General features: G+C 45.3%; 101 protein-coding genes, 5 tRNA genes, 1 pseudogene and 1 riboswitch (2 of these 108 only partly in view). Of the genes and pseudogenes, 74 read left to right on the top strand and 33 right to left on the bottom strand.

Annotation, left to right across the window (positions count from 1 at the left end):
- Nucleotides 1-1121, bottom strand: the 5' portion of a protein-coding gene (locus N773_RS0109780; protein WP_024857618.1) for a sensor histidine kinase. It extends 199 nt beyond the left edge of the window; only the first 1121 of its 1320 coding nucleotides appear in the window; the start codon lies at nucleotides 1119-1121; the stop codon falls past the left edge of the window.
- A complete protein-coding gene (locus N773_RS0109775; protein ID WP_024857617.1) occupies nucleotides 1118-1858 on the bottom strand; it encodes a LytR/AlgR family response regulator transcription factor in 741 nt (246 codons plus the stop codon). Before N773_RS0109775 ends, N773_RS0109780 begins: the two co-directional genes overlap by 4 nt.
- Nucleotides 1859-2061: 203 nt before the next feature.
- Between N773_RS0109775 and N773_RS0109770 the strand changes: the two genes are divergently transcribed.
- From N773_RS0109770 to N773_RS0109750, 4 genes are all read left to right on the top strand, one after another.
- Entirely contained in the window at nucleotides 2062-5544 is a 3483-nt protein-coding gene (locus N773_RS0109770; protein ID WP_024857616.1) for an InlB B-repeat-containing protein, read from the top strand.
- A 351-nt stretch (nucleotides 5545-5895) separates the two neighbouring features.
- Nucleotides 5896-6522 carry a GNAT family N-acetyltransferase gene (locus N773_RS0109760; protein ID WP_024857615.1) on the top strand — a complete coding sequence of 209 codons (627 nt, stop codon included), beginning with the start codon at nucleotides 5896-5898 and terminating at the stop codon, nucleotides 6520-6522.
- 4 nt (nucleotides 6523-6526) lie between these two features.
- Nucleotides 6527-7027 carry a hypothetical protein gene (locus N773_RS0109755; protein ID WP_024857614.1) on the top strand — a complete coding sequence of 167 codons (501 nt, stop codon included), beginning with the start codon at nucleotides 6527-6529 and terminating at the stop codon, nucleotides 7025-7027.
- 92 nt (nucleotides 7028-7119) lie between these two features.
- Nucleotides 7120-7770, top strand: coding sequence for a DUF6796 family protein (locus tag N773_RS0109750; RefSeq protein ID WP_024857613.1), 651 nt, complete (start codon nucleotides 7120-7122; stop codon nucleotides 7768-7770).
- A 301-nt stretch (nucleotides 7771-8071) separates the two neighbouring features.
- On the opposite strand, the gene N773_RS20080 is transcribed toward N773_RS0109750, so the two are convergent.
- Both N773_RS20080 and N773_RS0109740 read right to left on the bottom strand, forming a co-directional pair.
- Nucleotides 8072-9109 carry a DMT family transporter gene (locus N773_RS20080; protein ID WP_043537855.1) on the bottom strand — a complete coding sequence of 346 codons (1038 nt, stop codon included), beginning with the start codon at nucleotides 9107-9109 and terminating at the stop codon, nucleotides 8072-8074.
- A 234-nt stretch (nucleotides 9110-9343) separates the two neighbouring features.
- On the bottom strand, nucleotides 9344-11272 hold the full coding sequence (locus N773_RS0109740; RefSeq protein ID WP_024857612.1) for a leucine-rich repeat protein: 1929 nt from the start codon (nucleotides 11270-11272) through the stop codon (nucleotides 9344-9346).
- Between the two features lie 249 nt (nucleotides 11273-11521).
- On the opposite strand from N773_RS0109740, the gene N773_RS0109735 reads away from it, so the two are divergent.
- On the top strand, nucleotides 11522-11743 hold the full coding sequence (locus N773_RS0109735; RefSeq protein WP_024857611.1) for a hypothetical protein: 222 nt from the start codon (nucleotides 11522-11524) through the stop codon (nucleotides 11741-11743).
- 124 nt (nucleotides 11744-11867) lie between these two features.
- Nucleotides 11868-12248, top strand: a complete 381-nt coding sequence (locus N773_RS0109730; RefSeq protein ID WP_024857610.1) for a hypothetical protein — start codon at nucleotides 11868-11870, stop codon at nucleotides 12246-12248.
- 186 nt (nucleotides 12249-12434) lie between these two features.
- Here the strand turns inward: N773_RS0109730 and N773_RS0109725 are convergent.
- Together N773_RS0109725 and N773_RS0109720 are read right to left on the bottom strand one after the other, a co-directional pair.
- Nucleotides 12435-12521 (bottom strand) — tRNA-Ser (locus tag N773_RS0109725).
- Between the two features lie 33 nt (nucleotides 12522-12554).
- A tRNA-Ser gene (locus N773_RS0109720) sits at nucleotides 12555-12643 on the bottom strand.
- A 217-nt stretch (nucleotides 12644-12860) separates the two neighbouring features.
- Between N773_RS0109720 and N773_RS0109715 the strand changes: the two genes are divergently transcribed.
- The 9 genes from N773_RS0109715 to N773_RS0109675 all read left to right on the top strand — a co-directional run bounded on the left by N773_RS0109715 (nucleotide 12861) and on the right by N773_RS0109675 (nucleotide 20239).
- A complete protein-coding gene (locus N773_RS0109715; protein ID WP_024857609.1) occupies nucleotides 12861-13784 on the top strand; it encodes a hypothetical protein in 924 nt (307 codons plus the stop codon).
- An 85-nt stretch (nucleotides 13785-13869) separates the two neighbouring features.
- Nucleotides 13870-14271, top strand: a complete 402-nt coding sequence (locus tag N773_RS0109710; RefSeq protein ID WP_024857608.1) for a PH domain-containing protein — start codon at nucleotides 13870-13872, stop codon at nucleotides 14269-14271.
- A gap of 55 nt (nucleotides 14272-14326) precedes the next feature.
- A complete protein-coding gene (locus tag N773_RS0109705; RefSeq protein ID WP_024857607.1) occupies nucleotides 14327-15394 on the top strand; it encodes an FkbM family methyltransferase in 1068 nt (355 codons plus the stop codon).
- A gap of 12 nt (nucleotides 15395-15406) precedes the next feature.
- Nucleotides 15407-16159 (top strand): class I SAM-dependent methyltransferase, encoded by a 753-nt coding sequence (locus N773_RS0109700; RefSeq protein ID WP_024857606.1) that lies wholly within the window; start codon nucleotides 15407-15409, stop codon nucleotides 16157-16159.
- A 255-nt stretch (nucleotides 16160-16414) separates the two neighbouring features.
- Nucleotides 16415-17140 (top strand): RsmE family RNA methyltransferase, encoded by a 726-nt coding sequence (locus N773_RS0109695; protein ID WP_024857605.1) that lies wholly within the window; start codon nucleotides 16415-16417, stop codon nucleotides 17138-17140.
- Nucleotides 17141-17303: 163 nt separating this feature from the next.
- A complete protein-coding gene (locus N773_RS0109690) occupies nucleotides 17304-17627 on the top strand; it encodes a hypothetical protein (RefSeq protein WP_024857604.1) in 324 nt (107 codons plus the stop codon).
- A gap of 96 nt (nucleotides 17628-17723) precedes the next feature.
- A complete protein-coding gene (locus N773_RS0109685; protein WP_242836115.1) occupies nucleotides 17724-18455 on the top strand; it encodes a glycoside hydrolase family 25 protein in 732 nt (243 codons plus the stop codon).
- Nucleotides 18456-18638: 183 nt separating this feature from the next.
- Nucleotides 18639-18953 carry a hypothetical protein gene (locus N773_RS0109680; RefSeq protein ID WP_024857602.1) on the top strand — a complete coding sequence of 105 codons (315 nt, stop codon included), beginning with the start codon at nucleotides 18639-18641 and terminating at the stop codon, nucleotides 18951-18953.
- A 329-nt stretch (nucleotides 18954-19282) separates the two neighbouring features.
- Entirely contained in the window at nucleotides 19283-20239 is a 957-nt protein-coding gene (locus tag N773_RS0109675; RefSeq protein ID WP_024857601.1) for a hypothetical protein, read from the top strand.
- Between the two features lie 111 nt (nucleotides 20240-20350).
- Here N773_RS0109675 and N773_RS0109670 read toward each other — a convergent pair whose 3' ends face one another.
- Nucleotides 20351-22249: a GGDEF domain-containing protein gene (locus N773_RS0109670; RefSeq protein WP_024857600.1), complete on the bottom strand. Its 1899-nt coding sequence runs from the start codon at nucleotides 22247-22249 to the stop codon at nucleotides 20351-20353.
- A 483-nt stretch (nucleotides 22250-22732) separates the two neighbouring features.
- Between N773_RS0109670 and N773_RS0109665 the strand changes: the two genes are divergently transcribed.
- Entirely contained in the window at nucleotides 22733-24175 is a 1443-nt protein-coding gene (locus N773_RS0109665; protein WP_024857599.1) for an ABC transporter substrate-binding protein, read from the top strand.
- 242 nt (nucleotides 24176-24417) lie between these two features.
- Here N773_RS0109665 and N773_RS0109660 read toward each other — a convergent pair whose 3' ends face one another.
- Nucleotides 24418-25167 carry a hypothetical protein gene (locus N773_RS0109660; protein ID WP_024857598.1) on the bottom strand — a complete coding sequence of 250 codons (750 nt, stop codon included), beginning with the start codon at nucleotides 25165-25167 and terminating at the stop codon, nucleotides 24418-24420.
- A 325-nt stretch (nucleotides 25168-25492) separates the two neighbouring features.
- On the opposite strand from N773_RS0109660, the gene N773_RS0109655 reads away from it, so the two are divergent.
- Together N773_RS0109655 and ruvX are read left to right on the top strand one after the other, a co-directional pair.
- Nucleotides 25493-26362, top strand: coding sequence for a hypothetical protein (locus tag N773_RS0109655; protein ID WP_024857597.1), 870 nt, complete (start codon nucleotides 25493-25495; stop codon nucleotides 26360-26362).
- Nucleotides 26363-26376: 14 nt separating this feature from the next.
- On the top strand, nucleotides 26377-26799 hold the full coding sequence (gene ruvX / locus N773_RS0109650) for a Holliday junction resolvase RuvX (protein ID WP_024857596.1): 423 nt from the start codon (nucleotides 26377-26379) through the stop codon (nucleotides 26797-26799).
- An 88-nt stretch (nucleotides 26800-26887) separates the two neighbouring features.
- On the opposite strand, the gene N773_RS0109645 is transcribed toward ruvX, so the two are convergent.
- Nucleotides 26888-28492, bottom strand: coding sequence for a peptide chain release factor 3 (locus N773_RS0109645; protein ID WP_024857595.1), 1605 nt, complete (start codon nucleotides 28490-28492; stop codon nucleotides 26888-26890).
- Nucleotides 28493-28801: 309 nt separating this feature from the next.
- On the opposite strand from N773_RS0109645, the gene N773_RS0109640 reads away from it, so the two are divergent.
- Nucleotides 28802-29710 carry a DUF4846 domain-containing protein gene (locus N773_RS0109640; protein WP_024857594.1) on the top strand — a complete coding sequence of 303 codons (909 nt, stop codon included), beginning with the start codon at nucleotides 28802-28804 and terminating at the stop codon, nucleotides 29708-29710.
- A 159-nt stretch (nucleotides 29711-29869) separates the two neighbouring features.
- Here the strand turns inward: N773_RS0109640 and N773_RS0109635 are convergent, their stop codons facing one another.
- From N773_RS0109635 to N773_RS0109625, 3 genes are all read right to left on the bottom strand, one after another.
- Entirely contained in the window at nucleotides 29870-31408 is a 1539-nt protein-coding gene (locus N773_RS0109635) for an IS1182 family transposase (protein ID WP_043537764.1), read from the bottom strand.
- A gap of 144 nt (nucleotides 31409-31552) precedes the next feature.
- Nucleotides 31553-32770, bottom strand: a complete 1218-nt coding sequence (locus tag N773_RS0109630; protein WP_024857593.1) for a pyridoxal phosphate-dependent aminotransferase — start codon at nucleotides 32768-32770, stop codon at nucleotides 31553-31555.
- A gap of 37 nt (nucleotides 32771-32807) precedes the next feature.
- Entirely contained in the window at nucleotides 32808-33131 is a 324-nt protein-coding gene (locus N773_RS0109625) for a hypothetical protein (protein WP_024857592.1), read from the bottom strand.
- A gap of 390 nt (nucleotides 33132-33521) precedes the next feature.
- Here N773_RS0109625 and serC point away from each other — a divergent pair, with 390 nt between their 5' ends.
- The 4 genes from serC (at nucleotide 33522) to N773_RS0109605 (ending at nucleotide 36386) form a co-directional block, all read left to right on the top strand.
- Nucleotides 33522-34607: a 3-phosphoserine/phosphohydroxythreonine transaminase gene (serC, locus tag N773_RS0109620; RefSeq protein ID WP_013497722.1), complete on the top strand. Its 1086-nt coding sequence runs from the start codon at nucleotides 33522-33524 to the stop codon at nucleotides 34605-34607.
- A gap of 76 nt (nucleotides 34608-34683) precedes the next feature.
- Nucleotides 34684-34890, top strand: coding sequence for a DUF6440 family protein (locus N773_RS0109615; protein WP_013497723.1), 207 nt, complete (start codon nucleotides 34684-34686; stop codon nucleotides 34888-34890).
- Nucleotides 34891-34917: 27 nt separating this feature from the next.
- Nucleotides 34918-36057, top strand: coding sequence for a 3-phosphoglycerate dehydrogenase (locus tag N773_RS0109610; RefSeq protein WP_024857591.1), 1140 nt, complete (start codon nucleotides 34918-34920; stop codon nucleotides 36055-36057).
- 29 nt (nucleotides 36058-36086) lie between these two features.
- Entirely contained in the window at nucleotides 36087-36386 is a 300-nt protein-coding gene (locus N773_RS0109605; RefSeq protein WP_024857590.1) for a hypothetical protein, read from the top strand.
- A gap of 239 nt (nucleotides 36387-36625) precedes the next feature.
- Here N773_RS0109605 and N773_RS23275 read toward each other — a convergent pair whose 3' ends face one another.
- Nucleotides 36626-36754: a hypothetical protein gene (locus N773_RS23275; protein ID WP_278245341.1), complete on the bottom strand. Its 129-nt coding sequence runs from the start codon at nucleotides 36752-36754 to the stop codon at nucleotides 36626-36628.
- A gap of 75 nt (nucleotides 36755-36829) precedes the next feature.
- Here N773_RS23275 and N773_RS0109600 point away from each other — a divergent pair, with 75 nt between their 5' ends.
- From N773_RS0109600 to N773_RS0109590, 3 genes are all read left to right on the top strand, one after another.
- Nucleotides 36830-38215 (top strand): glycine--tRNA ligase, encoded by a 1386-nt coding sequence (locus tag N773_RS0109600; RefSeq protein ID WP_013497727.1) that lies wholly within the window; start codon nucleotides 36830-36832, stop codon nucleotides 38213-38215.
- Nucleotides 38216-38367: 152 nt separating this feature from the next.
- Nucleotides 38368-38583 carry a DUF3343 domain-containing protein gene (locus tag N773_RS0109595; protein WP_024857589.1) on the top strand — a complete coding sequence of 72 codons (216 nt, stop codon included), beginning with the start codon at nucleotides 38368-38370 and terminating at the stop codon, nucleotides 38581-38583.
- A gap of 11 nt (nucleotides 38584-38594) precedes the next feature.
- On the top strand, nucleotides 38595-39734 hold the full coding sequence (locus tag N773_RS0109590) for an aminotransferase class V-fold PLP-dependent enzyme (RefSeq protein ID WP_051454275.1): 1140 nt from the start codon (nucleotides 38595-38597) through the stop codon (nucleotides 39732-39734).
- Between the two features lie 47 nt (nucleotides 39735-39781).
- Here N773_RS0109590 and N773_RS0109585 read toward each other — a convergent pair whose 3' ends face one another.
- The 4 genes from N773_RS0109585 to N773_RS0109570 all read right to left on the bottom strand — a co-directional run bounded on the left by N773_RS0109585 (nucleotide 39782) and on the right by N773_RS0109570 (nucleotide 43066).
- Nucleotides 39782-39991, bottom strand: coding sequence for an NPXTG-anchored protein (locus N773_RS0109585; protein WP_024857587.1), 210 nt, complete (start codon nucleotides 39989-39991; stop codon nucleotides 39782-39784).
- Nucleotides 39992-40241: 250 nt separating this feature from the next.
- Nucleotides 40242-41462: a phosphoglycerate kinase gene (locus tag N773_RS0109580; RefSeq protein WP_024857586.1), complete on the bottom strand. Its 1221-nt coding sequence runs from the start codon at nucleotides 41460-41462 to the stop codon at nucleotides 40242-40244.
- A gap of 234 nt (nucleotides 41463-41696) precedes the next feature.
- The gene (spoVAE, locus tag N773_RS0109575) at nucleotides 41697-42053 is read right to left on the bottom strand and encodes a stage V sporulation protein AE (protein WP_024857585.1); all 357 of its coding nucleotides are present in this window, start codon (nucleotides 42051-42053) and stop codon (nucleotides 41697-41699) included.
- Nucleotides 42050-43066 (bottom strand): stage V sporulation protein AD, encoded by a 1017-nt coding sequence (locus N773_RS0109570; protein ID WP_024857584.1) that lies wholly within the window; start codon nucleotides 43064-43066, stop codon nucleotides 42050-42052. The genes spoVAE and N773_RS0109570 overlap by 4 nt, the downstream gene beginning before the upstream one ends.
- Before the next feature lie 179 nt (nucleotides 43067-43245).
- On the opposite strand from N773_RS0109570, the gene N773_RS0109565 reads away from it, so the two are divergent.
- The 17 genes from N773_RS0109565 (at nucleotide 43246) to N773_RS22915 (ending at nucleotide 58079) form a co-directional block, all read left to right on the top strand.
- Nucleotides 43246-43869, top strand: a complete 624-nt coding sequence (locus N773_RS0109565) for a hypothetical protein (protein ID WP_024857583.1) — start codon at nucleotides 43246-43248, stop codon at nucleotides 43867-43869.
- 9 nt (nucleotides 43870-43878) lie between these two features.
- The gene (locus N773_RS20075) at nucleotides 43879-44238 is read left to right on the top strand and encodes an NUDIX domain-containing protein (RefSeq protein WP_242840374.1); all 360 of its coding nucleotides are present in this window, start codon (nucleotides 43879-43881) and stop codon (nucleotides 44236-44238) included.
- Nucleotides 44216-44362: a hypothetical protein gene (locus tag N773_RS22920; RefSeq protein ID WP_242840373.1), complete on the top strand. Its 147-nt coding sequence runs from the start codon at nucleotides 44216-44218 to the stop codon at nucleotides 44360-44362. The genes N773_RS20075 and N773_RS22920 overlap by 23 nt, the downstream gene beginning before the upstream one ends.
- Nucleotides 44363-44388: 26 nt before the next feature.
- Complete coding sequence (gene tgt, locus N773_RS0109555; RefSeq protein ID WP_013497736.1) at nucleotides 44389-45537, top strand: tRNA guanosine(34) transglycosylase Tgt; 1149 nt, start codon at nucleotides 44389-44391, stop codon at nucleotides 45535-45537.
- Between the two features lie 267 nt (nucleotides 45538-45804).
- Nucleotides 45805-48156 (top strand): ferrous iron transport protein B, encoded by a 2352-nt coding sequence (gene feoB, locus N773_RS0109550; protein ID WP_024857582.1) that lies wholly within the window; start codon nucleotides 45805-45807, stop codon nucleotides 48154-48156.
- A gap of 1 nt (nucleotide 48157) precedes the next feature.
- The gene (locus N773_RS22600; protein ID WP_196231626.1) at nucleotides 48158-48298 is read left to right on the top strand and encodes a hypothetical protein; all 141 of its coding nucleotides are present in this window, start codon (nucleotides 48158-48160) and stop codon (nucleotides 48296-48298) included.
- 236 nt (nucleotides 48299-48534) lie between these two features.
- Entirely contained in the window at nucleotides 48535-50040 is a 1506-nt protein-coding gene (locus tag N773_RS0109540; protein WP_024857581.1) for an amino acid adenylation domain-containing protein, read from the top strand.
- 33 nt (nucleotides 50041-50073) lie between these two features.
- Nucleotides 50074-50307 (top strand): acyl carrier protein, encoded by a 234-nt coding sequence (locus N773_RS0109535; protein WP_013497742.1) that lies wholly within the window; start codon nucleotides 50074-50076, stop codon nucleotides 50305-50307.
- Nucleotides 50308-50316: 9 nt separating this feature from the next.
- A complete protein-coding gene (locus N773_RS0109530) occupies nucleotides 50317-51489 on the top strand; it encodes an alanine racemase (protein ID WP_024857580.1) in 1173 nt (390 codons plus the stop codon).
- Between the two features lie 4 nt (nucleotides 51490-51493).
- Nucleotides 51494-53095, top strand: a complete 1602-nt coding sequence (locus N773_RS0109525) for an MBOAT family O-acyltransferase (protein WP_024857579.1) — start codon at nucleotides 51494-51496, stop codon at nucleotides 53093-53095.
- Between the two features lie 19 nt (nucleotides 53096-53114).
- A complete protein-coding gene (locus N773_RS0109520; RefSeq protein ID WP_024857578.1) occupies nucleotides 53115-54269 on the top strand; it encodes a hypothetical protein in 1155 nt (384 codons plus the stop codon).
- Between the two features lie 75 nt (nucleotides 54270-54344).
- A complete protein-coding gene (leuB, locus tag N773_RS0109515) occupies nucleotides 54345-55427 on the top strand; it encodes a 3-isopropylmalate dehydrogenase (protein ID WP_024857577.1) in 1083 nt (360 codons plus the stop codon).
- A gap of 220 nt (nucleotides 55428-55647) precedes the next feature.
- Nucleotides 55648-56136: a hypothetical protein gene (locus N773_RS0109510; RefSeq protein WP_024857576.1), complete on the top strand. Its 489-nt coding sequence runs from the start codon at nucleotides 55648-55650 to the stop codon at nucleotides 56134-56136.
- 103 nt (nucleotides 56137-56239) lie between these two features.
- Nucleotides 56240-56312: transfer RNA gene (locus tag N773_RS0109505), tRNA-Lys, on the top strand.
- Nucleotides 56313-56352: 40 nt separating this feature from the next.
- Nucleotides 56353-56434, top strand: a tRNA-Leu gene (locus N773_RS0109500).
- Nucleotides 56435-56853: 419 nt separating this feature from the next.
- On the top strand, nucleotides 56854-57651 hold the full coding sequence (locus tag N773_RS0109495) for a peptidoglycan-binding protein (RefSeq protein ID WP_024857575.1): 798 nt from the start codon (nucleotides 56854-56856) through the stop codon (nucleotides 57649-57651).
- Nucleotides 57652-57836: 185 nt separating this feature from the next.
- Nucleotides 57837-58079: a recombinase family protein gene (locus tag N773_RS22915; protein ID WP_080678328.1), complete on the top strand. Its 243-nt coding sequence runs from the start codon at nucleotides 57837-57839 to the stop codon at nucleotides 58077-58079.
- A gap of 338 nt (nucleotides 58080-58417) precedes the next feature.
- On the opposite strand, the gene N773_RS23270 is transcribed toward N773_RS22915, so the two are convergent.
- Both N773_RS23270 and N773_RS21235 read right to left on the bottom strand, forming a co-directional pair.
- On the bottom strand, nucleotides 58418-58549 hold the full coding sequence (locus N773_RS23270; RefSeq protein WP_278245340.1) for a hypothetical protein: 132 nt from the start codon (nucleotides 58547-58549) through the stop codon (nucleotides 58418-58420).
- Between the two features lie 181 nt (nucleotides 58550-58730).
- Entirely contained in the window at nucleotides 58731-59585 is an 855-nt protein-coding gene (locus N773_RS21235; RefSeq protein ID WP_196231625.1) for a peptidoglycan DD-metalloendopeptidase family protein, read from the bottom strand.
- 1074 nt (nucleotides 59586-60659) lie between these two features.
- Here N773_RS21235 and N773_RS22910 point away from each other — a divergent pair.
- The 4 genes from N773_RS22910 (at nucleotide 60660) to N773_RS0109460 (ending at nucleotide 69889) form a co-directional block, all read left to right on the top strand.
- A complete protein-coding gene (locus tag N773_RS22910) occupies nucleotides 60660-64610 on the top strand; it encodes a dockerin type I repeat-containing protein (protein ID WP_024857573.1) in 3951 nt (1316 codons plus the stop codon).
- 110 nt (nucleotides 64611-64720) lie between these two features.
- Nucleotides 64721-65857, top strand: a complete 1137-nt coding sequence (locus N773_RS0109475) for a dockerin type I repeat-containing protein (RefSeq protein WP_024857572.1) — start codon at nucleotides 64721-64723, stop codon at nucleotides 65855-65857.
- Nucleotides 65858-66196: 339 nt separating this feature from the next.
- Nucleotides 66197-69007, top strand: a complete 2811-nt coding sequence (locus tag N773_RS0109465; protein ID WP_024857571.1) for a CotH kinase family protein — start codon at nucleotides 66197-66199, stop codon at nucleotides 69005-69007.
- Between the two features lie 222 nt (nucleotides 69008-69229).
- Entirely contained in the window at nucleotides 69230-69889 is a 660-nt protein-coding gene (locus N773_RS0109460; RefSeq protein WP_024857570.1) for a GNAT family N-acetyltransferase, read from the top strand.
- A gap of 752 nt (nucleotides 69890-70641) precedes the next feature.
- Here N773_RS0109460 and N773_RS0109450 read toward each other — a convergent pair.
- Nucleotides 70642-70714 (bottom strand) — tRNA-Thr (locus N773_RS0109450).
- 214 nt (nucleotides 70715-70928) lie between these two features.
- Here N773_RS0109450 and N773_RS0109445 point away from each other — a divergent pair.
- From N773_RS0109445 to N773_RS0109405, 9 genes are all read left to right on the top strand, one after another.
- On the top strand, nucleotides 70929-71276 hold the full coding sequence (locus tag N773_RS0109445) for an Asp23/Gls24 family envelope stress response protein (RefSeq protein ID WP_024857569.1): 348 nt from the start codon (nucleotides 70929-70931) through the stop codon (nucleotides 71274-71276).
- A 51-nt stretch (nucleotides 71277-71327) separates the two neighbouring features.
- The gene (locus N773_RS0109440; RefSeq protein ID WP_024857568.1) at nucleotides 71328-72983 is read left to right on the top strand and encodes a DAK2 domain-containing protein; all 1656 of its coding nucleotides are present in this window, start codon (nucleotides 71328-71330) and stop codon (nucleotides 72981-72983) included.
- A gap of 514 nt (nucleotides 72984-73497) precedes the next feature.
- Nucleotides 73498-74076 carry a 5'-deoxynucleotidase gene (gene yfbR, locus N773_RS0109435; protein WP_024857567.1) on the top strand — a complete coding sequence of 193 codons (579 nt, stop codon included), beginning with the start codon at nucleotides 73498-73500 and terminating at the stop codon, nucleotides 74074-74076.
- A gap of 117 nt (nucleotides 74077-74193) precedes the next feature.
- On the top strand, nucleotides 74194-76194 hold the full coding sequence (locus N773_RS0109430; RefSeq protein ID WP_024857566.1) for a lipopolysaccharide biosynthesis protein: 2001 nt from the start codon (nucleotides 74194-74196) through the stop codon (nucleotides 76192-76194).
- Between the two features lie 20 nt (nucleotides 76195-76214).
- Nucleotides 76215-76463, top strand: coding sequence for a YdbC family protein (locus tag N773_RS0109425; RefSeq protein ID WP_024857565.1), 249 nt, complete (start codon nucleotides 76215-76217; stop codon nucleotides 76461-76463).
- A 331-nt stretch (nucleotides 76464-76794) separates the two neighbouring features.
- Nucleotides 76795-78039, top strand: coding sequence for an ROK family transcriptional regulator (locus tag N773_RS0109420; RefSeq protein ID WP_024857564.1), 1245 nt, complete (start codon nucleotides 76795-76797; stop codon nucleotides 78037-78039).
- 54 nt (nucleotides 78040-78093) lie between these two features.
- Nucleotides 78094-79365 carry a bifunctional folylpolyglutamate synthase/dihydrofolate synthase gene (locus tag N773_RS0109415; RefSeq protein WP_024857563.1) on the top strand — a complete coding sequence of 424 codons (1272 nt, stop codon included), beginning with the start codon at nucleotides 78094-78096 and terminating at the stop codon, nucleotides 79363-79365.
- Nucleotides 79366-79385: 20 nt separating this feature from the next.
- Nucleotides 79386-79898: a phosphodiesterase gene (yfcE, locus tag N773_RS0109410; RefSeq protein ID WP_024857562.1), complete on the top strand. Its 513-nt coding sequence runs from the start codon at nucleotides 79386-79388 to the stop codon at nucleotides 79896-79898.
- A gap of 129 nt (nucleotides 79899-80027) precedes the next feature.
- Complete coding sequence (locus N773_RS0109405) at nucleotides 80028-82103, top strand: EAL domain-containing protein (protein ID WP_024857561.1); 2076 nt, start codon at nucleotides 80028-80030, stop codon at nucleotides 82101-82103.
- A 91-nt stretch (nucleotides 82104-82194) separates the two neighbouring features.
- On the opposite strand, the gene argS is transcribed toward N773_RS0109405, so the two are convergent.
- The 10 genes from argS to N773_RS0109355 all read right to left on the bottom strand — a co-directional run bounded on the left by argS (nucleotide 82195) and on the right by N773_RS0109355 (nucleotide 92581).
- On the bottom strand, nucleotides 82195-83955 hold the full coding sequence (gene argS, locus N773_RS0109400) for an arginine--tRNA ligase (protein WP_024857560.1): 1761 nt from the start codon (nucleotides 83953-83955) through the stop codon (nucleotides 82195-82197).
- Nucleotides 83956-83969: 14 nt separating this feature from the next.
- A complete protein-coding gene (locus tag N773_RS0109395) occupies nucleotides 83970-84410 on the bottom strand; it encodes a DUF1934 domain-containing protein (protein WP_024857559.1) in 441 nt (146 codons plus the stop codon).
- A gap of 51 nt (nucleotides 84411-84461) precedes the next feature.
- Nucleotides 84462-85283, bottom strand: a complete 822-nt coding sequence (murI, locus tag N773_RS0109390) for a glutamate racemase (RefSeq protein ID WP_024857558.1) — start codon at nucleotides 85281-85283, stop codon at nucleotides 84462-84464.
- Nucleotides 85276-86361 carry a D-alanine--D-alanine ligase family protein gene (locus N773_RS0109385; RefSeq protein WP_024857557.1) on the bottom strand — a complete coding sequence of 362 codons (1086 nt, stop codon included), beginning with the start codon at nucleotides 86359-86361 and terminating at the stop codon, nucleotides 85276-85278. Before N773_RS0109385 ends, murI begins: the two co-directional genes overlap by 8 nt.
- 172 nt (nucleotides 86362-86533) lie before the next feature.
- The gene (locus N773_RS0109380; protein ID WP_024857556.1) at nucleotides 86534-88228 is read right to left on the bottom strand and encodes an RNA polymerase sigma factor; all 1695 of its coding nucleotides are present in this window, start codon (nucleotides 88226-88228) and stop codon (nucleotides 86534-86536) included.
- The gene (locus tag N773_RS22225) at nucleotides 88215-88361 is read right to left on the bottom strand and encodes a hypothetical protein (protein WP_155250876.1); all 147 of its coding nucleotides are present in this window, start codon (nucleotides 88359-88361) and stop codon (nucleotides 88215-88217) included. The genes N773_RS0109380 and N773_RS22225 overlap by 14 nt, the downstream gene beginning before the upstream one ends.
- Nucleotides 88362-88814: 453 nt before the next feature.
- On the bottom strand, nucleotides 88815-89708 hold the full coding sequence (locus N773_RS0109370) for a YesL family protein (RefSeq protein WP_024857555.1): 894 nt from the start codon (nucleotides 89706-89708) through the stop codon (nucleotides 88815-88817).
- A gap of 40 nt (nucleotides 89709-89748) precedes the next feature.
- Nucleotides 89749-90369, bottom strand: coding sequence for a hypothetical protein (locus N773_RS0109365; RefSeq protein ID WP_242840372.1), 621 nt, complete (start codon nucleotides 90367-90369; stop codon nucleotides 89749-89751).
- A gap of 47 nt (nucleotides 90370-90416) precedes the next feature.
- A complete protein-coding gene (gene proC / locus N773_RS0109360) occupies nucleotides 90417-91220 on the bottom strand; it encodes a pyrroline-5-carboxylate reductase (RefSeq protein WP_024857553.1) in 804 nt (267 codons plus the stop codon).
- A gap of 152 nt (nucleotides 91221-91372) precedes the next feature.
- Nucleotides 91373-92581: a hybrid sensor histidine kinase/response regulator gene (locus N773_RS0109355; protein WP_024857552.1), complete on the bottom strand. Its 1209-nt coding sequence runs from the start codon at nucleotides 92579-92581 to the stop codon at nucleotides 91373-91375.
- An 821-nt stretch (nucleotides 92582-93402) separates the two neighbouring features.
- On the opposite strand from N773_RS0109355, the gene rplM reads away from it, so the two are divergent.
- From rplM to N773_RS22590, 12 genes and pseudogenes are all read left to right on the top strand, one after another.
- Nucleotides 93403-93831: a 50S ribosomal protein L13 gene (gene rplM / locus N773_RS0109350; RefSeq protein ID WP_024857551.1), complete on the top strand. Its 429-nt coding sequence runs from the start codon at nucleotides 93403-93405 to the stop codon at nucleotides 93829-93831.
- A gap of 16 nt (nucleotides 93832-93847) precedes the next feature.
- Nucleotides 93848-94249, top strand: coding sequence for a 30S ribosomal protein S9 (gene rpsI / locus N773_RS0109345; RefSeq protein ID WP_024857550.1), 402 nt, complete (start codon nucleotides 93848-93850; stop codon nucleotides 94247-94249).
- Nucleotides 94250-94489: 240 nt separating this feature from the next.
- Nucleotides 94490-94621 carry a hypothetical protein gene (locus tag N773_RS23265; protein WP_278245338.1) on the top strand — a complete coding sequence of 44 codons (132 nt, stop codon included), beginning with the start codon at nucleotides 94490-94492 and terminating at the stop codon, nucleotides 94619-94621.
- 103 nt (nucleotides 94622-94724) lie between these two features.
- Complete coding sequence (locus tag N773_RS0109335) at nucleotides 94725-95558, top strand: glycosyltransferase (protein ID WP_024857549.1); 834 nt, start codon at nucleotides 94725-94727, stop codon at nucleotides 95556-95558.
- A gap of 195 nt (nucleotides 95559-95753) precedes the next feature.
- Nucleotides 95754-97691, top strand: coding sequence for a protein kinase domain-containing protein (locus N773_RS0109330; protein ID WP_024857548.1), 1938 nt, complete (start codon nucleotides 95754-95756; stop codon nucleotides 97689-97691).
- A gap of 182 nt (nucleotides 97692-97873) precedes the next feature.
- Nucleotides 97874-98836, top strand: coding sequence for a 6-phosphofructokinase (pfkA, locus tag N773_RS0109325; RefSeq protein ID WP_024857547.1), 963 nt, complete (start codon nucleotides 97874-97876; stop codon nucleotides 98834-98836).
- A gap of 20 nt (nucleotides 98837-98856) precedes the next feature.
- A riboswitch (THF riboswitch) is annotated at nucleotides 98857-98957 on the top strand.
- Between the two features lie 648 nt (nucleotides 98958-99605).
- Nucleotides 99606-100742: a peptide chain release factor 2 gene (gene prfB / locus N773_RS0109320; protein ID WP_024857546.1), complete on the top strand. Its 1137-nt coding sequence runs from the start codon at nucleotides 99606-99608 to the stop codon at nucleotides 100740-100742.
- A 188-nt stretch (nucleotides 100743-100930) separates the two neighbouring features.
- Nucleotides 100931-102469, top strand: a complete 1539-nt coding sequence (locus N773_RS0109315) for an IS1182 family transposase (protein ID WP_043537851.1) — start codon at nucleotides 100931-100933, stop codon at nucleotides 102467-102469.
- Between the two features lie 331 nt (nucleotides 102470-102800).
- Nucleotides 102801-103031, top strand: a pseudogene (locus tag N773_RS21835) (IS66 family transposase); the annotation flags it as partial.
- A complete protein-coding gene (locus tag N773_RS0109310) occupies nucleotides 103021-103560 on the top strand; it encodes a hypothetical protein (protein WP_024857545.1) in 540 nt (179 codons plus the stop codon). The pseudogene N773_RS21835 and the gene N773_RS0109310, both read left to right, overlap by 11 nt.
- A 352-nt stretch (nucleotides 103561-103912) precedes the next feature.
- Complete coding sequence (locus N773_RS23405; protein WP_024857544.1) at nucleotides 103913-105790, top strand: DUF3289 family protein; 1878 nt, start codon at nucleotides 103913-103915, stop codon at nucleotides 105788-105790.
- Nucleotides 105750-106250 carry a hypothetical protein gene (locus N773_RS22590; protein WP_196231624.1) on the top strand — a complete coding sequence of 167 codons (501 nt, stop codon included), beginning with the start codon at nucleotides 105750-105752 and terminating at the stop codon, nucleotides 106248-106250. The genes N773_RS23405 and N773_RS22590 overlap by 41 nt, the downstream gene beginning before the upstream one ends.
- A 168-nt stretch (nucleotides 106251-106418) precedes the next feature.
- Here N773_RS22590 and N773_RS0109295 read toward each other — a convergent pair whose 3' ends face one another.
- The 3 genes from N773_RS0109295 to N773_RS0109285 all read right to left on the bottom strand — a co-directional run bounded on the left by N773_RS0109295 (nucleotide 106419) and on the right by N773_RS0109285 (nucleotide 110250).
- Complete coding sequence (locus tag N773_RS0109295) at nucleotides 106419-107957, bottom strand: IS1182 family transposase (protein ID WP_043537739.1); 1539 nt, start codon at nucleotides 107955-107957, stop codon at nucleotides 106419-106421.
- A 325-nt stretch (nucleotides 107958-108282) separates the two neighbouring features.
- On the bottom strand, nucleotides 108283-108612 hold the full coding sequence (gene tnpA / locus N773_RS20065) for an IS66 family insertion sequence element accessory protein TnpA (protein WP_024857542.1): 330 nt from the start codon (nucleotides 108610-108612) through the stop codon (nucleotides 108283-108285).
- Nucleotides 108613-108834: 222 nt separating this feature from the next.
- A complete protein-coding gene (locus N773_RS0109285) occupies nucleotides 108835-110250 on the bottom strand; it encodes an MATE family efflux transporter (RefSeq protein ID WP_024857541.1) in 1416 nt (471 codons plus the stop codon).
- A 300-nt stretch (nucleotides 110251-110550) separates the two neighbouring features.
- Here N773_RS0109285 and N773_RS0109280 point away from each other — a divergent pair, with 300 nt between their 5' ends.
- From N773_RS0109280 to N773_RS0109255, 6 genes are all read left to right on the top strand, one after another.
- Nucleotides 110551-110796 (top strand): TM1266 family iron-only hydrogenase system putative regulator, encoded by a 246-nt coding sequence (locus tag N773_RS0109280; protein ID WP_024857540.1) that lies wholly within the window; start codon nucleotides 110551-110553, stop codon nucleotides 110794-110796.
- Nucleotides 110797-111077: 281 nt separating this feature from the next.
- Nucleotides 111078-112268, top strand: a complete 1191-nt coding sequence (gene hydF, locus N773_RS0109275) for a [FeFe] hydrogenase H-cluster maturation GTPase HydF (protein WP_024857539.1) — start codon at nucleotides 111078-111080, stop codon at nucleotides 112266-112268.
- A gap of 10 nt (nucleotides 112269-112278) precedes the next feature.
- A complete protein-coding gene (locus tag N773_RS0109270) occupies nucleotides 112279-112785 on the top strand; it encodes a hypothetical protein (protein ID WP_024857538.1) in 507 nt (168 codons plus the stop codon).
- Nucleotides 112786-112810: 25 nt separating this feature from the next.
- Complete coding sequence (locus N773_RS21230) at nucleotides 112811-113458, top strand: hypothetical protein (protein WP_024857537.1); 648 nt, start codon at nucleotides 112811-112813, stop codon at nucleotides 113456-113458.
- 107 nt (nucleotides 113459-113565) lie between these two features.
- Entirely contained in the window at nucleotides 113566-114603 is a 1038-nt protein-coding gene (gene hydE / locus N773_RS0109260) for a [FeFe] hydrogenase H-cluster radical SAM maturase HydE (protein WP_024857536.1), read from the top strand.
- Nucleotides 114600-115343, top strand: the 5' portion of a protein-coding gene (locus tag N773_RS0109255) for an AAA family ATPase (RefSeq protein WP_013497286.1). 15 nt of this gene lie beyond the right edge of the window; the window shows 744 of its 759 coding nt (coding positions 1-744); it begins with the start codon at nucleotides 114600-114602; the stop codon falls past the right edge of the window. Before hydE ends, N773_RS0109255 begins: the two co-directional genes overlap by 4 nt.

Genomic DNA, 115343 nt, shown 5'->3' with positions numbered 1-115343 from the left:
GTTTCCTCCTGCAAAATACCGATACGGACGTTTACGAGTCTGTTATCACCTGTTAAGGCGGTGGATGCCTGTATCGCATTTTCAACCAGATTGCCTATCACAGCACACAGGTCTGATTCCTTGACAGGCAGCATTTCCTCGGTCTTGATATTCCAGTATATCGTAACTTCTCTTGACTTAGCGACTTCATCATAGTGATTTGCAAGTGCATCGACTGCCTGATTTTTACAGATGAGCTTGTGGGAGTGTTTGACAGATTCCGAGATCGGTTCGATATATTCTTTCAGCTTGTAGTACTCACCGGCTTGCAGGTATTCCTCGATCACATGGATATGCTGACGGAAATCGTGCCGCGCATTTCTTGTCTCGTTTAGATAACGCCTTGTCTGCTGATACTGTTTTTCTATCATCTGCATCATGTCAAGGTTCCGCTGTAACTCCGCGCGTTCGGTCATTTTCTTTGAGAGCCACCATAGTATCTGATACAAGAACAGTGAGATCAGCGGAATGGACAAAAGTACCACAAGGCATATCATTCGCAGTCTGCCCGTCATTACGTTCTCGGCACTGACAGGCTTCATCCAGATAATGCCTGCCGCTGCAATGGTCGGGGCAAGAGAAAGTATCTTCCATGCAGAGTCAAGGCTTTCGTTTTCAAATAATTCGGAGAATTTCACCAGGAGAGTTCTTGCGAATACTCCTCCGACAATGACTGCTATACCTAGATCGAGCAGTCCCGAAGTTATGGTGTAGACCGGATACTTATTATCCAGTTCCAGCGGTGCGGTGAGGAATGTGTTATAGGTCGAGGAGAAGCCGCACAGGAAAACCGCATTAGAAAAGCAGAACAGTTTTTTTGGAAACGAGAGATCAAAGCAGAAATTGTATGTAACAAATAATCCAAGCAATGCAGGAAATATAAAGGTATTTGATGTGATGCCGAATACCGAGCAAAGCACAGCACCTCCGATCACAGTGGCGGCAAGCAGAATTCCCATAAGTCCGAACAGAAATGCCTTTTTGACTTTGCGGCTGTAATACACGGGCAGAATGGCGATCACTGCGGCAGGAATGACCATGGCAAGTTCAATGGCATAACGGAGCGTGAGAGATGTATTCATAGAACAAAGCTCCTTCTCATGCGCTCGGCGGTGTACTTGGTGAATTTTGCCGTGATCGCTTTGCAGTCACGACGACGTATAGGATATTCCGAACCGTTCTGCATTACGATCTTGCCTTCCTTTGCCTTGACCGCATAGTCCATATTGATGAGGACTCCGCGGTTGCAGAGCAGGAAATTCGATTCATTCTCAAAGGTCGCTTCAAGTTCCTTGAAGAGCGTCCTGCTTTCGTAGTATTCGCCGGTAATGAGTCTGACTTCAGCAACATGGTCGCAGGCGATGATAGAAATGATCTCGGAAAGCTGTATCACGGCTTCGCTTCTCGGCAGTTTCAGCTTGACCGTACGGTCTGTGAGAGAATACCTTGCAAGTATCATATCCACGATCTCAGCAAAAGCGGCATATTCAAAGGGCTTGCAGAGATATCCGTCGGGCTTGACGGAGAAAGTGTCAAACACATAGTCACGCACGGAGGACATGAACACGATATTGATGCTCTGATCGCTTGTACGCAGGCGCTTGGCAAGCTCCAGACCATTTATCTCGCCCATGCAAATATCCAGAAAGATGATCTGAAAAACACCTTTGCGGTAGTATTTAAGAAATTGCTCGGCAGAGCTAAAAACTGCCGTTCTGACCTGCTTTTGATGACGTTCGGAAAAATACTGCCTGATATAGTCGGCGATATGCTTGCAGTCGGCTTCAAGGTCATCTACAATAGCAATATTTGGTGTCAAATGTTTCACCTCATGATAATAGAAATGGTTTTTAGTACATTATATCACCCGTTAAGAAAAAATACAAGGCATTAAATTCGTCATTCACGAAAAAAGCAACACATTCACGACAAATTCCTTGACTAAGCCTATTTTAAGTGATATAATTTCAGACAAAGTTTTGTAGTTTTTACAAATTAAAATCTTTTAAAGGAGGTCATAGAATGAAAGGAGAATTTTTGAAAAAGGCACTGGCAGCTGCTATGGCACTGCTGATCGTTTCGGGTGGTATACCTGCCAAGCCGTTCACGGACATTTTTAGTACTTCTGCTATCACGGCAGAGGCTGTAGCAGAACAAACGGTAACATACACTATTGAGCACAAAACTGAAAATGGTCGATATATTTATTATCTTGTTGGTTCTGATGGATCATCGGGAATGTTGTTAGATGCTAAATGGGTCCGTCCTACCAATGTTACTTTAGAAATGGGCGACGATATTACTTTCGATGTTGATGCGGGTGGAAATGTTTTTACCTGCAACTATGACACTAAATCGTATGATATGTTAGGCTTTTATGACTATTTAAATACGAACGAATATGATTTCACGATCACAAGCAAAACACGTATTATTAAGCACGTACAAATCGACGGAATGGGATATGTCAATTATATTAAAGCCAAAACAAGCATAGAAGCCGACGGAAATGACAAAACTATCACTGTACATTGGAATGGAGGCTCTGGCGGTAACAGATTGGGTGCTCCCGGCAAATTCATTGTAACTTATGCGCCTCCGGTACAGACTTACAATATCAAATATGAACTGAACGGCGGTACAAATTCGTCAAGCAATCCTTCGACTTATGATGATGATAAAGCCTTGACTCTTGCGGATCCCACAAGAACAGGATACACATTCGGTGGTTGGTATACCAATTCAAGTTTCAGCGGTTCACCTGTTACTAATATCCCGGAAGGTTCTTCAGGTGATAAAACATTATATGCAAAGTGGACTATCAACGAATATACGATCACTTGGAAAAACTATAACGGTACAATACTTGGAAGATCTATTGTTGAATACGGCAAAACACCGTCTTACGGTGGTAAAAGACCAACAAGACCCCAAAATGCACAATATAGCTATACATTCAGCGGCTGGTCTCCAGCAATTAAAGAAGTTACAGGAAATCAGACTTATACAGCACAGTTCAGCAGCACCGTAAATAAGTACACAGTCACCTGGAAAGACGGTGATACCACGCTTGAAAAAGATACCAATGTACCTTACGGAACAACTCCTACTTATGACGGAGCCATTCCCGTAAAGGAAGGCGATACGAAGTATACTTATGAATTTTCAGGCTGGTCACCGGAAGTATCAAAAGTAACCGGTAATACAGTTTATAATGCTGCTTTCACCCAGATACCGAAATCTTACAATGTTACCTACATGGTGGACGACGAGGTCTACGGAGAGGTAGAGACTGTTGCATACGGCACTGAACTGATACCTCGTGAAATACCTGTGAAAACAGGTCATACATTCAGCGGCTGGAGCGATATCCCTGAGACAATGCCTGATAAAGATATAGTTATCACAGGAACATTTTCAAAGGATGAACACAGTATTACAGTTCCTGATGACATTGCAAACTGCTCTGTTGAATCAAACAAAACTATTGCGCGTTACGGCGATCTGGTCACTTTGACGATCAATACTGAAAGCGGATATTATGTAAAAAGAGTAAAAGCAGGAAGCGTGATCGCTAACAGAACCGGCGAAAATACTTTCTCATTCAATATGCCTGCGGAAGATGTGACAATTCAAGTGGAGCTTCTCAAGAAGGTTCCTGCTAAACCGGCGACCTGCACTGAGAACGGATGTATCGAACATTATGAAAGTGAAAGCAGAATGGTCTATGTCCTGATGTATGGAGAATTTTACGGAACTCTCCGCCAGGCTGTCACTATCAGCAAACTCGGACACATCTACGGTGAACCCGTATGGAACTGGTCAGAGGATAACAGCTCGGCAAGTGCTGTATTTACTTGCCCCAGGTGTAAAGATGAAGAAACGATAGATGCAGTCGTTACATCTGAAACTATTGCTCCGACTTACGAAACTGACGGCAAGATAATTTATACAGCAAAGGCAACTTTCGACGGCATCGAATACACCGGCACTAAGGAAGTCGTTATCCCCAAAAAGGTACTTGTTGCAACAGTTGGCGAAAAGAAATTCGAGTCGCTGAAAGCGGCTATCGATGCTGCGTACAGTGATGAAACTATTGTAGTGTACGCCGATGTGGATGAACCCGATGTTAATCCAGGCTACGATCAGACATGGGGCTGTTATAATAAAAACATTATAATTGATCTGAATGGTCATACAGTTACATTCGGTACACTTGCTTCAAATTATGGTATCACGATAAAGAATGGTACACTTAATTGCGAGATCGTAAATATCAGCAACTATTTTGCTACACTTACGCTTGACAATGCAGTTCTGAACACTCCTGAAGCAGAAGATGAATACAGTCAGGGAATTTCATGGATGGCAGACCGCGTTGAGATCAAAAACGGAAGTACAATGGTAATCAACGGAAATGCGTATTTCAACGGCTGGTATTCCGATCCGTTTGATTTCAATATCGATGAAACATCAACTGTGATAATGAATAACGTATTGCTGTCAGGCAGCAATGAGGAGACTGTATTAGCAGAGATCGGCGAATATCTCCCTGCGGGTTATTCTTTCGGTAAACTCGAAGATGAATATTCGTACAGGATATTTAATGCTGACGGAGAAGTTGTTACCGATCCCGTTACACTCAGACAGCCTGTCAGAACAGGTGTCACCATCAGATCCGTTGATATCGACGGTGACATCACCTCGACAAAAGTTTATGTTGAAACATTCACAAAGGCTGATTATACTGTCCCTGCATCACCTTATCTGGACGGTTATGATTTTGTGGGCTGGACAGTGAACGGCAAGCTTTATACTAATGCTGATGATGTACAGACAGCAGTTGAGGCTCTTGTAGCAGGAAAGCCCAAAACGTATATCACGGTAGCAGTGGTTTATGAGAAGAAAATCGAATCTTTCAAAGTGACAGTAATAAACGGTACTCTCAGCGATGGTGAATCAGGTGACAGCTATCAGGTCGGTACAGAACTTACCGCTACTGCTGCTCCTGCGGAAGAAGGTTTGCAGTTTGACCATTGGGAGAACAATGGCGTAATTGCAAGTTATAATGAAGTATACTCGTTCCATGTTCCGTCAAAGGAACTCACATTGAAGGCAGTATATTCTTCTGCAGAAACAGAGATAGAAAAATGCGGTACTGCATTTATCGAAAGTGTAACACCTGTCAAGGGCAACAGGCTCGCTTTTGTATCAAAGGTCTCTGTTCCTGAAGGTGCGAGAATACTCAAAGCGGGAATTCTTGCGAATACCGAAGAAAATCTGAACGGCTCGGAACTGACAACAGACACAGCAAAGTTCACAAGATATGACAGCAGCAAGTGCTATGATTATCTGGCATATAAATTCACATGGACTAAGGGCAATGTGAGTGAAGATGATGTATGGTGCGTTCGTTCCTATCTTGTTTACAGAGATAAAAATGGTGAACATACTGTATATGGTGAACTTGTCAGAGCAGATCTGAACGGTATTATTACAGAGTAATGGGGTGAGGAAAATGGATAAGAAATATGTTACTCCTGAAATGGAGATAACAGTGTTTGAAACAGAAGATATTATTACAACATCCGGCGACTATAATCCGGGTGAAGGTCAGAGCGGTTTTGAAGAATGATCACGAATAATATTGAACAACGAAACGGCAGGCGGCTTTGGCTGTTCTGCCGTTTTATCATTATCATCAAGCTATATATTTCGTACAGAAGCGTTCCTGAAAAGTCATTCATTATTGGATGGCTTTTTTCTTGTGACATCTTGAAATTTGAGTTAGCATATGCTATAATATAATTGACAGTTTGTTTAAACTAACCATTTGCCTGACTGGAGGTCAAAGTAATGAAAAAGGTGCGCTCATTATCGAAAGAAAAAATAGATGAAATATCTGCCCTGATCGGTGCTTCGTTCTGGGATTATCCCTACGAACCCGGAGAAGGCGGATTGAAGCCGTTCTTTCCGTCAAAAGCAGCTATGACCGAATACATGAAGTCATTCGTGATCGCAGGCATTGAAAGCGGAACATTTTACAGCACAGACAATGGCGAGGGATACATCCTCATAACGGATACGAAAGGTAATCATCCGGGGTTTGGCAGTATCGTCAGAATGGCACGGAGGATGAAAAATGCGCTCGGCGGCTGGGGTAAACTTTTTTCATTTCTGAAACAGGCAAACAGCGGCTGTGATAAAAAGCCGCTTGAAATTCTGATGAAAAAGCAGAAAAAGCAATATGTCAAGGTGGAAATGTTGATAGTGACAGAGAAGTATCAGGGGCAGGGATATATGCGCAAGCTGATGGAGTTTGCCTATAAAATTGCAGATAAGAACGGCTGTCCCTGCATACTGGATACTGATGCAAAGGGAAAATGCGACCGCTATGTGCATCTGGGAATGAAACTTGTTCAGACACGCAAGGCAGGAGGCTGTAAGATCTATGATCTGATGTACAGCAAGGACGGTGTATAATGATATGAATATTCCTGTTATACTCATTGAAATGGCTGTATTTGCCGTGATGTTTACGGTAATGTGCTTCAAAACCACAGGCGGGAATAATACAACTCAGGTACACAATTACCCGCCTGATATACAAGAGGAATACTTCAAAACGCATGAACGGATACCGACAGCACCGCTTTCAAAGAGAGTGATCGTCACAAAAACTGTCGCATTGCTTGTATTTGCTGTGATACTTGTTATCATGGCTCTGCTTGGCGGAGCAGAAACATTTATACAGGGCTTTCTGTTTGCATTCGGCATGATGGCGTGGATCGGAGCTTATGATACATTCTTTATTGACTGGGTGCTTTTTGCCAACATGAAGCGATTTCGTCTTGAGGGCACAGAACACCTGGACAAGGCGTATCATCAGAAATGGTTCCACCTGAAAGGAATGCTGTTCCCGGGATTACTGTTTGCTCTGATACCGTCTGCTATTGTTGGTCTGATCGTTATGCTGATACAGAATTAATACTATTTTATATAAGTTGGATTTTATGAAAGAAGAACGTTTTCGGCAACAGGATCGTGTTGTGAAAAAAAGGATAAAGTGAGGATATTGATATGTATTTTGTTTTTTCGGTATTAGGACTGATAGGCGGGCTGCTTTGCTGCACGGGAGATATACTTTTTGATCTGAAAGGCAAAGGGAACGAAAAGCTCGGGACTTCAAAGAATATTGACAGCAACTGGCTGAAAATGGCTGATCGGAGATTTGGTCTGTCTATCGTACTTGCGATGATAGGCGACGCTCTGGTCGGGCTTGGCTTTTATTCTATCGGAATGCAGATTGCTGAAACACATTCACTTATCGGCTATCTGACAATAGGCTTTGGATATTTCGGAGTAATGGCAGGGGTTTTCGTTCATTCCTTTCTCTGCATTCAGGCGCTTATCTATAAAGGTGCAATGATGCGCGGCAATTTACAGATCGCCGATGATATACTTGAAAAAATATATAAGCAGATCATGCCGACATTCCTTTTGGGTTATGCATCACTTTTAGTACCGACAGTTCTGGTGATAATTGCGATACTGAATGGTGCGCTTGATGTTCCGAAAATATGCATACTGTTGAATCCGATCGTATTCCTGATATTTGGAACTGTGTGCCGAAAAATAGATCCTGTGAAATTTCAGGATCTTCCCGGGATCATTATGCCGAGCTTCGGATTATCCATGTTCGGACTGATCGGAATGCTTAGTCTGATATGACAAAAGAAGCGTATATTAACAGCTCTCAAAATAATATTCAAAACAGGTATATACGAGTTGAACAGTGATGCGATTTTCAATTATCAGCTCGCCTCTGTGATATGTGGGGCGGCGGTGTTCTGTGTTTTCAGCAGTTATGCTTTCACTGTCAAATAAAAGAAAATATCCCGATACTGATCTTAAAATGCAGTGTCGGGATATTTTTTTTGAGGTATAATACGGTTGATATTTTGATTGGGGGAAAGTAAATACATCGGGCTGATATTCACAGCCCGATGCCTTATAAATAATCATTTTCTATTTAATTTACTTGTATACATTTTTCCAATTCTTCAATTGTATGTTTGTGTCCGTGCTTACTATCAGATAAAATATGCTCATGGTCGTGAGAATGTACTATCGTATGTGTATGTGTAATACCATTGTGAGTATGTGTAAACGTATGTGTATGTTCGTGACTGTGATTATGGATAAGTGTTTCAGCGGCAACAAGTGCTGTACCGAGTATCATTATCAGTAAAGCAATAAGATAGGAAACTGACAGATTTTCATGAAGCAGAATGAAAGATAAGAAAACTCCCACAAACGGTGCTACAGCATAATAAGCGCTGGTCTTAGCCGCACCGAGTGTTTTCTGTGCTCTTATGTAGGTGAAAATACTCAAACCATAAGCAACGAATCCGAGTGTCAGAGCAAGTAAAATATAGTTTGATCCGGGTAATTTTTCACCAATAACAAATGCTGTTATCATCGAGCCGATACCTGAACCAAAGCCCTTGATCGTAACAATTTGATATGTGCTTTTTTCTGAAATACTCCTTGTGCAATTGTTTTCCATTCCCCAACAACAAGTAGCACCGAGGACAAGAAGCGAGCCTATTGAAAAATCAAAGCTGTCATCTCCGCAAAATGAAAGAATAATACTTGACAAGGTGATAAGACTGATAGCTCCCCAAAGTTTTTTACTAACCTTTTCTTTAAAAATCAGTAGTGCAATAAGTGTTGTTGCAACTGTCTCGAAATTACCAAGAAGTGAAGCATTAGATGAAGTTCCGTTTTTTATTCCAAGCATCAGAAGAATCGGAGCAATAATATCCAGTAAAACCATACCGACAGTGTATGGCAGGTCTTTTCGTTCAAGCCGTTCAGTCGGGTCATCGTTTTTATATTGAAACAGATACATTATACCAACACCTATACCTGCACCAAGATATAAAAGCCCTGCCATAACAGTAGGCGAGATGTTTTTAAGCAGGAGTTTAGAACACGGAACGTTGATTGCATAAAACAAAGCGGCTCCAAGTGCATACGTGATCGCTTTTAACTTGTTATTTTTCATTATGATTCTTGCCTCCGATAAGCTGGTTAGTTGCAACTAATATTATACCACACCACATCTGAAAAAGCAATCCCATTTCTGAGAAATTTGCCGTATGCTATTTTCGAGACAGGTCGGAACTAATCACTTACGGCAGGAACACGGGTCTTCACTGTACAAGAAAAACCCCCGCATAATATATACGGGGGAGATTCGGGGGGAATATATTTAAATCATTTTTACACCTGTATTTTTTCAGAACAGCCGTCTTTTGCCTTTTACGTGGGCAGCCAGCTTTGAAAGGTCGGTAACGTTGACCTTGCCATCTCCGTTAATATCCGCATTGACTGCTTTACTCAGCAATCTTTTGCCTTTGATATGTGCTGCAAGCTTGGAGATATCGGATACGTTTATTATGCCGTCACCGGTCATATCGCCTTTTTTAGGTTCTTCGGGAATATCGCTTTCGCTCTCGCTGTCGGTGGTGGTATCATCCGTTATATCAGGTTCGTCGGTCTTCTCGATAGCTTCAAATTCGACGTTGATTTTTTTAGCCAGTTTCTGTGCAAAGGTACCCTCGTAGCCTCTGATCTTGAAACCCTCTGTACTGAAGTTGAATGCTGTCGTAGTGACTGCTTTGACGCTCTCGGGAAGAGTGATCGTTCTGATATTATTGCAATTCTGGAAAGCATATGGTGCTATTGTTTCCAGACCTTCGTTGAAGGTTATCTCGTTTAAGCCTGTGCAGTCCTTGAATGTGTACCCGCCTATGACCTTGACACTGCCTGCGATATTCAGTTCTTCAAGAGCGGAGCATCCTTCAAATGCATAGTGGCTTATGGAGCGTACACCGCTTTCTACGTTCAGAACTTTAAGGCTGTAACAATTCCTGAATGCTTCAATGGGGATTTCATCAAGGCTGCCGGGTATGGTTATCTCAGGAAGCGCTTTACATTCTATGAAAGCCTGCATACCAATTTCAGTAACGCTGTTCGGTATGTCAACATATTTAAGGCTAAGGTTATTGTTGAACGCACCCTGACCTATGGTGGTAACACCGTCGGGGATAATTATTTCTCTTATACTTGTGCAGTAGTAGAATGCTTCACTGCCGATCTCTCTTAAACTGTTCGGCAATGAAATATCTTTTATCCTGTCGTTTTTATAGAATGCTTTTTCGCATATCAGACTTACGTCGTCAGGAATAACTACTCTGCCTGAACAATTCCTGCCGTCAATGACCATATGGTTGACTACTACCACGGGATCTTTCGCCTTCTGGTTTTCGAGCCACTTGGTACCATAGAAAGCTTCACCGCCGATATATTTTACGCTCTTGGGTATAGTTACGTTTTCAAGTCCGAAACAGCTTTTGAAAGCGTCGTATTCTATGGTTGTAACGCTGCTTGGGATATTCAGGGTCTTTATGTATTCACAGCAGCCGAACGAGAATGAGCCTATGGTCTTTAAACTTGTGGGGAAGCTTACACCTGTGATGTTTTTGTTTAGTGTAAAAGCGTTGTCACCGATGCCTATAACACCATTAGGTATAGTGATATTTCCGCTGCACTTCTGACCGTCGATGACTATCCCGTTAACGGTAACTACGCTGTTCTGACTCTGCTTGTTACGGAGCCATTTTGTATTCGCGAATGCCATTCCGCGGATATCGGTCAGGGAAGATGGGAAACTGATGGTCTCAAGGTCTTTACAATCAGCAAAAGCCTGATGGCCTACCTCGGTAACGCTGTCAGGCAGAACCAGCCTTTTAAGAGCAGTATTTTTGAAAGCGAAACTGCCCAGCACCTGCAGACCCTTTGCACCGTTTATGGAGGTGAGACTCGTACAGTCCTGAAAGGCTTGCCAGCTTATGGTTGTCACGGTGTTGGGAATGGTGATACTTGTTATCTTTGTATTCCCCATAAAAGCATATCTTTTGATGCTGACGACCGGGATTCCTTTGATCTCTGATGGAATTACAACATTTGTATCACTGCCCAGATAATTTTGAATCTCGATACCGCTCATGGTGGTATCTGTGTAACTATACTGAAAATTTCCGTCCTCGGTATTTGCAGCATTTGCTGTCACGCAGGGAGCTATAACTGCTTTATCTTGAGGAAGCGCTGTACTGCCAAACAGGAAAACAAAAGCTATAAGTCCTGATATCAATCTCTTTGTCATTAATATCCCTCCATCTCGGATCATCATTTATGCTTGTAAATTATGATAAATAAGCATATGATCAAAATTACTGTTTGATAATTTAGACTATAGTATATCCTGGTTCCTTATATCGTTTATGATAAGTAAATTATACACTTTTTATTTATAAAAATCAATGTGATACAGGTATAGTTTTAGTTAATAGAGGAATAGTTTTAATTAATTATCGTGCGATAACAATTATGATATGAGATATAGATATATCATATGACAGAGAAATTATATTACAAGAAGTGGAGTGATCGAAATGTAGAATCAGGTATATCCAAGGGTACGAACGTAAAGACTGTGAAGAGCCTTTTAGGGCATTCGACAGCCGTCACAACAATGAGCATCTATGCTCATGAGATACAATCAGCAGAAGCTGCCGCTTCCGCAGCTGTTGCAGCACTGCTTGACAATGAGCTGAACAAAAGAAAAGCAGAATAATGTATCAAATTTAATACATTTCAACAGAGCGGGCTTTGATTTTCAATAATAAGTATTGCGTAATCTGTAAAAATCGTGTATAATATAATTTAGTGCAAAGAAGATAAAAGGACGGTGATACCGAATGACCATAATAAAATACCCCTCAGAGAACGATGTAAATTCAGCGATATACGAGAAAGAACCATTGCTTGTGCTTATATCCTTTGACGGCAAGACGGCTATAATATCACAGATAGATGAAGCTATGGAACATCACATACTGCTTGCAAAAGCAGGTTTCCCCAGCACCGATATTGACAAGTACTTCCGAATAGTGCTTGATGAAGACGGCGCTGACTGGACTTTCGTTTGTCCGCCAGATTACAAGGGCATATCAGACAAGCAGCGCAGGATAACAGCTTTCTACAAGGACGGCTTTGCGGTCATATCAGGTACACTTTCAGAACTCGGCTTCATGGTGGGTATAAATATCCCGAAAAGATACCAGCACTCGAACACCTGAGAGTGTGGGCACATTTGATTATATGATGACTGAATAAAAAACAGAGCAGACTTAAATCGATGAAAGTATCGATTTAAGTCTGCTCTTTTTCTGTAAAATTATCAATAACACCCAAATAACACCCAGCTTGAAAAATAGGCAAAAGAAAAAGCCCTGAAACATCGTAGCTTCGGGCTTTTTATTATACGCGGATTGAGAGATTTGAACTCTCGCGCCCCTTTCGAGACCTACTCCCTTAGCAGGGGAGCCCCTTCACCACTTGGGTAAATCCGCAAAAGTATATAGGCGCATTGCCTTGAAAAAAAGTGGCGGACAGGGTGGGATTCGAACCCACGGTACGTTGCCGTATCACCGGTTTTCAAGACCGGCTCCTTAAACCACTCGGACACCTGTCCATTTGGTCGCATCTCTTAGCGACTTAATTATTTTAGCACATTTTTTTCGATTTGTCAATAGTTTTTTGAAAAAAATATTGGCGATTTTTCAGAAATATTTTTGTGAGTCAGAATGCCCAAAACAGGCCCGATAGATTTAATAAAAATCACGTATTAACAAAAAAGGTGAAGTGTGATATAATAAAAAGAGTATATAATAATACAAGGAGGGGTGCGCTTGAAATTCAGAAGTATCATGTTGTCGGCAGTTTTTTCGGCGGCACTTCTGTTCGGCAGCTGCGCTTTTTTTGACTCCTCCGATGTATCGACGAATGATGCGGATCATTCGGCCGGCGTAAGAGATGATGAGGAAAATGATCTGTATTACCGCTGGAATGGCGAAAAGATAACCCCTGAGACCGCAGAGGAAAACGGCTGCGTGATGAAAGGCAGCGATGGCAGTTGGGAATGGAAGGATTTTCTGATAGATGTTAATTCTTCCGACAAAGCGGAGGTAACGCTGTGCAGTGAGGATTCTGTGATGCTGATATCCGAGAGCGGTACAGGCAGTACGGCGCTCATCAGGATAAAGCAGAAGAACGGCGATGAGGTTGTGGAGTCCAGCAGGGTAGTCAGCCCCGTGGAGGTATGCTATGTATATAATGATTCCACGCGTGAGATGGAATACTATCTCAGTGATGTACTGCTGAATACTGTTCCCGCTTCAGATGACGATGGATTCCATGATATCCCTGTTGAATGCAAGACGTACAGGGTATCATCGACGGCTGCAGTCACGTTCCCTTATCAGCGGTATTTTTCGTCGTATACGGAGTTTTTGAATTATTGCGATAAATATCATGAGGTGCTGGGGCTTGAGAACTTCATGAAGGATATGAAGGCTTTTGATGACAATGGCGGATTCAATACCAACGTGGTATTTCTGTACGGTGAACGCTCTGGTGGTGTATCCGGGTATGAATTTATTCATGCGATTGAATCCGGCGGTGAACTGACCATATACATGAAAAGAAAATACTTCGAGAGCAAAGAAGAAGTATCCAAATGGCAGCTGACCTGTACTGTTCCGGGAGAGTATCTTTCAGATGTAGCCCCCGATGCAGTCAGATGGGTGATATATGACGATGAACCTGCACAATGACAGGTTTACTCTTGTTTGTATATTGACAAAAGTATGTAAATATGGTATATTGTAAATATAATGTTAAGGAATGAGGTGCGTCCTTATGAAAAAAGACGTTTTTGATTATGTTTGGACAGATAAGAAGCGTACATTTCTCGGACTTCCATGGTCGTTTACCAGATATTATCTGACAGAGAGCAAGTTCATCACCAGAACAGGTATTTTCAGCGTTCAGGAGGATGAGCTGGAGCTTTACAGGGTACTGGACAAGAAACTGGTACTTACTATGGGTGACAGAATGGTTGGCTGCGGCACTATCGTTATGAATGTGCGTGATGTTGATACTCCCGTTAAGGAGATCAAGTCCGTTAAAAAGCCACGGGAGGTAATGAAGCTTCTTGACCAGTACATAGACCTGAACCGTGACAGATACCGCACAAGAGGAAGAGATCTTTACGGCGGGTACGATCATAACGACGACGGCATACCCGATAACGATGAATAACATAAAAAATCATAGGCGCAGATGTGTTTCTGCGCCTTTTTTGTGAGGTTTGGAAATGAACTTTGAGGAACTTGCGGCACTGCCCGAATGTGCTGCGGAAATAAAGCGGAGCGGTCTGCCTGTGTATATTTACGGTATGGGCAACGGCGGCGAAAAGGTGCTCAAATGGTGTGCTGACAGAGGTATCAGAGCGGAGGGCGTGTTTGCCAGTGACGATTTTGTCAGGGGGCAGAGCTTCTGCGGATATGAAGTGAAAAAGCTTTCGCAGGTGGAAGAGGAAGTCGGGGAGTTTATTGTACTGCTGGCTTTCGGGACTTGTCTGCCCGAGATAATGGAGCGCATAGACGATATTTCACAAAAGCATATGCTGTATGCACCCGATGTTCCCGTGGCAGGGGACAGGGCTTTTGACAGGGCGGATCTTTTCTCGGATATCAAACGCGCTGAAAAGGTATACGATATGCTGGAGGACGAGCAGTCGCGTAAAGTATTTATGGGGCTGACAGCGAGCAAGATAACTGGCAGGCTGGGATATCTTAAAGAGATATTTACTGACGGAACAAAGCCATCACCTTTACTGTGTCTGAAAAAAGGCGAGATATACTGCGATCTCGGGGCGTACAACGGTGATACGGTCTTGCAGACGGTTAAAGCGACGGGCGGGTGCAAAAAGATATACGCCCTCGAACCCGAGAAGCGCAATTTTCAGAAGTGTGTAAGAAATTGTACTGATATCGACGACATCGAATTCATAAATGCCGCGGCGTGGTCTCATGATACGGTGATGGGATTCGACGGCGGTGCGGGCAGACAGGCAAGGCTCGACGGTGACGGCAGAGGTCTTATCGCCGCTAGAAGCCTTGACAGCGTTCTCGGCGGACGGGAGTGTACTTATATAAAGTATGATGTTGAGGGAGCGGATATCCCTGCGCTGAAAGGCTCGGAAAAGACTATCGCAAAATATCACCCGAAGCTGTGCTGTGCGCTGTATCACCGCTGTTATGATTACATCGACATACCTCTGGCGGTGAATGAGATATACGGCGGGTACTCGTTCTATATGCGGCAGGAAAGCTATTATCCCGCATGGGAGACGGAGCTTATCTGTGTGCCGAAAGACTGAAAGGAAAGCTGAATGGATACTTCAAAGAAGTTTGACGGACGGGCAAAGGATTATACCGCCGGCAGACCCGGTTATCCCGCGGAGCTGATAGACAGGCTGTATGACAGATACGGCTTTTCAAAGGATTCGGTGATAGCGGATATAGGTTCAGGCACGGGAAAATTCGCACGGCTGTTGCTGGAGCGTGGAAACGAGGTATACTGCGTTGAGCCTAATGATGATATGAGGGCGGCTGCGGAAGATGAGCTGAGGGTATATGCGGGATACCACAGCGTGAAGGGCGGTGCGGAAAACACAACACTTATTTCATGCTCGGCAGACTTTGTTACATCGGCGCAGGCTTTTCACTGGTTCGATACAGACAGGTTCAGGGCTGAATGCAGAAGGATACTGAAAACAGGCGGAACAGCGGTGCTGGTATGGAACATCAGGGATATGAGAGCCCCCGTAAACAGAGAACTGTATGATTTATTCAAAGCCTACTGTCCTGAGTTCAAGGGCTTTGGCGGTGGTATAAAAAAAGACGATGAGCGCATCGTCAGGTTTTTTGGAGGGGATTATGAGCGTTTATCCTTTGAAATGCCTCTTTTTTATGACAAAGAGAGATTTATCGCAAGGTGTTTGTCGGGCTCGTATTCGCTGAAGCAGGGTGATGAGAGGTATGACGATTATATTCGTGAGACAGAACGCATTTTTGATAATTATGCCCGCGGAGGAAGACTCACGATAGAAAACAGTACCGTTGCATACATCGGCAAGCCTTAAAGGCAAAGAAAAACACCCACAAGTTATGTGGGTGAAAGACAAAAAATAGAATTATAGGGGAGAAGTCGGCAGATAAGTCTGCCAACTATGTATATATGCAGGCTTGGGGTAAAAGCCAACATACCGAAACATAAGCCGTCGGGATCTCCCGACAGTTAATAATATACTGCTAAATTGTGTTTGTATTGTGAAAACGATTTGAGATAAGCATGAAAAATCGTAAAAATTTTACTTATTTCACATTGGAGGTGCATTATGCCAAGATTTTTTGTAAATAAAGAGGATATAAACGGAGAACACGCATTCATCAATGGTGCGGACGCTGTGCATATCGGGCGCAGCCTGCGTATGCGTCTGGGGGACGAGCTGACTGTATGCTGTGAGGGCAAGGATTATACTTGCAGGCTGGATTCGGTATCGGACGAACAGTGCGGGCTGACAGTGCTGAGTGTCAGCGAGGGGAGTGGAGAGCCTTCGGTGAGGGTGACCCTTTATCAGGCTGTGCCGAAATCGGACAAGCTGGAGCTCATCGTGCAGAAAGCGGTGGAGCTTGGTGCAAGTGAGATAGTGCCTGTGCTGACTTCAAGGTGTGTATCCAGACCGGATGAAAAAAGCTTCCGCAAGAAGAGGGAACGTCTCAACAAGATAGCTCTTGAAGCTGCAAAGCAGTGCGGACGAAGCATTGTGCCGACGGTGGGGGATATCATCTCGGTCGAGGAATGTGCGAAGCGTCTCGGAGAGCATGAACTGGGGCTTATATGCTACGAAAAGGGCGGTGCTCCGCTGTCGGAGACAGTATCGGCGGATCGCCGCGATATCGGAATATTCATCGGCAGCGAGGGCGGATTTGATGAAGCGGAAGTAGAAAAATGCCGTGCCGAGGGCGCAAAGGTCATAGGTATGGGACCGAGGATAATGCGCTGTGAGACTGCTCCTATTGCGGCGATCGCGGTAGTCATGAGCCTTACTGGAAATATCTGATAAGTATGAGAGCGTGTCGGGTGATGCGCTCTTTTTTGTACAAAAAATCACCCTGAACAGCAAAAAAGTGTTCTGTCCAAAAAAAGTTACCACAAAAACGAAAGTATGTGCTATAATAAGTTCACGCCAAAGGGAAAATGGCGTGGAAAGGAAGTTAGAAAAAATGGTACTTGTAGGCATACTGATAGTTCTGGTCATCAACGAATATTCCTCGGGAGAGGGTTGGTACAAAGGAGTGATAAAGGGTCTGGTCGGAGCATCGGGACTGATCTGGGCGGCAACTGTCTCGCCTGCACGGACTTTTGTGATATGTATAATGGCACTGTGTGCTCTTATGGCAGTCGAATTGGCACGTATCGATGACAGAAGAAAGTCGGCGGCGAAGAGGCTGAAAGTTCTCGATGAGCGTGCAGAAGAGAGAAAAGCACGCAATGCCCGCAGAGGTCTGCATCTTACAAGGCGTTCCCGCAGGAGCAGGGCTGCTTGACAAATCTGGGCTTTCATGCTATACTAAGCAATGTTGTGCTGATAAAAAGTCTGTTAAAACGGACAGCACTTACATTGCGGCATGGAGGAATGTTATTTGAAGAGCAAAGGGATAAGACGTTTCGTTATGATCGTTATTCTGATGGCAGTGGCTGCGGCGGTGTTTGCGGCGCTTTTATGGTTCAGGGTCATAAAGATAAATCACCCTGATGGGCTGAAAGGCGCGGATATATCCTCGTATCAGGGAAATACAGACTGGGCAGAGCTTTCAAAGCATATGGATTTTGTTTTTGTAAAGGCTACCGAGGGCAGCGGCTCGACGGATGATATGTTCGTGGAGAATTTCACCGGGGCGAAAGAAGCGGGACTTGTAACGGGAGCGTATCACTTTTTCAGCTTTGACAGTGCGGGAAGCACTCAGGCAGAAAATTTCATAAACGCCCTTGAAAGCACGGGTATGACCGATGGTATGCTGCCGCCGGTTATAGATGTGGAGCTTTACGGCAAATATACCAAAGAACCTCTGTCTGCGGAGGAAGCTGTGCCTGAGATAAAGGCTATGATATCTGCAATAGAGGAAAAATACGGCGCAAAGCCGATAATATACACCACCATGAAAACGCGCACACGCTATAAAGAAGCATTTGATGGCTGTATGCTCTGGGAGCGCAACGTGTTTTTCAGACCGCTGCATAATGACTGGACTTTCTGGCAGTACAGCGACAGCGAAAAGTTCGGTGGCTATGAGGGCGATGAAGAATTCATTGATATGAACGTCTTTAGCGGCAGTATGGAAGACCTTGAAGCGATAACGCTCAGCACCCGATAAATCGGGCTGTAGGGCACATGACAGATATCCTGTGTAAAAAACGGTCTGCAAAATTTGAATAAAATGACGAAAAATGTTTTTTGTTAGCTTGCGTCGCTTGATTTTTTGAACAAAGTGTGGTATAATATCATTAATCTGAATTTTGATTTAGAGAGATAATTTTTTAGAAATGGAGTGTTCAAAATGGGAAATATTTTTAAGGCATTACTCGCAATCGGCGTAGTTGCAGGCGGCGCTGCTGCTGTTATGGCATATAAGAAGCGCAAGGAGCTTGAAGATTACGATTACGAGGATCTTGATGACGATTTCGATGACTGCATCGATGACACCACACCTGAAGAGGATCTTGACAAGGTCGAGGAGCCTGTTGATGACGTAGACCTGGCTGATAAGGTAGGCGAGGCTGCTGAGGATCTGGCTGAAAAGGCTGAGGAAGCAGTTGAAGACCTGGCAGATAAGGCAGAGGAATTCAAGGATTCTCTGACTGACGACGAGTAATATCATACTGATGATACGGGCTGTGCATTTTTTGCACAGCCTTTTTTGTATCCCGGGGAGGACGGTCGGGAAGTGAAGATGGTATGTGGTCGTATCAGTTGGTATGCATTGGTATGGGCTCGTTTTTTTACACAAGGGCATAGGCGGGAATTTGTAAGCTTTTGTATTTACATTTACTATAAAACATGATATAATAATGTTCTGGTAGAGTGCGCGGTACCCTTCGGAAATATGGCTGGTACTGCGGTATTTATGATACGAAAAACGTTTCTTGTCTGCCGGGAGGAGTGAATAAGATCTTCCTGCGGAAAAGATGAAAGGAAAATAATATGAGAGTACGATTCCATTTGCCGGACTTTGCCGGTCATTTCAGATTTAATCTTATTTTTGCGGAGATGCTTAAACGATGTCCCGAGTATTTTCGTGAGGGCGTGGAGATAGCTTCCGTATACGGCTGTTTTCCGCCGTCACTGTGGAACGGCGGCAGATTCTGCGGGGGTTACTGTGACAAGGATTATGTAAAAACTGTTGTAAGTTCCTTTAATGAAAGGGGCATACCTCTGAGATTTACTTTTACAAATCCCATGATAGAGAAGAAACATCTGAGCGACGATTTCTGCAATATGGTGATGAATGTTGCGAACAACGGGCTGAATGAAGCTATCGTATTTTCGCCGATACTTGAAGAATATATAAGGAAACAGTATCCGAAATACAAGCTGACAAGCTCCACCTGCAAGCGTATCACTGACCCCGATGCTATGTATGCGGAAGTCGAAAAGGATTATCATATAGTTGTTATCGACTACGATCTCAACAATAAATTCGATATACTCGAAAAGATACCCGATAAGGAGAAATGTGAGATACTTGTAAATGCCTGCTGTGACCCTGCCTGTGCAAGACGTTCCGAGCATTACAGGACTATCGGCCTGCAGCAGATAGACTATGCGAATCACGTGAAAAAGCACCCGAACACCGCATATTCTCCCGATAAGCTGAGTAAGCTTCATCCCGAGATAGAGCAGTTCAATAAATGTTCCAGCGTTAACAGGACTATTTTTGATATACAGGATCTCAGTACCCATGTTACTCCCGATGATATATGGAACAAATATGTTCCCATGGGATTCAGCCAGTTCAAGATAGAGGGCAGGACTTATGAGACCCTCAATCTGCTGGAACATTATATGTACTATATGATAAAGCCCGAATGTAAGGATATCGCAAGATTTACTTTTTTAAGACAGCTTCGCGCAAACGGCGTGCTGGAACTTGAAGAGTAAAGCAGAAGTACGATATCAATAAGGATCACATAAAGCAAACAATGGGGAAGACCATTTCTGAAAGAGGTCTTCCCCATTTATTATAGACATTCTTTATAAACACCGGTCTTATCAGGTGCGGTGCGCACGTTTTTGCTGTTTTTCGGCGTACATTCGCTCATCAGCTATGCGTAAGAGTTCTTCTACGTTGTATGCAGGTGTTATCTCATGGACGAAAGTGCCGAAGCTTGCACTCAGTTCATAGGGTTTATCCAGATTATTGTTGATATCGGATAACAGGAAATAGAACTGCTTCTTGAAAATTGCAGCCGTATCCTCTGTACATTCTGGTACGAACACGTAGAACTCGTCACCGCCTGTTCTGCCTGCTATGGCTTTATCTTTGAATACTGTGCCAATGATATCGGCAAGATTTTTAATAGCGATATCGCCCTCGGCATGACCATAGCGGTCGTTTATTCGTTTAAGACCGTCCATATCTATGACCATTGCACAGGCTGTGCTGCCCTTTTTCATGCATTTTGCTGCTTCGTCTGAACGAAGCTCAAATCCGCGGCGGTTGTAAAGCCCTGTAAGACCGTCCCTGATGCTTGTATATTCCAGATTGGTTATAAGTTCGCCGATGTTGTTGTGTCTCAGCAGAGATTCCATTGCCACGGCGAGAGTCGCTATCCATACGTAGTAGAACTCGTTGAAAGCCCCTGTGCCTGTCATAGAGATGGAACTATATCCGAAGCATCTGTCACCGCAGTGCATACTCGTCACGTATACTATCCTGGGTTCATCGACCGATTCGGTGGGAAGAAAATCATCGGTGCTGATGATATTTCGCTCAACACCTTTATAATCGCCGTATCTGTCCACGAGGATAGAAGGGTATACTTTATGGGTGGGGGCGGACATACCTTTTTCGATGGACGTTTTTCCGTTCTCATCCACATAGGTCATAACGCAGAAGCTTCTGTAACCGCCGAAATTAACAGCATAATCGGCAAATGACCTTTCGAGTTCGGATATGCTTTCGACTATATTCATTTTAAGGGTAGCACCTATGATATCGCCGAGATAATAATGTACGGATATGGACTGCTCGGCGTTTGTGTTCAGTCTTTCGATCTCGACGGTCAGGTCGGCCTTTGTACAGCCGCAGGAATCGCCGCTTATGAGTCTCGGCGGTATATATGTTATCTCGGGGTACTCCTGACCTTTTATAATATTGTCGATCATAGCGACAGCCTGTACAGCTGTATCATCGCGCCTGCGGTCAATCGTTGTCAGCCTTGGGATATACAGCTGACCATCTTCAATGCCGTCAAAGCCTGTTACAAGAATATCTTCGGGTATGCGATGACCTCTTCTTTTAAGTTCCTGACAAAGAGCCATTGCCATATAGTCATTTGCACATATGATGACTTCGGGAAGTTCCTTGCCGTCACTTGTGAAGAAATCGACAGCTTCTCCTGCTTTGTTGTACCAGAAATCACCTTCAAATATGCCTTCGCCTTCTTCGGGAAGCCCCAAAGCTTTCATGGTCGCTTTGAAAGCGTGATATCTTTTTACACCGTCCTTATGCCACATGGGACCTGACATGAATCCGATCCTGCGGCAGCCATGGTGATCGTACATATGTTTTACGATAAGATCGATACCTGCGACATCATCAAAGCACAGGTTATAAAAGCCTTTCATATAACTGGAGACGCTTATAACGGGACAGGTAGCCTTCTCTTTTATCTTAGCCACAAGCTTTTCGACCATACCATCTATAGTGATGGCTTCTTCATCGAATATTATGCCATCGAATTTGTCGAAGGGGATAACTTCTAACAGCTTATATTCATAATCGGAGTAATCCGAATGTTTGCTGCCGACCACTCCGTAAAAATTATAAAAAACAGCATTGTAGCCTTGATCTATCACAGCTTGATTTACTGCTTCGCAAAAATGTCTGCGATAGCCTAATGTGACCTGACAGGTAAATATCGCTATACTTTTTCTGCTATTTATCATCAAATCATCTCCGTTACGGCGGTTTGTGCGTACATAGATCAGACATAAATCCGATCCTATCAGAATTATAACATTATTTCGTCATAAAGTCAATAAGATTATTTGCTAAAAACGGAAAAAGTTGTGCGAAAATTGCCAAAAAAATCGAACATTAGATAAAAAATATCACCAATTCAGACAATTGCCGCAACAATTGGTGAACGCAGAGCAATTATTGATAAGATATTTAGAGACCTAAATTATATAATAATATTGTAAATACGAGCTTTGGTGACGGTTAAGTAGCAAATTTAACTGGAACTTTGGTTTAAATAACTACTTTATTCTTACAAATTATTCGGCAATTTTAACGAAAATGTTGAACAATAAATGTTACAATAGCGAATTGACTTTGAATGAACAAACTGTTAAAATAATACTTGCATAGTAGAGTGGCAGGCGTCACAAAATTATGACGCTTTATTTCCAAGGAGGGTATATTATATGAAAACTACAAAGAAATTACTGGCTGGTCTTTTTGCTTTGACTGTATGTGTTGGTTTTGCATCATGCGGCAGCGGCGATAAGGACAAGGACGATAAGAATTCAGCTTCTACAATTGAGATGAAAGACGAGGACAAGCAGGCTATAAAGGATGCTGCTAAAGATCTTGATACAACAGAACTTGCAAACAAGAACGTAAAGTTCCTTTCACACTGGGATATCAACCCCGGCGACGGTCAGGTAGTACCTCCTGATATTCAGATGTTCAGAGATACCTATGGCGGTACTTTTGAGTATGTTCAGACAACATGGGATGATCGTTACACCGACCTGGCTAAATACGTAATGTCCGGTGATTCCCCTGACTTCTTCTCCGCAATGGATATGGACGGCTTCCCTAAGGGTGCCATCAAGGGAATGTTTGAACCTATAGATGATTATATAGACCTCAACAGTGATCTGTGGGCACCTGCAAAGCCTACCTGCGATGCTTTCGTATTCAACGGCGGTCACTATGTAGCAGGTATACAGTCTTATCCGCAGTATGTCTGCATATACAATACCAAGACTATAGAAGAGAACGGTCTGGACGATCCTGCTGAACTGTACTGGAATGATGAGTGGACATGGTCCAAGTTCACCGAGATGTGTACAGAGTTCACAGATCAGGAGCAGGAGAAGGTAGCTCTGGACGGCTGGTGGTATGCAGCTGCACTGAACGATACCTGCGGTGTACCTCTTATCGGTCTTGAAAACGGTAAACTTATTAATAACATGGAGAATCCTCAGGTAGCAAAGGTTCAGGAACTGATGTATAACCTGGGCAAGAACGATGTCTTCTTCGACAGAGCATCAAATAACTGGTCTATCAGAGGCGACGGCACAACAGGTCTCGGTGTTGGTACTTACATGACACTGTTCTATCCCTGCGGTCTGTGGGGCATCGAGGGTGCGCCTCAGGACGTTACCGCATTCGGTGATGTTGAGGCAGGCGAAATTATGTTCGTGCCTATGCCCAGAATGGACGACAGCGATACTTACTACGTAACTTCCAGAGTTGATGGTTATCTGCTCTGCAAGAATGCGCCTAACCCCGAGGGATTTGCAGCATACATGAACTGCCGTATGACTACACTTTCCAAGGCTAACGAGATCGGCATAAATCAGCTGAAGAACGACTACAAGTGGAACGATAACATGATCAAGATGAGAGACGAAGTTATAAAGCTTTGTAACGATCATCCTCTGTATGACTTCCAGGAAGGCGTTTCAGAAGAGCTGAAGAACAAGATGCAGGATGTTAGACAGGCTACTGTTCTTACAGGCGGCGGTGCTACTACATGGACTGAGAACGTTACTGCAAATAAGGATGCTGTAGACTACCTGCTGAAGGAAGCTAATGACAGCATCGGCGCTACAACCGAGGAGGCTGCAGCTGAATAATCAAGCTTTCCCGATATAACGCATTGATCGTGTGCAAGCAATTGATGCGAAAAATATCCTTCATTTTTACCCTACAGGAAGACCGAGGTTTATGCCTCGGTCTTTCTGCTTTATGCGAAAAAAGGCATGAGAACTTTCTTAAAAAAGCCCGATCGGTCTCCGCGGACGGATAAAAAAGTCCCGAAGCAAATATAAATGCTTCGGGACATAAATGCTATATTAAAGACAGCCGATCAAATATATTATCTGGCGTCCTTTTTATCAACGAACTCACCGGTCGAAACATCAAATGCTTCGCGGGACTTGCTGCTGATTATGAACCAGATAACGCCTACTGCAACTGCAACACCGGCTATGATGCCTATGATTATACCTATGATATTTTTCTTCTGAGCTTCCTTTTCTTTCTCCTGTGCTTCCTTTGCCTGCTCTGCGATGGAAGGGTCTACCCAGTGGCTGCCCTGGTCATTGCAGTTGGTAATGGTTACTGATTTTACCTTGATCTTTGCATCGTTGGTAGAACCGAAAAGCACTGCGTCCACCTTTTCAAAGTTATCAGAACCGTATGCAGCAACGATATCTGCATAGTTGAAAGACTCTGTGTTATGCTCTTCATCTAACACTGCGGGAACTACCTTTGCCCATACGCCGCCATCGGATTTTACCATTGGGGTATCGGGAGATGACCAGCTCTGGAAAATAAGCTCTACAGGGAATCCTGTAGGACTGTCTGTTTCGTAAGTTTCGAGGATATCATATGTAACTGTAATAACAGACTGATCGGTCATTCTTGTAGCATCAAAGCTCTTCAGATCGTCGGGATCATCATTGTTGTAATTGAACTGTATGCTCTGAGTCCAGTTGTCTGATTCAATTGCGTTAGTGCAATCAAGCTGAACATCACCGTATGCACAAGCTACGATTGCCTGACCTGCCATGATAGCCGCTGCCATAACAGCTGCTGAGATCCTGCTAAAAATTTTTTTGTTCATTTTAAGCACCCTTTCTAAACTTCTTTTTCCTTTTCCAAAAATCCCTTTTATTTCTCTATATAAGGCTATTTTAGCATATTTCAGTCTTCAAGTAAAGGGGAAAGGGGCAATATTAAGTAAAATTTAACATAAACTAAATACAGTATTTAGTCAGTTGACAAATTCCGTAAATTAGTATATAATAGAAGATATTATAAACATTCCAATGGGCAGTTTTTACAAAATAATATTGGACTTTTTGTAAGTGTGATACAAAAAATGTTCATAATTGCAGGAATTGTATTCATAATTTTGTGTACTGATAACAATTAAAACGGAGAAAAATATGAGAAATCTTTTAAGTTCAAGAATAGCGGCGCTTAAAGTGGCCGCCTTTGTCATCGGGGTATTGATGATAATATTTTCTATGGGCGACGCTGTCAGGATATGGAAGAAAGACTTCGGAAAAATATACGAAAAAGGCAGAACGGACTACGCCGAGGACGAGCTTATCACAGGAAAGATAGAGTACGTCTTCGGTACTGTGGCGACCCTTGAAAGTACTCAGACCCTTTACGGGATACCCGTAAAAAAACAGCTGACGCCATACTATGTCTGTCTTATACCTTATAACGAAAAGACCGATACAGAGGGATATTACGTGCTGGTCCACGCCACAAACAAGGATACAATAAAGCTGATGGATGGTCGTATCATACAAACTCAGTTTGCCCTGGAACATCCGGATGAAGAACTTACCGGCGGCACCGGTCCTGTTTCTCTCGAACTCAAAGCAAAACCTATTCCCGATGAAGTAATGGACTACACAATAAAATATATGAAGAACAGCGAGACTTCCGAAGAAGAGATAAAAGCTATGCTAGCGGATCATATGCTTGAAGAACAGGATTTCTCTACATTAAAATTCTTGCCGCTGTTCGGTTTCATTATTGCCGCTATACCGCTGATAATGTTCATCGTTTCAAAAAAGCGCGCAAAGGCTTTCAAAAGCAGCAGAACACACTATGTTGATCAGGGACCTCCTGTAGATTACAACACACCGCCCTCAAACGCAGGCGGCGAGCCTATGAAGCGTTACAGCGCACAGGCTTATGAAACTCATTCCTATCCCCGCGGATATGGTGCCGACAGCAATAATACTCAGGAAACCATCGGCGAGATGGATTCTATCGATACTTCAAATCTTAAACTTTAAGGAGAAACTTTTATATGCGCATACTTGCAGTAGATTACGGCGATGCACGCACAGGCATAGCTGTTTCGGATAATTCGGAAATGCTGGCTTCCCCGGTGTGTACTATCACCGAATACCACGCCGACAGACTGGCACAGAAGATAGCTGATATCGCAAAGGAACAGAATGCGGGAGAGATAATAGTCGGTCTGCCGATAAATATGAACGGCACAAAAGGTCCACGGGCGGAAAAGTGCGAGGAGTTCGCGGGTATGATACGTGAACTTGTGGATGTTGAAGTCAGAATGTGGGATGAACGCTCTACTACCGTCACCGCCCACCAATTCCTCAACGAGACCAATGTACGCGGCAAAAAGCGCAAAGCTGTAGTTGATACGGTGGCTGCCACGATCATTCTCGAAAGCTATCTTTCTTACAGGTCAAAGCATAAAGAGTGAGATATGTGACGGGATACGACGATCCCGCGTAAACTGCTGAAAGTTCTCTTTTGACAGTTTATGCGGGATCTCTTCTTTTGTTATTCTATTACTGCAAAGCGCCGCGGTTGAACTCGCTGAGTTCAAGACCCTCGTTCTTTTCTAGTGCCCATCTGATATTCCATTCACTGGTGAACAGAAGCAGATAATTTCCGCGGAAATCCTGTACAAGCTTGGTATCGCTGGAAAGTTTCAGTTTCTTAACATCGATATCCTTATTGTCTATCCACCTGATATGGCTGTAAGAAAGACTCTCCTTGAAAAGTTCAACGTTGTACTCGTTCTTCATACGGTACTCGAAAACTTCAAGCTGGAGCACGCCCACAACGCCGATGATCACTTCTTCCATACCTGTTTCGGGTTCCTGGAATATCTGTATCGCACCCTCCTGAGCTATCTGGGTAGCGCCTTTGACGAACTGTTTACGCTTCAGGGTATCTTTCTGCCTTACGCGCATGAAGTGTTCGGGGGCGAATGTAGGTATCGGCTCAAACTCGAACTTTCTCTTCGGGGAACATATGGTATCGCCTATGGAGAATATGCCGGGGTCAAATACGCCGATGATATCGCCTGCGTAAGCCTCATCGATTATCTCACGCTCCTGAGCCATTATCTGCTGTGGCTGAGAAAGGCGCATCTTCTTGTTGCCCTGAACGTGGAGAACGTCCATTTCCTTATCGAACTTGCCCGAGCATACGCGCAGGAAAGTGATCCTGTCGCGGTGAGCCTTGTTCATGTTAGCCTGTATCTTGAATACGAAAGCTGAGAATTCGGGGTCGAAGGGGTCTACAAGACCTTCGCTGCTCATTCTTGCGGTGGGAGAAGTGGTCATCTCCAGAAATCTTTCAAGGAAAGGCTCAACGCCGAAGTTTGTCAGTGCAGAACCGAAGAATACGGGTGAAAGCTCACCGTTTCTGACCTTGTTTATATCGAACTCGTAGCTTGCGCCGTCCAGAAGCTCGATATCGTCTGAAAGGTTCTGGTGCAGTGTTTCGCCCAGCATATCATCAAGTGCGGGGTCGGAAAGTTCAACTTCCTCCATAGCTACCTTTTTCTTGCCGAAAGCCATCTCCGAATCGCTGGAGAAAGCGATGATATGACGCTTGTCTCTGTCATACACACCTTTGAATTCCTTGCCGCAGCCGATAGGCCAGTTAACGGGATAGGTCTGTATACCAAGCTCGTTCTCTATCTGTTCGATAAGGTCAAAGGGACTGCGTGACTCTCTGTCCATCTTGTTTATGAATGTGAATATTGGGATATGTCTCATAACGCAGACCTTGAAAAGCTTTCTGGTCTGGTTCTCAACACCCTTTGAAGCATCTATCACCATTACAGCGGAATCTGCCGCCATAAGGGTACGGTAGGTATCCTCCGAGAAATCCTGATGTCCCGGAGTATCGAGGATATTTATGCAGTAGCCGTCATACTGGAACTGCATTACCGATGATGTTACAGAGATACCTCTCTGCTTTTCTATCTCCATCCAGTCAGAAACTGCATGGCGGGAATTTTTCTTTCCCTTAACAGCACCTGCCTGTGCGATAGCGCCGCCGTACAGCAGGAACTTTTCCGTAAGTGTGGTCTTACCTGCATCGGGGTGCGATATTATGGCGAAAGTTCGCCTGCGGTTTATTTCTTCTTTTAAGCCCATTGCTTTTCCTCCGTTGTATATGTGAGACCCTCCCGTTTGCGGGGAAGATCAGGGATATCATTCTTTTGATCGCGATGGTATCAGCAAATCACATCATTTCCGACCTCCGATACAAATTTCAGCATACCTATTTATTATACCATGAAACAGCATGATTTACAAGAGTCATATTCCCAAAATTAACGAAGCTTATTATTGCGGGAAGTGATAGATATTGCATAAAGAACTTCAATAAAAAAGTTGACAGGATACTATTTTGGTGGTATAATTCATCGGGAGAGTTTTTGTCATTTGAAAGGGGAATGGATCATGTCAAAACCAAAAAGCAAAAAGACAGTTTTACTGATAGTATTTCTGATATTTATAGCGGCTGTTCTCGCGGCAGTATTTATCCGCGTGAACCCCAAGTGGAAAGCCGCTGAACTTACCATCGTTCAGGCGGAGAAAAAATATGAAATGAACTCCATCGACCCGGATGGAACGACTTTGCAGACGCGCATACTCCCGCCTGAGGGCTACACACGTGTGCCTGTCGATAAAGGCAGCTTTGCGGAGTATCTGCGGGAATATCCACTTTATCCCGATGGCACTGCTTTGCCGGTGTTTGACGGTACAACGAAAGAATCGCCCTACACTGCGGCTATATTCGATATAACCGTGGGGGATGAGGGTTATCAGCAGTGTGCGGACAGTATATTCAGGCTATACAGTGATTACTATTATGAGAATGGACAGTATGACAAGATATCTTTCATGTTCTCAAACGGCGATGAATGCAGCTACGATAGGTGGAAAAACGGCAAAAGGATGCTGGTGCTGGGTGACTATTCCTGCGAGATACCTGCGGCGTTTCCCGATGACAGCGAACAGCAGTACCGCAATTATCTCAAAATGGTGATGCGCTATGCGGGAACTCTTTCGATGCTGAAAGAATCCACAGTAATAACTCCTGATGAATTGCAGATAGGTGATATCGTCTGCGATGAGACCCATGTGGTCATGGTAGTGGATATGGCAGTTAACGAAAAAGGTGAAAAATGCTACCTTTTCGGACAAAGCTTTATACCCGCGGTATGCTTCCATATCGTAAATGATCTTGAGGGCGGCGAAACAACGCCCTGGTTCACTGAGGAAGAGCTGAAACAGAAATCTTTCACCGTAGGTGGATTCTCATTCTTCAGCGACAAGGATATCCGCCGCTGGAAGGAAGGCTTCTGATATAACAGAAAAGGGGGTGTTGCAATCGCAGCACCCTCTAACCATATCCGAACATCAGAGTAAAAAAACATATTTACTGGTGAAATAAGCTGTTTCAGTGCGCACACCCCCAAGCCCTCTTCAAAAAAGAGGACTCGGGGGTGTAATGTTCTGCTGGTTTTATGCTGATTTCAGTTCAAAAAGAGAAATTCCAAGTCGGTTTTCTGAGATCTTAGCAAAAAGCTTCTTTATGTTGTATGCAAGTCCCAGCAAAAGGAACTCAGTTCTGATGTTATTTTTCCCCCTGCACAGGAATCTTCTGAAGCCATGATCCTGTTTCAGTACTCCGAATACGCCTTCAGCCTGTATGCTTCGGTTCATTCTGAGCTGTTTTCCGAATTCGGTCGTTATATTTTCCAGGCTTTCTGTTCTCAGTTCTTTGAACTTATGCGATATAGACAGCGTCTTGTTTCCTTTTGCTTTTGTACAGTTCTGTTTGTAGGGACAACCTTCGCAGCTTTCACATCTGTACATAGCTTTTTCGGAAACGAATCCCGTCTTGCTTTTTTCGTGTTTAGTCCCGACTCTCCAAAGTATCCTGCCGGCTTTGCATACGAAAATATCGCCCATTTCGTGGTATTCCATATTCTCGGGTCTGCCGTATTTTGTACGATAATTCCGCTTTTTGCTCTGCTCATAATTTACGGGTTTTATGTATGAGGTCATGTTATGTGATCGGAGATAAAGATAGTTCTCCTCGCTCTCATAACCCGCATCACAGATGATGTTTTTCAATACAAACAGCTCCAGATCGTTGAGCTTTGACAGAAACGGGATCAGCGTATTTACATCGCTCCGTTCGCTTGAAACGTCTATACCTACAATATACTCGCCTTCCACTGCTGCCTGTATGTTGTATCCGGGTTTCAGCTGACCGTTTCTCATATGGTCTTCCTTCATGTGCATGAATGTTGCATCGGTATCTGTCTTTGAAAAGCTGTTCCTTCCGTCAAAAAGGCTGTTGTAATAGTCATACTGTGCCATTTTATCGCGATATCCTTCCAGCTTTTCAAGTGCTTTCTGATATGATGATTTATGATGTCCTTTTCCGTAAACTCGTTCAATACCAAATTTTATCATAAGTGAAGAAAGTGTACCGATCATATCCGAAACTGGCGTATTTTCGGGGAATCTCACACCATAAGCATAATTTATCTCATCAAGTATCTCAGGCAGTTTTGCTCGCAGTTTCTGTTCGTTTTTGGATACAGACTTCTTCCAGACGAATGTATATCTGTTTGCATTAGCTTCGATCTTGGTGCCATCAATGAACAGGTTCTTACCGCTTATCTCTTTCATATTCAAAAGATACTTTACAACAGCGTAAAACACACGCTCAATCTGTTCTCCCATTTTCTGTCGAAATCTTGAGATAGTGCTGTGATCCGGAGCTCCAAAGCCATCGAGAAGCCACATGAAATGGATATCCCTTTTGCAGAGCTGTTCAATCTTACGGCTTGAAAAAGAGTCGTTCATGTAGCCGTAGATGAGTATCTTCATCATGATATCCTCGGGTATGGCGCCATTCCACTTGCTTACTATCGTGTATTCTTCTTTTTGATAGATCTCATCTATAACATTGCTCAATACTCTGACAGGTGAGCTTTCTTCGATGTAGATCTCATAATTCATGTTAAGACGCACTTGACAATTTCTCATTTTTGTGGTACAATCCTTTCGTTGGTTTGATGTTATATTTGCAATTACATTATACCACAAAATGAGACGCCCGGCACTACCTTTTTGGTGTGTCAGGCGTCTTTTTCTTTGTTGGGGCTGCAACAGCCCCTTGCTTTATGTCTATCAGTTCTGTCTGTATGTGCTCAGGAAGTCCTTCATCTCTGCCATCGACAGTTTAAGCTGATCGATGCAGGGGAGGTATACTATCCTGAAATGGTCGGGCTGTTCCCAGTGGAATCCGCCGCCCGCTACGAGGAGAATTTTCTTTGTTCTAAGCAGGTCGAGAACGAACTGTTCGTCACTGGTTATGCCGAACTTCTTTGCATCTATTCTCGGGAATATGTAGAACGCTGCCTTGGGCTTTACTGCGCTTATGCCGTCGATATCGTTCAGCAGAGTGTAGATACATTCTCTCTGGTCGTATATGCGTCCACCTGGGAGAAGCTCCTTATCGGGAGCGCCTGTGCCTTTCAGCGCCGCAGGGATAACATACTGTGCCTGAACGTTAGAACACAGTCTCATGGAGGACAGCATATTCAGTCCCTCGATGTAGCCGCGAACATTGTCCTTTTTGCCACTGAGCACCATCCAGCCTGCACGGAATCCCGCAGACATATGGGACTTCGATATACCGTTGAATGTTATGCAGAACAGGTCGGGGTCGATGGAAGCGATAGAGGTATGTTCAACGCCGTCCATCAGCAGACGGTCGTATATCTCATCTGAGAACACGATAAGGTCGTGCTCGCGAGCCAGCTTTGCTATCTGCTCCAGCACCTCACGGGGATATACAGCACCTGTGGGGTTGTTGGGGTTGATGATTACAACAGCCTTGGTCTTTTCGGTTATCTTGCTCTCCATATCCTTGATATCGGGGAACCACTCAGAACTTTCATCACATATATAATGTACGGCAGTACCGCCTGCGAGAGTTACCGAAGCTGTCCAGAGAGGATAGTCGGGGGCGGGTACGAGAACTTCGTCACCGTTGTCCAGAAGTCCCTGCATTACCATAGTGATAAGTTCGCTTACGCCGTTGCCTGTGTAGATATCATCGATGGAAGCCACATTAACACCCTTGCCGCGATGGTAAGCAAGTATAGCCTCACGTGCCTGGGGTATGCCCTTTGAGGTGGAATAGCCCTGTGCGTTGTGGAGATTATCTGTCATAGTACCGATTATCTCGGGGGGCGCATCAAATCCAAAGGGTGCGGGATTTCCGATATTGAGTTTGAGTATCTTTTCGCCCGCCGCGATCATTCTGTCAGCTTCGTCCATAACGGGACCGCGTATATCGTAGCAGACATTGTCCAGCTTGTGAGATTTTGAAAAAGTTCTCATTTTACTTTACCTTCTTTATATTATTATTTCTTACAGGTCATGTTAAGTGCCGATAGAATTCGGCGTTGAAATACTTGCTGCCCTTTGACTTGCAGAAGTCTTCGGGTGACACATCGTATTTTGTGATGAAGTTATCGAAGAATTCATCAAGGGTATCGTATACCGTGACTTTCTCCGTGTCTTCAAGTTCGTTTTCATAGTATCTGTCAACATCGTATTCATCGACAAACACTATATACCTGCCGTTAAGTTTCTGTATAGCATAGGTATAGCTTATGTGTGTACCGACGATATCCATGTACTTGCGCACACCAAGCTGTCTGCCGCTTTCTATCGATGCGATGAGCTGTGCTCTTTCCATAGGCATATCCTTTCTGCGTATAATAACTTATAAGCACTTTAAATTACATTGTACCACCATTTCCCGACATTGTCAAGAACGCCCCCGCTGAATAACCTGCTTTACCTCTTTATTCCTTTAAACAAATTGTACAACTTTTGCAGTTATACCAAGCTGATCGAAATTTTGCAACAATTGAATTTCAAAATTGCAAAAGCAGAATATTTATGTATCAATAATCAGATATTTTTCTTTCAAAACGAATAAACGGGCTGTATTTTATTCAAAACCGCCAAAAATACGTGCTCAAAATATATATAATGTTTATGGCGGGGTACTTGACAATCAGCACAGAAAGTAATATAATTATAGTGTTGATTTTTTAATTTTAAACAATGGAGGTCATTAACAATGGGCAGAGTTTATAATTTCAGCGCAGGTCCTGCTGTTCTTCCCGAGGAAGTACTCAAGGAAGCTGCTGAGGAGATGCTCGATTACAAGGGCACAGGCATGAGCGTTATGGAGATGTCCCACAGATCCAAGGCTTATGACGAGATCATCAAGGAAGCTGAGAAGGATCTCAGAGATCTGATGAACATTCCCGATAACTACAAGGTAATATTCCTGCAGGGCGGTGCTTCTCTGGTATTCGCAGAGGTACCTATGAACCTGATGAAGAACGGCAAGGCTGCTTACATCATCACAGGTCAGTGGGCAAAGAAGGCTGCTGCTGAGGCTGAGAAGTACGGTGAGGTAGTAAGAGTTGCTTCCTCCGCTGACAAGACTTTCTCATATATCCCCGATTGTTCCGATCTGGATATCCCCGAGGATGCAGACTATGTTTACATCTGCGAGAACAACACCATTTACGGTACAAAGTTCAAGACCCTGCCCAACACCAAGGGTCACGAGCTTGTAGCTGACGTTTCCAGCTGCTTCCTGAGCGAGCCTGTTGACGTTACAAAGTACGGCGTTATCTACGGCGGTGTTCAGAAGAACGTTGGTCCTTCCGGCGTACAGATTGTTATCGTAAGAGAAGACCTGATCGCTGATGGTCCCGCATTCAAGGCTTGCCCCACAATGTGCGACTGGAAGGTACAGGCTGATAATGATTCTCTGTACAACACTCCTCCTTGCTACGGCATCTACATCTGCGGCAAGGTATTCAAGTGGATCAAGAAGATGGGCGGTCTCGAGGGCATGAAGGCTCACAACGAGAAGAAGGCTAAGATCCTGTATGATTTCCTTGACAGCAGCAAGCTCTTCAAGGGCACAGTTGTTCCCGAGGACAGATCCCTGATGAACGTTCCTTTCGTTACAGGCAACGAGGAACTGGACAAGAAGTTCGTTGCTGAGGCTAAGGCTGCAGGCTTCGAGAACCTGAAGGGTCACAGAACCGTTGGCGGCATGAGAGCTTCCATCTACAATGCAATGCCTATCGAGGGCGTTGAAAAGCTGGTAGAATTCATGAAGAAGTTCGAGGCTGAGAACGCTTAATAAAAGTAAATAATCAAAGCATAGCGCAGGGCGGTAAACGGTCTGCGCTGTTGCCGATTTAATAAGGAGTGATAAAATGGCTAAAAAGGAAAAGGTCATTCGTTTCGAGAAAGTCTTTTCTCAGGATAGCGGTCTGAGTTCTCCAGGCTTCTGCATCTTTGTTGATAAAGAAACAGGCGTGAACTATATCTACTCCTATTGGGGCGAAACAGGCGGACTTACACCTCTGCTTGACAAGGACGGCAAGCCTGTTATCACTCAGGACGGCAAAGAGCTGTTATAATAATTTTATGTAAAAGGAATGATATCAATGTACAATATTCTTACAATGAACAAGATCGCAGCCTGCGGTACCGACAAGTTCGATAAGGCTGCTTATACCATCACTGATGAGTGCGCTGAGCCTACCGCTATAATGGTACGTTCCGCTAAGCTGCACGACTATGAGATACCCTCTTCTCTGCTGGCTATTGCAAGAGCAGGTGCAGGTGTCAACAATATCCCTGTTGACAAGTGCGCTGAGCAGGGCGTAGTTGTATTCAACACTCCCGGCGCTAACGCTAACGCAGTTAAGGAGCTGGTTATCTGCGCACTGCTGCTGGCTTCCAGAAGAATAACCGAGGCTGCTGCATGGGCTAACTCCCTGAAGGGCACTGAGGACGCTCCCAAGACTGTTGAGGGCGGCAAGGCTAAGTTCGCAGGTCCCGAGATCTTCGGCAAGACACTGGGCGTTATCGGTCTGGGCGCTATCGGCGGCAAGGTTGCAAACGCTGCTGTTGCACTGGGCATGAAGGTAATCGGCTTCGATCCTTTCCTTTCCGATGCTGCTGCTAAGGCACTGGATCCTACTGTAAAGGTAGTTGACAGCAAGGACGAGATCTACAAGAACGCTGATTATATCACTCTGCACGTTCCTTTCACTCCCGATGCAAAGAACAGCATCTCCAAGGAACAGATCGCTATGATGAAGGACGGCGTTCGCATCATCAACGCTGCAAGAGGCGAGCTGGTCGATACTGCTGCTGTTGTTGAGGCTATCAAGGCAGGCAAGATCGCTAAGTACGTTACAGACTTCGCTGATGATATCGGTCTGGGCGAAGAGAACGTTATCACTCTGCCTCACCTGGGTGCTTCCACTCCCGAAAGCGAGGACAACTGCGCTATCATGGCAGCTGACGAGCTGATGGACTACATCGAGAGAGGTAAGATCAGAAACTCTGTTACTTTCCCGAACCTCGAACTTGCTAAGACCGCAGATCAGCTGGTATGCGTATTGCACAAGTCTGAAGTTACCGAGGACGCTGTAAAGGCTGCTGTCGGTGCTGATGTTGTAGCAAGCGCTTCTGCAACAAAGAAGGCTTGGGGTTACACTCTGCTGGACGTTAAGGGTTCTGCAAATGTTGACGCTGTAAAGGCTGTTGCAGGCGTTGTTGGCGTAAGAGTTATCTGATATCCGTCGTAATGTAAGGAGGGTACAACATGAAAATAATCGCGCTGATATTGCTTATCGGTATACCGATGGCTGTCATGCAGATATTGTACAGGCTGTACGATCCTGACGGCGAAAAGACGCTGGCGCTTGCGGAAAAACTGCCTGTACTTATGGGCAGAAAATTCCTTATACAGATAGTGTCCCCGCTGCTGTTCATAGTGGTCTTCGGGCTGATCTCGGTGCTGCTGCATATACCGATCGCGGTGTTCTATGTGGTGTGCGGGATAGCCATAGGCATAATAAACGGCATGGCGGTAACGCTGATGTATCACGGCGACAAGAAATAATGTATATAACAGCGGAAGTCTTTGGGGCTTCCGCTGTTTTTGTTTCATTATTCGTTATTCATCATTCATTTTTCATTCGTCTGTCATTCTGCAAATGTAGAAAATGTAGTTTCTGAAAAAACTACATGGATCTATACAGCCCCTGTTTTTTTGTGTAATAGTCAGCTTTGGTGTCACACGTGATGATCGGCTTTGTTTTCGGGTCATAGATAAATCATCAAGTCAGGGATGTATACGGTTCAGACCTGGTGACGGCATATCCTCCTTGTAGCGTATCTCGTCAGCCCGCATGAAGCTGTCATCGATAGCCTGTTTGAAAGTTCGGAAGCGTCAGAGGATATCGCCGAAGACAATTTGGTTTTGTTCACAAAAAAAACTTGACTTTTTCGGAGAACTGTTATAAAATATATGTATATGTATTTTAATGATTAAGGAGAGTCACCATGAAGAATACCGAAAAGACAATGGAAAAGATAGTTGCCCTCTGTAAGGGCAGAGGCTTTGTATACCCCGGCAGTGAGATCTACGGCGGTCTCGCTAATACCTGGGATTACGGTCCCCTCGGCGTTGAGCTGAAAAACAATATCAAGGACGCTTGGAGAAAGAAGTTCGTTCAGGAGAACAAGTACAATGTAGGTCTTGACTCCGCTATACTGATGAACCCCCAGACATGGGTAGCTTCGGGTCATATCGGCGGCTTCTCCGACCCTCTGATGGACTGCAAGGAGTGTAAGACTCGTCACCGTGCTGATAACCTCATTGAGGACTTCGACGGCACTAACGTTGCAGGCTGGTCAAATGAGCAGATGATGGATTACATCAAGGAGAAAGGCATTCCCTGCCCCAACTGCGGCAAGCACAACTTCACCGATATCCGTCAGTTCAACCTGATGTTCAAGACATTCCAGGGCATCACCGAGGACAGCAAGAGCGAACTGTATCTGCGTCCCGAGACTGCACAGGGTATCTTCGTAAACTTCGCTAATATCCAGAGAACTACCAGAAAGAAAGTTCCTTTCGGTGTTGCACAGGTAGGTAAGAGCTTCCGTAACGAGATCACTCCCGGTAACTTCATATTCCGTGTAAGAGAGTTCGAGCAGATGGAGCTTGAGTTCTTCTGCAAGCCCGGCACAGACCTTGAATGGTTCGATTACTGGAGAAGCTTCTGCAAGAACTTCCTGCTGAGCCTGAACATCAAGGAAGAGAACCTGAGACTGAGAGATCACTCTGCTGAGGAGCTTTGCTTCTATTCCAAGGCTACTACCGACTTCGAGTACCTCTTCCCCTTCGGCTGGGGCGAGCTGTGGGGCGTAGCTGACAGAACTGACTACGACCTCACTCAGCACATCAACACTTCGGGCAAGAGCCTTGATTACTTCGATCCCGAGACCAACGAGAGATATATCCCCTATGTTATCGAGCCTTCTCTCGGTGTTGAAAGATTGTTCCTGACTATCGTTACCGAGGCTTATGACGAGGAAGATATCGGTACTCCCGAGAAGCCCGATGTAAGAACAGTTATGCACTTCCACCCTGCACTTGCACCTTTCAAGGCTTGCGTACTGCCTCTTTCCAAGAAGCTTGCTGAGCCTGCAGGTGAACTGTATGATACTCTCGCTAAGAATTTCAGCGTTGACTACGATGAAACAGGTTCTATCGGTAAGAGATACCGCCGTCAGGACGAGATCGGTACACCTTTCTGCATCACATATGACTTTGATTCTGCTGAGGACGGCTGTGTAACAGTACGTGACAGAGATTCCATGGAGCAGGAAAGAGTAAAGATCGACGAACTGGTAGAGTACATCAACAAGAAGATCGCATTCTGATAAAAAACATATCGCTTTCCCTGTCAGCGGGGGAAGCGATTTTTTTGTTTTAGCGTAAACTGTAAAGCACCCTGATGCAATAGTCAGGGCGCTTTTTCACACTTGCCGCCCTTGCCGCATACCATATAAAAAACAAGGAAAGGAAGTTTCACATGAAAAAGACGATGATAACCATGAGCAGCATAACCTACGCCATGAAAGCAAAGGAATATCTTAATTCTCTGGGCTATTGGTGCGAGGTTGAGCGAACTCGTAAGAATATAGGCAGCGGCTGTGGGTATTCAATAGTGGTGCGGGACGACCCCGACCTGATAACGGCACGGCTCGACCGCAGGAATATCCCGTACAAGGGGATATACAGTTTATAGTGGAGGTCGGCATGGGAAAAAACACTATGGTGAATTTTGATAACTCCGCGGGAACTTTCCCAAAGCCCGAAAGCGTTCGTCAGGCTGTATCAGAGGCTGTGAGGGTATTGGGAGGAAATCCCGGCAGGGGAGGGCACAGGCTTTCTCTTGAAGCCGCGGAGAGGGTCTATAAGGTGAGAAAAAGTGCGGCAGAGTTTTTCGGAGCTGAAACAGAGAACACCGCTTTCACCCCTAACTGCACCTATGCCCTTAACATGGCGATAAAGGGGATAATGCAGTTCGGCGGACATATCATAATAAGCGGGTGGGAGCATAACTCCGTCAGCCGACCTGTATACGCGCTGACAAAACGCAGCGGAGTGAAGTGTTCGGTGGCGGAGATATACCCTGATGTTGGTCGGACTGTTGAGGGCATTGAAAAGCTTATCAGGCAGGATACTTTGTGCATTTGCTGTATGGCGGCTTCAAACGTAACCGGGCGGATACTGCCTTATCGTGAGATAGCAGAACTCTGCAAGCGGCGTAATATAGCCTTTATCTGTGACTGCGCACAGGCTTCGGGGGTGCTTCCGGTAAAGGTCGGCGATGGTATCAGCTTTATATGCACCTCGGGGCAGAAAGGGCTTTACGGACCCGTGGGCACGGGTCTGCTGATAAGCAGCGGTGAATATCCGCTGTCCACGATAATCGAGGGCGGCACAGGGGCGACTTCGGGCGAACTGGCACAGACGCCTTATATGCCTGAAAAGCTTGAAAGCGGCACTCTTAACACGGCAGGGTTTTCGGGACTGGGTGCGGGACTTGATTTTGTAAAAAGCAAGGGTATTGATACTATCCTGCGGCACGAAAAGAAACTCTGCGAGTTATTTGAGCGCGGTCTTGAAAAGCTGGGTGCGGAAGTTTATGACAGGGATATGCCCCGTGTACCGATAGTATCCTTCAATATCAGCGGCAGAACTTCCGAAGAGGCTGCGGCAGAACTCAGCAAGGGCGGATTTGCCCTGCGTGGCGGTATGCATTGTGCGGCACTTGCCCATGAAAGTCTGGGTACGGGCAAGCGGGGGGCAGTGAGGTTCTCTCCATCAGCGTTCAATACTCCTGCACAGGTAAATGCGCTCCTGAGATATATGGAAAGCATATCCCGCATATAAATGCAAGACCCCGCAGAACAATACTGCGGGGTTTGCGATATGTTAATTTACTTCCGTTTTTTGAACACCAGTACTACGCAGCCTGCCAGCGCAACACTTACTGTACCCAAAGTAACAGTGCCCGTGTTGGGATTTGTGTTTTCACTGATAACAGTTTTTTCGCCTGCATCGGAGGTGTTTGTATCAGCTTGGACGGGTACAGCGGCAGAACACAGCATCATGGTGCAGCATAACAGGGAAATCAGCTTTTTCCTCAAGCCGCCTCACTCCTTTACTGATGACATTATTATCTTGTCTGTCATTTTCTTATGTCACTATTTTATCACACTTCCATCACAGTTTCAAGATGCACATTGACCAAATAACAAGGCATATTTATGGAAGATATCAACAGTTAAAATTAATCGGCAGTGAAGTAATGTTAACTCATAAGCGTATAAAAAGACACTCCTGTCTGAAGTGACAGAAGTGTCTGAAATTACATATCAAGCGATGTTTCGCGGATAATTACTTGTCAGCGATAACGTCGATGCCGGGCAGGACCTTACCCTCGAGGTATTCGAGAGAAGCGCCGCCGCCTGTGGAGATGTGGCTCATCTTGTCAGCAAAGCCCAGCTGGATAACAGCTGCTGCAGAGTCGCCGCCGCCGATGATTGTGGTAGCGTCGGTCTCAGCCAGTGCCTTAGCAACAGCGATAGTACCTGCTGCCAGTGTGGGGTTCTCGAAAACGCCCATAGGTCCGTTCCAAACAACGGTCTTTGCGCTCTTTACAGCCTCAGCGAAGAGAGCCTGAGTCTTGGTACCGATGTCCAGACCTTCCTTGTCAGCGGGGATCTTGTCGGAATCAACGATCTCAACTTCAACCTCTGCATCGATAGGATCAGGGAAGTTGGAAACTACTGTTGTATCGATAGGCAGGAGGAGCTTCTTGCCGTTAGCCTCAGCCTTAGCGATCATCTCCTTGCAGTAATCCAGCTTGGTGTCGTCAACGAGGGACTTACCAACTTCCTTGCCCTGAGCCTTCAGGAAGGTGTAAGCCATACCGCCGCCGATGATGAGTGTATCGCACTTCTCGAGCAGGTTGGAGATAACGTTCAGCTTATCAGCAACCTTAGCACCGCCGAGGATAGCAACGAAAGGACGAACAGGGGTCTCAACTGCATTGCCGAGGTAGTTGATCTCCTTCTGCATCAGGTAACCAACTGCGGTCTCCTTAACGAACTTGGTAACGCCTGCTGTGGAAGCGTGAGCTCTGTGAGCAGAACCGAAAGCGTCCATAACGAATACCTGACCGTCAACCAGATCAGCCAGTTCCTTAGCGAACTCTTCGCCGTTCTTGGTCTCGTCGTTGCCTCTGAATCTTGTGTTCTCCAGAACAACGATCTCGCCGTCATTCATAGCTGCAACTGCTGCCTTAGCGTTGTCGCCTACAACAGTATCATCAGCTGCGAAAGTAACCTTGGTGCTTACCAGCTCTGCAAGTCTGTCAGCAGCGGGCTTCAGGCTGAACTTAGCCTCAGGACCGTTCTTGGGCTTGCCGAGGTGAGAACAAAGAACTACCTTTGCGCCGTTCTCTACCAGCTTGTTGATAGTGGGCAGAGCAGCGGTTATTCTGTTATCGTTAGTGATAACGCCGTCCTTCAGCGGAACGTTGAAATCAACTCTTACGAGTACCTTTTTGCCCTTAACATTAATGTCTTCAACAGTGACTTTGTTTAATCCTGCCATTTTAGTGACACCTCTCTCTTAATATTTCCGCCGAGGCGGATTCGTTTGTTGTTGAACTGATGTAAACGACAAATAAGTCCGAAAGACCCAAGTCGTTCAAAATTTAACAACCTCGAATACTATTATATAATATCACGGCAAAAAAATCAAGAGGTTTGGGCATATTTTTTCCAAATTATCAAAAATATAGCTCTTTTGGGGACGGCTGTTATTCATTATTGTTCCGAAAGCCCGTTACTCTCTGCCCTTGCTGCGGAATATCAGTGAAGCCAGAAAAGCAAAGAGCATGGCGGCGGATATACCTCCCGCACCGGCGGTGAGGCCGCCTGTGAATATGCCGAGAAAGCCTTTGTCTTCTATCTCTCGGCGGACACCCTCAGCCATCAGCGCACCGAAGCCTGTCAGGGGGACGCTTGCGCCGCAGCCTGCGGCATCGCGGAGCTTGCTGTATATCCCGATACCGCCGAGGATCACACCTGCGACCACATAAGCAGTGAGTATCCGTGCGGGAGTGAGCTTGGTGAAGTCTATCAGAAGCTGACCTATGGCACAGAGTATGCCGCCGACTAAAAAAGCATAGAGATATATCATTGTTCTGCACTTCCTTTCTCCGATGACAGCCAGACAAGGTGGCTCACCGATGGTATGCTCTCGCCCTGCTGACTGACTGTCGGGGACAGCAGAGCGCCTGTTGCGGCGAAGAGGATATTTTTCAGTCTGCCGCTTTTCAGCTCGGGGATAAAGTATCCGCAGAGCATACTTGCCGCACAGCCGCAGCCGCTTCCGCCTGAGTGAACGTCCTGTCTGTCGCTGTCATATATCATAAGTCCGCAGTCAAGGTGACGGGAACGTATATCTATGGCATCTCTGTCAGCCATCTCGCAAAGCAGTCTGCTGCCGACTTTTCCTAAATCACCCGTAACGATATGGTCGAAATCTGATGGGGACATTTCGGTGTCCCTGAAAAATTCACGTATGGTGGAATATGCCGCAGGAGCCATGGCGGCACCCATATTGTTGGCATCTGTCACCCCCATATCGACTATCCGTCCGATGGTCACGCCCCGTACATAGGGCGCACTTCCCTTGGGGGACACAGCCAGCGCTCCTGCTGCGGTAGCTGTCCACTGGGCGGTAGGGGGACGCTGTCCGCCGTAGTTGAGGGGCATACGGTACTGCCTTTCAGCGGTGCAGAAGTGTGATGATGTGACCGCCATTGCGATATCCGCAAATCCCCCTGCCGCCAGCATGGAAGCCAGCAGCAGCCCCTCGGACATAGTCGAGCAGGCGGCGTAAATGCCGAGAAATGGCAGGTTGTAGTCCCGCACGCCGTAGGTGGTGCCGACGCACTGGTTGAGCAGATCGCCGCCGATGAGAACATCAATGTCTTCCTCCTTCAGAACCGCTTTTTCAAGGGCTATGCGCACAGCCTGCTTCTGGAGCTGGCTCTCGCCCTCCTCGTAGGTCTCACGCGTAAAATAAGGGTCATCGTTTATCTTGTCGAAGTATTTTCCGTAGGGGCCTTCGTTTTCCTTCTTTCCGCCCACAGCCGCCGATGTTATTACCGAGGGCGGTGCGTGGAATACAGTCGTTGCTTTGTGCATGGTATCATCTCCGTTTTGAGGATAGTATGAACGGAAAAATATTTAATATTCGTTTGTTGCTTTTTTTTTCGTGATGTGCTATAATATATAGAAATGCAGTGTCGCGGTCGGGGGATACTGCGTTATATAAAGAGAGAAATATCCCGATATAAAGGACGAAAGACAACAGGAGAAAATTCATGAAAAGCAAGATGGAGCTCCCGTTTGCCGGCGAGAGTGAAAAAGAGATGTACGGCGAGATAGACAGATTTCTCGGAATGTCAGCCAGATACAGCAGTGCGGGGATATGGCGTACAAAGATAGTTAGTATGGCAGGCGGGCTGATTTTTGCGGCACTGTTCTATGCGGGTATGCAGAGGACAGATGATAAGACCATACTAATGGTGCTGATGATAATATCACTGCTTTTTGGTATTTCGATGCTGTGCTTTTACGGCAACAAGCCTTTTCCTGCGATGATAAACTTTAAGAAGGTCATTGAAGAAGACGGCGCTGAGAGGATATACAGCGATATGAAAACTGCCCGCAGGATAAACGGCAGCAGCATATATCTGGGCAGTGAGTATGTTTTTGATACGGATGGTCAGCTTTTCCGTATGTGCGATGTAAAAAACGTGTACATCAAAGAGATGGAAAACAAGGGCTTGAAAGTTTATTATGCCGCTATGGATATCTCGGGCGGTTCGGGTGACGGATTCGTTATCATAAAAAGGCTCACAGGCAGAAACGAAGAACAGCGGATCAGGCAGTTTATGGAAGTCAAGAAAATGTTTGCCTTTGAAAGCAGATATACTGGGATTTGAGAGGTCGGTATGAACGAAGATATGACCGCGCCCTGCGGTGGCGGGCTTATAAATATACGTGTATGCGCCATAATACAGAAAAAGGGCAGACTGCTGATGGCTTACAGTGATGATGCCGGCTACTTGTATACAGTTGGCGGACGGGTAAAATTCGGTGAAACTGCCGAGCAGGCGATAGTCCGTGAAGTATTTGAAGAAACAGGCGTAAAGCTCGGTATCGACAGGCTCGGGTTCATTCAGGAGAACTATTTTTACTGTGATGTGCCGTCGAATAAGGGGAAACTCATATACGAGGTGGATTACTTTTTTTTACATGAAAGTTCCCGAAGATTTCAAGCCCGTGGGTATGGATATCAAAGAGGGCGATAACACCGAGCATCTTTGCTGGATAGACCCGATGACAGAGGAAAGACGGTTCTATCCCGAGTTTTTCAGGACAGAGCTTTTTGAGCCTTTTGAGGGCGTAAGACATATTGTAACAGATGACAGATAATATAGATAAAAGTAAATGAGGTAGTTATGTTCAAGTTATTAAAGCAAGAGGGTGCCGCAAGACGCGGTGAATTCAAGACAGTTCACGGGACTATACAGACTCCCGTTTTCATGAACGTGGGAACTTCCGCGGCGATAAAGGGCGGAGTGTCTTCCATTGACCTTAAAAATGAACTGAAAACACAGGTGGAGCTCTGCAATACCTATCATCTTCATGTTCGTCCCGGGGACGATGTGATATACAAGATGGGCGGACTTCACAAGTTCATGAACTGGGATAAGCCCATACTCACCGACAGCGGCGGATTTCAGGTGTTCTCCCTTGCAAAGCTAAGGCGCATAAAGGAAGAGGGCGTGTACTTCAACAGCCATGTTGACGGCAGAAAGATATTCATGGGACCCGAGGAAAGTATGCAGATACAGTCCCATCTGGCATCAACTATCGCTATGGCTTTTGATGAATGCGTTGAAAATCCTGCGGAGTACAATTACTCAAAGCGTTCCTGCGAGCGCACCACAAGGTGGCTGCACAGGTGCATCGCGGAGATGAAAAGGCTCAACTCCCTTGAAGAGACCATAAACCGCGATCAGCTGCTTTTCGGCATAAATCAGGGCTGTACATACGATGACCTGCGTATCGAGCATATGAAGACTATCCGCGAGCTTGACTACTGTGCAGGCTTCGCTATCGGCGGACTTGCGGTTGGTGAGCCTACGGAGATAATGTACCACGTTATCGAGCAGGTTGAGCCTTATATGCCCAAGGACAAGCCACGTTATCTTATGGGTGTGGGTACGCCCTCGAATCTTATCGAAGCTGTTTACCGCGGCATAGATTTCTTCGACTGTGTAATGCCAAGCCGAAATGCCCGCCACGGTACCATGTTCACCTGGAACGGTATCATACATATCGAAAACAAGCGCTTTGAAACAGATGACCGTCCTGTTGACCCCCAGTGCGACTGTCCCTGCTGCCGTAATTTCAGCAGGGCTTATGTAAGGCACCTGTTCAAGTCGGAAGAACAGCTGGGCGGCAGACTGGCGGTAATGCACAACCTGTATTTCTACAATACCCTCACCGAGCGTATGCGTGAAGCCCTTGACGAGGGACGCTTCGGCGCATTCAGGGCAGAGTATTCCGCTAAGCTGGCGCAGAGACTTCCTGACGGGGAATAATATCGGATATCGTTTATATTATATAATGCAGAACGCTTCGGACATTGGGTCGGAGCGTTTTGTGTTTTAAGACGATAAATTGACCTGTCAGGAAATGTAAATAAAAAATTAAATTTCCTGTTGCCTATTGAAAAAAGAAAAGCAAGGTGTTATAATAAAGTTAGTCGAGGTAAACTAAGTTAGATAATTATAACAATGCATACCGAACTGCCTGCGTGCATAACTATATGTCTGACAGGGAAGTTCGTTTAAGGAAGGTAATCAGGGATGACACTCAAAGAATTGCAGATAGGCAAGACAGCGGTGATAACAGAAGTCGGGGGAGAGGGCGCACTCAGACAGCATTTTCTGGATATGGGCGTTATACCCGGGGCTGAGGTCAGGGTCGTAAAGTACGCCCCGCTGGGCGACCCTATGGAACTGCTTATACACGGCTATTCACTCAGCCTGCGCATGGCTGATGCGGCGGAGATCAAGGTCGAGGAGCTTTCTAAAGAAGAGGGAGCAGTTCAGGAGAAGCCGAGAAAGAAAAAGCGCGAGCACCCCGGACTTGGTGAGGGCGGACGTTTCCATGAAGCACACCCCGAAAAGCCCGAACCTCTGCCCGATAGCGTAAAGCTGACATTCGCACTGGTGGGCAATCAGAACAGCGGCAAGACCACGCTTTTCAACAGGCTGACAGGCTCAAATCAGCACGTGGGAAATTTCCCCGGAGTGACAGTAGACCGCAAGGACGGTCCTATCAAGGATCACCCAAATACCCGTGTAACCGACCTGCCGGGCATATATTCCATGTCACCCTACACTGCCGAGGAGGTAGTCAGCAGAAGCTTTGTGCTGGATGAAAAGCCCAGGGGCATAATAAATATCGTGGACGCTACCAACATCGAGCGAAACCTGTACCTTACCATGCAGCTTATCGAGATGGACGTGCCTATGGTCGTGGCGCTGAATATGATGGACGAACTTACCGCTAACGGCGGAAGTGTTGATATCAACGAGATGGAAGCTATGCTGGGCGTTCCTGTGGTGCCGATATCCGCGGCTAAGAATTCGGGCGTTGATGAGCTTATCGACCATGCGGAGCATATAGCGCGTTATCAGGAAAGACCCGTGCGGCAGGATCTCTGCGATGAGAAGAACAGCGGCGGCGCGGTACACAGATGTCTGCACGGTATCGCCTGTCTTATTGAAGACCACGCTAAACGCGCGGGACTTCCCGTGAGGTTCGCGGCAAGCAAGGTGATAGAGGGCGACGAGCTGGTAATGAAGCAGCTCTGCCTTGAACAGAACGAGACAGATGCAGTCGAGCATATCGTCGCACAGATGGAAAAGGAAAGAGGGCTCGACCGCAGTGCGGCTATCGCTGATATGAGGTTCGCTTTCATACACAAGGTCTGCAGCGAAACGGTAAAGCGCCCCCATGAGAGCAAGGAGCATATCCGAAGCAGAAAGATAGACAAGGTGCTGACAGGACGATTCACGGCGATACCCGCCTTCATCGCCATAATGGCACTGGTCTTCTGGCTGACCTTCGGCGTGATAGGCGCAGGGCTTCAGGGGCTGATGGAAACGGGCATAGATAAGCTGATAGCCCTTGCGGACGGCGCTATGAAAAGGGCAGGGGTGAATGAAGTCATACACAGCCTGCTTGTCAAGGGCATATTTGCGGGCGTTGGCAGTGTGCTGAGCTTTCTGCCTATAATCGTGACGCTATTTTTCTTCCTTTCACTGCTGGAAGACAGCGGATATATAGCACGAGTTGCGTTCTTCATGGATAAGGCTCTGAGAAAGATAGGGCTTTCGGGAAGAAGTATCGTTCCATTGCTGATAGGCTTCGGCTGTACCGTTCCTGCGGTGATGTCCACCAGAACACTGCCCAGTGAGCGCGACAGAAAAATGACGATACTGCTCACCCCATTCATGAGCTGTACCGCAAAACTGCCCATATATGCCTTTTTCGCTTCGGCATTCTTCCCCGGGAAAAGTGCTGGGATACTAATAGGACTTTATCTGCTTGGCATACTGTCCGGTATATTCGTGGCCTGCATATACAAGGTGACGGTGTTCAAGGGTGAGGCTGTACCTTTCGTAATGGAGCTCCCGAATTACCGTATGCCTGCGGCAAAGAACGTGGGTCAGCTGCTGTGGGACAAAGCCAGGGACTTCCTGCAAAGGGCGTTCTCGGTTATACTGATAGCCTCGGTTGTCATATGGTTCCTGCAAAGCTTTGATATGAACCTGCATATGGTAGATGATTCGGAAAAGAGTATACTCGCGGCAGCGGCAGGTCTGCTTTCACCGCTGTTTGCACCTGTCGGTCTGGGTGACTGGAGGATAGTCACCTCGCTGATAAGCGGCTTTATGGCTAAGGAGAGCGTAGTATCCACACTGGAGGTGCTGTTCTCAGGGGACGTAGGCAGTGCGCTGACAACTCTCGGCGCAGCTTGTCTGCTGGTGTTCTCACTGCTGTATACTCCCTGCGTTGCGGCGATAGCGGCAGTCAAAAGGGAACTCGGAAAGAAATGGGCGCTGACTCTTGTGATATGGCAGTGTGTGATAGCATGGGGTGCGGCGCTGGCAGTAAGACTTATCGGCATGGCGTTTGGAGGTATGTGATATGAGTATCGTTGATATAGTGCTTCTGGTGCTGATAATATCGGCAGTCGCCGGTGCTGCGGTACACTGTTTCAGAAACCGCGGAAAGTGCAGCTGCTCGGGGTGCTGCGGAGACTGTTCGCAGTGCCATGGAAAAATTTAGAAATGGCAAGAGGACAATCGGTCGGGTTGTCCTCTTTTTTGTACTTTTAATCATTTGCAAAAGCAGAAGCGTTAACAGAAAGTCCAAAAATACTCAATTATGATAACAATTGAGAAATGCATAATATCGTAATTGTGAAGAATGGATATTGACGTTCACGGCGGTAAGTGTTAAAATGATAGGGTGGATAATGTTATACATTTTCACGACAGATATAATAACAGGAGAGAACAAAAATGGAACTGAATGTACTTCGTCTGCTGGAAAAAACAGCGGACAGATTCAACAAAAAAACAGCCTACTCCGACAGTGATGAGAGCCTTGGTTTTTCCGAGGTTGAGGAACGTGCAAAGCGTATAGGCAGCGCCCTTGCGGAAAAGATACCCGCAAGAAGTCCCGTGGCAGTGATGTCGGGCAGACGTGTGCATACCCCCGTGATATTCCTGGGGATAGCGTATGCGGGATGCTTCTACGCGCCTATGGACAGCACTCAGCCGAAGGCAAGACTTATGGATATACTCTCGGTGCTTCAGCCGAAGATACTCATCGCGGACGAGGAAGGCATGAAGACAGCACGTGAACTGGGCTTTGAGGGCGAGATACTCTCAGCCGAGGAACTGGCGGCACACGAGATAGATCAGCCTGCCCTCGATGAAAGGGCGAGGTACGCCTGTGCCGATGATCCCCTTTATGTGATATTCACATCGGGTTCAACAGGCAAGCCTAAGGGCGTTATAACCTCGATGATGTCCCTGATGTGCTATATAAGCGCCTATCTCGAAGTTATGAAGATAGACGAAAATGATGTGCTGGGCAATCAGTCGCCCCTTGATTATATCGCGGCGGTAAGGGATATCTATGTGCCTATATTCACAGGTGCATCTATGTTCATAATACCCAAGCAGTGCTTCATGATGCCCGCAGAGCTTTTCAGGGTGATGAACGAGAGGAAAATCACTGCCGTGGGCTGGAGCGTTTCGGTGTTCACCATAGCGGTGAAGCTGAAAGCCTTTGAGGGCGAGAAGCCTCAGTACCTGAAAAAGGTTTGCTTCTCGGGCTCGGTGATGCCCTGCAGTGCCCTGAGAGTATGGCAGAAGGAACTGCCCGAATGCAAGTTCGTCAATCAGTACGGACCTACGGAGTGTACGGCATCATGTACCTATCATGAGGTCGATGGAGTTGTTGAGGAGGGTGACACTCTCCCCATCGGCAGACCTTACAGGAATTACAGAGTGTTCCTGCTTGACGATGAAAACAAGCCTGTCAGCACAGGTGAACAGGGCGAGATATGCGTCAGCGGACCGATACTCGCACTGGGCTATTACAACAACAAGGAACTTACAGACAGTTCGTTCATTCAGCACCCGCTGAACGGTGCTTACAATGAGCTTATCTATAAAACAGGTGATTACGGAGTTTTCGATGAAAGCGGAGTCCTCTGGTTCAAGGGACGCAAGGACAGACAGATAAAGCACCTTGGTCACAGGGTGGAGCTTTCGGAGATAGAGAATGCCGCACTAAGGCTGGAAAGCATCAGGGAATGCTGTGCCATGTACCTTAAAGAAAAAGAATTGATATATCTTTTCTATACAGGTACTGCAACGGTCAAGGAGGCAGCGGTGCATTTCAGGGGCATACTCCCCGGGTTTATGGTGCCCCGCAAGCTGATACAGCTTGAAGAACTCCCTCGTCTTGCAAACGGCAAGACGGATATGCGCACTCTTGCGGATATGATGAAGTAAGGAAAATCAGGTAAAATTCAGGAGGAACAAACAATGAAAGAACAGCTTTTAGAATTACTGGAAGAAATAAGACCCGACGTGGATTTTGAGAATGAAAAGCAGCTCATCACCGATGGTGTGCTGGATTCATTCGATATAGTTTCGATGGTAACAGCCATGAACGATGAGTTCGATATCGAGATAGAGGTGGGCAATCTTGTGCCCGATAACTTCAACAGCATCGAGGGCATGATGGCTCTCATCGAAAAGCTTCAGGACGAGGACTGATACCGCGGCATGAAGAAAGAGATATTCAAAAAGGCGGCTCTCACCCTGGGCACGCCCTGCTATGTGTTCGATACAGACGTTTTTGCAAAACGTGCAGCGGCGGTAAAAAAAGCCTTCGGTGACAGGGTCGGGCTTTGCTATTCCATAAAGGCGAACCCTTTTCTGCTGGCGGCACTGCCGGAAGAGTTTTCGTATATCGAAGTATGCTCTCCGGGAGAACTGAGCATATGCGAGAATGTGGGTGCGCCCCTTGATAAGATAATATTCTCCGGTGTGAACAAGACCGAGGAAGATATCGCACGCGCTTATGCTGACGGTGTTGCTATATTTACAGCCGAAAGCAGACTGCACGCAGAGCTTATTAACGAGTGTGCGGTAAAGAACGGCGGCAGGGTGAAGCTGATACTCAGACTTGCCCACGGAAGTCAGTTCGGTATGGATAAGTCCGATCTGCTGGACATTATCGATCGCAGAGAACAGTTTGCAGGCGTTGAGATAATAGGTCTGCATTACTTTACAGGCACGCAGAAAACAAAGGTCAGGACCATAGAAAAGGAGCTTGCGCTTCTGGACGAACTTTGCGCAGAGCTTGAAAACGAGCATGGCTATAAGCCTTCGCATATTGAGTACGGCACGGGGCTGGCGGTGGAGTATTACAAGGACTTTACCGAAAGCACCGATATTGCGCTGCTTGAAGAAGCATCAGAGACCGTGAGGGCGTTTGCGGAGAAGTATCCTCTTACTGTTGAGATGGGCAGATTCTTCGCCGCTGAATGCGGAAGCTATCTGACCAAAGTAATGGACATAAAGACCACAAATGATATAAATTACGTGATATGCGACGGCGGTATAAACCATGTGAACTACTACGGTCAGAACATGGCAATGAAAGTTCCGCCCATAGAGGTGCTTGATAAAAACGGTGAGGAAAGCGACTACTGCCTGTGCGGAAGCCTCTGCACCACCGCTGATATACTTGTGCGCAAAGCAACTCTCCCGACCCTTGAAAGAGGGGATATCATCGCATTTTCAAAGTGCGGTGCTTATTCCGTTGCGGAGGGCATAGCGGCATTCCTTTCGAGAGATATGCCCGCAGCAGCTCTTTACAGCGAAAAAGACGGACTGACAGAACAGCGCGGTCACATCGCGACATATCCTTTGAATTCACCGCATCGGAGGTAAGAACTTGAGCTATACTTCGATCAATTACCTCTTGTATGTGGCTGTCTGTCTGCTGATATACAGGATAATACCCAAGACAAAGAGATGGTGGGTACTTCTGGCGGCAAGCATGGGATTCTACGGGATACTGTGCAGGGAACACCCGTCACTGGTACTGTTTATACTTATGACCGCCGCTACTACCTACGGCGGAGGACTCTGGCTCGAAAAATACATCGAGCAGAAAGAGGCTTATGTAAAGTCGCAGAAAGGCAAGTGGAGCAAGGAAGAAAAGAGCGCCTACAAGGATAAGGTCACGGTTGGGAAAAAGCGGATATGCGCTTCCGTGCTGGTGCTGAATTTCGGTGTGCTGGCATTCCTGAAATATTTCAACTTCTTTGCGGATACGATAAATTCCGTGACAGGGCGGGGAAGTGTCCCGAGGCTGGGACTGCTGCTGCCCATAGGTATATCCTTCTATACCTTCCAGTCGATGGGATATATCATCGACATCTACCGTAAAAAATACAAGGCAGAGCGGAATTATCTGAAATTCCTGCTGTTCGTGTCCTTCTTCCCGCAGATAGTGCAGGGACCCATAGCCTTTTACAGCGACCTCGCACATCAGCTTTATGCAGGCGAGGACGTAAGATTTCAAAACATAAAGCAGGGCGTTCTGCTGATAACATGGGGCTTTTTCAAAAAGCTTGTCATTGCTGACCGTCTTGTTAACACGGTGATGACTGTTCCCAATGACTGCGACAGTTATTCGGGCACAGCGGTACTGCTGACAGCACTGATGTATGCTTTGCAGCTGTATGCCGATTTCTCTGGCGGTATAGATATCTCCCGCGGCGTGGCACAGCTTTTCGGCATAAATATGGCGGAGAACTTCAAACGTCCCTATTTTTCAAAGGATATCTCGGAGTACTGGCACCGCTGGCATATCACCCTCGGCGCATGGCTGAGGGAGTATCTCTTCTATCCCGTGGCAATGTCAAAGCCTTTCCAGAAAATGGGCAAGGCTCTGAAAGCCAGGTTCGGCATGAAGATATCAAAGGTACTGCCTGTCAGCATAGCTTCGCTGATAACCTTCCTTGTGGTGGGCATATGGCATGGCGCTAACTGGAAATATGTGGCTTTCGGCGTGTGGAACGGCGGTATCATAATGGTATCGACACTGCTGGAAAGCAATTTTGAAAACTGGAAAAAGAAACTTCATATCGAAAATACAAACAAGCTGTTCATAGCATTTCAGCTGTTCAGGACATTCCTGATAGTGCTGGTGGGCTACTACTTCGATATCGCACCTGATTTCTCAACTGCGATGCACATGATGTATATGTCGGTGACAGACCTTCACCCTGCTGAAATTCTGAACAAGGATTTCCTGACATCGCTGACCCTGAGCAGAGCGGATATTATCGCAGTGCTCGCGGCAATGGTCGTGCTGCTGATAGTTTCCCTGAAACAGGAGCGTTCACAGACCACACTGCGTGAGCAGATATGCAAAAAGAGTTTTGTATTCCAGTCGCTGATATTCATATTACTGTTCTATGCAGTAGTGATATTCGGCGTGTACGGACCGGGTTCAAATCCCGCTGATTTCTATTATATGCAGTTCTGATAAGGAGAGCAGGAGACAAATGAAAAGCAATAAGATGAAACGTGCGGTGAAGCTTTCGGCGCTGGGTATCGTTATGCTGCTGTTATTCGTGCTATTATCATGGGTGATGCAGTATACGGCTATCAGCTCGGAGACCCATGTGCGCAACTTCTACCGCGAACCTGAAAATTCACTTGATGTGGCTATGATAGGGTGCAGTGAGGCTTATGCCGATTTCTCGCCGCCCATAGCCTATGACAAGTACGGATTTACCAGCTACAATCTGGCTTTTGAGGCTGCACCGGGTCATTTGTATAACTCGATGCTGGATACATTTTTATCAAGGCAGAAGCCCCAGGTAGTTGTGTTTGAGGTCAACGGATTTTTCTATAACAACGACCACCCTTATAAAGAGGGCGTAAAGCGCAAGTGGATAGACAATATCAAAAAGGACAAGCAGTGGTTTGAGCTTATCAAAAAGGAAGTTCCCGAGGATGAGCGTCCCAATTACTATGTGGGTCTGTTGAAATATCACGATAACTGGAAACACCCCGTGTTGCTTGCAAGCAGACAGTATCAGCTGTGGCTCAACAGCAGGGGCGATGTTTCGATGATGAAAAGCTTCGGCACCAGGACGACTACCGATTCGGCGATAAAGAAGACAAAGAAAAGACATCATAAACTGGGCGAATACGGCATAAAAAATCTCACTGCCACAATGGAGCACTGCAAGGAACTCGGCTTGAAGAATGTGCTGTTCATACGCACTCCTCACAAGGATAAGTTCAGCCCCGAAGTTGATGAAGAGCTTAAAAAGCTTATAAACGATGCGGGCTACGATTACGTGAATTTCGAGCGTGATGAAAATATCGGCATAGATGAAAATACCGATTACTACAACGGCGATCATCTGAACGTTTTCGGCAATGAGAAGAACACTGTTTATCTTGGAAAATATCTGGTAGATCACTATGATATAGATACCACTCATTCCGAAGAAGTGAACAAACAGTGGCGTGAATGTGCCGAATACACCTACAAGGTATTTGATGTGCTCAAAAAGAAGACTCTTGAGGAAGAAGATCAGCAGTATAACGAATTCTGTGATTTCAGCAAGAGCACTGTATCACTGAAGAAAAAGTTTGCTGAGTTCAAAGCGAAATTCTCCGATGGATCATCGTCGGTGAAAGAGTGATATTGACAAGCAGGTCCGCAGATGTTATACTATAATCATTAATAATTCTGCCGAAAGGCTAAAGGAGTAATTGACATGGATAAGAAGATAACTGTTATCAAGGGCGACGGTATAGGTCCCGAGATAGTTACTGAGGCTATAAAGGTGCTTGACGCTGTTGCTGCCAAGTTCGGTCACAGCTTTGAATATACCGATATACTTATGGGCGGCTGTTCCATAGATGCCTGCGGCGTTCCGCTGACAGACGAGGCTGTTGCTACCGCTAAGGCTGCCGATGCTGTTCTGCTGGGTGCGATAGGCGGTAATACCTCCACTTCTCCCTGGTATAAGCTTGCTCCCAACCTCCGCCCCGAGGCAGGTCTGCTGAAGATACGTAAGGAACTGGGACTGTTCGCTAACCTGCGTCCCGCTAACCTGTATGACGAGCTGAAATTCGCCTGCCCCCTGAGAAGCGATATCATCGAGGGCGGTTTCGATATGATGATAATGCGTGAGCTTACAGGCGGACTTTACTTCGGCGCAAGAAAGACCGAGGAAGTTGACGGCGTTGAGACTGCTGTTGACACACTTTCCTACAACGAGAATGAGATAAGACGCATTGCTATAAAGGGCTTCGATATCGCTATGAAGCGCCGCAAGAAGGTAACTAGCGTTGACAAGGCTAATGTTCTGGATTCTTCAAGACTCTGGAGAAAGATAGTAAACGAAGTTGCCAAGGATTACCCTGAGGTAGAGCTGGAGCATATGCTGGTGGATAACTGCGCTATGCAGCTGGTACGTGACCCCAAGCAGTTCGATGTTATACTCACCGAGAATATGTTCGGTGATATCCTTTCGGATGAGGCTGCTATGGTCAGCGGTTCTCTGGGTATGCTGGCTTCTGCTTCGCTGAACGATACAAAGTTCGGTCTCTACGAACCCAGCCACGGTTCTGCACCCGATATCGCAGGTCAGGATAAGGCTAATCCTCTGGCTACCATACTTTCAGCTTCCATGATGCTCAGATACTCTTTCGATATGGATAAGGAAGCTGACGCTATCGACAATGCAGTAAAGCAGGTGCTTGCTGAGGGCTACCGCACAGGCGATATCATGTCCGAGGGCATGAAGCAGGTCGGCTGTAAGGAAATGGGTACTCTGGTAGCAGAGAGAGTATAAGCCCTCGCGCGGGTGCGCATCTCCCTCGTCCGATACACGGCGGGGACGGAGAAATTTGTTTGGCTCGGGGTCAGAAATGGCGATAGAACCGAGCTGATAAATCGAGAGGGTATTAGTGTATAACAGCTTGTTTGCCGTTATTGCACAAATCAGATAGATATTTTGGTGGGGGCTGTCAGTTTTTGGCAGTCCCTTTTTATAAGGATATAAGGAGATAATAATGAGAGAACTTGGCTTTATGGGGATAATAAAAGAGATAGTACTGCCATTTGCGCTATCTGCACTTTTCGCATGGGTCACTATAAGTCATGCTGTAAAGGCTATAAAGGATGTGAGACGTTTCAAAAGAGAGGGCTGCATCGTTCCTGCAAAGGTGACGGATTTTCATATGTACAAGGCGTATAATGGCAGTTTTCGCTATAACCGCTTCGAAGTCACAGTGGAATGCGCTTTGCCTGATCACATCAGTGATGAGAGGTTTCTGCTTACTACCACAAGTCACAGAGGAAAACGCTATAAAGATCTGAAAGATACAGAGGTAGTTTTCCTGAGCCTGAATGATAAAAGCCCCATCCTCAAAGAAGAACTTCGCCATATCAGAAGAATGCGCTTTATTGCGATGTTAGGAGGAGTGATCAGTGTAATGTTTTGTATGCTGATGATCATCGCTGTTGTCTGTGAATTGCTGGATACGGGTCGGCTTGCCTGAACTTATCAGAAAAAAATTTTATAAAAATCATCAAACCCCTTGACAAACTGAAAAAAATCTGCTATAATATATGAGTTGTTATGAGAGATATCTCAGAGCAAATGAGCCATTAGCTCAGTTGGCAGAGCATTTGACTTTTAATCAAAGGGTCTGGAGTTCGAATCTCCAATGGCTCATTCATCGCCTTCGGTTATTATCGAGGGCGGTATTTTATATGCGGGTGTGGTGAAATTGGCAGACACGTTAGATTTAGGTTCTAATGCCGAATGGTGTGCAGGTTCAAGTCCTGTCACCCGCACTGAAAAGTCCGCAGATACGTAAGGCGCGTATCTGTGGGCTTTTTTTTGTTATCCCGTTGACACACCAAATTAACTGGTGTAATATCGAAACTTGAAATACTTGGCGGTTTTCTTTGATCTCGGCTTCACGCTTTGCGATCATATCGTTGTACATATCTGTATGTGCTTTATTGTTTATCCGTTGTCCGGAAGAAGTCTGTATCCAAAAACGAGCTTAAATTGCGTGCAAAACAAACGTGCTGTATATACCATTCACTCCGATTTTTCAACTGTTGACTCTCAAAAAACTGACTTTCTTGACCGTAAGTGCTATACTTCAAGTACAGTCAAACAACGAAATGAAAAAACAAAATAAAGGATTTTACAACGGCATTTCGGAAAAAACTAAAGTAATTTAAATTTGAAAGGAAGAATTACAATGAACACCACATTCAAGAAAACCGCGTCAGTTATACTGGCATTCACTCTTCTCGCAGGAGGTTCTGCTCTCACAGGTACAACAGTACCTGATATTTTCAATTCAACATCAATAACCGCATCAGCTGCACTTTCACTGTCCGGTACATCATATCAGCTTCACGCAACACCTTCAACTACACTGAAGAATGGAAGCAATGGTGATTCAGTAAAGTGGCTCCAGTGTGCTCTGAACAAGCTGGGTATGGCATCTCCGGCTTTGACTGTTGATGGTGCTTTCGGTGCTAATACAACAGCGGCTGTTAAAAAATTCCAGAAGAAGTATATGGGTGCAAGCGAAGTTGACGGCATATTCGGAACAAAGTCACTCAATGCAATGAAGAAAGCACTGGGCATAACGACTGCTTATCCTTCCGGCATAAGTAAGACCGATTACATACGCATCTGCAACTGTGTTGCACATGAGGCAAAAAGCAACAACATCTCAATGTATGAGAAGGCACTTGTTGTTGAGGTTATAATGAACCGCAAGAGCTCAGGCAGCTTCCCTAATACCGTATACGGAGTTATCACACAGCCTAATCAGTTCTCCGGTTCATCAAGCTATGCAGGTTTGACAAAGTTTTCAAACGAAGTTACCACAGGCGTTAAAGAAGCAGTAACATACTATTTCAATCACAAGAGCACTTTCAATGAGAGCTATCTGTACTTCCGTGGAAACGGCTCTTACAACTTCTTCAGCAAAACATACAGGGGCGCATACAGACGTCCCGGCGGAAGCGGTTCTATCGTAGTATAATAATTATAGATATAACAATACGGGTACTTTCTCAAATGAAAATACCCGTATTTTTCATATATCCGCACTTTCCCCGCGCTCACCCGAAAACCATCTGTGCCACACAAATATAATGACCACTGATACATCACGATCCGTGGTCTTGATTATTTTTATGCAAGAGTTTTTGATACCCTTAACGTGACGTGTGCCGCAATAAGCACAATATCAGTAACATCTGCATCGGGCGGCAGGAGCGCAACATCATCAAGGTATACCAGACCGTCCTCATATACAAAGAAGCTTACACCGGAACTAAGTCCGCAGGGCGCAGTGAGCATGAAAAGCTTCTGAAACAGGTGCAGGGCGGTGACATTATCGTATTTTACAGCGTGATCCGTATGAACCGTAATGCTGCCGAGGGTATAGAGCTAAACATGACTCTATGACATAGGTAATGAGAACGCTGACGATCTTCATCGGAGGACAGCAGAAGGTATAGAGAACGCCGGACGGAACGGCAAACAGATCAGACGGCGTAAAGGAGCAACACTCAATGTCAGGAAGGCTGCTGCTAAAGTAAGCCGTAAGACCTGCAACAAGTACAAGGCGGAACTGCGCAGGAAGTCTGAAACAGGGGGGGTGGAGATGACACTCGATGAAGTGTACGGAAAAAGGCGGCGAATAATCATGGATAACCGAGCAATGCCCCGAAGTGTTCAAAATACTTCGGAGCATTGCTATATCTGTATTTGTTTTGGGGACAGGTTTTATTGGCTTGCTGTTTTCACCAATAAATCTCACCTGTGATAGTTTTTGAATGTGAAACAGATGACCGTTTGCAGGCACTGCTGTTGCAGAAAGTGAAAATGTAGTTCTGCGGACAGGAAAAACGCTGTGTGTATCTTTTCTTTTCCATGATAAGTTACCGTGATCATCGCTTTGAAGTTTGATATAACTTTATGCATTACGCCAAAACAGCCACAGGAATAAACCGATCCTGTGACTGTTTTTTTGAATATCAGCAAACGCCAACCATTACTCGGTCCCTGCACAGGACCGGCTGATCCGGCGGTTGCCATCATGCTTTGCAACTGAGATCAATAATTTGAATGTTTGTATGCGGATAAAGCATATACATTATTCTTGTAAGTGTTGATCTCATTTACGTAATTTGCACAGTTTGTGCAGTTGTACAGACCTGAAGGAATAGTGGTGTAGTAGCCGGGATCAAGTCTTGTACCGGAGTAACTGCCTTCACGGATAGAGAAATCAAGGTGAGGACCGGAGCTATTGCCTGTGCTGCCGACTTTTCCGATCTCTGTTCCGGCTGAAACGGTTGCACCGTTTGCAATAGTGATCTGGCTCAGGTGCATATAAACAGTCAGGTAGGTTTTACCTTCGATCTTATGAGTGATTACAACGTAATTACCCGCACCACCGTTCCAGCTGCCGGGATAGGTCTGTACAGTACCTGCAGCTGCTGCTCTGACAGATGTACCGGTAGGTGCTGCAATATCTATCGCACCATGATTTCTGCCGTCAACGAATGCAGAGGAAATTGCCGCAACACCGGGAACAGGCCAGCTGAACTGTCTCTTTGTGGGTGTAACTATTGTTCCAGAACGAAGTACTGACTTCATCTTTGAACGGGAAGCAGGACCAAAATAACCATCTACTGCTAAATTATACTTTCTCTGGAATGCTAAAACTGCTGTCTTTGTTGCATTGCCAAAAGCACCATCAACATCTAATTTAGAAGTAGAAAGACGAGAACCGCTTCTATCGCCATTAACAATAAGGTTATTGATCGCACACTGAAGCCACTTTACATCATCGCCCCTGCTGCCATTTGAGAGAGTACGGCTTGGCTCTGAATGATTCCAATAGTCCGTGTTGTATGATGCCGCAAACGCAGCCATAGGCAGCATCGAAATAACGATTACGATTGTCAAAAAGATACTTATAAATGGTTTTGAAAATTTCTTCATAATTAAATTTACTCCTTAGCTATAATTTTTGGTTTCCGGTTATCCCGTTTACACACCAGATTAAATGGTGTAATATCGGAATATGAAATTGTTATATTGCACTTTTTGTTGGTGCGTTAAAGGGATAGCCGTGTTTTTTATTAATAACTGATCAATTACTTTTCATGTTAATGTATATAACATTTCAAAACAAAATTCTGTTGCCGCAATGAACGAAAGAGCACAAGTTCTTTTTTTCGCTGCAGCCTTATAAATGATACAAAAACAGATCTATGATATAATGTATCGGATATAAATTAATAGTTTACTCCGGGTTTTTAATAATTATAAAAACCAGCCCCAAATATCAAACCAGTCCTGCATTTTGCAAATCTCCTTTTTCTTATTCATAGATTTTTTTGTACCTCTTGTTTCGATGGTCTTATTATAATTCAACATTCGTACAATTGCTATTATTTTGGAGTAAACGGTATAAATTTCAGAGTGAACTGCATTAATTGGATACTATGGGTCAGATTTCTCTGATGTTCGGATATGGTTAGAGGGTGCTGCTGTTGCAACAACCTCTTCTTTTATTGATTGCCGTCTATCTCCAAAGTACAGCTTGGTGAGAACGCACCGGTGAATACAAGCTTCACTTCAAGGGATTTATCATTGTTCTGATGTACCAGTACTTTATCTGCCAGCATACGCAAATCAGCATCGGTGAGCTTTGACTCGGTAAGGATATCTTCCAGTATTTCAGCAGTGCTTTTCAGCCCCGAATTTTCGTCCTTGCGATCATATCGCTATACATATCCTCATGCACATTGTCATTTATTTGATGTAAAAATGGGAGTTTTCATAAAGTGCAGCCGTCAAATGAAAGCTTAATATTCTTATGATTTTTAAATTGTTTGATTGATAACCACATCAGGTTTAAGGCGATCAATTAATGATTTAAAATGCCTAAAATTTCGGAAATCAAATTGTTAATGTTGATTTCTCACAGCTAATATGTTATAATTGAGTAATCAAATTTATAAAGGAGCGATGCTTATGCTAAAACGAATTATTTCTGCGATAACAGGCTTTACATTGGCTTTTTCGATGTTGGGAGTAGTTCCTGCTACTGCTGATTCAGCTGTTTCTGCTGATTTAAATACTGCAGAAATCAAAGATGATGAGGTAAAGCTGGAGGGTAACAACGCACTCGGAAATATGCTGGTCGATAAGATCAACAGCAGTGAAGAGAACGACGATATGGGATTTACCATTCAGAATGTCGCAGTTGACGGCAAAAATGTAACTGTTGAGTACAGCTTTGTTCAAAACTGTACGATGATCGTAGGTATCTATGATGACGAAGGCACAGTTATGCTCGGTAAGGGAATGGCTGAAATACTTACAGGTTCTTCATCGGAAACTGTAGAGATCGATATAGATACTATGCCCGAGTATTTTCTGGTGAAGGTATTCATGGTGGACACTACCACGTACAGACCTCTGGGTGAAGCGTATACCTATGAGATGTATACCAAGAGGTATCAGGATTTTCTTGCGCTTACCACTGATGATTTCGACAGCGACAGGGTACTGAATCTTGATGATGACAAAAATAACAATTTTATCGTGTTTGAAGATGACGTTATCCGATTTGATGAAGCCGATGGTGAAATAGTCAGCGGTGAGGATAACAGCACTGTGACTTACACCATAAGCAATGCAAGCGACCGTGTAAAGGCACTTAAAGAGGGCGATATTTTCACGGCAGGCGACATTGAAAATATTGTTATCGCAAAAGTAGGCAGTGTAACTGTTGATGGTGATAATGTAGTTATTACCGAAGGCGATATTAATGAAGATGAAGTTTTAAAGGTCATAAAGATCGATATCGATTCAAGTGATGCGACTGTGACAATTGATGACAGCTATGCAGATGAGGGTATCACATTTCTCGGTGATGATGTAGAATTGCCTGAAATACCTGATGAATATAACGGTACAGGCAAACTCTATGATTTTGATGATATTCCTGAAATGGAAACTCAGGAACTTAATGTGCTTTATAAAGATTATAATGCAGGTACAGATTTTACATTCAAGTTTCTTAAGTCTGAACCTGATTCGATAGATAAAAACGACGGATGGAATGTGCATAGTAGATTTGATGGTTATTTTAAAATCAATGTGGGTCTGGATCTTAAGATCTATAAATATGGATCAGGCTTTTTCGATGATATAGATTTTGTAAGAATATCCCTTCCATTGAGCTTGGAACTCGCTCTTACTATGGATTTTGAAGGCTACTATCAGCATACGATAAGTCGTGTAACGCTTGCAACACTTTTCGGTATCACAGCTGAGATGGATCCTAAGCTGTATTTTAAAGGAAAAGCCACTGTTACTGCAAAGGGGTATATTGATTTTACTCCAACATTTGAATATCATGTTTATACTTTTGAGGGAACAAATCAGACCAGATTGCCAGAAACCGGTTTCGAGTTATCTACAAAGCTTGATGCGAGCATCGGATTCATCCTCTCACCTAAATTTACTCTTTTCAGTGATAACATCGCTTATATCCTTACAGATATCGGAGGAGGACTGCATTTTGTGATAAATGAAACCGATAATACTTCGATAAACGCCAAACATCAGTGCGGAAGTTGTGTTTCAGGAAAGCTTTATTATGAAGCATTTGCTAATATTGAGATGGATATAGTTGGTTTAGAAAAGATAACTGATATTGTGTTTAAAATGGACCATTATCTATGGCAATTCTACTGGTCTAAGACTTATGGCGATCATGGAAAAGGCACATGTAAACATTATCAACACAAATGCAAAGTTCACTTTCTTGATGAAGATGGCGGAAAACTTTCCAATGCTACTGTCTATCTAAAAGACCTGAGTACCGGGGAGAAAGTCATTTCCGGGCAGAAATTGAATAAGAACGGTACAACTGATCTATGGCTGGTAAAAGGTAACTATGAGATCACAGTAGAAATGAACAATGCGTATTTTAAGCCATATAATTTTGAATTTCAGGATTATTACAGTAGTATCGTTGTGATGAGATATGACCGTTCAATTATGCCGATCAAGCCTGTAAAACCGCCTAAAGAAGACGATCCCCCGAAAGACGATCAACCAACAGACCCCAAGGAAGATGATAATCCGCCCGAGTATCTGAGCGTTGTAAGATCAAAGAAAACGCTTAGTTATAGAAAGGGCAATGGCATGAAACTGGTCGAAGGAATATCAGCAGGAGGCTGCATGGGATTTATTGATGCAAATGGCACATTATTTATTTGGGGTATTCTAACATCAGGTAACGATTATGAATATTACAGCATTCCTAATGTGAAAGAAGCTAAGATAATTCATCAGAATATTGCAATTCTTACCAAAGATGATAACCTATATTTTTGGGGTTGGAACAAATATGAAAGACCGACATTGATCGCTGAAAATGTAAAGGACTTCAGTTTGGGTAGTGGATATACTAATTCAAATAATACTGTAATTTATAATTATGCTTATGTTACAAAAAATGGAGATTTATATGTTCATGATGAGGGTGGAACTACGCTAAAGGCGCTGAGAAACGTCAGATCTGTTTCTTACTCTTCAAGTCATGATATTGGCGCGTGTATAACAGAAAAGAATGAATTGTATATGTGGGGATATTTAGCAAGCATCCCTAATTCTGGTTATGATCCTGGTTATAATGACATGACTAAGATAGCTGATGATGTAAATAGTGTTGAATTTGGAATTATTTGTGTATATTATATTACTAATAACGGAGATTTTCATACACTAGGTGTTTATAACGATTATCCTCGTAAAGATTATAATTATTCAGATCAGATACGCATGACAGGCATAAAAGAAGTTAGCTCATCTTCAATTACACTTAATGCATTGATACTAGCTGAGAATGGAGATCTTTACAAAGTAGGCGATAATACAGATATGCGCTATTTGAAAGATGTGTATCCAGACATGAAGGATTACATTATCAGTAGCAGTGGTATTAGTGTTCGTTTGAATAATGGTAATTTCATAGACATAACTGCGGACGATCACTCAGATTTTTATTATTATCCACCTGTTAAGATTGCAGGAAATGTTAAAACTGTGACAAATCTTGGCTGTTGCAGTATGTATATTGATAATAATAATAATATATATATTTGGGGTCATAATATTACACATGACAGCGATCCTGAGCGATGTGGTATATATGACCGAAAAGGTTTTTTATGGGAGAAAAACCCAGCGACCCCTGTTAAACTTGACGATGTATATGCCAGCCTGCCTGCTTTTGAGACCGAAACACAGTCGGTAAATGCAGATACAGCTGATGATGTTAATGATGCTGAGGATACATTCGCTGATCTTCTGCCTGATTGCATTTACAATGTTTACGGATTTAATCAGGAGTATATGGAGCTTTCGGATGATGGTCTGGGTTATGTCAACCAGTTCGTGACCGACAGCAACGGCAGCCTGCCTTTTGACAAGGCGAGCGTTGAGGGCAGCGAGTCGCTGTACTGGAAAGCTGTACCCATGACAAGACTGAGTATCGCCGATGCACAGATCGAGATCGCTGAACTTAAATACAACGGCGAAGAGCAGGACATCGACCCGATAGTTACACTTAATGGCAAGACGCTTGTGCGCAATGCAGATTACTTTGTCGCTGAAGGTGAGAGCTTTACATCTGCCGGTGAATACACAGGCCTCATATGCGGAATGGGCATATATAAGGGTGAACTGGAATTCACTTATACCGTAACAGGCGGAAAGCTGGGCGATGTAAACGGTGATAATAAGATCAATATTACCGATGTCACTCTTGTAGCAGCGCATATCAAGGGCAAGAGAATGCTTGCGGCTGATAAGATCATTTATGCTGACATTAACAAGGACGGCAAGATCAATATCACCGATGTCACAAAGATAGCTGCACATATCAAGGGCAAAAAGCTCATAAGCTGAGGTGTAAAAAATGATAAAATGACTCGGAGGCTTCCGGCTTTCGGGTCATTTGTATAAAGTATGATGAAAAATAATTATGTGTTCTGATCGGATATTGCTGAGGTGAAAAAATGATTATCAGGAAAACAGCGGGTATATTTGCGGCTTTGTCGATCCTCTTTTCTGCTGCTGTACCTGCTTGTGCAGAAAGTATATCTGCCGGTTCGGGCAGTACAGATCATGGCTACAGCGGTCTTGCACAGACTTCTTCGGGTGAATTGAAGCAGGAATTTTATCTGAGGTTAAAAAGTTCAGCGGAAGAATTGTACAGTGATGATCGTGACATAGAGAATTACAAAGGCTATTATGTATTTGACAGTGTTGATTACACGGAATTTGGTTTGAGCAAAAACGAGGCTAAGGAAGTGTATTTTACAATGCGGAATGATATGCCTCTGCTGTTTTTTCTTTCACCTACTGTTGCTGTGGAGGGCGATAAGCTGTTGATGCTGGTACCTAAAGCATATGCATTTGGGCAGATACGGGCAGAGCACCGTGCTGAAATATGCAATTATCTTGAAAGCTGCGCAGAAAAGCTGAAAAGGCTGCCGACTTCATATGAAAAAGCAGCAGCTTTTGAGGAATTGCTGGTATCATCTGCTGAGTTTGCATATGACGGCAACAGACCTTCAACAGATGCGGATGCACATTCTCCCATTGGTGTGATAGTTAACGGAAAAGGTGTGTGCGAATCATATGCACGTACTTTTCAGCTGGTAATGAACTACATTGGCGAAGAATGTCTGCTTGTTGCGGGCATTGGCGGTAAAGATGCCCATGCGTGGAATATTATGCGGCTGGATGACGGGAACTATTATAATTATGACTGTACATGGGATGATCTGAAAGGTGAAAGCTTATATATGGCATCGGGAAGTGAAGTATTCAGCGCCGATCATTCTGCCTACACGCCTGAAGGCATTGGAGCAAAGTTTCAGGTCGGGATGCCGCTGACAGCTGTTAAAGACTTTGATTATGATGAATACATAAAGCAGAATTATTCTAAGTATGATATTGACCTTGACCATAAGGCAAATGTGACAGACATCATACGTATTTGTGCACATATCAAAGGATTCAGACTATTAAGCGGCAGGATGGCTGAACGCGCTGATATAAACGGTGATGGTGTGATAAATGTTAATGATGTTACAGTTCTTGCAAGTTATGTAAAAGGGATAAGGAGCGGGGACGGGAACAGGAACTGATTCAGATATATTTGAAAAATATTTTTCATGTACTGTCACCCGCACTGTATTAATAACCGTCATGATACGTTCAGCGCGTATCCTGGCGGTTTTATTATGTTTTTATCGGCTTTTCGGGTGTTGGTGAGACTATGATATGACACAGGTATTTTGTTAAATAATAAAATGATAATTAAGAAAAAAGTTATAAAGCCCTTGTCTGTTTTACATTAAATATCTTGACTAATTGATGAATTTATGGTATACTTGCCAAGGAGTATGAAATGAAAAACAAGGAGATTGGTTATGATACGCACGTATGTCAAGGCATACGGATTATGATCATGAGAGGAGTTTTTTATGAAAAGAAGAGCTTTTAGCCGCTGTACTGCGGCAGGTATCGCTGCCCTGCTCAGTGTTGCTGCGATCGGACAGACAATGCTGACAGCAAGTGCTGCTTCGGGTGTAGTTATCAACGAAGTATGCACCAAGAACACAACTGTTCCTGCATCAGATGGCAAGTTCTATGATTTTGTAGAGCTTTACAATCCCACGGGAAGTGCTGTCTCCATAGCAGGATACGGACTTTCTGACGATGCGGCTGCACCTATGCAGTACACACTGCCCCGCAATGCATCCATACCCGCATACGGTTACTATACCATCTACTGCGGCGTTGACAGCGGCAGCGGTGTGCAGGGCGCGTCCTTCGGCCTTTCCAAGAACGGTGAGAAGATAATACTTTCAAATGCGAACGGCAATGCGGTTGAGACTGTTGATGTTCCTGCGCTGAATGATGATACTTCCTACGGAAGATCACCTGACGGCAGCAGCAGCTTCGGTGTATTCTCTTCGCTGACCCCCGGCTATTCAAACCGGAATAACCAGAATGTTCAGGCTGATGTCAGCGAACCTCAGTTCTCAAAGGAGAGCGGTTTCTACTCCAATAGTTTTGACCTGTCGATATCTGCGCCCTCGGGCTGCACTGTATACTATACCCTTGACGGCAGTGACCCGACAACGGCATCAGAGCGTGCAAACGGCAGCATAAACATATATGACAGGTCATCGGAGCAGAATGTATATTCTGCAAGAACAGATGTTGCTGACGGATATACTCCGCCCAGCTCGCCTGTTGACAAGGCTACCATAGTACGTGCCATCGCTGTTGACCGCAACGGCAATGTGAGCGATATAGTTACAAAGACTTATTTTATAGGCTATACCCAGAACGACTGTGAGATGAATATGCGTGTCATATCCCTCGTTTCCGACCCCGACAACCTTTTCGACTATGAAAAAGGCATATATGTTAAGGGCAAGATATACGATCAGTCTTCGGGAAATATGATGCAGTCGTGGACACATCCTGCGAACTATACACAGGACGGCAAGGAATGGGAGCGTCCCGCAAATATCACAGTATTTGAAAAGGGAAAAGCCACATACAACGCAAACGTAGGCATACGTATACACGGTGCGGCAACACGTTCCGATGTACAGAAGAGCTTCAACCTTTATGCAAGGAGCGAATACGGCACAAAGAAGCTGAAATATGATTTCTTCAACGGCAAGCTGACCAACCACAAGGGTGAAGTTATAGATTCCTTTGAGAAGATAACACTGCGTAACGGCGGCAACGACTACAAGACCAAGCTTCGTGACCGTCTGAACCATGAGATGGTAAGCGACCGTCATTTCGGTTCACAGGCACAGACAGAATGTGTTGTGTTCCTGGACGGTGAATTCTGGGGTACATACAATATCACAGAAAAGATAGGCAAGGAATACATTTCCGACCACTACAAGGTCAAGGAAGACAATGTATGCATGATAAAGACCGATGAGCTCACTGACGGCACTCAGCAGGGACTTTCGGATTATGAACAGCTGAAGCGCCTTGCATCTTCAAACAATTTCAAGGACAGCAGTGCATACGCCAAGCTTGAAGAGCTGATGGATATGAGGAGCTTTGCCGAATATATGGCAACAGAGCTGATAGTAGGCAACTCCGACTTTGGCGATAACAACTATGCGCTGTGGAAGACCGAGACAGTTGACGCTGATAAGAAGTACGGCGACGGCAAGTGGCGTTTCATACTCTTTGATACCGAATACGGTCAGGGACTTTACGGACAGAGCAATGCAAATACCAATTCCATACAGACTCTCCGCAGCAAGAACAAGTGGATAACACAGCTGTTCTTCGGACTGTGTGAGAATCAGGATTTCCGCGATCTTTTCCTGAGAGCTTATTTCGACCTCTGCAACGAGAACTTTGATACCGACAAGGTGCTCTCGCGCCTGAATGAGCTGGAAAATACATACAAGGCTTCCATGAGCAAGAGCTACGCACGTTTCAACTGGTCAAGCGGCACAGGCGGCTGGGGCGGCGGGATCTGGGGCGGCGGCTGGCAGTTCCCCGGACAGGGCGGACAGCCCGGACAGCCCGGTCAGCAGAACCCCGGACAGCAGAACCCCGGAGATGGTCAGCAGACAAACGGCGGCGACAAGTTCTCCAACGAGGTTTCTTCTATACGCAGTTTCTGGTCGAACCGTATATCTGCCTGTGAACAGCAGGTGATGCAGTACTTCGGCATAAGCAGCACAGTAAACGTCACCGTGAAGAACAACTCTTCACAGGGACACGTAAACTTCAATACCCTGAAGGTTTATGACAGCAGCTGGAGCGGTGTATATCCCGCAGACTGCAAGCTGACCCTTGAAGCTAAGCCCGAGGACGGATATCATCTTGAAAAGTGGGTAGTCAGCGGTGCGCAGTTCGTTTCGGGCAGTGCTACATCTGAGGAAGCAGTTATCAAGCCCACAGGTCAGAACGTGACAGTTCAGGCGGTATATGCGTCGGGCAGCGGTTCATCACAGCCCTCCGGAAAGGACTATCCCACAAACATCAGGGTAAATTACAATAGCCAGTATCATCAGATACAGTTCGTATGGGACAAGGTACAGGGTGCTGATAAGTACGGCATAGCTGTATATCTGGCAGGCAAGTGGAGAGTACAGACTTCAAGCATAACCACAAACAGCTTTGTTACACCCAAGAACCTCACCCCGGGCATGACATACAAGGTAGCCGTTGCGGCAAGAGTGAACGGTAAGTGGAACACCACAGACCCCATCAAGAATGCTGTTACTGTTACTGTAAGGTAATAAGCGTATAATTCGTGTGACGTAAGAACATTGTTTATCCCATGGCACACCGGCAGATACGATGATACGGTGTGCCGACGGGATAACAGAATTATTATTTTATTAAGGAGTTGTCTTTTTGACGAATATTAAAACGGAGATAGCAGCGTAAACGGGAGGTTTGCGAATACTATCTGCACAAGCCTCCCGTAGTGTGGCAAACATTTACAGGAGGTAAAAACAATGAATATCAAAGACTATATCATTCGACAGGAAACAGAAAAGGACTGCCGTGAGGTAGAGGAAATGGCTCGTGAAGCTTTCTGGAATTTAAGCGTACCGGGATGCAGTGAGCATTATTTTATACATCTGTTAAGACAGCACAAGGCTTTTCTGCCGCAGCTTGACTATGTACTGGAAAGCGATGGCAGGATACTGGGCTGTGTGATGTATTCCGAATCTGATATCACAGATGAACAGGGCTGTAAACGGACTGTACTCACCATGGGTCCCCTTTGCGTGAGGAAAGGATATCAGCGTCAGGGGCTGGGCAAGGCTTTGCTTGAACACACTTTCAGGCTGGCAGAAGAGATGGGCTACGATACTGTAATAAACTTCGGAAACCCCGATAACTATGTTGCGAGGGGATATAAAAGCTGCCGAAAGTACAATGTGTGCTTTGAGGGAGATATCTATCCTGCGGCACTGCTGGTGAAGACACTGAAAGACGGTGTGTTCGATGGCAGAAAATGGTATTATCACCAGAACGATGCTGATGCACCTTGTGAAGATGAAGCTGCGGTGGAAGAGTATGACAAGCTTTTCCCGCCGATGAAAAAGGCATGGCAGCCAAGTCAGGAAGAGTTCTATATCCACAGTCATTCGGTGATAGCCCGCGAATGATATCGGCAGTATAATTAATCTGAAACTAAAAACTCTCCGATCGGTGTAAAAACGGTCGGAGAGTATTTTTTCATGGATAGACCCCTTTCACTATCACATGAAAAGGGTCAGAAAGTTGTACGTTTTTGTACAACTCTTGCAGAAATATGTCCGAGTTAAAATATAAATCATTTGTTTGCACATAGCGCGATGGGTAAAATTGGGGGATATGAACATAGAGTTGTTAATAAAAAATGACCTGACTTTTTGGGGAGTCGGGTCATTGTAATGAACACACTAACGCTTTGCTTTTAGTGTTATGAATAATGAAAAATAAAACCGCCCTAATGAGCGGCTTGACATTTATGATGATGTGTGTTATAATGTAAACATAAAAGAGGGTACTGCACGGCTTGTGCGGTTCTCCCTCATCAGACTTTTGTTATTAGATAATAACCGTCCTATGTGGTAGTGGGGCGGCTATTTCTTTTTGTTGTTATTGCAGATGGTCACTACAAGAGTGATTATGTTTGTTATTACTAAAAGCAACGTAAGTACTTCTATAACGCTCATTCTGCTCACCCCCTTGCGAGGGAAAGATTGAACCGCATTGCCGCTTTGTACAGCACCCATACCCATATTACAGCACAACTGATATCTTTTGTCAAATATAGTTTTATCGCTGTTTTCCCGATATCGCACACGTGGTCAGACGGTAATGAATAACGCAAAAAAATCCCGACCTGCACCACGTAAGATCGGGACTTTTTATAAGCTGGTGACGGGATTCGAACCTGCGACCTGCTCATTACGAATGAGCTGCACTACCAGCTGTGCTACACCAGCGTATGTTGTTTAACCAACTATGATATTATACACTACTTTATCCGATTTGTCAAGTACACACCGGTAAAAATCAGGCGGGAGAGCAGGGTAGTTGACAGCACTGTGAAAATCACTTAACAGACTGATAAAAAATTTTTGTCAACCCTTGCAAAATCCGAAAGTCTGTGTTATAATGTAGCTTGATAGATTTTGTTTGACCAAGGGAGGCGTTTTTATGATAAAAATAAAAAATCATCTTGGTACTATTGGTATATCCACAGGCTATCTCAGACAGCTGATATCCAATACTGCCGAAAATTGCTTCGGCGTTGCGGGACTGAACGCATACGGTGCCAAGCAGGGCGTAAATACCATGCTCAAAAGGCAGAATACCACTAAAGGCGTTATAATCTCCCAGGACGGCGACGCGCTTGTGGTAGATCTGCATATCACCGTAACATACGGCGTTAATGTGGGCGCTATCGTTGACAGTATCATACATAAAGTTAACTACGTTCTGACAAATGAAGCAGGTATAACAGTCAAGTCAGTCAACGTATATGTTGATGAGATGACCGACTGATATTTCGTTGATAACGGTCTGTTCATATATAGATTATAGGAGGAACTGATAGTGATAAACGGAAATATGCTGCGCCGTGCTTTCATCAGCGGAGCGCACAGTATCACAAATAAAAAGAAGTCAGTGGATGAACTGAATGTATTCCCCGTGCCCGATGGCGATACGGGTTCAAATATGTCCATGACGATAAATAATTCGGTGGCAGAGCTTGAAAACCTTGATGATAACGTACCTGTAAGCACTGTTGCAAGCACAGCGGCTTCCTGCCTGCTGAGGGGTGCAAGAGGAAACTCGGGCGTTATACTCTCGCTGATATTCAGGGGCTTCTCAAAGGCTCTGGCAGGTAAGACCGAGATGAGTGCCGAAGACCTTGTAAACTCCCTTGAACTGGGCGTTCAGGGCGCGTATAAGTCTGTTATGAAGCCCACAGAGGGCACTATACTCACCGTGGCAAGAGAAGCGGCTGAAAAGGGAAGAGAGACACTGAAGTCTACCAATGACCCCACAGCTGTCATGGCAGATGTCTGTGCGCAGGCAAAGAAGACTCTGGATAAGACCCCCGAACTTCTGCCCGCACTGGCTAAGGCAGGCGTTGTTGACGCTGGCGGCATGGGTCTGCTGATAATATTTGAAGCTATCCGCGATGTATTTGAAGGCGGCGAGGTCATCGTTCAGCAGGAACAGCCTGTCGAGAAGAAGACTGTTGAAGCCGAGGGCGCTGTTACCGTGGATACATTCTCATCGGTAGTGGGTCAGTACGATGCTGAGATAAACTTCACCTACTGCACCGAGATGCTGATAACCAAAAAGCCCGATTGTGATGACCCCATCAAGCTGAGGGCATACCTTGAGACCATCGGCGACTGCGTTGTTGTGGTGGACGATGATGAGATAATCAAGGTGCACGTACACACCAACAACCCCGGCAAGGCTATCGAGAAAGGTCTTGAATTCGGTTATATAAACTTCCCGAAGGTGGAGAACATGAAGCTCCAGCATGAGAAGGAGCAGAAGAAAGCCAAGAGTGCCTTTACTCCCGCCGAGCAGACCAACGAGTTCGGATTTGTGGCAGTAGCCGCAGGCAACGGTATCGAGACCATGTTCAAGGATCTTGGTGTTGACTGTGTTGTAAAGGGCGGTCAGACCATGAACCCTTCTACACAGGATATACTCGAAGCTATTATGAGCTGTCCCGCAAAGACGGTATTCGTACTGCCCAACAACAAGAACATCATCATGGCGGCAGAACAGGCAGTAAAGCTTGCCGACAGAAAGGTATGCGTGCTCCAGACAAGGACTATCCCACAGGGTATGTCTGCGATGCTGGCGTATGACCCCGATGCTGACTTCAACACTAATCGTATTGAGATGACAGCGGCGATCGAGAGGGTATCCACAGGACAGATAACCTTTGCAGCGCGTGATTCTGATTACGAGGGACACTCCATCAAGCAGGGTGAGATACTTGCCATGGAGAACGGCAGACTTTCCTTTGTAGACAAAGACCTTGCGAAAGCGGCATTCAAGCTGACTAAGAAGCTTGTCAAGGGTGACAGTTCGTTCATCACGATAATCTACGGTTCAGACGTTACGGACGATGCGGCAGAAGCGCTGTACAAGCAGATAAGCAATAAATATTCCAACCTTGATGTTAACCTGATAAACGGCGGACAGCCTGTTTACTACTACATCATATCGGTAGAATGATAAGAGAGCGCCTCTTGATTTTTCGGGGCGCTTTTTTAATTCACAATTCATAATTCATAATTCATAATTGTTGGCAGGGCAACCACGTAGGTGGGTAAGTATGCCAAGGAGGGGAGCTTTGGGTCAAGCCTTTCGCGAAAGGCTTGCGGGGAGCCACAATCAGCAAAGCTGACTGTTGAGGGCAGAGCCTCTCGGTCAAGGAACAAAAGCGACGCGGCAACAAAGCGATAAATAGCGAAACAAACTTCCGACCAATAGGGCGCGGGCAATCCGAAAACTCCGAGCGTGAGCAAAACTAAAGCCCCGCACAAACTACCCGCGTAAATATTGCCCGCGCCCGCCGTCAAACAGCGAAGCGCCTTTGACGGCTCGACCCGCAAGGGGCGACCCACCCGCAGTACGTAAATCTAAATCACAAACCACGTGACAACAGCCCCCTTATTGACATACCTCTCTCACGGTGCTATAATGCTATTGAACCCCCAACCCAAATCATCATAAGGAGTACATAAATATGGACAGATTTTTTGCCGTTGTATCACGTATGAAATATATCAACCGCTGGGCACTTATGCGCAATACCATCAAGGAGAATATCAGCGAACATTCTCTGGAGACCGCTTTCATCGCCCATGCATTGGCGCTTATCCGCAACGAGCGCTTCGGCGGTAACGTTAATGCCGAAAGATGCGCACTTCTGGCGATGTATCACGATACCACCGAGATAATCACAGGCGACCTGCCCACACCCATAAAGTATTACAGCAAGGAGATAAAAGGTGCCTATAACGAGGTAGAGGAAAAGGCGAAAAACACCCTTATCAGCTATCTTCCCGATGACCTTAAAAAATACTACGAACCACTGCTTTCCCCCACCGAAGAGGAGAAAGAGCTCTGGAAACTGGTGAAAGGCGCAGATAAGCTCTCGGCGCTGATAAAGTGCATCGAGGAGCGCAAGATGGGTAATGCAGATTTCGCATCGGCTGAAAAAGCCACCATCGAAGCCATACACAAGCTGGCTATACCCGAAGTCGAGGTGTTCATGGAAGAATTCATTCCCGCCTACGACCTCACCCTCGATGAACAGGCTTGACCCTCCGCATAAAATCTGCGGCACTCTTGCAGAAAATTTGTTTATAAAATTCTTGCAATAATGGCGGATATGTGTTATACTAATATAGTATCTCAATAAATAATGAGGGAAAGATAAATGAGTGAAAAAAGGATAGGCTCAAGCTACGGCAAGCTGATGATGAATACCATCGTCTTTGCCATCGGCTCATTCAGCTCAAAAGTGCTGGTGCTGCTGCTTGTGCCGATTTATACCAAACATCTGACACAGTCGGAACTTGGCAGGACTGATTACCTCACCCAGATAGCCAACTGGATAATACCCCTCGCTACTATGACCATCAGCGAAGCTATAATACGCTTCGGTCTGGACAAGGCTTACGACAAGAAAAAGGTATTCACACTGGGAAATCTGGTGTGCGGTGCGGGTATGCTGTTGTTTGCGGCAATTCTCGGGCTGGTGAGCCTTATCGGAGTGGCGGATAAATGGATAAGCGGCTACGCGGTCTTGCTGTTTATGTATGTATTAATGTCAGGTATAAAGACATTGTATACGACATTCGTGAGGGCAATGGAAAAAGTGCGGCTCTTCGCAGTGGCGGGCATAGTCGCCACGTTCTTCACACTGTTTTTCATGGTTCTGTTCTACCTTGTGCTCCCGGAAAATTTCCTCGGGGCGAACACGGGTATACAGAAGTACCTGCTCTCCACCATCTTGTCCGATGCGATAACTGCGGTATTCGTGACCTTTGCCGCCAAACTGTGGCGGTATATCGACTTCAAGGATATCGACAGGGAACTCCTGCATACTATGCTCCAGTATTCAGTACCGCTGATACCTGCACAGCTGCTGTGGCTGATAACAAACAGCTCAGACAGCTTCATGACAGTACACTACATCGGTGAGGACAGGAACGGCGTGCTTTCTGCGGCGTACAAGATACCGAACCTTGTGGCTACGGTCTATATGATGTTCGGGCAGGCGTGGAATATGTCCGCCATAACCGAGAACGATTCCGAGGACAGGGATAAGTTCTACGAAAAGGTATTTGATTTCAACCAGAGCCTGCTTTATATTCTTGCGGCAGGCTGTCTGCTCATCGTACAGCCCATAACGAATGTCTGGATAGGCGAAGAATTTCGTGAATGCGTCAAGTATTCGCCTCTGCTGATATATTCCACTATATTCTCCTGCCTGACCACATTCATGGGCAGTATCTATCTGGCAAGCAAGCTGACAAAGCGCTCGCTGTTCACCAGCCTTATATCGGGTGTTATAAACGTGGGGCTGAATATCGTGCTGATACCTACAATAGGTCTGTACGGTCCGCCTCTTTCGACTATCGCAAGCTATATGACGGTTTTCATCATACGCGCTTTCGATTCTAAAAAGATAGTGCCTTTCAGAATGGATATCCGCAAGATGATAGTCAGCAATGTGCTTGTCATGATGATGACGGCTGTACTCGTTAAGGAAACCGACCTCATGCACCACAAGCTGCTGTACCTTGTGGTACTAGCGATGTTCTGTGCGGTGTTCGTTATCAATATGGAGTCCATAAACAGCCTGTTCTTCCGCTTTATGCCAAAGCGCATAGCGGAGAAGGTAACGAACCTCGGCACAAAGAAGCTTTCGTTCATCGCCGCGGGAGTTGTGGCATTTGCGGGACTTAACCTGCTGTTCAAGTGCGTTCCGCTGATACTTGTGCTGGCTGCGGGCTATGCCCTCGGCATAAAGATAGATGCGCCAAAGATATTCCTGTTCTGTCAGGTGCTGTGTTCGGCACTGATATGGCTGATATTCGGTCATATTTTCGGGGCGGGAGTGCTGTTCATCATGTGTGCGGCACCGATAATTATATACAGGAAGAAGCGTTATATCGCCATGACGGTAGCTTCTTTCGACCTGTTCCTCGGCTCGCTGATACTCAGTGATCTGGGCTGGTTCCTGTTCCTGATACAGCTTATCGCGCTTATGGTCATCTACCGCAGAATGATAGCCGAATTTGCACTTGATTATATCGAATACGGTACTCTGGGACCCCTCGACAAGATCACCGGCATGATACCGGTACGCCGCGGGAAGAACGGTACTTCAACAAGCGAACTGCCTGCCGGCAAGAAGTCCGACAGTCAATAATACATTAAGGAGAGATAAATATGGCAGAACTGAAATTTGAGATCGTGGAGCACGTAGGTGTGCTTTCCGAAAACGCTAAGGGCTGGACCAAGGAGCTGAACAAGGTAAGCTGGGGAGATCACCCTGCAAAGTACGATATCAGAGACTGGTCACCCGACCATACAAGAATGGCTAAGGGCGTAACACTTACCGATGAGGAGCTGGCTACCCTGAAAGATATCCTCAACGGCGAGGTAGAAGACGATATTGACGAATCTCAGATGCTGTAATATCGTTATAGTTAACGACATTAGAAATTGCACTTTGAAAACGAGTAAAAGTTCGATATATGCTTTTGCGAAGTTTGCAAAGTAGCAATTTCAATGTCGTTTACTATAAATAATATGTTCAGTATTATCCCACAAATTTCCTATCGAGGTTTGTGGGATTTGCACTAAGTGTAAACGGATTTTAACAATTTGTAAAACTTGACACGTTGGTTAAATTCTAATTGAATGTTCATAATGAGTTAATAATTATCTGATATAATTAAATCCAAAGGATTATATTAAACTATCTTACAAACTTACAATAAATATATGGTTCGGAGGGAACAGGGATATGGAACAGCATGGTATCAGTAAACTCGACCTGAAAAGGCGAAACAGAATGCAGGTCCTCAAAATTCTGAAGCAGAGGGGACCGACATCGCGAATAGATATCGCAGGCACCTTGGAACTTACCAGGGCAGCTGTAACTATTATTACAAATGAGATGATCGAGCAGGGCATTATCCAGGAGATAGGCGAGTATAAGCACATCACCGAGAAGGCGCCCCGCGGCAGAAAGAAGATACTTATAGATATCAATCATCACTATAAGTTCGTTATCGGCGTAACTCTTGAAGAGGATATAGTCAGCGTGGGTCTTTCCACTCTGGCAGGCGCAGTGCTTGATAAGAGAAATCTTTCGATAGATCATACCATCGAGTACAATGCTATCTTTGACTTTGTAAGAAAGTCCATAAAGGAAGTACTGGCTGATAACTGCCTGGATAAGAATTCTATCCTGGGTATAGGTTTCGGCGTATTCCCCACAATGTATGAGAAGCTTGGCGTTGAAGTCAAGGACGGTATCCCCGATTATACAAAGGTACGCAACCTTATCAGGGGCTATACCGATCTGCCTCTGGTGTTTGATAACTCTGTCAAGGGCACCGCTATGGCGAACATCGACTTCCTCAAGACCAAGGATCCCAACAGACAGAACATAGCTTTCCTGCAGTACGGCAATAACATGAACTTCGTTGTAACAAACCTCAACGAGCCTATCGTTTCGTATGATAACAGAACAGGCTTCGTTGATAAGATGATAATCAATCCTTACAGCGAGAGAGTATGTGAAAAGTGCGGAAGACGCGGCTGTGTTGAGAATGAGATTACTCCTGCGGCTACATTTGTCAAGCTGAGCGAGGTATATTCTCCCGATAAGACCCCTTACCTCTATGAGGCTTCCAAGGGCAACTTCAAAAATGTTAAAATGGATATGGTGCAGACAGCATACGACAAGGATGACCCTGCTGTCAAGGAAGTTATCGACAGCGAGATCAAGCTGACCGCTGTGCTGATAAACAACCTTTATTTCTCCACCAATCCTCAGAAGATAGTTCTGCACCACTTTACCAACCATACCAACAGCGAGGTGGATTTCAACCGCATCAGAAATGCCCTCAATGAGATAGGTGGTCCCCTGGTTGCAGGCAAGATCGAGACTTCCATAATCGAAGACAAGCACCGCTTCCTGTCGGGCTGCGCTCTGGCTATCAGAGAACTGTTCTTCAACCGCGGCGGCTTCGATGCAAATTAATGATTAAATCTTCCCCGAGGGTAAATGCTCTCGGGGATTTTTTAGGAGAAAACAATGTTTGAATACAGTAACGAAAAGGCGATAGAATACATATTCGGGTTCTCACATTCGGGCAAGTCCGTTAAAGACCTGAGCAGGATAAAAATGCTTATGTCGGCAATAGGCGACCCACAGGACAGGCTGAAATTCGTGCATATAGCAGGCACTAACGGCAAGGGCTCCACAGCCCGTATGTTTGACGGTGTGTTCGTCCGTGCAGGGCTGAAAACAGGACTTTTTACCTCGCCGTTTATAATTGAGTACGCCGACAGGATACAGGTGAACGACAGAAATATCGACAGCGAAGCCCTTGCAAGACTTGCAGACAAAGTCCATGAAGCAGTATCAGAATTTCCCGAAGATACGGGCTTCTCTCAGTTTGAGATAACTCAGGCGATAGCTTTCCTGTACTTTGAAGAACAGGGCTGTGATATCGTTGTGCTTGAAACAGGTCTGGGCGGTCTGCTGGACTGCACAAACATCATAACCACACCTCTGCTGACCGTCATAACCAAGGTAGACCTCGACCATACCGCCATACTCGGTGATACGGTCGAACTCATAGCCGCCCAGAAAGCGGGGATAATCAAAAGGGGAGTGCCTTGTATCCTCAGCGCAGGCAACACCGATGAAGTAAGGCTGGTTGTGGCTGAAAAGGCAATGGAAATGGGTTCTCGGCTTGTCATACCGGATGTGGATGAAATATCAGTACAAAATTCGGGACTTGATGGCACGAACTTTACCTATAAAGGCAGAAATTTCCATACCTCAATGGCAGGTATCCATCAGACAGATAATGCCCTCTCGGTCATTGAGGGCTGTGAGATACTCCGTGATATATTTGACCTTACCGATGAAGATATCCGTGAGGGCATAGCTGATGCGGTACTGCCCGGCAGGACGGAGATACTCTCACGCAAACCTCTGGTTATGGTTGACGGCGGACATAATCCCGACGGTGTACGCGCCTTAGCAAAGGTAATAGCAGGGAAGCGTCCCTGTCACGCGGTTATAGGTATGTGCCGCGATAAGAACCTGCGTGAAGCTCTGAGTGTGCTGATACACCATGTTGACGGCTTTGTCACCGTTGACGGTTTCTCCGACCGCGCAGAAAATGCGGCAGAGCTTGCAGAGCTGATAAACTCACTCGGCGGTAAAGCGATCCCTGCACAGAACGGTCTGCTAACTGAAATAGAAAATATGAAACATCAGAATAAAGATGGCTTGACACTGATATGCGGTTCCCTCTACCTGGTGTCGGCAGTTCATGAGATATATAAAAACTGATTGATAGAAAGCGTGATAATATGAAACTCTTTATAGCCTCCGATATACATGGTTCAGCTTACTGGTGCGAGAAAATGCTGGCGGCGTTTGAAAAAAGCGGTGCAGAGAAAATGCTCCTGCTGGGGGATATCCTCTACCACGGTCCGCGCAATGACCTGCCCGAGGAATATGCACCCAAGAAAGTCATCGCTATGCTGAACCCACTGAAAGAGAAGATACTCTGCGTGCGCGGCAACTGCGATACCGAGGTTGACCAGATGGTGCTGGATTTCCCGATACTGGCTGATTATGCTCTTATCTGTGCCGATGGTTTAACAATATTCGCCACCCATGGTCATAAATTCAATTGTGATGACCTGCCGCCGATGAGCAAGGGTACAATACTTCTTCATGGTCATACGCACGTGCCTGTTATCGAAGATCACGGTGATTTTACCTATATCAATCCCGGCTCGGTGTCTATCCCGAAGGAGAATTCTGCTCACAGCTATCTTATTCTGGAAAACGGAAAATTCACATTTGGTGAATTGTAAAAATACAAAAAATGTTTATTGTGCAAATTTAATGAAAATTTGTTTTCCTCTTGAATAAAATACAAATATGTGATACAATTAACTAGAAGTAAGTATCCGTCTCGTTTTTATTTTCAAGGGGGTGAGCGAATGGAAGAGCTATACCGACTCGGCGCAGGTGTTTGCTGTGTTGATTTCACAGCGGGCGGTAAGATAGTTTCGGTGGACGATGATTTTTTCAGATACACGGGATACAGCCATGATTATGTTCTGGAAAATGAACTTACATTTTTCTCCCTTTTTGATGAGAATGTGCGGGAAGATATAGAGGAATATGTCAGCAATGCCGCTAACGATAACAGGGCTTTCTGCGTAAGACAGCCCATAACAGCGCGCGACGGTCATTCCATATTCATACACTGCTGCGGCATCATCAACGACAGGAGCCGTGTTCAGGTAGTATTCAGCGATTGCAGATGTCATGACAGACTGGACGATGAATATAAAAAGCTGATGCGCAAGGTGCAGGAACAGCGGGACAAGCTGCACATGATAGCTGAAAATACCGATGATGTATACTATGATTACGAGGTAAAGCGTGATATCATGCACCTGACCGTAAGTATCACAAGGTTCAGGCTGGATTATGACAACAGTCTTGAAAATTTTCTCGGCACAAGGGCGGCTGAGGAATTTCTCCACCCCGAAGATAGAGATGCCTATTTCGATGCCTGGGAGGAAGCGCTCCAAAAGCCCATGAAAGGCACTATGGAGTTCAGAACTAAGGCGTATGACGATGACTACTGCTGGTACAGTGATGCTTATATCAGCTTTGCGGACGAATCGGGCAAGGTCACAGAGGTCTTCGGAAGACTTTCAAATATCCAGAAGCTGAAAGCACTGGCGACCAAATCCGACAGCGATACCGAGTATATAAAGTTCCTGCTCCAGTCCGACCAGCTGACGGGACTTTACAACCGTAAGGGATTCACTCAGCAGGCTATGGATATTCTTGCAAAGCGTGAAAAGGATATGGTCTATGCCTTGGTATATTCCGATATCAACGAGTTCTCATATGTCAACGAGAACTTCGGCTACGAAACAGGCAACGCTATGCTGAGGGATTATACCAACTGTCTCAGGGGCGGTGCGAGCTTCATTATCGGCTGCCGCATCTATTCCGATTTCTTTATATGTCTATGCAAGGCGAAGACCCGACCTGCACTGATACGCAGTGTTGAACAGCAGAACGTAAGGTTCACCACGATGCAGAAGAAGAAATTTCCGTCGGGTGATATCCGCATCGCCTGTGGTATGTACATACTCCCCGATGGCGAGATAGAACTGAACACTGCCATCGACAACGCCAATCTTGCAAGGCGCAGCGTGAAACATTCCAGCAGTATACTCTGCGGTATCTATTCCCAGAGAATGAGGATGCAGAAACTCTACGAACAGTCCATCTGCAATGAACTTCACGCCGCTATCAAAAACAGGCAGATAGAGATGTTCCTGCAGCCCAAGTTCCATCTTGAAAAGCGTGTCATTATCGGCGCTGAAGCTCTTGCAAGGTGGAGAAATCCCAACGGTACTTACAAAATGCCTTTCGAGTTCATTCCCGTGCTGGAAAAGGTGGGCTATATCGATGAACTTGATTTCTTTATCTACGGCGAAGTACTGCGCACCCTTGAAAAGTGGAAGCATGACGGCAGAAAAGTCCTGCCAATATCAGTGAATTTCAGCCAGCATCATATCACTCAGCCGAAGTTCGTTGAAAATATCATAAGAACGGCGGACTGCTACGATGTTTACAGGGGAGATGTCGAGATAGAGATAACAGAATCCTGTTTCTCGGGGGATACTCAGTCACTGTTCTCGGTGATGGATAAACTCAGAAACGAAGGCTTCAAGGTCAGCATAGATGATTTCGGTATAGGTTATTCCACTCTCAGTGTGCTGATGAATGCACCTGTTGATATTGTGAAGATAGATAAGTCCTTCATCGACAATATCGAGCAGAACAAGACCGACCGGGATTTCGTCGCGAATATGTGCAGCCTTATAGATACAGCTAAAAAGGATATCATCTTTGAGGGTGTTGAGACCGATGCACAGGCGGCTATTCTCTGCCAGAGCGGCTACACCAAAGCGCAGGGCTGGCTTTTTGACAGGGCGATGCCTCTGAGCGACTTTGAAAAAAAGTATATGTATGACGACAATAAGTGATATATCAGGCTGCTGTTAAGACGGCAGCCTGTTTTTATGCATCAAAAAAAGCACTCTCCCCGCGGGAAAGTGCTTTTATTGTGTATGGATATTACATACTCTCGGGGCAGTCTATCTTCAGCATTTCCAGTATGTTGGAAATTATCTGCTTTACAGCCATGGAGAGTGAAAGTCTTGCCTGCATAACGTTCTCTTCCTCGCCCTTTATGCGGCAGGCATTGTAGAACTTGTGGTACAGTGTCGCGATATCTACCGCGTACTTGGTCACCTTTGCAGGGTCGTAAGCCTTTGCAGCTTCGGTTATTGTGGTGGGCAGAGTTGCCATCAGCTTAACGAGCTCCAGCTCCTCGGGGGTGCTGAGTGTTTCAGCCATATCAGCAGTAAAAGGCTTTGCCTCGATGTTCTCCTCTTTCAGCTTCTTGATAACGGAGCATATACGTGCGTGTGCGTACTGAACGTAGTATACGGGGTTCTGGCTCGAATTGGATATTGCCAGATCAAGGTCGAAATCGAACTGTGAGTTGGGCTCACGCAGGTTGAAGAAGAATCTTGCCGCATCTATCGGTATCTCCTCCAGCAGAGTGTTCAGTGTGATAGCCTTGCCCGAACGCTTTGACAGCTTGTATGTCTCGCCGTCCTTTACAAGTCTTACCATCTGCATGATAACGATGTCCAGCTTCTTCTCGTCAACGCCGAGAGCAGTCATTGCAGCTTTCAGACGGGGGATATATCCGTGGTGATCGGCGCCGAAGATATCTATCGCCTTATCGAACTTACGTACAGCCAGCTTGTTGTAGTGGTAAGCGATATCGGGTACGAAGTATGTGGGTATGCCGTTGTCGCGTACAAGTACCCTGTCCTTCTCGTCGCCGAAATCGGTAGTTCTGAACCACAGAGCGCCGTCCTGTTCGTAGGTGTATCCGCCGGCTTTCAGCTTCTCGATAACTTCCTGTACAGAGCCGTCATTGTGCAGTGTGCTCTCTCTGAACCATGTATCGTAGTTTATGCGGTACTTGGCAAGGTCTTTGTGAAGACCGTCGATATTCTTGGGCAGAGCGTAGTCTACCAGTGCTTTCTTGCACTCCTCCTCGGGCTGTGCGGAAGCTATCATGCCGTACTCATCGAAGAAATTCTTTGCGTGAGCGATTATATCCATGCCGAGGTATACATCATCGGGCATGGGGAAAGTTTCGGTATCTTCGTATATGGTCTTGCAGAAAGTGTCCATATCAAGGTTCTTTGCAACTATATCCTGACCCTTGTCGCCGCATATCTGCATATACCTCAGTCTCAGGGATTTGCCGAACTTCTCTATCTGGTTGCCTGCATCGTTTATGTAGAACTCTCTCTCAACATCATAACCTGCATACTCCATAACAGCCGCCAGACAGTCACCGATAGCGCCGCCTCTTGCGTTGCCTATGTGCATGGGTCCTGTGGGGTTAGCGGATACGAATTCCACCAGAGCTCTTTTGCCCTTGCCGAAATCCGTCTTGCCGTAGTCCTTGCCCTCATCGAGAACAGCCTTTACTACCGAACCGAACCAGCCCTTGCCGTAGTAAAAGTTTATAAATCCGGGACCTGCTATCTCGACTTTATCAAAACAGCTGCCTGTGGTATCTATCTTGCCTACGATAGCTTCTGCGATCTTTCTGGGAGCGCTCCTGAAAGGCTTTGCGCATACCATAGCCGCATTTGTGGAAACGTCGCCGTTCTTGGGGTCGGCGGGTATCTCTATATTGAAAGCGGGCACAGCCTCAGCAGGGAATACCTCCTCAGCTACCAGCTGACCCAGTGCGTTCAGCACCAGTTCCCTCGCCTGTGCGAAAGCGTCCTTTATCAAATCCTGCATCTTACTTCCTCCGTTTATCTCAGTTTAAGTTGAATATCTATATCAAAGGTGCCTATCAGTCCCGAATTGACATCTACCACATACGAGAAAGACAGCCTGCCTCCCTCATCTGTGAGCTTATCGGTTATTTTTCGTGCCTCAACGCCCACTTCAAAATTGCCGTAAAGCGTACCGTAGACACAGTGATGCTTCTCGCCGGGCTCTATCACCAGCTCCGAAGATACGTTGCCCCGTCTTGACATCACCACTTTTTTCTTGCCGAAGCTCTCTATCTTTGTGGTACAGCCCTCAAAGCCCGTAGCTTCGCTTTCTTCATACTCTATCAGATATCCGTCCGCGGTCTTTTCGTATGTTCCCACCGAGAGAACTTCCGTCTGCTCGCAGTTCACGGGGTCATCGTCAAAATCCTCGTACTGACGGCTGATTAGTACGATATCAACTTCTTTTTTATCCAAGCTCATTCTCCTAACATCGGTCAGCTTATTTTACTTATCCTGCCAAATGCATCAGTGCGCTGTCAGCACACACTTCTCCACCGTGCCCGAAAAACTCTCTCCCAGGAACCTTTCCACGTTTTCCGAGAAAAGTTCGGGGCTGTCGGTGCAGTAAAGCTTCTGACTGCCCTGTTCTTCACGCTCTGCCAGTTCATCGCTGAATGTGAGTGTCTTCACTGCGAACCTTGCAAGCTCGGCACCGGCGGATATCAGCTTTACGCCGTCACCCATTATGTCCGATATAAGGTCAGCCAGCAGGGGATAGTGTGTACAGCCCAGTATCAGTGTGTCCACCTGTTCGCGCTTCATACATTCAAGATACTCCTCAGCGAAATATCTGGTAGGCGCACAGTCCTTGCTGATATATCCGTTCTCTACCAGCGGCACGAACATGGGGCAAGCCTTGCCTATAACTTTGGCAGAAGGGTCTATGCTTCTTATCACCTTGCCGTAGCTTCCGCTCCTGATAGTAGCGCCCGTAGCGATAACGCCTATCCTGCCGTTTTTGGTAGATGCGCAGGCTGCATTGGCGGCGGGCTTGACTACGCCGCTGTAGCTGGGCTCTGTATTCCCGCTGAATTCGGGACTTGACATTATAACAGATGAAGCCGTGCCGCAGGCAACGAGTATCATCTTAACGTTGTGTCCCCTGAGAAACTCCATATCCTGTGCGGTGTATTCAGCTATGGTCTCCTTGCTTCGCGTACCGTAGGGGACTCTTGCGGTATCGCCTAAGTATACTATATCCTCGTGGGGCAGGAGCTTTGCAAGTTCCTTGACGCAGGTAAGTCCGCCCACGCCCGAATCGAATACACCAATGGGTGAATTATTCATAATCCACTTCCGATCTGTCGAGAGCAAGCTTTATCAGACGGTCTTCCTGCTCGGCATAGCTTATGCCTGCGTGTTCCATCAGCTTGGGGTACATACTTATCTTTGTATGACCGGGGAGAGTATTTATCTCGTTGAGTATTACTTCATTCTTGTCTGAAAGGAAGAAGTCACATCTTGCCAGACCCTCACAGCCCATAGCCTTGAAAGCCTTTACGGCAGTCTCGCGTATCTCGTTTATTATATCTTCGGAGACTCTGGCGGGTATGTAAGTCTTTGATTCCGAATTATTGTACTTTGCATCATAATCATAGAACTCGTTAGCAGCGGCTATCTCGCCTACTGTTGAAGCGAAAGGCTCATCGTTGCCCATTACAGCACATTCAAGTTCGATACCGACTATGCCCTGCTCAACGACTACCTTCTGGTCGTGTGAGAATGCAGCCTTGATGCCTGCCTTCAGCTCATCATAGTCATGTGCCTTTGTTATGCCCACGGAAGAACCGCAGTTAGCGGGCTTAACGTACATTGGATAGCCAAGCTCCTTCTCCATCTGTGCGCACTTCTCGTCAAGGTGCTTCATATCGCGGTATATCATGCTTATCCACTTAGCGGTGCGTATGCCGTGAGCTTCAAGTATGGTATGGGTAACGTCCTTGTCCATGCAGCAGGCGGAAGACAGAAGGTCACAGCCCACAAAGGGTATCTCAGCCATCTGGAATATACCCTGGATAGTGCCATCCTCACCGTTCTTGCCGTGCAGCACGGGAAATACAGCATCGACCTTTATATTGGTATAGCTGCCGTCGTCATCCAGCTGGATAAAGCCGCGGTGTACGGGGTCGGGGCTGAATATACAGGCAGCGTTGTCGGGATGTTCAGACCAGCTGCCATTCTCGATATCCTCCACACTTCCCATGAATCTTACCCAGTGACCTTTTTTGGTGATACCTATGCATATGATCTCATAGCGGTCGGAATTCGCACTGATACTGCGTATAACGTGAGCCGCTGAGACCACCGATACATCATGTTCATTGGATTTGCCGCCGAAAATGACAGCAACTTTAAGCTTTGCCATAATAATACGTCCTTTCGTGTACATACTACGTCAATTTAATATTATACCACATATTTACGCTGATTGCAAACACTAATTACAATGAAACAAAAAGTTTACAATTTCCGTGGCTTCTCCAAGGCAGAAAAAAGCAGGACGGAGCACACTGCATCCGTCCTGCGGTATGTTTTTATCATTGATCTACAAAAATAGTTCCGGCAGAGCTTACTTTTACGCCATTGTAGGTGTTATATATATGTGCGTAATCGCAAACAGGGTCGATACCAAGTTCGGTAAGGTCTATCATGGGGATATCAGTAGAACCCTCGTTTTCAAGTGCTATCTCATCGAATTTCTGATTTATGAGAGCCTTTTCTTCAGCTGTTAATACGAAGTGAAGACCCCATACCCTGTTGTTTATCCACGGATAAGCAAATCCGTCATTGTATAAATGCAGGCTGCCGTTTGCTTCTTTTATCTGGCTGTATGTCATGCCGACGCTGATACCTTCGCCGAGGGATTCGTTGCCTTGTACTATCAGTTCACGAACTTCCTCACTGTCGAGCACTACCTTCTGATCTCCGTGCCATCTGTCGGGTGCATCAAGAGGTTCGCTTGGCTGACCTTCCTCATTACGGTAGTCAACAAAGTAGATGTAGTTGGGAAAAGCGCGGCATTTGATGCCAAATACTATGGATCCGGAATCAGCGAAATTGAAGCCCGGTTCAGCCACCACTTCAAAATCATTGTTTGAAAGCTCTCTAAGTTCTGAATTGGTCATGCTGAACAGCTTTTCAGCAGTCATTTCTACAGGCTGAGCTTCTTTCTTTTCTTCGGGTACTTCGGTAGTGTCGGGAGCGGGCTCGGCAGGTTCGGAAGTATTCACTGCAGCAGTGACATCAAGTCCGCCTGATGCGGGTACTGCATAGTTTTCTGCGGGTGAAGATGATGTATCATCTGTCTTGGTGACTTCCCGACGGTTTACGGTATCCTCAGCGGCAGATGTATCGGAAAGGGAGACTTCTATCACTTCGGAAGTAAGTGTATCAACAGCGCTTGAAGTATCTGCTTCTGCCGAAACATAACTTGTGTCACGAACTCTCACATCGCCCGCGATATCTGCATTTTTATCCATGCGGCTCAGGCTCATGGGAACGCCCACTGCTATCACAGCCGCCGCGGATATGCCTGCTATCTTGCCTATCATAGGGATACTGCTTAAAGAAGCTCCGGATCTTGTCACCATAGCCGCCGCTTTCTTGGGAGAAACAGTTCCGCGCAGGAGACGGTTCATGGGCACAGCGGAAAGCACGATGCCCTTGCCTGCCATTTCCTCGATCTTGCTTTTCAGCTTCTTGCGGGCACGGAAGAGCTTCTGCTTTACGGTGTTCTCGGGGATACCCATGGTTTTTGCCACATCTGCAAGGTTCATGTCATTATAATAGTACAGTATCAGTGCAGACTTCATATCGGGTTTCAGGCTGTCTATCATGGCTTTCAGCTGTCTTGCCCTGTCCTTGTCGGTGGCATAGTCCTCGGGCACCATTATGGGCTCATTGAGACTGTGGCTTTCCATGGCTGCTTCAAACTCCTCATCGGTATCGAAGTATACATCGCTCTTCCTGCTGCGGAACATATCGGTACACTTGTTGTATGCGATGCTGTGCAGCCATGACACGTAATTCTCAGGCTTTTCCAGAGAATCTATCTTCTCCATGGACTTCAAGAAAGTATCCTGTGTTATATCCTCAGCTGCTTCCTTGCTGTCAACATTTTTCAGTACAAAGAAGTACAGTCTGTCATAATATTCTTCATAAAGAGCCTTGAATGCATTTTTATTTCCGGCCTTTGCCTGTTCTACTATATCGATAAGCTCATTCTTTTTCATCCGGTTTTTCCTCCTCATTTATCCTTGTTTCCAGTTCTTTCAGCAATATTTCTTTCTCTTCGTCCGACAGTGCATCATCTTTCTGCATCTGTATGAGCAAACGTCTGAACATCTCATCTATCGTGATATCCATACTGACCTCTCTTTTCTCGTGGACCCTGTTATCTCCATTTTATCATTTCCATGTCGGGTTGTCTATGTCTTTCTGTAAATAAGACGGCTGAAGTCTTAACAGGGTTACACTTTTTTGAAAATATTTTTTTTCGGCGCACCGACCTCTCTATTTTATTACTAATCTTTTGTTCTTACTTTACTGCATTTGCCGATCGGTATTTATGTCTCTCTGTAAATAAGACGGTAGAGATCAGAACAAGGTTACACTTTTGGAGAAAAAATATCTGATAGTAAAATTTATGTGCGATAGCAGGAGATACTCATGGAGGATATCAGGTCCCCGATGCAGATATCTTATCATGGTACTGGGTACGGCACAGGCGGTTTATAAACACGAATGGAAAGAGCGTATGCATCAGTTCTGCATACGCTCGTATCGCTGTTATTTAATTTATGGTAAATTTGCCGCAAATTACTTGATCACCTTTGGCTTTGACTTTTTCTGTAAAGGCACAGCTTCTTCTTCGGCTGCCTTATCCTCAAACAGTGCTTCCTCTGCATCTGCGTCTTCTTCCTCGGGGTTTTTCTCGCCTGTCTTATCATAATAAGGCTGTATAACGTTCTTGCGTATCACGGGATAACAATTGAAGCACGCTACGAATGTGAGGAACGCATACGGGAAGAACATCAGCAGAGTAACTCCAACAGGCATGGTAGATGGCATTATGAGTACTATATAGTTGAATGCTATCACCAGCAGCGACACCACCAGAGTGTATATGGTGTTTTTAAGACCCAGTGGCACGAGAAACAGTGCGTTGCGGAGTATCTGCTTCATGGTCAGGTTAGTCGAACACATCATCTGATAGATGTAGAAGTGCATCATGAAGAACACCAGCATACACGAAAGTGACAGGACATATGGTACATACATGATACTGTTTTCCTGTGCCATACGGTTGTACATCGGTACGCCAAAGAGAAAGCTGACAATGACTATCGAGTCGATATATCCCATCACAAGCCCCTGTTTCAGGTTCTTTTTGAACGCCTTGCGAAAATCATGCAGCATGAACGTTGGTCTTTCCTGCGAATAGTTGCGTGCTACCCTTGTCATAGCCGCAGTTGCAGGCCCTATTATGCCCGATATAAGCAACAGAAGCAGCCATTTCATATTTCCTGTATATGTCAGCAGCACCAGCATGGCGAACAGCGGTACCGTAAACAGGAAGTACACCAGATTAAGCCCCATAAGCTGCCACATATGCCTGAAATATACCTCCCAGAATTTGAAGAACGGACGCTTTTCGTGAGGCGTTTTCAGAACTCCTCTTCCGGGCGTATCGTAATTTCCGAAAAATCCCATTTTACTCTCCTTGATTTTTATGTCCTGACAGACCTTGCTGTCAGATAAGCTTTCCTGAAAACAAATAACAGCAGATAGTATCAGCCCCTGCCGCCAGTGCCAGCATAGCTTCCACTACCAGCAGTTTTGTCCCGTAGAGTTTCACTGCACCCGAGGGGTCATATCCTCGTCCGCCTGACAGTGTGAGCCGCAGGTAGATATTCGACAAGCTGAGAGCCTCTCTCGCAGCCAATGCAAGTGCCAGTGCCGATATCACTGCACCGGGCAGGAATAGTCCTGCTGCATACAGCATATCTCCCTTGCCTGCGGTACTGTAAAGCTGTGCGGCTTTATGACCGATGCCCATACCTCTCAGCATGATGAGCAGAACAGCGAAAGGCTGTCCCACCGCACATAGACCCGCAATTGCCAGTCCCAGCAGGAACACCGTGCTCCCCAGCAAAGAGCCCGCCATGACACTTCCGGGGTCGTTTTGCAAAAGGCTTTTCATCCCGCCCGAAGGCAGGAAAAGTCTGCTCGCCTGTGTATCAGCCGAAAGGCAGAAGCACATCGTCCCGATGAGCACACCTGTCAGCGTTGCTCCGCACATGAATGCGAACACACCTGTGCCGTATCTTGCTCTGTTTTCATCTGTCCTGCAGGGGCTCGTCTGCATCATCATCACCTCGATAATAATACTATGTCCCCCGCGGGAAGTTTATTCCTGTATTATTTTGCCAGCTCGTAAGCTCTGTTGGTGCAGGCTTCGCAGCATTCCTTTACTGCTTTTTCGATGTTGTTTGCTCTCAGCTTTTCAAGACCTGCGATGGTGGTGCCGCCCTTTGATGATACCATGGTTATCAGCTCATCAAGAGTTTTGCCGCTGTCGGTTATCATCTTTGCAGAGCCTATCAGCGACTTTGCAAAAAGGTCGGTAGCAGCCTTTTCATCGATGCCCACGCTCTTTGCGTAGTCGATGAAGCACTGTGCATAGAGGTAAATGAAAGCGGGTGAAGAACCGTTTATGGCGATGACCTCTTTCATCTTATCCTTGGGCAGTACCGAGTAGATACCGCATGAACCGAATATCCTGCAAACCAGTGCGAACTCTTCTTCGGTAACGCTGTCGGACTTTGCAAGAGCGGTAGCGCCCTCGCCAAGCAGCAGAGGAGTGTTCGGCATTACCATAACTACCTTTGCGCCCTCGATGGTCTTTGAAGCGATATTATCATCGGTAACACCTGCGCATATGGATACTATCACCTTATCCTTGGTTACTTCATTCTTTATCTTCGCAAGAACTTCGTCCAGCTGCTGGGGCTTTATGGCAAGAAATACGCAGTCGCACTTTGCAGTGAGCTCTGCTTCGCTTTCAAGACCCTTAACGCCCATAGCCTTAGCTCTTTCCTCAGCTGCCTCGCTGCTGTCGTATGCGTAAAGCTCGATCTCGCTGCTCATGCTGCTGCCGAGGATACCTTTCATTATAGCGCTGCCCATATTGCCTGCGCCGATGAATCCTACTTTATAACTCATTATGTCACACTTCCATTCAAAAAATAGATGTACTTATTATATCACGCTTCATGCCATATTTCAAGTACATTTTATGAAAAAACCTCAATTCTGCCGACTGCGGCACATGATATAAAAAGACACTCCTGCGTTTGTGCAGAAGTGTCAGAATATCATCTCAGCAGCCCGGCAAGCTCTGAATAAAGCACCGAGGGTATAACAGGCTTAGCTATATGGATATCCATGCCTGCCTCTTTCGACCTTTCCATATCTTCGGGATATGAGTTCGCGCTCATGGCTATCATCTTGACCTTTGCGCTGTCTGTACGCTCTAAGGCGCGTATCTTGCCTGCGGCTTCAAGTCCGTCCATAACAGGCATTTTAACGTCCATGAGTATCACATCGTAATATCCGATCTCCGATGCAATGAACTTTTTCAGGCACTCATAGCCGTTGGCGGCTGAGTCGGTCTCAAAGCCGACACGTTTCAGCAGTTTGACTTCGAGTATGCGGTTGATGGAATGGTCATCCACCACCAGGGCACGCTTTCCGCTGAAATCATAGCTCATATCTGCGTTCTTATCGTTAGCCTTACCGCCCGATGCCGGTTCGCAGTCGATCTCGACAATAAATTCCGTTCCCACGCCGATCTGCGATTTCACACGGATATCTCCGCCCATCAGATCCACAAGGTTCTTGACTATGGAAAGTCCAAGACCCGAGCCCTGTATCTCGGCAGTTGCGGCTGTCCTCTCCTGAGTGAAAGGCTTGAACATATTCTTTGTGAACTCTTCGGACATACCTATGCCGTTGTCCTTAACGGTAAATACTGTCCTCACCCTGCCGTTGCCCGCCGCCATCTGGGATACTGTCAGCATCACCTTGCCTTTTTCGGGCGTGAACTTCACGGCATTGGAAAGCAGGTTCATAAGTATCTGCCTGAGCCTCAGCTTGTCCAGCACCAGTGTATCCGCAAAGATATCATGGAATTCAGCCGAGAATGTGATACCTTTCTGTTCAGCCAGCGGAGCTGTCATAGATGTAAGTGTCTCCGCCAGAGTTTCAAGTGAATAAGCCTCGGGATAAAGAGTGAACTGTCCGCTCTCTATCCTAGCCATATCGAGCACATCGCCCAGTATCTCCAGCTGATACTCGGCAGATTCCCTTATCTTTCCGAAATACTCCTTTACAGCCCTGCCGCTGCTCTCTTCTTCACCAAGTTTTGCAAGCCCGATAATAGAATTCATGGGTGTACGTATATCATGGCTGATACGCGACATATGATCCGTGACCGCTTCATAGTTCCTGCGAGCCCGTGACAACTCACCTTTCAGCTCAGCGATCTCTTTTACCGCAGCCAGATACTCCTCCTCGGTATGCAAACAAGCACCCCCTCCAAAATATTTATACTATTATAACACATTATTAAGTAAATGTAAAGAGGAAAATTTTTGTTCAATTCATAATTCATAATGCATAATTCATAATTATTGTTGGTGAAGATAACGTAGCTGTACTTAGGATAGAATGCCAAGGAGGAGAGCTTTGAGTCAAGTCTTTCGCGAAAGGCTTGCGGGGAGCCACAATCAGCAAAGCTGACTGTTGAGGGCAGAGCCTCTCGGTCAAGGCACAAAAGCGACGTAGCAACAATCAAAGCAGTAGCAGACTATCTCCCGACCCCATAGGCGCGGGTAATCTCAAATCTCAGAGCGTGAACAAACCCATACCCCGCACAAACTAAGTCCGTATATATTGCCCGCGCCCGTCGTCAAACAGCGAAGCCACAGCCGACGCAGTCGCTGTTCTTTGACGGCTCGACCCGCAAGGGGCGACACTGTCCACCGCAGTACATATAATTAAAAGCAGATAAAGCACACAGTAAGACAATATCAGACAAAGACCCACCCTTACCAACAAGCTATATTCACCGTAAAAAACACCCGAAATCTCCCCATATACTGTGCATTTTTACCTGTGAACGAAAAATGAAACGGTAAACGAGAAATCGAGAAAAACAAAGAGATTTAAAGAGAAATCAAGAGAATGAGGGATATAAATTAAAAATTCGGCGTATTGACTATTGACATTGACGGAAAGATGTTGTATAATAGCTTACGTTGCGAATCCCGAGGGCTGTCTTGCGTGCGCCGTCGGGCAGATAGAACGGTTTTTACCGTACACGATATTTTAAGGAGGATACGATATGTCTACTTATATGCCCAAGGCTGCGGACATCACCCGCAAGTGGTATATCATCGACGCTGAGGGTCAGTCCCTCGGTAGAGTTGCTGCTAAGGCAGCTACTATTCTTCGTGGTAAGCATAAGCCTACTTATGCACCTCACGCTGACTGCGGCGACCACGTAATCATCATCAACAGCGACAAGGCTGTTCTCACAGGTAAGAAGCTCCAGCAGAAGAAGTTCTACCACCACACCGGTTGGATAGGCGGTCTGAAGGAGATCGGCTATGACAAGCTGATGGCTGAGCAGTCCGACAGAGCTATGACAATAGCTGTTGAGGGTATGCTCCCCAACAACACTCTTGGCAGAGCTGCTGCAAAGAGACTGAGAGTTTATAAGGGTGCTGAGCATAACAATGCTGCACAGAAGCCCGAAAAGTACGAGCTGTAAGAAAGGAGCAATCAGAATGTACGAATCCAAGCAGCCATATTTCTATGGCACAGGCAGAAGAAAGCACTCTGTTGCCCGCGTTCGTGTTTACGAGGGTACAGGTAAGGTTACTATCAACGGCAGAGACATCGACGATTATTTCGGCCTTGAGACACTCAAGCTGATCGTTCGTCAGCCTTTCGCTGTTACTGATACTGTTGACAAGTATGACATCGTTTGCACTGTTACAGGCGGCGGTGTTACAGGTCAGGCAGGCGCAATCAGACACGGTATTTCCAGAGCTCTGCTCCAGGCTAGCGATGAGTTCAGACCTCTCCTGAAGAAGGAAGGCTTCCTCACTCGTGACCCCAGAATGAAGGAAAGAAAGAAGTACGGTCTGAAGGCTGCTCGTCGCGCACCTCAGTTCTCAAAGAGATAATCATATCTCTATCAGAATACTTCAAAGCATATCAAGGCATTCATCGTTTGGTGGATGCCTTATTTGTATAATAAAGAAAAAATATATGGATAAGCAGCAAGTAATAGAAAATATTATCACATACTTAGGAGCAATTACATCGCCTGTAAATGTGTATTTCCTGCCCCCAACATTATAAACACTCTTTCCGAATATGCCAATTATGTTACTTCAATAGAGCGTTTTGAAAACAAAGGCACTGTGATCGACGGCATTGCCGCAGGTATCAGGCTTTTTCAAAACGGTGATATCATCCATGATATTTTATTGATAGATCCCGAAAAGCCCGAACCTCTTCTTGATGCGATCTGTTCTTTTTCAGATATGATATAAAGGTTTCTTCGTTGCATTTTTCGCTGTTTTGTTCTTTTGTGTTGACAAAACCCAAGAAAAATGTTACAATAACTATATATGTGACACCGCGGAGGTGTGAGAAATGGAGAAAGATGGTGTCAGGCTGCCCGAATACAGCGTGCTGATGTCCGTGTATAAGGGAGAAAAACCTGAGTTCCTTAGAGAATGTATCGATAGTATGCTTGAACAGACCTTTGCGCCCGATGATTTCGTGCTGGTCTGCGATGGCCCGCTTACCAAGGAACTGGATAATGTTATCAGTGAGTATGAGCATAAGCATGAGTGCTTCCGCGTGCTGCGCCTGCCAGAGAATATGGGAGTGGGCTACTGCGCCAACGAAGGACTTAAAATGTGCAGGAACGAGTATATCGTAAAGATGGACTCGGATGATATCGCTCTGCCCGAACGCTGTGAGCTCTCCATGTATATGATGGCGAAGCACCCCGGGGTCGATATGCTGGGCGCTTATATAAGCGAGTTTGACAGCGACACGGGTGAAGAGATAGCTGTCAGGAAGACACCCACCGGTGATTCTGCGATACGGAAGTACGCTAGGCGCAGAAACCCATTCAATAATCCCACGCTGGTGTATAAAAAGTCATGGGTCGAGAAAATAGGCGGCTACACGACGGTAAGGCGCTGCGAGGACTACGATTTCGTTGTGCGTATGCTGGCTGCGGGTGCTGTGGGAAGAAATATCCCCAAGGTGCTGGTGAGATACCGCGTCAACGGCGGAAACTATGACAGACGCCGCAACTGGGCAAATACCAGGAGCTTCATAGCGGTGCGCTGGAAGATCTATCGCTCGGGATTTTCGGGACTGTGGGACTTCACCGTTACCACTGCTGCGCAGCTCGTGATGTTCCTGCTGCCATCATCGCTGACCGGAAGATTTTACAAGAAACTGTTGAGATGATTACGCAGAAACGTTCAGTTCTTACAGAAATAATACAAATTGTTTCACAACAAGTACAGTTAAGGAAAATCCCTTGACTTTGAAAAGAAAAGTTGGTAATATTATTGAAGCGTCCCGGGAAAGAGTTTCGCGGGACTTATCAATGGGAAAGTAAACGGCGCTGATAACGCCGATCTGAAAGTAAGGAGGTTCGCTATGGAGCCGAGTGTCAAGCTGTGCATGGGCTGCATGAACGAGCTGGGAGCGGACGGACACTGCCATTATTGCAGTTATACGGACGATATCCCCCATTTACAGGCTTATCTGGCACCCAGAACGGTGCTGGATAACAGATATGTCATAGGCAAGATGCTCTCATATAATGGCGAGGGCGCTTCGTATATATGTTATGATATGGTCGGCAAATGCAAATGCGTCTGTCGTGAATATATGCCTGATACACTGTGCGAGAGAGCGCCCGATGGACTGACTCTCAACGTTAACAGGGACTGTCTGGCGAAGTATAAGACATTCATGTCAGAATTTGCCGATATGAACAAGGTGCTTTCAAGAATGAGGAACCTCACCCATATCGTCACGGCAAAGGATATGTTCGCCGAGAACAATACTACCTATGTTATTCTCGAATATGTTGAGGGTGTGTCGCTGAAGAAATTCTTGCAGTCGAACAAGGGATTCCTCACATGGGAGCAGGTAAAGAAACTCTTCGTGCCCCTGTTCACTACGCTGAATATAATCCACAACGCAGGGATAATCCACAGAGGTATCTCCCCTGAGAATATAATAGTTACTACCGATGGCGAGCTGAAGCTCACAGGCTTCTGCATAAGCTCGATAAGAACATCGAATACAGGCATGATGCCTGAGTTCTATTCGGGTTATACCGCACCCGAGCAGTATTCATCACTGCAGTGGCAGGGTACATGGACTGACGTCTATGCGGTGGCTGCTGTCATCTACCGCATACTCACGGGCAATATGCCCCTTGATGCTAATACGAGGATACACAATGATACGCTGATGGAGGCTTCACGCATAAATCCGCGTATACCCCTGCATATCTCCGATGCGCTGGCACAGGCTATGGCTGTACGCGGCGAGGAGAGAACACAGACCGTTACCGAACTGGTCTCAGGTCTGTTTGAACAGCCTTCGAGGATAGAGCACCCCAAGGGCTCTACACAGACTATCCCGATACAGCATATCCCACGCGATGAAAGACGCTATCGCGATGAGGAGGACGAAGAGGAAGAGTATCAGCGCAGAAGACCTGCAAAGAAGAGCAGCCGTATGGCAACAATAGTCGGTATCTGCGTGCTGGGCGTCCTGCTGGTGATAGGAATATATCTTATGACACAGCTTTTTGCTCCGCCCGATGAGAATGCAAATGCGGTATCCCGAGCTCCCAAGGAAGAGATCTCCGACAGTGAGGAAGAGGACAGCTACGATTACGGCACTGCTACGATCACCACCGAAGCTAAGTCTGATGATGATGATACCGAGTACGGCAGAGGTTCTATAATGCCGAATCTGGTCGGTCTGTACTATACAGAAGTCGAAAAGAAGATGGGCGACGAGTTCACCCTGAAGCCGAAGTATTACTACTCTGACGATGACGACCGCGGCTACGTAAAGAGCCAGAGCATCCCCGAGGGAACAGATTACGATCCCAAGAGGAAGAACGAACTGGTTCTGGAAGTGTGCGCTGGACCTTCTGTAATACCTGTACCTGACTGCACTAATTATTCCAAGAGCGAATATCTCAGCCTGCTTGACAGCCTGAACATCAAGTACAGTGTTGCCGAAGATTACAGCAAGTCGGTGCCTTATGGTTTGGTATCCAAGACAAGCATACCTGCAGGCGGCTGGATAAATATCGAGGATGGTGATATCCTCACTGTAACGATCAGCCTTGGCAGACCGCCCGAGACTACAACCAAGGCAAAATCACCTGATGACAGCAGCGATGACTCTTCAAAGTCAGATCAGATAGGCGTTGAGGTACAGGATCCATGGGCTCCCCACGTAGATCCACCAGTAAACTCTGATGACACATCAAACGTCGATCAGCCCGAAAATACGGAGAATCAGAACGATGGCGGCGACAATAACGGCGGAGTTGTGTTCTACTGATATCAAACGTTTTCGGAATATTGCATTAAATAATGAACTTCATCTAAAACGTTTTTGAAAAAATGTGAAAACGTGCACAAAGCCCTTGACATTCCGAGGGCTTTGTGTTATTCTTAGATTTGGAAAATTGAGAAGAAAAGGGCATATAATGGACAAACAGCCCGAATTTGGAGGTATATTTTATGGCAAAGAAAATCGGCGTTCTTACAAGCGGCGGCGATGCTCCCGGAATGAATGCAGCTGTCAGAGCAGTTTGCAGAGCAGCTCTGCAGAGGGGCATGGAAGTAGTTGGTATCCAGCGCGGATACAACGGTCTGCTGAACGGTGAAGTCTTTGAGATGAACGCAAGATCTGTATCAGGCATTATCCAGAGAGGCGGCACTTGTCTTTACACAGCAAGATGCCCCGAATTCAGAAATAAGGAAGGCGTAGCCAAGGGCAGAGACAAGTGCAAGGAACTTGGTCTGGATGGCATCGTTGTTATCGGCGGAGACGGCTCTTTCAGAGGCGCAGCTGACCTTTCAGCAATGGGTATCCCCTGCATAGGTCTTCCCGGCACTATCGACAACGATATCTCATGCACAGAGTATACTATCGGTTATGATACCGCTATGAATACTGCTATGGAAATGATCGACAAGATCAAGGATACTGCACAGTCCCACGACAGATGCTCTGTTGTTGAGGTAATGGGCAGAAACGCAGGCTACATAGCAATAAACGTTGGTCTGGCTGTTGGTGCTGAGGCTGTTATCACTCCCGAAGAGGATTATGACATCGATGCTATCTGCGAAAAGATCAAGAATACAATTAAGAACGGCAAGAACCACTTCGTTGTAGTAGTAGCTGAGGGCGTTGGCAAGACCGACGAGATCACTAAGATCATCAGCGAGAAGACAGGCGTTGAGACCAGAGCAACTATCCTGGGTCACGTACAGAGAGGCGGCTCTCCTACCGTTCGCGACAGAGTCGTTGCTACACAGATGGGCTATCACGCTGTTGAACTGCTTGAAAAGGGCATCGGCAACAGAGTTGTCGGCATGAAGGATAACAAGGTCTATGACGTTGATATTCAGGAAGCACTGTCCATGAAGAAGCCTTTCGAGGACGAACTTTACAAGATACTGAACGAAACTGCGTTCTGATAAAACAGGATACGGACATATACAGAGAAGGATACCGAGCGTTAAGTGTTCCGCGGAAGGGAAGTTGCCGTGGAAACGAAAGGGCGAGAGCCATGCAGTTCGGTATTCGCATCCCGCTGAATATGTGATTTAGAAGCTTTTCATAAACGTTTCACTTATCCGCATGTCATCGACTTGCATGATAAGGAGAGATGTTTATGAGGAGCTTTTTCGTAATTACAGGGACGTTTCAAATCAGCTGAAAGTCCTGAGAATACTGTGCAGGTATCGTAGTATTCTGATGTCATTTTTATTTGTAAACTTATTGTGAACCTTTAAACGAAAAATCGAAACCGTTTACGAAAAAGAACTTTGCCCGACTTGTGCATTCTGCAATATTCCTGCCCTGAAAAAAGAGCAGTATAAACAGTTATGAGAAACCATTTTCTCCCCAAGGTATTGTTTTTGCAGCAAATAAATATAAGTTAAAACTATTACGTAAACGGAGCGGTTATTGACAAATAACTGCGAAAACGTTATAATATAGGTGTACTTGGGGAAGTATGCTTTTATAAAGGCGGGGATATGTCATAGTGCAGGGTAATAAGCACGGACGCATCCAAAAAATGGCGGCTGCGGCGCATTAGCGCTGTAGCCGTTTTTCGGTTTGTGAGGTCCTGTCATACAAAACAGGGCAGAGGCTGAAAAAATTTTGCGTGGGGGCTTTACAATTCCGGGAAAATGATATATAATATATGTGTATGTATTTTTTTATGAAGGAGTAAAGATAATGGCAGTTGTTTTTTTAGAGAACCTTAGATCGGAGCTTGAAGCCTGCCGTCCGATGATAAAGGAGCTGCACGATGTTTACGATATCGAGAATGCAGCCGAGAAGATAGAAGAGCTTCACGAAAAGGCAGCAGAACCCGGATTCTGGGATGACCCCGAGAAATCACAGGTAGTTCTGCAGCAGACAAGGAACCTTGAAGGCAAGGTAGAGCGTTATAACAAGTTCAACGGTGCTGCCGATGATATCGAGGTAATGATAGAGATGGCTGCCGAAGAGGACGAGGATACTCAGGCAGAACTGGTCGAAGAGATCAAGGCTGAGCTTGACAAGCTGAAAGCCGATCTTGATGCGGCATCCCTGGAAACTCTGCTGACAGGCGAGTATGACCACAGCAATGCGATCCTGAACTTCCACGCAGGCGCAGGCGGAACCGAGGCTCAGGACTGGACTGAAATGCTCATCAGAATGTACACCAAATGGGCAGATTCCCACGGCTTCAGCGCTAAGATAATGGATATACTCGAGGGCGGTGACGCAGGTATAAAGAGCTGCTCCATGTTCATCGAGGGCGAAAACGCTTACGGATATCTGAAAAGCGAATCAGGCATACATAGACTTGTCCGCATTTCGCCTTTTGACAGCTCCGGAAGCAGACACACATCATTCTCTGCGGTTGAAGTAATGCCCGAACTCGATGATAATATCGAAGTTGAGATCAGACCCGAGGATATCGAGATGGAAGTTTACCGTGCAAGCGGCGCGGGCGGACAGCACATCAACAAGACTTCCTCTGCGGTAAGACTGATACACAAGCCCACAGGTATTGTTACAGCCTGCCAGACTCAGCGTTCACAGTTCCAGAACAAGGACTACGCTATGAAAATGCTGAAAGCAAAGCTGATCGAGATCAAGGAGAGAGAACACCTCGAAAAGATCGAAGATATCAAGGGCGTACAGAAGGAGATAGCATGGGGTTCGCAGATTCGTTCCTACGTTTTCATGCCCTATACCCTTGTAAAGGATCTCCGTACAGGATATGAGTATAACAACGTCAAGGCTGTAATGGACGGCGACCTCGATGGCTTCATCAACGCCTACCTGAAAGCCCTCTCACTCGGCAAGATCGAGAAGAACTGAAAAAAATAAACAGCCCCTTTGGGCTGGGTATATAAGAAAATATATGATTATTATTGAGGGGGCTGTTGCAGCCCCAACAAAGAAAAAGACGCCTGACACACCAAAAAGGTAGTGCCAGGCGTCTCATTTTGTGGTATAATGTAATTGCAAATATAACATCAAACCAACGAAAGGATTGTACCACAAAAATGAGAAATTGTCAAGTGCGTCTTAACATGAATTATGAGATCTACATCGAAGAAAGCTCACCTGTCAGAGTATTGAGCAATGTTATAGATGAGATCTATCAAAAAGAAGAATACACGATAGTAAGCAAGTGGAATGGCGCCATACCCGAGGATATCATGATGAAGATACTCATCTACGGCTACATGAACGACTCTTTTTCAAGCCGTAAGATTGAACAGCTCTGCAAAAGGGATATCCATTTCATGTGGCTTCTCGATGGCTTTGGAGCTCCGGATCACAGCACTATCTCAAGATTTCGACAGAAAATGGGAGAACAGATCGATCGTGTGTTTTACGCTGTTGTAAAGTATCTTTTGAATATGAAAGAGATAAGCGGTAAGAACCTGTTCATTGATGGCACCAAGATCGAAGCTAATGCAAACAGATATACATTCGTCTGGAAGAAGTCTGTATCCAAAAACGAACAGAAACTGCGAGCAAAACTGCCTGAGATACTTGATGAGATAAATTATGCTTATGGTGTGAGATTCCCCGAAAATACGCCAGTTTCGGATATGATCGGTACACTTTCTTCACTTATGATAAAATTTGGTATTGAACGAGTTTACGGAAAAGGACATCATAAATCAGTATATCAGAAAGCACTTGAAAAGCTTGAGGGATATCAGCAGAAAATACAGCAGTACGAACAATATAACAGCCTTTTTGACGGAAGAAACAGCTTTTCAAAGACAGATACCGATGCAACATTCATGCACATGAAGGAAGACCATATGAGAAACGGTCAGCTGAAACCCGGATACAACATACAGGCAGCAGTGGAAGGCGAGTATATTGTAGGTATAGACGTTTCAAGCGAACGGAGCGATGTAAATACGCTGATCCCGTTTCTGTCAAAGCTCAACGATCTGGAGCTGTTTGTATTGAAAAACATCATCTGTGATGCGGGTTATGAGAGCGAGGAGAACTATCTTTATCTCAGATCACATAACATGACCTCATACATAAAACCCGTAAATTATGAGCAGAGCAAAAAGCGGAATTATCGTACAAAATACGGCAGACCCGAGAATATGGAATACCACGAAATGGGCGATATTTTCGTATGCAAAGCCGGCAGGATACTTTGGAGAGTCGGGACTAAACACGAAAAAAGCAAGACGGGATTCGTTTCCGAAAAAGCTATGTACAGATGTGAAAGCTGCGAAGGTTGTCCCTACAAACAGAACTGTACAAAAGCAAAAGGAAACAAGACGCTGTCTATATCGCATAAGTTCAAAGAACTGAGAACAGAAAGCCTGGAAAATATAACGACCGAATTCGGAAAACAGCTCAGAATGAACCGAAGCATACAGGCTGAAGGCGTATTCGGAGTACTGAAACAGGATCATGGCTTCAGAAGATTCCTGTGCAGGGGGAAAAATAACATCAGAACTGAGTTCCTTTTGCTGGGACTTGCATACAACATAAAGAAGCTTTTTGCTAAGATCTCAGAAAACCGACTTGGAATTTCTCTTTTTGAACTGAAATCAGCATAAAACCAGCAGAACATTACACCCCCGAGTCCTCTTTTTTGAAGAGGGCTTGGGGGTGTGCGCACTGAAACAGCTTATTTCACCAGTAAATATGTTTTTTTACTCTGATGTTCGGATATGGTTAGAGGGTGCTGCGATTGCAACACCCCCTTTGTTTTACTATCCGAAGTCTGACTTTTGACCTCATGAAATATTATATAAGAAAATTTAGTTAAAATAAAAAAATGAATAATGATTAAAAAAACGATTTTTAAAAAGATAGAATTCGTCAAAAAAAAATCCTCTGATTAAATCTCAGAGAATTCAGCTTTATGATGCAAGAATTATACGCTTACTTCCTATTGACAACAACAGGGCTGAGAATGCGATAAGACCGTTTGCTGTCGGCAGACGCAACTGGCTATTCAGCAACACAGCCAACGGAGCGAAAGCGAGCGCGGTGCTGTATTCGATAATTTCAACTGCGCAAGCTAATGGTCTTGATGCGGAGAAATACCTGACCGAGCTGTTTTCACAGCCTGCGGAAACGATATTATTACCATGGAGGGAAGAAAATGAAACTTAGTAATGAAGATGCAAAGCTGTTTTATGAACTGTTTTTTCCACTGCTTGACTATGTGAACAGAGAATATCATATACTTCCTGAGGAAGATTATTTCGGGCAAGGAATGATCGACCCACAGGATGCTGTGGAGGTTGCCCACTTTTTGTGGGAACGGACATGGATCATTGATGATTATCTTGAGCGATCGGATCTGCCCGAAGAACACATGGAGATACTTAAAAGCTGGAAAGGGTGCATCACCGGCAGATTTATCATTGAGCGACATTTGAAAAAGGGATCGGTATTTATTTCGATCGATGACAATTCTGTTTTTCTTGTAAACGGCATTGTCAGCAGTTGGGAGGAAATGCTGACAAATGTACCGATGCCAACTTTGCTTGATGCAACGCTTCTGCCATTTAAAAATGCGATCATTTCCGATGGACTTGTATCTGTTATTCCGATCATATTCGGTCCTAACAGCAAAGCTGATTTCAAAGAAATATACATGGACGCAAAGAGAAATGGAGAAATCAAAGCCAGAATATGATGTTACAGCCGGGTGTTATCTGCCCGGCTGTTTGCTTTTATGATGCGGGGGGTTATACGCTTACTATAAAATCGCCTAAGGTGAAATCTCTTAATAGAAGATTGCCAAGGTATTTGAAAACCATACAAGTGAACTTCTAAATATTCACGAGAATGGTGAAACTATCATAGCTACATCTCACATGATGTTCCTGTTCTTCTTTCCGCTATAGTATATCCACATAATCTACAACAACTATATAAATTCTGCGTTAATTCTATTGACAAATAAATGATTATCTGTTAAAATAATATTTAAGTAAACAATTTAACTAAGTTTACTTAACAGATAAGACAGAAAGGAAAGAAAAATTATGAAGAGAAAATCAAAGATCTTGACTGTTGCTTCAGTGGCTATGATCAGCTTTGCACAGCTTCCTGTTACTGCCTTTGCAGCCGATACCCCAACTACATACCAGATATGGATCGGCAGCACTCAGGTAACAAGTGAGAACAAGAACGACATACTTTCAGACGGAGGTTCCGTTAAGTATGATCCTTCCATTCATCTTCTCACCTTTGACAACCCTAAGGAGATCAAAGGCGAAACTAAAGATTCATCTTGGTGGTCTGCTATACTTGCAAAGGAAAGTATAACAATGACAGGAACACTTAATATGACCAAGAACAGCAATCTATCCGATGAACTAGCTATATGGTGCCATGGTACAGATCTCATTCTTGACAACTTTAAGGTTTCAGTAAAAGGTTATGATGGTGGCATTATTTCATATGGAAATAACATTAAAATACAAAACGGTTGTGATATAAATGTTAATGACATATACAAGAAAACTAACTGGTATTCATATTCGATTGGAACTGCTGGCAAAATCGTTATAGAAAACAGCCGGGTAATAGTTGATAACTGTTACTCTGGTATCGCTGGAAATAATAGCACAAGTCTTACAATTAAAGGAAATAACACATATGTAGAAGCTTCAAATATAGAGGACGGCGAACCAATTAATACAAAATGTTTGACTCTCGGTGATAATGTTCAACTTATCAAAGATGAGGCTAATGGTGTTTACATCGTCAAATCGAAGAATTACGCTCAGACTCGAACATATCCGACTAATATCAAGTTTGAATACAACGATAAGTATCATCAGGGAAGATTTACATGGGATAGAGTAAAAAATGCTGACAGATACAGCATTGCTATTTTCTATGCAGGTAAGTGGAGAACCCAGACTCAGAACATCACTACCAACTCTTACATTACCCCCAAGACTCTTAAACCAGGCACAACATACAAGGTAGCGATCGCTGCAAGAGTAAACGGCAAATGGGATACAGCTAACGCTATCAGACATGCTGTGACGATCACCATTCCTGCTGATTCTCCGGATACGGATGGGGATGGATTTAATGATAAAATAGATATTGATCCAACAAATTACGATTCAATAAACGGATTATTATATCAATCACCACATAAAATTGGAATTGGATACACAGATGGTGAAATTGCTGATGACCTGACAATAAATGATTATAGTTCAGATCAGATGATGAATATCGATAAACAATTTAAATACCAAATTGACTCTTCTGAGGACTATTTATGTAGTGACTTTAGTGGCTTAATGGATATGTTTGCAATTTCAGGAGAAGGCCGTGAAATAGTATCTGATCTTATTGATAAATTTATCAATGGAACTGGGAAAAGTATTAATATACAGACAAATGATGGAATAGTATCATTGCCTTGCTATACTTCTCCTAAGCTTAAAGAAAAAATATACAAAGATGATCAAGTACAAGAATATGTGAAGACTGTAAAAAGTGAATTCTGCAAACAAATAGAATTAAACAACGGAGATATTGTTCAAGCTAAAAGAGCTATGCAAAACATAATTGAAAATACTGGAAAGAGTAATATTGCATTTTCAAAAGATGACTGGGGCTATTTGTTTGGTGGTATGACATTAAGTATCAATGATTTATGGGGAAGTAGTGTTAACATAGATTCAATTGAAGTAAATGGTAATTCGTATAATGGAGTATTACATTTTCAATTATATGACCACTTTGGTTTGGATCAACCTGATGTCGAAAAAATATATGTTAATCTAGCTGGCTTTAGAGCTTGGTTTGTGTTACAGCATTATGATGCATTTAATGGCAAGTATAAACCATTTATAAATGTATATGACTATTATGTGCCTTTTGAGGGTGAGTTTTAATGAAAAAAAACTAAAGAAAATACTTATAGTAGGAGTAGTTTTTCTTATAGTTTTTTTACCAGTAATGATTATATATGATCATGTTCATTATGACAGATCTAAAGAAAACATTTTTGAGATACCAGGAACATCTATGTTTTGGAAAAGTGGAAACCATATGAGATATGAAAAGTATTATTTTATACAAAATCACTCTATATCTCAGCAAGAAATGAAAACTATGATCAAAGATTATATTGATCAGAATAAAATTATGGAAGATGCCGAAAACAATGGTGCTGATTATATTGCATTAAATTTTATGATTGCTGATTTCAAGTTTCCAATATACTTTGAAGAAAACAAAAATTATTTTAAAATGGATGATTACGTTACTCACTATGTGAAATCTAATCGGATTGCACTATATACGTATAGCTTTGAAACAGAGGAAGAGGACATTAAGATTTATCAAAAATAGTACTTAGACTCCAGATAAAAGGGGGTGTTGCAATCGCAGCACCCTCTAACCATATCCGAACATCAGAGTAAAAAAACATATTTACTGGTGAAATAAGCTGTTTCAGTGCGCACACCCCCAAGCCCTCTTCAAAAAAGAGGACTCGGGGGTGTTTTGTTCTATTTGTTTTTATGCCGTTTTCAGTTCAAAAAGAGAAATTCCAAGTCGGTTTTCTGAGATCTTAGCAAAATGCTTCTTTATGTTGTATGCAAGTCCCAGCAAAAGGAACTCAGTTCTGATGTTATTTTTGCCCCTGCACAGGAATCTTCTGAAGCCATGATCCTGTTTCAGCACTCCGAATACGCCTTCAGCCTGTATGCTTCGGTTCATTCTGAGCTGTTTTCCGAATTCGGTCGTTATATTTTCCAGGCTTTCTGTTCTCAGTTCTTTGAACTTATGCGATATAGACAGCGTCTTGTTTCCTTTTGCTTTTGTACAGTTCTGTTTGTAGGGACAACCTTCGCAGCTTTCACATCTGTACATAGCTTTTTCGGAAACGAATCCCGTCTTGCTTTTTTCGTGTTTAGTCCCGACTCTCCAAAGTATCCTGCCGGCTTTGCATACGAAAATATCGCCCATTTCGTGGTATTCCATATTCTCGGGTCTGCCGTATTTTGTACGATAATTCCGCTTTTTGCTCTGCTCATAATTTACGGGTTTTATGTATGAGGTCATGTTATGTGATCTGATATAAAGATAGTTCTCCTCGCTCTCATAACCCGCATCACAGATGATGTTTTTCAATACAAACAGCTCCAGATCGTTGAGCTTTGACAGAAACGGGATCAGCGTATTTACATCGCTCCGTTCGCTTGAAACGTCTATACCTACAATATACTCGCCTTCCACTGCTGCCTGTATGTTGTATCCGGGTTTCAGCTGACCGTTTCTCATATGGTCTTCCTTCATGTGCATGAATGTTGCATCGGTATCTGTCTTTGAAAAGCTGTTCCTTCCGTCAAAAAGGCTGTTGTAATAGTCATACTGTGCCATTTTATCGCGATATCCTTCCAGCTTTTCAAGTGCTTTCTGATATGATGATTTATGATGTCCTTTTCCGTAAACTCGTTCAATACCAAATTTTATCATAAGTGAAGAAAGTGTACCGATCATATCCGAAACTGGCGTATTTTCGGGGAATCTCACACCATAAGCATAATTTATCTCATCAAGTATCTCAGGCAGTTTTACTCGCAGTTTCTGTTCGTTTTTGGATACAGACTTCTTCCAGACGAATGTATATCTGTTTGCATTAGCTTCGATCTTGGTGCCATCAATGAACAGGTTCTTACCGCTTATCTCTTTCATATTCAAAAGATACTTTACAACAGCGTAAAACACACGCTCAATCTGTTCTCCCATTTTCTGTCGAAATCTTGAGATAGTGCTGTGATCCGGAGCTCCAAAGCCATCGAGAAGCCACATGAAATGGATATCCCTTTTGCAGAGCTGTTCAATCTTACGGCTTGAAAAAGAGTCGTTCATGTAGCCGTAGATGAGTATCTTCATCATGATATCCTCGGGTATGGCGCCATTCCACTTGCTTACTATCGTGTATTCTTCTTTTTGATAGATCTCATCTATAACATTGCTCAATACTCTGACAGGTGAGCTTTCTTCGATGTAGATCTCATAATTCATGTTAAGACGCACTTGACAATTTCTCATTTTTGTGGTACAATCCTTTCGTTGGTTTGATGTTATATTTGCAATTACATTATACCACAAAATGAGACGCCTGGCACTACCTTTTTGGTGTGTCAGGCGTCTTTTTCTTTGTTGGGGCTGCAACAGCCCCTTTGTTTGTGTTCTTTAGCGTAAATAACCCCAGGTTCTACCGGGGGAGATAAAAAGCTTTAGCACCAAGAATAAAAGACGAACAGAGATTCCAGTCCCTCTTTGCGAATCTGCTGTGATCTGCCTCATTTCCGGTATTGTAACTGACTCTACCTGACTAAACTTTTTTCGTGTAAAAGACCGGCAGGCTGTCGCTTCACGGCATCAGAGCTTCAAGCTGTTCTTTTGTCGGAGTATGACCGTACTTCGGCAGCTCTGTCAGCAGATGCAGAAGATACCCGTACACATCAAGACCGTTTCGTTTAGCCGTTTCGATCATCGTCATGATCACCGTACTTGCGTGTGCGCCCTTCTCGGTAAAGCTGAAAAGAAAATTCTTCCTTGCAATAACATAATGCTTGATCCAGTTTTCTGCGCACCATTCCCTGATCGTCAGCCCACTTGTCTGCTGCGCTTCGATCTGTGCTACCCATTCCTGAAGCTTCATTTCTTTTTTGACTGTTGTGATGGATGTTGTTTTGTCCATCCCTGTTACCTCCTTGTCTAATCTACTCCAATGAACTCAATGGATCAATTTGGACTATCCAATTTTTCCCATGGTGTTGCTTGGAGTTTATTATACTTTATTAGACTTCGGAGGAGGTGCGGAGGGTTTGATGCTTACCTTTGCGGTGGTGTGATAAAGGGATAGCCATGAATAATAATAATCAGCCCCGAAGCGAACGGACATTGCTTCGGGGCTGTGGTTTTATACCGGCAGTTTTATTTTATACTCAGCTAAAATTCGGGTGACTTTATCCATCTGTTCTGTTTCACGCTTTATGAATACCATAACAACGATGAAAGCTATAAGGTCGGATATTGGAGCGGCTGCCATTATGCCGTTTAATCCGAAGAAGTAGGCGAGTGTCAGCACAAGCGGGATAAGGAACAGCACCTGTCTTGTGAGTGAGAGAACTGCGCCTTTTACGGGCTTGCCGATGGCTGCAAAGAAATTCGAGGATATCATCTGGATACCTGTCAGCGGAAGCATCAGCAGGAAAGTCCTCATGAATTTTACCGCGAAATCGAAGTAAAGAGCAGTTTCCTGTTTATCTGACGAATCGAAGAGCGAAAGCACCTGTTTCGGAAATATCTGGAATACCGCAAAGGCTATTATCGTAATTACAAGTTCGCACTTTATTGCAAGCCTGTACACGCCCTTTACGCGTTCGTACTGTCTTGCACTGTAATTGAAGCCTACGATGGGCTGCATACCCTGCAAAATTCCTATTATTATGGCGAGTACGATGGAATTGACCTTCATTACGATGGTGCTGGCGGCAAGGGGAATATCCGAGCCATAGGGCGAAAGTTCGCCGTATTTGGTGAGTGAGCGGTTCATGACTATCTGCACGAGAGTGAGGGCTATCTGTGTAAGACCGTTGCTCATGCCCATTGTAAGTGTGGTGAGCATCTGGCTCAAACTCAGCCTGATGTGTTCGCGGCGGAGAGTTATGCGCTTCAGCTTTTTAAGGTACATAAGGGCGAATATGCCTGATACCACCTGTCCTATGACTGTTGCCCAAGCAGCGCCCGATACTCCCCAGTCAAATTTGAATATGAATATAGGGTCGAGTACGGTATTTATCACGGCGCCGATTATCATAGTGGTCATGGAATACTGCGGACTGCCGTCAGCACGCGCGAGATTGCTCATGCCGTTCATTACTACGATGAAAGGCATACCCAGAGCGGTTATCTTAGTGTAATCGTAGGCGTATGGGTATACATATTTGGTTGCACCAAAAGCCATAAGCATAGGGTGGAGAAACAGCTCCGTTACTACTGTCAGCAGTATGCCGAAAACGAACATCATGCAAAGACCGCAGCCTACTGTCTTGGCGGCATTTTCTTCCTCGTGCTTGCCGAGATACAGCGAATATCTTGAAGCTGTACCTATGCCGATAGCGAGGGTTATCGCCATACATATCGTAGTCAGCGGGAAAGCCACGCCTGTTGCGGCATTTCCAAGCGGTCCCACGCCCTTGCCTATGAATATCTGGTCAACGACGTTGTACAGCGAACTTACCAGCATGGCTATAACGCTGGGCAGTGCGAATTTGCACAGCAGCATCGGAATTCTTTCGTAACCCAAAGGGTTCTTTTCTCTTACTTCATTCAATTTTCCTTACCTCTTTTTATATTTTTTCAAAACATTAACTATTATACTCCTTTCTGCGTAATTTGTCAAATCTTTTTTCTTATACGTTAACAAAAATATGAACGAAAAGGTGTATCAGAACATTAATTGACATATATACCTTAGCAAACTATACCTATATAGTGCGCGTTAGCCTTGACTAATATGCGCCGCCGTGTTATAATGATACTGTTGATATTAATAGTATAAGGCACAGTATCGTGCCTTTATAAAACATAATATTTTTCACGGTGACTGACACCGATAGAAAGGAAGATAGCTATGCAGACAAGAGTAGCGGTTATTTCTATCATTATTGAAGACGTCAGCTCTGTGGAAAGCATAAATTCCATACTGCACGAATTCGGCGAGTACATTTTCGGCAGGATGGGAGTGCCTTACCGTGCCAAGGGCATCAACATCATAAGCATCGCTATCGATGCACCGCAGGATAAGATAAATACCCTTGCGGGCAAGATAGGCAGACTTAACGGTGTTACCGCCAAGACGGTATATTCAACGGTCTGACCCGGGATAAACGGGAAAGACCCATTATAAAAAATACAAGCATATGTTTCCTCCTGATGCCGAAAACTATTTTGAGGCAGAAGCAGAAAGACACAAGCGACCGCGGAAAATATCGGGGCGCGGCAGGATATGGGGTATATATACTTTATGTTTTGCATGAGCCCACGGGATAAGTGTATCCGCAGGTCTTTATCGGCGTGTAAGCCCGTGTTCTCTGTTTTCGGAGGATACGGGCTTGATTTATGCTTTTCACCGGCAGGCAAAAAAAGGAGAGCTGAAACATGGGACTTAATGACACACCCTCGGGCGAGAGGGTACACATAGGCTTTTTCGGACGCAGGAATGCGGGCAAATCAAGCGTGGTTAACGCTTTTACAAATCAGGAACTGGCGATAGTATCGGATACTCCCGGTACGACTACCGACCCTGTATATAAGGCGATGGAACTTCTTCCGATGGGACCCGTAATGATAATTGACACCCCCGGTTACGATGATGAGGGTGAACTGGGTGAACTCAGGGTCAGAAAGACCTCAGAGGTGCTTGGCAAGACTGACTGTGCAGTTCTCGTTACGGACTGTACCAGAGAACTGGACGAGAGCGAAAAACAGCTGATAAAGCTGTTTGAAGGCAGGCGCATACCCTATGTCATCGCTAAGAACAAGTCCGATCTTTTGGATAGTATCCCGACCGAGGATAAGAACGAGATATATGTCAGTGCCCTCAACAAGACCATGATAAACGAACTGCGCGAGAAAGTCGCACAGCTTACCGATTATAAGGAGCAGAGCGTTCCGCTGGTGGGCGACCTTATCGGTGAGGGTGAACTTGCGGTGCTGTGTATACCTATCGATAAGGCAGCACCTAAGGGCAGGCTGATACTCCCTCAGCAGCAGGTGATACGCGACCTGCTTGAACACGGTTCTGCTGCGCTGACCTGTCGGGAAACGGAGCTGAAAGGTTTTCTGGAACAGCTGAACCCGAAGCCCGCGGTAGTTATAACCGACAGTCAGGTATTTGCAAAGGCGAATGAAGCTACCCCTGTGGATATCAAGCTGACATCTTTCTCCATACTCATGGCGAGATACAAGGGATTTCTTGAACCTGCCGTGCGGGGCGCAAAAGCGATAGATGCTCTTAAAGACGGCGACAGGATACTGATCTCCGAGGGTTGCACCCACCACCGTCAGTGCGAAGATATCGGAACTGTGAAGCTGCCGAAGCTGCTGAAAAAGTATACAGGCAAGGACTTCAGGCTGGAGTTCTCATCGGGCAGAGAATTCCCCGATGACCTTACAGATTACGCCCTTGTTATACACTGCGGCGGCTGTATGCTGAATGCCCGCGAGATGAGCAGCAGAATGATGACTGTCGAAGAAGCAGGTGTTCCCGTTACGAATTACGGCATCGCCATCGCTTACATGAACGGAATACTCGAAAGAAGTCTGGAGATCATCCCTGAAATAAACTAGAGGTGGCTGCATGAGTGATAAATTTGTATTTGACAAAACATCGCCCGATGCCGATAAGTATACCGAGGTCGATAAATTTCTACAGCTTACGGAGCGCTTCTGCAAAAAAGGCATAGGCTCGATAGCAGACAAAGTAGTTTCAAAGTTTGGCAGAAAGAATCATTCAAAACCGATGTCTGCTTTGAAAAGGGCGGTGAATATCATCGGGGCTGACGGTATCGAAGCGGTCTATGATGATCTTATGCACTGCACAAGGGTCGATCGCAGTGATATCTATATCGGCGCAGTATATCTGTTCAGGCAGGGAAATTTCATGTGCAGGCTGAAAGATATAAAAAAATGCTACGTATACAATTCAGATAACACCGAGGATATAGCCTATTTCTGCTATGTGGATATCAGCGATGAAACATGTGACGAGACTTTTGAGCTACGGAGTCTGAGCGTGCTGAAAGTTCAAAGACAGTTACAATTTGACGAGATAAGGAAACTGATAGGCATAGGAGAACAGGAATAGACCTTTGACTAAGGAGAAAAACAAAATGAGCGACAGAAAAGAAGAGATATCCTATTACGACCTCGGCGGCAGGGAAGCTGAGATGTACCGTGCAATAGACGAATTTCTGGCGCTGTCGAAAAGATACAGTCCGCAGGCAGTCAGACGAAAGCGTATCATAGGTGTTGTGGCGGGAATTATCGGGACGATGGCTTCGGCGTTATTTATGCTGGTCACAAGTATGGTGCTGTTATTTCTTATATCGGTGCTGATATCGGGCTGGCTGGTAGTGTATTTTGCCTTCAGCTACGGAAAGAGACCCTTTCCCGATGTGCTGCGTACTGATACCATTATCGGTGCTGACGGATTGGAAAATGTATACAACGATCTGATGCACGTTGACTGCATAAGTAATACTGCCGTATACGTCGGCGATGAGTATATCTTTAAGAAAAACAGGGTCGTGCTTCGTATAAGGGATATAGAGCGTACTTATATCCGTGTGGAGTCTTCTGATGACGGGAACTCATATTATGCGGCGGTCGAGGTCTTTGACGAAACAGGAAGACTGAGTATCGACATAAAGCCTTTGAGCGGCATAACAAAGAACAAACGTCAGCAGAAGTTTGAGGAACTTGTAAGACCCATCGAAGAAAAGAGATACAGGCTGAAAAAGCTGGAGGACCAGCTGTGAATAATAACAATGACAGACCTGATATATACAGCACATTTACATGAGCTGAAGTAAGAAAGTAATGGCTTATGTATGGGAGATAAAATAATTAAAGACAGGGTGAGATCATGAGCAAGGCTCTTATAGATAAACTGAACAAGGATAAGCATCTCGAAAAAGAAGAATGGGTGACCCTTTTATCTGGGTATACCGATGATGACAGGGCTTACGCCGCGGGTATCGCACGGGAGATAAGTAACTCGCGTTTCGGAAATAAGATATTCATTCGCGGTATCGTGGAATTTTCAAACATCTGTAAGAACGATTGCTACTACTGCGGAATAAGACGTTCCAATACCAATGTTCAGCGGTATCGGCTTACCCCCGATGAGATACTCGACTGCTGTGACGAGGGTTATGAACTTGGTTTCCGTACCTTTGTTTTGCAGAGCGGCGAGGATAAGAGCTATACTAACGATACCCTCTGTGATATCGTTCGCAGGATAAAGGCGGCTCACCCCGACTGTGCTGTTACACTTTCTCTCGGTGAACTGACCTATGACGAATACAAGGCACTGAGAGAAGCAGGTGCCGACAGATATCTTCTGCGCCACGAAACAGCCGACAAAGCCCATTATGAGAAACTTCACCCCGCCGAAATGTCATGGGATGACCGCATGGAATGTCTTAAATATCTGAAAGAACTGGGATACCAGACAGGTGCGGGTATAATGGTGGGTTCACCCTACCAGACTATGGAGTGTATCGCCGAGGATATGCTTTTCTTTGAAAGCTTCAAGCCAGAGATGATAGGCATAGGACCATTCCTGCCCCACAAGGATACACCTTTCAGGGACGAACCCAAAGGCAGTTACGAACTGACACTTTTCCTGCTGAGTCTGTGCAGGATAATTCTCCCCGATGTTCTCCTGCCCGCAACTACTGCCCTCGGCACGATACGTCCCAACGGCAGGGAGGAAGGTGTAAAGGCAGGCGCTAACGTTATAATGCCCAACCTTTCCCCGACAGCGGTGAGAAAGAAATATATGCTTTACGATAACAAGATATGTACAGGTGACGAAAGCGCACAGTGCCGCGGATGTCTTGAAATGAGAATGAAGTCCATCGGCTACGAGGTAGCTGTATCAAGAGGTGACCATATATGATTAAATTTGCTGTATACGGAAAAGGCGGCATAGGTAAATCCACCATCGCCTGCAATATCTCGGCGGCACTGGCTGCAAAAGGTCTTACCGTCATGCAGATAGGCTGTGACCCCAAGGCGGATTCAACATCGCTTCTCCACGGCGGCGACAGGATACCTACCGTGCTTGATATGACCCGCAAAACAGGCGGCAAGTTCACCCTTGACGATGTGGTCTTCAAGACCCCAAGCGGAGTATACTGCGTTGAAGCCGGCGGACCTGTCCCGGGACTGGGCTGTGCGGGCAGAGGTATAATCAATGCCCTGGAAAGCCTTGAAAAGCTGGGTGCTTATGAGGTATACAAGCCCGATGTTGTGGTCTACGATGTCCTCGGCGATGTGGTATGCGGAGGATTCTCCATGCCCATGCGCAAGGGCTATGCTGATAAGATATTCGTTGTCTGTTCGGGCGAGAAAATGTCCAGATATGCGGCGGCAAATATCTGCATGGCTGTTGAGAATTTCAAGGGCAGAGGATACGCTTCTCTTGGCGGCATAATACTAAACCGCAGGGGAGTACCCGATGAAGACGAAGCGGCAGAGGAGCTTGCGGCTGATTTCAATACATCTGTCATAGGTACTCTCGACCGCAGTGAGGATATACCTCTTGCGGAAGAAATGGGCAAAGCGATAGTGGCTTCCGCTCCCGAATGTGAAACTTCAAAACAGCTGAAAGCAATAGCCGATGCGGTATACGCTATT

Source organism: Ruminococcus albus AD2013, assembly GCF_000526775.1.
GTDB lineage: Bacteria > Bacillota > Clostridia > Oscillospirales > Ruminococcaceae > Hominimerdicola > Hominimerdicola alba_A.
Note: the sequence above shows the minus strand (reverse complement) of the source record. Positions and strands in the feature narration are given on the sequence as shown.

Excerpts from the sequence above, each read along its gene's own strand:
- N773_RS22590 (WP_196231624.1), top strand. The coding sequence starts at position 105,750 with ATGTATATGACTATTATGTGCCTTTTGAGGGTGAGTTTTAATGAAAAA.
- feoB (WP_024857582.1), top strand. The coding sequence starts at position 45,805 with ATGACACTCAAAGAATTGCAGATAGGCAAGACAGCGGTGATAACAGAA.
- N773_RS0109535 (WP_013497742.1), top strand. The coding sequence starts at position 50,074 with ATGAAAGAACAGCTTTTAGAATTACTGGAAGAAATAAGACCCGACGTG.
- N773_RS0109330 (WP_024857548.1), top strand. The coding sequence starts at position 95,754 with ATGGAGCCGAGTGTCAAGCTGTGCATGGGCTGCATGAACGAGCTGGGA.
- N773_RS0109370 (WP_024857555.1), bottom strand. The coding sequence starts at position 89,708 with ATGGGATTTTTCGGAAATTACGATACGCCCGGAAGAGGAGTTCTGAAA.
- N773_RS0109705 (WP_024857607.1), top strand. The coding sequence starts at position 14,327 with ATGAACTTTGAGGAACTTGCGGCACTGCCCGAATGTGCTGCGGAAATA.
- N773_RS0109415 (WP_024857563.1), top strand. The coding sequence starts at position 78,094 with ATGTTTGAATACAGTAACGAAAAGGCGATAGAATACATATTCGGGTTC.
- N773_RS0109460 (WP_024857570.1), top strand. The coding sequence starts at position 69,230 with ATGAATATCAAAGACTATATCATTCGACAGGAAACAGAAAAGGACTGC.
- N773_RS0109510 (WP_024857576.1), top strand. The coding sequence starts at position 55,648 with ATGAGAGAACTTGGCTTTATGGGGATAATAAAAGAGATAGTACTGCCA.
- N773_RS21230 (WP_024857537.1), top strand. The coding sequence starts at position 112,811 with ATGAGCGACAGAAAAGAAGAGATATCCTATTACGACCTCGGCGGCAGG.
- N773_RS22225 (WP_155250876.1), bottom strand. The coding sequence starts at position 88,361 with ATGGATATCACGATAGATGAGATGTTCAGACGTTTGCTCATACAGATG.
- N773_RS0109665 (WP_024857599.1), top strand. The coding sequence starts at position 22,733 with ATGAAAACTACAAAGAAATTACTGGCTGGTCTTTTTGCTTTGACTGTA.
- leuB (WP_024857577.1), top strand. The coding sequence starts at position 54,345 with ATGGATAAGAAGATAACTGTTATCAAGGGCGACGGTATAGGTCCCGAG.
- serC (WP_013497722.1), top strand. The coding sequence starts at position 33,522 with ATGGGCAGAGTTTATAATTTCAGCGCAGGTCCTGCTGTTCTTCCCGAG.
- N773_RS20080 (WP_043537855.1), bottom strand. The coding sequence starts at position 9,109 with ATGAAAAATAACAAGTTAAAAGCGATCACGTATGCACTTGGAGCCGCT.
- N773_RS0109430 (WP_024857566.1), top strand. The coding sequence starts at position 74,194 with ATGAGTGAAAAAAGGATAGGCTCAAGCTACGGCAAGCTGATGATGAAT.
- hydE (WP_024857536.1), top strand. The coding sequence starts at position 113,566 with ATGAGCAAGGCTCTTATAGATAAACTGAACAAGGATAAGCATCTCGAA.
- N773_RS0109425 (WP_024857565.1), top strand. The coding sequence starts at position 76,215 with ATGGCAGAACTGAAATTTGAGATCGTGGAGCACGTAGGTGTGCTTTCC.
- N773_RS0109445 (WP_024857569.1), top strand. The coding sequence starts at position 70,929 with ATGATAAAAATAAAAAATCATCTTGGTACTATTGGTATATCCACAGGC.
- N773_RS23405 (WP_024857544.1), top strand. The coding sequence starts at position 103,913 with ATGAAGAGAAAATCAAAGATCTTGACTGTTGCTTCAGTGGCTATGATC.
- N773_RS0109760 (WP_024857615.1), top strand. The coding sequence starts at position 5,896 with ATGAAAAAGGTGCGCTCATTATCGAAAGAAAAAATAGATGAAATATCT.
- N773_RS0109385 (WP_024857557.1), bottom strand. The coding sequence starts at position 86,361 with ATGGCAAAGCTTAAAGTTGCTGTCATTTTCGGCGGCAAATCCAATGAA.
- tgt (WP_013497736.1), top strand. The coding sequence starts at position 44,389 with ATGTTCAAGTTATTAAAGCAAGAGGGTGCCGCAAGACGCGGTGAATTC.
- N773_RS22600 (WP_196231626.1), top strand. The coding sequence starts at position 48,158 with ATGAGTATCGTTGATATAGTGCTTCTGGTGCTGATAATATCGGCAGTC.
- N773_RS0109770 (WP_024857616.1), top strand. The coding sequence starts at position 2,062 with ATGAAAGGAGAATTTTTGAAAAAGGCACTGGCAGCTGCTATGGCACTG.
- N773_RS0109750 (WP_024857613.1), top strand. The coding sequence starts at position 7,120 with ATGTATTTTGTTTTTTCGGTATTAGGACTGATAGGCGGGCTGCTTTGC.
- N773_RS0109615 (WP_013497723.1), top strand. The coding sequence starts at position 34,684 with ATGGCTAAAAAGGAAAAGGTCATTCGTTTCGAGAAAGTCTTTTCTCAG.
- N773_RS0109495 (WP_024857575.1), top strand. The coding sequence starts at position 56,854 with ATGAACACCACATTCAAGAAAACCGCGTCAGTTATACTGGCATTCACT.
- N773_RS0109755 (WP_024857614.1), top strand. The coding sequence starts at position 6,527 with ATGAATATTCCTGTTATACTCATTGAAATGGCTGTATTTGCCGTGATG.
- N773_RS0109655 (WP_024857597.1), top strand. The coding sequence starts at position 25,493 with ATGAGAAATCTTTTAAGTTCAAGAATAGCGGCGCTTAAAGTGGCCGCC.
- ruvX (WP_024857596.1), top strand. The coding sequence starts at position 26,377 with ATGCGCATACTTGCAGTAGATTACGGCGATGCACGCACAGGCATAGCT.
- N773_RS0109680 (WP_024857602.1), top strand. The coding sequence starts at position 18,639 with ATGGGAAATATTTTTAAGGCATTACTCGCAATCGGCGTAGTTGCAGGC.
- N773_RS0109405 (WP_024857561.1), top strand. The coding sequence starts at position 80,028 with ATGGAAGAGCTATACCGACTCGGCGCAGGTGTTTGCTGTGTTGATTTC.
- N773_RS23270 (WP_278245340.1), bottom strand. The coding sequence starts at position 58,549 with ATGGAAAAGAAAAGATACACACAGCGTTTTTCCTGTCCGCAGAACTAC.
- N773_RS20075 (WP_242840374.1), top strand. The coding sequence starts at position 43,879 with ATGAACGAAGATATGACCGCGCCCTGCGGTGGCGGGCTTATAAATATA.
- N773_RS0109605 (WP_024857590.1), top strand. The coding sequence starts at position 36,087 with ATGAAAATAATCGCGCTGATATTGCTTATCGGTATACCGATGGCTGTC.
- N773_RS0109625 (WP_024857592.1), bottom strand. The coding sequence starts at position 33,131 with ATGGAAAGAGCACAGCTCATCGCATCGATAGAAAGCGGCAGACAGCTT.
- N773_RS0109730 (WP_024857610.1), top strand. The coding sequence starts at position 11,868 with ATGACCATAATAAAATACCCCTCAGAGAACGATGTAAATTCAGCGATA.
- N773_RS0109475 (WP_024857572.1), top strand. The coding sequence starts at position 64,721 with ATGATTATCAGGAAAACAGCGGGTATATTTGCGGCTTTGTCGATCCTC.
- rplM (WP_024857551.1), top strand. The coding sequence starts at position 93,403 with ATGTCTACTTATATGCCCAAGGCTGCGGACATCACCCGCAAGTGGTAT.
- N773_RS0109610 (WP_024857591.1), top strand. The coding sequence starts at position 34,918 with ATGTACAATATTCTTACAATGAACAAGATCGCAGCCTGCGGTACCGAC.
- N773_RS0109645 (WP_024857595.1), bottom strand. The coding sequence starts at position 28,492 with ATGGGCTTAAAAGAAGAAATAAACCGCAGGCGAACTTTCGCCATAATA.
- pfkA (WP_024857547.1), top strand. The coding sequence starts at position 97,874 with ATGGCAAAGAAAATCGGCGTTCTTACAAGCGGCGGCGATGCTCCCGGA.
- N773_RS0109690 (WP_024857604.1), top strand. The coding sequence starts at position 17,304 with ATGGTACTTGTAGGCATACTGATAGTTCTGGTCATCAACGAATATTCC.
- N773_RS0109580 (WP_024857586.1), bottom strand. The coding sequence starts at position 41,462 with ATGGCAGGATTAAACAAAGTCACTGTTGAAGACATTAATGTTAAGGGC.
- N773_RS0109640 (WP_024857594.1), top strand. The coding sequence starts at position 28,802 with ATGTCAAAACCAAAAAGCAAAAAGACAGTTTTACTGATAGTATTTCTG.
- N773_RS0109700 (WP_024857606.1), top strand. The coding sequence starts at position 15,407 with ATGGATACTTCAAAGAAGTTTGACGGACGGGCAAAGGATTATACCGCC.
- rpsI (WP_024857550.1), top strand. The coding sequence starts at position 93,848 with ATGTACGAATCCAAGCAGCCATATTTCTATGGCACAGGCAGAAGAAAG.
- N773_RS0109565 (WP_024857583.1), top strand. The coding sequence starts at position 43,246 with ATGAAAAGCAAGATGGAGCTCCCGTTTGCCGGCGAGAGTGAAAAAGAG.
- argS (WP_024857560.1), bottom strand. The coding sequence starts at position 83,955 with ATGCAGGATTTGATAAAGGACGCTTTCGCACAGGCGAGGGAACTGGTG.
- N773_RS0109695 (WP_024857605.1), top strand. The coding sequence starts at position 16,415 with ATGCCAAGATTTTTTGTAAATAAAGAGGATATAAACGGAGAACACGCA.
- N773_RS0109735 (WP_024857611.1), top strand. The coding sequence starts at position 11,522 with ATGACAGAGAAATTATATTACAAGAAGTGGAGTGATCGAAATGTAGAA.
- yfcE (WP_024857562.1), top strand. The coding sequence starts at position 79,386 with ATGAAACTCTTTATAGCCTCCGATATACATGGTTCAGCTTACTGGTGC.
- N773_RS0109630 (WP_024857593.1), bottom strand. The coding sequence starts at position 32,770 with ATGAGAACTTTTTCAAAATCTCACAAGCTGGACAATGTCTGCTACGAT.
- N773_RS0109670 (WP_024857600.1), bottom strand. The coding sequence starts at position 22,249 with ATGATAAATAGCAGAAAAAGTATAGCGATATTTACCTGTCAGGTCACA.
- N773_RS0109420 (WP_024857564.1), top strand. The coding sequence starts at position 76,795 with ATGGAACAGCATGGTATCAGTAAACTCGACCTGAAAAGGCGAAACAGA.
- N773_RS0109380 (WP_024857556.1), bottom strand. The coding sequence starts at position 88,228 with ATGAAAAAGAATGAGCTTATCGATATAGTAGAACAGGCAAAGGCCGGA.
- N773_RS0109280 (WP_024857540.1), top strand. The coding sequence starts at position 110,551 with ATGCAGACAAGAGTAGCGGTTATTTCTATCATTATTGAAGACGTCAGC.
- N773_RS22910 (WP_024857573.1), top strand. The coding sequence starts at position 60,660 with ATGCTAAAACGAATTATTTCTGCGATAACAGGCTTTACATTGGCTTTT.
- N773_RS0109310 (WP_024857545.1), top strand. The coding sequence starts at position 103,021 with ATGAAACTTAGTAATGAAGATGCAAAGCTGTTTTATGAACTGTTTTTT.
- N773_RS0109540 (WP_024857581.1), top strand. The coding sequence starts at position 48,535 with ATGGAACTGAATGTACTTCGTCTGCTGGAAAAAACAGCGGACAGATTC.
- N773_RS0109600 (WP_013497727.1), top strand. The coding sequence starts at position 36,830 with ATGAAGAATACCGAAAAGACAATGGAAAAGATAGTTGCCCTCTGTAAG.
- prfB (WP_024857546.1), top strand. The coding sequence starts at position 99,606 with ATGGCAGTTGTTTTTTTAGAGAACCTTAGATCGGAGCTTGAAGCCTGC.
- N773_RS0109595 (WP_024857589.1), top strand. The coding sequence starts at position 38,368 with ATGAAAAAGACGATGATAACCATGAGCAGCATAACCTACGCCATGAAA.
- N773_RS0109570 (WP_024857584.1), bottom strand. The coding sequence starts at position 43,066 with ATGCACAAAGCAACGACTGTATTCCACGCACCGCCCTCGGTAATAACA.
- spoVAE (WP_024857585.1), bottom strand. The coding sequence starts at position 42,053 with ATGATATATCTCTATGCTTTTTTAGTCGGCGGCATACTCTGTGCCATA.
- proC (WP_024857553.1), bottom strand. The coding sequence starts at position 91,220 with ATGAGTTATAAAGTAGGATTCATCGGCGCAGGCAATATGGGCAGCGCT.
- tnpA (WP_024857542.1), bottom strand. The coding sequence starts at position 108,612 with ATGGACAAAACAACATCCATCACAACAGTCAAAAAAGAAATGAAGCTT.
- N773_RS0109590 (WP_051454275.1), top strand. The coding sequence starts at position 38,595 with ATGGGAAAAAACACTATGGTGAATTTTGATAACTCCGCGGGAACTTTC.
- N773_RS22920 (WP_242840373.1), top strand. The coding sequence starts at position 44,216 with ATGGATATCAAAGAGGGCGATAACACCGAGCATCTTTGCTGGATAGAC.
- N773_RS0109635 (WP_043537764.1), bottom strand. The coding sequence starts at position 31,408 with ATGAGAAATTGTCAAGTGCGTCTTAACATGAATTATGAGATCTACATC.
- hydF (WP_024857539.1), top strand. The coding sequence starts at position 111,078 with ATGGGACTTAATGACACACCCTCGGGCGAGAGGGTACACATAGGCTTT.
- N773_RS0109520 (WP_024857578.1), top strand. The coding sequence starts at position 53,115 with ATGAAAAGCAATAAGATGAAACGTGCGGTGAAGCTTTCGGCGCTGGGT.
- N773_RS0109270 (WP_024857538.1), top strand. The coding sequence starts at position 112,279 with ATGAGTGATAAATTTGTATTTGACAAAACATCGCCCGATGCCGATAAG.
- N773_RS0109315 (WP_043537851.1), top strand. The coding sequence starts at position 100,931 with ATGAGAAATTGTCAAGTGCGTCTTAACATGAATTATGAGATCTACATC.
- N773_RS0109710 (WP_024857608.1), top strand. The coding sequence starts at position 13,870 with ATGAAAAAAGACGTTTTTGATTATGTTTGGACAGATAAGAAGCGTACA.
- yfbR (WP_024857567.1), top strand. The coding sequence starts at position 73,498 with ATGGACAGATTTTTTGCCGTTGTATCACGTATGAAATATATCAACCGC.
- N773_RS0109530 (WP_024857580.1), top strand. The coding sequence starts at position 50,317 with ATGAAGAAAGAGATATTCAAAAAGGCGGCTCTCACCCTGGGCACGCCC.
- N773_RS0109740 (WP_024857612.1), bottom strand. The coding sequence starts at position 11,272 with ATGACAAAGAGATTGATATCAGGACTTATAGCTTTTGTTTTCCTGTTT.
- N773_RS0109675 (WP_024857601.1), top strand. The coding sequence starts at position 19,283 with ATGAGAGTACGATTCCATTTGCCGGACTTTGCCGGTCATTTCAGATTT.
- N773_RS0109660 (WP_024857598.1), bottom strand. The coding sequence starts at position 25,167 with ATGAACAAAAAAATTTTTAGCAGGATCTCAGCAGCTGTTATGGCAGCG.
- N773_RS0109465 (WP_024857571.1), top strand. The coding sequence starts at position 66,197 with ATGAAAAGAAGAGCTTTTAGCCGCTGTACTGCGGCAGGTATCGCTGCC.
- murI (WP_024857558.1), bottom strand. The coding sequence starts at position 85,283 with ATGAATAATTCACCCATTGGTGTATTCGATTCGGGCGTGGGCGGACTT.
- N773_RS0109335 (WP_024857549.1), top strand. The coding sequence starts at position 94,725 with ATGGAGAAAGATGGTGTCAGGCTGCCCGAATACAGCGTGCTGATGTCC.
- N773_RS0109365 (WP_242840372.1), bottom strand. The coding sequence starts at position 90,369 with ATGATGATGCAGACGAGCCCCTGCAGGACAGATGAAAACAGAGCAAGA.
- N773_RS0109295 (WP_043537739.1), bottom strand. The coding sequence starts at position 107,957 with ATGAGAAATTGTCAAGTGCGTCTTAACATGAATTATGAGATCTACATC.